Below are 115,343 nucleotides of genomic sequence, written 5' to 3' on the forward strand. Positions count from 1 at the left end.
CCCGCCGTGTTCCCACCGCTGCCGCTCGCCCCGGCAACGCTATCCTGCGTGGCGTCGGCAAACGACTTCAGCGAATCCTGACCGTCCTTCAGGCTCTCCGCCTGATGCGTCTCGCTCGCCTCGCTGAGCGCCCCGATCACGCTCTCCGAATTGACGAGCTGGCTCTTCGCTTCGCCTGCCTCAAGCGGCTGGCTCGATGCTCCCGTCGCTGGATGCGTCGANACATACAGCCCCTGCCCCGCCCGCACCGCGCCATATGCGTCCGACTTCAGGTCAAAGCCGCTGCCCAGATACGCGCCGCGCGTGTTGCCGCTTTGCGCAATCAGGTAGCCCAGATGCAGTTGCGAGTTCGCGCTCGTGCTGTAAAGCTGCACGCGGTTCTGGCCGGTCGCATCGTCCATCACCAGCTGGTTGTAGCCACTGCCCTGATACTCCTTCGACCGGTAGCCCGAGAGGATGCCGTTCGAATGCCACTCTGGCGTCTTCGCACCGTTGTACACGCGCCCCGTGACGATCGGCCGGTCGCAGTCGCCGTCCAGGAACGACACGATCACCTCCTCGCCGATGCGCGGCACGTGCACCGCGCCGTAATTGCCGCCCGTGTCCGATTGCACCACCCGCAGCCAGCACGACGCCTTCTCGTCGCCCGGGTTCAGGCGGTCCCAGTGCATCTGCACCTTCACCCGGTTCAGCGCGTCCGTGAACACTTCCTCGTTCGCCGGGCCCACCACGGTCGCCGTCTGCAGATGCATGTCCGGCTTGCGATGCTCCAGCGGGCTGCGAAACGGCACGCTTTTCCGCTGCGCCTCGACCGTGGCCACGAAGAAGCCTTCGCTGCCGTCGGCCGACCTGACCACCAGCGCCGCATCGTTCGCGTGCTGCGCGCGCGCCGCAGCGATCTGCGCCTTCAGGCTGTGCGGGAAGTCGGTCGTGCCCGAGGACACCGGCAGGTTGTTCTCGATCACCCACCGCACGGCGAGCACCGCGAACTGCCGCTCCTGTTCGCTGCCGCCGCTGTGCTCCGGATGGTTCTCCAGCACGAACCAGCGGCCCGCATCGAGCCGCCGCACCGCGCCCACGCCATGAAAGCGCTTGGCGCGCGACTCCCACTCCTCCATCCTCACCTTCGAAAGCTGCTCGCCGCGCTGCTGCTGCCCGTACGTGTATGCGCCCGTGTACTCGTACACCTCCGCCTGCTGCGGCAGATCGCCCTGCGTCGAAAGCGTCGGCACGCTCGTGCCCTTCGGATTGGCCGCCGACGACGGCGACTTGTAGTCGAACGTGCGCGTGGTAAGCGTCGTGCTCTGCAGCGTGCGCGTGCCGCTCCACTGCACCAACGCGTCGGTCTCGCTGTTCGTGCCCGAGCGGTAGAACGCCACCGCCTGCGGCGAGAGCGCCGGCAGGCTGCCGATATCGTCGGTAATTACCAGCGTATGCGATTGGCCGTCCTCCGCCTGTTCGAAATAGCCAAACAGGCCCTCGGTTTCCATCAGCCGGTGACAGAAATTCCAGTCGTCCTCGTATTGCACGCAGAAAGAATGCGGCGGCAACGGTTTGCCTAACGCGAAACGGAACGCGCCCTGCGCCTGCGGATGCACGTTGAATACGTCGGTGAGAATTTCATCGACGCTTTTGTCCTGCCAGATCCGCGCGTCCTTCCGAAAGCGCAGGAAATGCATCCACGACACCACGCCAATCTGGTAACTGGTAATGGCGCCATCCGAGCCCAGACGGCGCGCGGTATGCACATAACCGTGGTGCGGCGCATACGACTGGTCGCTCTGCTGGATCCACAGCGTGACGGGCTGGGCAATCAGCGATTTGAGCTCGATGCTGTCGCTGGTGGAAACCGCGTCCAGTGTGAATTCATAATCGCGGCCGATTCGCGACACGCCCACCAGCCTTTGCGGCAACAGCGTATTGCCGCCTAACGGCGTATCCAGTTTCAGCAGCCGGTCACTTTGCAACAGCCCGCCTTTTATTGCCGCGATTATGTCCTGCGCGCCCATACCGCCTCTTTTTATGCAATGCGCGACCCCGCGCCATCGCGCGATAATACAGAAAATTACCTGGTGGCCGCAATCGCATATTGAAAAACAAATGTTAAATCGCGCGGCTGCCAACGAGTAGTTATTTCCTCGCGAAGCACTATTGGTTTGGTCATTCGGTATAAATGGCTTTGCGACGCGATTCCCATGTGGCTGCGGATTCAAAATCATCCGCCTGACCCCTCAGGTGATCCCCAATTCAAATGGCTCGGCGATTCGTCTCTCCATGCCAAGATTCGAGATTTGCCCACCGACAATTGCCGCCGCGGAGGACAAGGCCAATTCACCGGGCCGGTTGCTTCGGTCCGAATCAGTCCGAACACGTCAATCGCCTTGAATGCGGTTGATCCGACTCGGGGGGCCGACTGGAAACGGAAAGACACACTTTCAGTGACTTCGGCAAACCACCGAGTCCTGCACATCCTGAGTTCCGCATAGCAGCAACCGATTCACGAAGCAATTTTGCAAAAAGCGAGTAGCCACTGGCTTAGAGTGACGCGAGTCGCGGGAGCGCGGTCTCAAGGAAATGAGGCTCACATAAGAGGCGTTCCCGGCTGCTGGAGTAGATAACCAGCCCAACCCCGCCTGAATAGTCATTGGCGGTGGGCAACAATAAATCCACATATTGGAGTTTGTCGACGCCTATGACAGAGACTGTCTTTAAAGAAGTCCGTTACACCCTCGGCGGCCTGATCGGCGACATCGGGCTTGGTCGAATTGGTCTGCCTGACATTCAACGACCTTTTGTCTGGGCCAATGCCAAAGTGCGGGACCTGTTTGACTCCATGTATCGCGGTTATCCGGTCGGCTACTTTCTCTTCTGGCAAACCGGCGCGGAGGGCGCGGACGCAAAGGTCATTGGTGAAACCAGCAAGCAGAAAGCGCCTTCATTACTTATCGTGGATGGCCAGCAACGCCTCACTTCGCTATATGCGGTCATTCGCCGGGAAGCGGTGCTGCGAGAGAATTTCGAGCGCGAATGCATCCGCATCGCCTTCCGGCCGCAGAGCGGCACTTTTGTCGTTCCCGATGCAACCACGGAACGGGACCCCGAATACATTCTCGACATTTCCGAGGTATTCAGCCGGCCCACTCACAAAACCGTCGGCGACTATCTGAAGCGGCTGGCGGCCGCGCGCGCGGTGTCCGACGCGGAAGAAGAGAAAATCGGCGACGCTATCGGCAAGCTGGCCGGCCTGACCAACTTTCCCTTCATTGCGCTCGAGCTGTCGCAGCAATGCACCGAAGAACAGGTGGCCGACGTTTTCGTGCGCATCAATAGCGAAGGCAAGAAGCTCAATCAGTCGGACTTCATCTTGACACTGATGTCGGTGTTCTGGGACGAAGGCCGTTCGGAACTGGAAGGCTTTTGCCGGACAGCGCGCCAGCCCGCGCCTGCGGGACAACCCAGTTCTTTCAATCAGATCTTCCAGCCGGACCCCGACCATCTCTTGCGCGTGGGCGTGGGTGTGGCTTTCCGGCGCGCACGCCTGGAACACGTCTATTCGCTACTGCGCGGCAAGGACCTGTCGACCGGAGAGGTCAATACCGGCCAGCGCGACAACCAGTTCAGCAGGCTGCGTGACGCTCAAGCTCGCGTATTGAACGTTACCTACTGGGCCGACTTCCTCAACATCGTGCGTGCGGCCGGTTTCCGCAGCGCAAAAACCATCAGTTCGGTCAACGCGTTGATATTTGCCTACCAGCTTTATCTGTTAGGCCGCACGGAATACGGTGTGGAGGGGTTCCGGCTCAAGAACGCCATCGCACGGTGGCTCTTCATGTCGTTGCTGACCGGTCGCTTTACCTCCTCGCCGGAATCGCGAATGGAGCAGGACCTGGCCGAGCTGCGCGAACTGAAGTCCGCCGACCAGTTTCTGTCCCGCCTCGCCGCGGTGGAGATTGCAACGCTAACCGACGACTACTGGACCAAGACCTTACCGATGGATCTGGCCACGTCGGCGGGCCGCAGTCCGGCGCTGTTTGGCTTCTATGCAGCACAGACGCTACTGGGCGCGCGCGCACTGTTTTCCGCGAGCCCGGTGGCCGATCTGCTGGACCCGCCTGCCCACGGACAGAAAAAGGCGTTGGAGCGCCACCACCTGTTCCCAAAGCAGTATCTGAAGAAGCAAGGTATCGACAGCGTGCGCGACATCAATCAGATTGCGAACTACGCATTGGTCGAGTGGGATGACAACATCGCGATCTCTGACGCGCCGCCGGCGGTCTACTGGCCGCAATACGCGGCGCGCTTTTCGACCACGGAACTGGCGCGCATGCGCGAATGGCATGCCTTGCCCGACGGATGGTGGAATGCGGGCTATGAGGAGTTCCTGATCGCGCGTAGGCCCCTGATTGCCAGTGTGATTCGCGCCGGGTATGAGAAGCTGTCCCGCTGTCGGGCATGACTGCGCAGGATGGCGCGCACAAGGACTACGACGGATTGACAGAAGTCGAGCGACTCCCTCAAGACACCCCGTCAGCGCCGATTCTCCAGCGCCTGCCGCACCCCTTCCCAGTCGAGGCGAAAGCGTGCGAGGTACTTGCGCAAGCGATCCGCATCGTTCGGCTGCTTCTTACCTTGCCGCGACACGGCAAAGAGTGTGCGCCCAGCTTCGGACAAACTACGCGAGCCGCGACACACGTCGAGCACTTGCTCGAGCTGCACGCGGTCGAACAGGTCGAGCTCGCTCGCGCCCGCTCCCAGCACGACATCGACCATATCGCTCGTGTCACGCGGCGCGGACCATGTTGCCGCCAGTCGCGCCGCTTCTTCCTCGGCAATTGCCTCGGTGATGCGGCCTGTGTCTGCGAGCGTCGCCATTCGCGTAACGGACGCGGACAGCTCGCGGAAATTACCGCTCCATACTGCGCGTGGCGATGTCGCGAAGGCCACGTACCGTCGCCTGGCTTCAACGTTGAACCTCACGTTTTCACCCTGCTCACGGCCGAACCGGTCGAGTTCGAATTCCAGGTTGGGCTCCACGTCCTCACGACGGTCAGCAAGGCGTGGCAATTCATACGTCCATAGGTTGATCCGTGCGTACAGATCTTCGCGGAACGTGCCGGCGGCCACCATCTGGCGCAGATCGCGGTGCGTGCCAGCTATCAGCTCGAAATCGCTCGTCACCTCGCTGTCGGATCCGACGGGAAAGAACCGCTTCTCCTCAACCGCCTTCAGCAGCATGGCCTGCTCGTCGAGGCCCAACTCACCAATTTCATCCAGGAACAGCAGGCCGCCGTCCGCCGCGCGCAGCAGTCCCGCACGCGCTGCCTGCGCGCCGGTGAACGCCCCCTTCACATGACCGAATAGGGTCGACATGGCGGCGTCTCCTCGCAGCGTCGCGCAGTTGACCTCAATGAAGGGGCCCGCAAGCCGATGCCGCGCGCGCTTGAGTTCGTACACGCGCCTTGCGAGAAACGATTTGCCGGCGCCGGTCGGCCCGACCAGCAGCACGGGCGCGCGCGAGCGCGCTGCCACCCGCTCCAATTGCTCAATTAGCGCGTTAAAGCGTGCATTGCGTGTCGCAATGCCCGCCTTCAGGAACGATACCGTTTCATCACGCTCGCGTTTGAAGCGCTGTGCAATCCGGTTGTAACGCGACAGGTCCAGATCGATTACCGAGACCGCCCCGGGTCCGCTCGGCCCTTCGTCAGTCCGTTGCGGCGGCGCCGTCTGCACGAGCCGCGCGGGCAGATATCGAGCCTCGGCGAGTAGGAACCAGCAGATCTGTGCGACGTGCGTGCCTGTCGTGATGTGAATCAGGTAATCCTCGTGATCGGTATCGAATGCATAAGCGCGCGCGAAATCGTGCAACGCGGCGTAGACCTCTTCGAAATCCCACGGATCGCGAATCGTTAGCGACGTGAGCCGGACGTCGGTGCCAGGCGACGTTTGCGAGATGTCGTCTTTCACGCGGTTCGCAAGGCGGTCGTAGTCCGGCGAATGCAGCAGTTCGAGCCGGTCAATCGGCAGGTCCTTCTGCATGCACAGCGAAACTGTCGGGCGCCACTTCTGCCAGCGACGTGGCGCGCGCCCCCCTTGGTCCAGCACAGTGCCGAGAAAACCTATAGCGACGGTCTTGCGCATACCTATCTTGTGAGATCGTAATCGAGCCGATTTTATAGGAACCGGCGACGGCGCGGCGAGCGCGCAGAGGACACGCCCGACCCATGTCGATGGGTTTTCGGCCTTTATTTCAGGGGCTTGCGGCGTGCTGTGGACTGGCGAGGCACGCAGTGGCACGGTCCTCGCTATTAAAAGGTCAGTTCAACGGGGCCGCGAGGGCGCAAACGACGCAAAGCGGCGCACCGCATGAACGGCGCGCCGCTCAGCAAAGAACAGAACGGATGACAAAAATGAACGAATTGGATTACGTGTTGATGGAACTGGCGCAGGGCAAGCCGGTAAAAATGTGGACGAAAGGGGTCGCGGTCGAAGACGAGGCGCGCACGCAACTGCGCAACACTGCGCAGTTGCCATTCATCTTCAGGCACCTCGCGGTGATGCCCGACGTGCACCTCGGCAAAGGCTCGACGATCGGCAGTGTGATTCCGACCAAGGGGGCGATCATTCCAGCCGCAGTCGGCGTGGATATCGGCTGCGGGATGATGGCCGCGCGGACCACGCTAACAGCAGCGGATTTGCCGGACTCCCTCGCGGGACTGCGCAGCGCTATCGAACGAGCAGTGCCACACGGCCGCGTACCGGGACGACGCGATCCGGGAGCTTGGGGCAACCGCACGCCGGCTGCCGTCGACGAGACATGGGCGATGCTGCAACCGGGCTTCCAGCGCATCGTTGACAAGTACCCGAAGCTCGAGAAGACAAACCACTACGTGCATCTCGGCACGCTCGGCACGGGCAATCACTTCATCGAAGTGTGTCTCGACGAAACCGACAGCGTGTGGTTCATGTTGCACAGTGGTTCACGCGGCGTCGGCAATGCGATTGGCAGCCTGTTTATCGAACTCGCGCAGGACGACATGCGTCAGCACATTGCTAACCTGCCAGATCGCAACCTCGCTTACTTCACCGAGGGCAGCCGACACTTCGACGACTACGTCGAGGCCGTGGGCTGGGCGCAGGATTTCGCGCGGCGCAACCGGCAGGTGATGATGGACGCGGTGATCGGCGCTGCGCGCAAAGAGATTGCCAAGCCTTTCGGCGTGGACGAACATGCCGTGAACTGCCACCACAACTACGTGCAGCGGGAGCGCCACTACGGCGAGGACGTGCTTGTGACACGGAAGGGCGCGGTCTCTGCGCACAAGGGACAGCTTGGCATTATCCCCGGCTCAATGGGGGCGAAAAGCTTCATCGTGCGCGGGCTGGGCAATCCGGAGAGTTTCTGCTCGTGCAGCCACGGCGCGGGCCGGACGATGAGCCGCACGGAAGCGAAGCGCCGCTTCACGGTTGAGGATCAGGTGAAGGCAACGGAGGGCGTGGAGTGCCGGAAGGACGCGGGGGTAGTCGACGAGATCCCGATGGCCTACAAGGACATCGACGCGGTCATGGCGGCGCAGCGCAGTCTCGTCGAAGTAGTGCATACATTGCGCCAGGTGGTATGCGTGAAGGGATAGCGCGCCGCCGGGATGAAGGCCAGGCGAATACACAATAAAAGGGAAATGTGATGACCTGGAAAGAAGAATTGAAGCCGGTGCGCAGTGCGCACCCGGTCGCGCCGGATGTACGCGCACGCGTGCTCGCTGAACTCGCCGATATCGAGCAGCGTCACGACGTGAGCGTCCTGTTCGCATGCGAATCGGGCAGTCGAGGTTGGGGTTTTGCGTCGCCGGACAGCGGACGACGACTGTAGACGGTCGCATATCCCGAGAAACTGGCCCTTACCAGATAAGGCTCTCCAGCCGGGGCGGATGCATAACGTGAGAAAAACGGACGCATAAGCCGAGAAATTCCGACTAGGGCCACGTTAAATGCGTTGCGGTCGAAACCCCAGAAACGACCTCTCCCGTCAGCGGACGGCGCTCGCGCACGTGCGCGATGTTCGAAAAACCTACGCTTGAAGTAAAGGAAATTCTAGCGATTTTCGCGGGTGATGGGAATCTGCCGGATGTGCGCCGACGACCCTTCTCTATTTCCTCTCAGGCCAGCGAATTCGCTGGTGGGTCGGGACGGCCGCGGGCGACCGCCTCGACCCGACAGGGGCGCCATGAAATCGACCCGCCTCTGTCTTGCCTGCGGCAACCCGTTCGTGCCGCTGCTGCATGTTCCCCGTCAGCGATATTGCTCCTCGAAGGCTTGGCAGAATAGCCGGTTCCGTAACGATAGTGACTAAAGCGACAGCCGGGCCCGCGTCCAGGCGAAATGACGCGCGGAACGGCGCATCCGACGTCTCGATAGCGAGACCGCAGCATGCGGCGCTTGTCCGGTGCGTCTCGATTAGGCTTCGGCTAGGCGTTGAGCAGTGACTTTGGGGTGACCGAAACGTGTGCAATTCCAGGCATCGACGGCTGTGTTTTGTCCGAAAAGTGTGCGATTCGTCTGCAAGCTTGTCCGAAAACTGTATGTTTCTGGCATGCCATCCTCCTGGGCAACGCATTCCGGTGTCGATGTCTGGCTCAAAGTGATTCGTAGCGCGCGACGGTCAGGTCATTTTTCGTCGGACGTCGATGCGTTATAGGCCTCTACTGCGGCCTCGCGGGTCGCACAATACTCCAGCACCGATGCCTTCGTGACGAATCGGTTGCTCCCCTTTTCATGATGGAGTTCCAGTTTCCCTTGCTCCAGCAGCTTCGAGATGTGCGGGCGGGACACGAATAGCAGGGTCGCCGCCTCGGCTATGGACAGGAAGTCGTCGGTATCATGCCGCCATGCGGGGTGCCGGCTCAGAACGTCAACAAGTATTGCCTCCACGCCGGCGGAGAGCTCGCGCCGAACGTCGGAGGGCAGACTGGCCCCAACACGCCCGAACATCTCGTCCATACGTACGCGCGCGAGCTGCACCGCATCGGCAATTGATGGCGAAATTTTCGCGTCTGTCGACATATTGGCTCCCGGGCGGGGTAGAAATTGAGTGTAGCCCCTTTGTGAAGACACCGAAACGCGCCAGCTGCGCCCGTCGCAAGCCGAACTGGAGGGGCCCATGAAATCGACCCGTCTTTGTCTCGCCTGTGGCAACGCGTTCGTGCCGCTGCGGCACATTCCCCGTCAGCGATATTGCTCCGCGAAGGCGTGCCAGCGCGTCCGTCGACGCGACTGGCAGAGCAACAGGCTCCGTAACGACAGCGACTATCGCGACAACCGGGCCCGCGCCCAGGCGAAATGGCGCGCGGACCACTCGAGCTACTGGCGCCAATATCGGGCTGCGCATCCCGCGTATCGCGAGCGCAACTGCAGTATGCAGCCGTCGCGCAACGCGCGACGGAGCTCCAGGCCGATTGCAAAGATGGACGTCATCAGGCTTCCTCGGCCGCTGGACTCGGGGTTCTACCTGCTGTCTTACGCGGATGATGCCGGCGTTGCAAAAATGGACGCGTGGACCGTTCACATCGCCGTGCTGTCTGCACCGACAGCGCCGCCAACGTGATTGCAAAGAGATGACTTAATACGCATTGGTTTCCAGCCTGCTACCTTTGCCTTGTGGCCGTTCGCTTTCGAACGCGACCATCTGATGTGAAGCCACGACGCTCGCATCGGGCGCCCACTTGCGTCCGATGCCTGCCGCCTGTCGGTGTCTGAGTTGCGGGGTGGAGCATGTCATTCAATAACGCGGATGCACCGGTCGTCGCTAGTTCGTCTGCCGGGCGTGCAGCGGAGTACGTCCGGATGTCGACCGAACATATGCCGATGAGGGCAAAAGCGGTCTTCGAATTGACGGCAGGCAGGCACTTCAAAATCTCATCTCCGATGTCGTCAACGGCAATGCTGACTTCTGCGTCATCCCCGTCTACGACGTGAGTCGATGGGGTCGATTCTAAGACGCCGATGAGAGCGCGTATTACGAGTACATCTGCCGCCGCGCTGGCATCCAGGTCGCGTACTGCGCCGAGCAGTTCGAGAACGACGAGTCACCCGCCTCGACTATCGTCAAAGGGGTAAAGCGGGCGATGGCTGGAGAATACAGCCGGGGATTGTCGGCGAAAGTCTTCGCCGGCCGTTGCCGTTTGATTGAGATGGGTTTCAGGCAAGGAAGTCCCGCCGGCTACGGACTGCGCAGGAAGGACACTTCCCAATTAGACGCGAGAACGCTTCGCGAACGGCCGTTGTCGATTCGTGGAGCATTGACAACGCGAGCCGCGTCGTCCGTCATCGCGCCATGGCCAGCGGTTGAGCTATTTATGGACAAATACACTCAAATAGACCTTGATGATTTGTGCACATGTCGACGCGTACGCGAAGCCGACGATTTGGACGCTCAGTTCAAAATGGGCAAAAGTGGCGAAGGTGTCAGCCACGTATTTCCGTTGAAGGACCAAGCGCTTCAGCGAGCGCTTTGGTAAATCAAAGACGAGCTCACCCATCTTGAGGCCACGCCACGCCTTCACGCCGGCGAGGGGTGCGGCGAAAAGCAGTAGCACAAGCATCATGTTAGCCATGAGTGGGTCAGCGCGATGACGGAAGGGTGCTACATCGGTCGCGTAGGTCTGAGCTACGCTACCAAGGAGTGCGATGCCAAAGTAGAGCAACCCGAGGACGGCCGCACCGGTTCCGCCAAGAAAGACAATTGCCCCAAGGAGACGCTTTCGGATGTTCTTGCTGTATTTCCGAAAAGACCGTTGACTCCGGATAACAAAGAGCGGCGTGAATCCTGCGAAGGCTGCGACAACACAATCGATAGCCGTAACGCCCGTCTTCACCACGAACCAAGCTGCAACTATGGCCACGCACCTCGTGAACAGTTCCCAGCCGAGCTTTCGGTCCTCGCTCATGAGGCTCCAGTAGTCTTCAGTGATGCCGCGCTTCACGATTGCTGTCATGGTTTTCGAATTTGAACCGCTCTATTATCGGAGTTCCGGTAGAAGGGGAGGCCTAGAACTTTCCTCGGGCCGCGTTGAGTCGAGTACGCGTTATCCCATGCGGCCGATTTGCCACACAGGCGTTGTCTACCCTGTGCCTCGGGGCCGTCGCTAACCATCGGTTGACTGCACCGCGCGGCAAAGCCCGTTCGGAGAAATGGATAGTCCCACGCCTTCCTCGACGTTAGTCCGACCCTCAAGCGCATGCACTAGCGTTTCTATCGACGTAGCCCAGTACAGACGCTCTTGCTCAAGACGGACGCGCTGCCCCCAGCTACCAGCACGTAGGTTGTCGTAGACGCGCCGCTCTTCAGCCGTCAGTTCATCAAACGGGACATTGGGACACAGTGAAGATTCCTCCACCCACAGCGGGCGGTGCGAAACCAGTGTTGCTTCGTCCATAAGTACCGACCGAAGCTGAGGCATGACCCTGCGGGCGCGGTCGAGAATTGCAAAACCGTGAGTGTCGATGTCACCCCAGTAGACAATCTGCGGCCCGCGCAACCATCGCAGGACATGCAACGCACTCACCGCATTACCAAGCCGCATGATTGCCACGGTACCCGGAACATCCGGGAGTGCCATGCCCGTCTCAAGATTCTCGACGATAACCACTGCCTTGGGCTCAATAGGCAGCGTCGCAAGTTCAGCTATAGGTGCCTCGATGTCACAGAGGCCACCGACCCGTTCGCGCAAGGCTGGGCATAGGAGTCGGATTCGGACCCTGTGCGCAGGTTTCCTCAGGCCGGACAAAGCATGGAAGTCGGTGTCGTCGACAGTGACTCCGCGCAACGACCGAAGGAGCCCCGCCACCAGGCCCGTTCGCTTCTCCAACCACTTCGTGTCAAGCCCCTCGACAGGAAGTTGCCGAAGATAGAGTCCGGAATCGGGATTCGCTTCCAGCCATGTCAACAGCGTCACCAGCCGCTCGAAGTCTGCCGGAAGGTAGTCGGCTAACACATCGAACCTCGATGCCAAGACCTTGTTTTTTGCAAGCACCGGCCAGCGATTCAACATCTGCTGATAGCGCTCCGTTGCAGTTTCCCAGCGCCTGGTCTGACCGACGGCAGCCGCAACGGCAGTCGCATTCGCGAAGCTCAGGCTGACAGGAAGGCGATGCCGTCCAAACCGAGCAAATTGGCGCTCTTCGAAGACAACTTCACCCGGACCCGTTCTCGACTGCCAAGCGGAAGCCCATGTGCGGACCGCCGAAGCATCATCCGCGATGTCCTTGTCGGTGGGAGCACCCAGTGCGACGACCAGCGGCCAAGCTCCCTCCCCAGCAAGCCAGCTCTCGTGCTGGTTATTGAAGCGACGAACAAGGAACTCGCGCGCCGACTCAGGAGACAGCAGTTTCTTCGGCATTGCGTACGTCCTGAGTCAACTTCAAGCGATTGGACTCGCTGTCGTACTCGATGGGTATGACGGCAGATTTCTTGCGGTCCTTTATATGCACGAAGCATGCTCCCCCGATGAAAGGTTCCAGTGTCATCACGGATTTCAGAGGGGTGGCCACAATCATCTGAAACCCGAATGTCTTGAAGATGTTCATCGCCATCGCAGTGAACTCTGCATCGGCTTTATCGAAAGCTTCGTCGAGCACCACGGTGGAGTAGCTCGGAAGCGCGCGGTCCTGGCCGCCAAGCTGATAGCGCAGGGCGGCCGCCAGGCAGGTAGCAGCCAGCTTCTGGCGCTGTCCCCCCGACTTTCCTGCGCCACTACGGTAAACCTCCACCTCGACGTCGTCCTCGTCAAGCTCGCGAGCAACGAACTCCACGTGCTGCCTGACGTCGAGCACCAGATTTCGCCAGTTCCTGTCCACAGTTTCCTGGCTGGCGAGGCGCTTAACCAAGGCAGCCAACGTCTTGAAGCGCTCTTCGGCCAGGTCGCGGTCGTTCGAGAACGAGTGGCTGAGCGACTCCCTCAAACTCGCGCGGAAGAGCCGCACATCCTCGAGCGACTTGTCGGTCGTTTCGATGACGAGGTGCGTTCCCGGGTTGAACGGCGCCGTCTCGAGGCTCTCATTGACCAGTTCCATGCGCGAGCGAATTGCCGAGCGCTCCTCGTCGAGCTTGGTAGCCAGAAGAGTCAGGTTCTGGTCGCTCTGCTCGCGTAGCAACCCAAAGAACCGGTCTTCGAACGCCGGAAGGTTGTCATCTTCCAGCCGCTTGAGCTTTGCCAGATAGTCGTCGGCGCTGGCCAGCGTAGCGTCCAGACCACCAGCAACCGAAGGCCACAAGCGGTTGAACTCTACGAAACGCTGGACGATAGCATTACGCAAGTCGCCCAAGCGACTCTCAATCGCACGCAATTCATTGCTGAGGCCCCGGTCCACCTGCCCGTTCACCTGGTCAAGGTTGTCGAGAGTAACCTGCTTGCCGGTGGCCGCATACCGCGCTTCGATTTGGGCGGCGAACGCCGGTGGCCTGTCAGAGGCGGGCCACAAACGAACCAGCTCGGCCAACTTGACATTTAGCTCCGCGATTTTCGACTTGATGGAGCGACCTTTGACATCCTCATCGTTCTTCTTGCCAACGGCCTTGGAGTGGACGTCCTCCTGCGTCTTGATGCGGTCATCCAGGATGGCAAGGTCCGGCCTGGCGTCCCGCTCCGCGTTGAGGCGTGTCGTCAAGTCGTCGATGCGGGCCAGAAGTGCGCCGACGTCGACGTCGTTCCACGTCAGGTTCGACAGGTTCTGGCAGTGCAAGAGCTGTTGTTGCTGGAGGACTTCTTCATCCCCAATCTTGTCCAGCGCCATCCGCAGTTCAGCGATGCGTCCGCCAAGCTCTGCTGCCTTGTTCCTGTACAGAGTGAGCTTGTCCTTATTGTCAAAGCCCAGTACCCACTGGCTGCGGTCATTGACTGAGTGGCGGTCGTTCTTCTCGTGCCGCGCCGTGTTGTGTTTGACCAGGCCCTCTCGGGTGACGGCACGAGGGGCATTGCGGAACGCGTGTAGCGTGTCGGTGCACTCAAGGTCGTATGAGTGCTTTAGCTCCTCCCGCACCCATTCACCAAAGCTTCCCTGCGCGAAGTTCAGCTTTCGCACCAGAGAATTGGGACCAGGCGTGCGTCCGGATGTCTGCTGGACAGTCCGAAAGTACACCAGCCGCTCGCCAATGTTGCGCTCGTTCAGGTAAGCCGAGACCGCCGGGTAGAGCTTCTCATCCACGAGGATAGAGCGCGCGAAACCGCTGAGGACGCGCTCAATGGCGCCCCGCCATCCGGTCGAATCAGAACGCACTTCCACCAGTTCGCCCGCGAAAGGCAGCTTCGCCTCGGGTATCGAAAGGTCACGGGCCATGCGCTCACGCAAGTCCACGAGCCGTGCCGGAAGGTTGGACCTTTGACGCTCCAGGGCTTTGACCTCGGCCACCGCTGTGGTGAATTCTTCACTGGCCTGCCGATGGTCTGCCTTGAGCTGGTCCTTTCGGTCCTCTACTTCCTTCGTCAGGTCGTGAGCCCTGAGGACTCGCTGTTTGGCCGCTTCGACTCGCTGGACGAACCACACCACGCTGTCAGGCATCGCCCATCCCATGACTTTGCACGCGACAGCCGCCTGGTCACGCTTACTCATCCGGACGAGTTTATCTGCCTCCGCCGCCTTGATGTTTTCTTCGAGACGAACCAAGACATCAGCCCCGATTTTGAGCTTCTGACGTTGTAGGTCCGTCAGCTTGACGGACTCATCATCGGCAATCTGCGACAGACGTTGGACTTCCTGCCGCGATGCTTCCTCGTCGACCTCCAGCTCTGCAATCCGCTCGTCCACGAGGACCTTGCGACGGTGCTCTCGATACTGGTCAATGGCAGTCTGGATTGCCTGCAGCCCGTTGCGGTCGTTGTTGCCACGTTCAAGCTCCATGTGCTCTTCCCGCGCCGGCTTGAGCATCTGGATTTGGTTGCGGGCAGCCACTACCTCCTGGTGTGCCTCGTTCAGTTCGCCAAACTCGTTGATTAGGCTGGTGGCGATGGCGAACGTCTCAGGCTCATCCAGCATGAAGTCCCGCAGGAACACGTTGAGGTCGCCGAGATTCTTCGCCGACTGCGTCTTATGCAGAAGGCGGAGGGCGCGCTCGTTATCGATGTCCAGCAGACGACGAAAGCGCTCCTGATATGCGCTGAATTCGGTGTACACCTTCGCATCGAGCAAGTCGTGTTTGAAGCGGCGGGTGTCGAACTCGTTCTTGGCGAAGAACTCCAGTTCCTGAATCTCGAACTCACGCTCGAGGGTGAGGTACAGCCGCTTGGCGTCGCTTGACGCCGTGGTGTTGCCCTTGACCCATAGGACTTGCGCGAGCACGACCACCCGACCTTGTGCATCGCGGTAGGTCTCTGCGATGGCAGACCAGGTCGTGCCGCCGCGAAGGTATTGTGAAACGTACTCGCCACCATCTCCCGTTTGCTGGGCCCAAGCCCCCCTAATGTAGGTCATGGCGCTGCGGTCGCGTCCATGTCGGTCTGCTTCACGCGCTGCAACGTTGAAATCCAACCACTTCGGTGGCGTCAGCAGCGCCGCGTGAGCGTCCAGAACCGTCGACTTCCCCGAACCAGACGGCCCCACGAAGAGGTAGCCCTCTTTGGGGATGGGGAAGTCGAAGACGTTGGAGAAGGTTCCCCAATTGAACGTCTGTATGCGCGTAAGGCGGAACTGGTCATCGCTGCCGTCCAACAACAGGTGCTGGTCGATGCTCACAGCGAGTCCTCCTCGTTTTCGGCACTGCTGGCCGATGCATCGTCTTCAGTGGCGTTGCCTTCGCCGGTGTTTATCGCGTAATGCGAGGACGCCAGAGCGGCATAAGTTCGTGTCAGGTCTTGAATTTCTTCAGCCGAGAAGAGAAGCTTGAGCGTCGGTGAGACTTCATACCTCTCGCCAGAGCCGCGAACGAATTGCAGCAGGCTGAGCTTCTTGGCTTTGTCGACGGCGTTGACGATTTGCTTCTCAAATTTTGCGTGGTCGGGGTTGTTCCCCCGTTCGAACACCGACAGGTGTTCTTGCATGTCATCGCGCGACACGACAGCCCGTTCGCCCTGCGCGTCGGCTTGAGTCAGGCGCTGTCGCAAGAAGAGCAGCAACGCGGTCTCCAGGAAGGTGAGCGATGCCTTGCGAAGAAGGATGGGGACATCGATGTCCTCGGAGGCGACCTGCCGCGTGAACGCGACTCGCTGCTCGTGGTCAATGACGACCTCGAGAAAGAGGTCATGCATGCGCGAGCGGACGACGGCTTCATCGCGAAGCAGCACTGGCCAGAGCTTTGACTGGCGCCGGGCGTCCACGGAAGGGCCCAGAAGCAGTTGTACCAGCACCCGCCTGGTATCAATTGGAAGCGAACCGGTATCGCCTCGGAACGTCGCAGTCTCAGCAACTGGGGTATCGGGCGCGTGCTCGCCAGCGACGCTTTCGTCGGTAGGGTCAGTCAACGAGTTCAAGATAGCGCTCCCTCATGAAATAGATGGTTGGAATTTTGGCGCGACGCTGGGTCGCGTCGTCGCCTTCCCATGAGACGAGCTCGGTGCTGTCCGTGACCTCGCCGTGCCTGGCACCCAACGCCACATAGCCAACAACGCTACCAAGACCTTGTTCCGCTGGAAACTCGGTTAGTGTTTGAGCAATGGTGACCTGCGACTGGCGCTCGAGAATGGTCCGCAAGTGGGCTTTGAGCGTTCGAAAGTCGATTTCCGACTGCCGCACGAGCTCGCTCACGGTTTCCAGGTCGAGCTCAGAGGGTTCCGCAACCCGCATTGACGAATCCGTCACTCGTTGCGTGGGGTCATAGAGCGCCCACTGTGATACTGACCGGATGCGGCTGCTAGACTGCATGAGCTCGAAACCAACCTGCTCATTAGGGCGAACTGCATTCTTGGCGGTGAGCGCTGCCTGCGTTGCTTCTTTCAGTAGGCGGTGCAGCCGCCGGTGCTCAAGAAACTCGCGGCTCTGCACGAAGCTCTTGAGGCTCCGCGCAAAGTGCTGCGACACGTCGTGTACCGCTCGTCCTTCGTTCAACAGAGCGCCCGTTAGCCCATGCAGGAATTTGCGTTCGTGCGATTCCAACTGTCGCGCAAAGGGCCGGCTCGTCACTTCGTCCAACGACTCTCGAAGAGTGGCGGCTTGCTCGCTGTCTGTCAGCAAACGCCAAAACGCGTTGAAAGTGCGACCAGCATCGCTCTCGCCGATAAGGTCAACGCCGGCAAAAAGCTGTTCAAGCACGTCACCACGGCTACCTTCGTTCTCCATGAGGCTCTGCCGCAGCCCCCGGTTCAACCGCTCGAACTCGTCACGGACGCTTCGGAAGTCGGCCGCAAGGTCTTGGGCCAGAGCGATGACTTCGCGCGCGCTCTCGATGGCGCGGTCCGGGGGCAGCACCTTCGCGCTGCCACGCTCGACATCAGCGATGGCCGTGTCGATACGCTCGCGCTCAGCGCGCAGCGCTGCCAAGCGTGCTTCGGGGTTGGTATTGGTCTCTTCAGCCAGTCGCGACAGTTGGTGAATGACCACTGAAAGCCGGCTCTCTGTGGCGGTCGTTCTTGGCGTCAAGAGTCCCGTGACAAAGCGCACCGAAGTAAGCGCTTCGGCCGACAATTCGTACTCTTCTTCGGGAGCCCCGAGGGGAAACCGGCGCGTCAGCCAGCCTTGATTGAGCCACTCAGAGACGTACGCTTGGGATGTTTGGGGGAGGTCTTCGCCGGTCGAGCGAAGCGAATCGATGTCACGAGCGAGGCGCTCATGAAGCACCGAACTTGGCAACGCCTTGTCAGTGCCCGTGAAAAGCGACTGGAACAAGGCAATTATTACGGGTGCCTTGGTGGCTGCCAACAGGCGCCAGAGGGATTGCTCGCGCAGATTGCGCAGGGCCGCTGCGCCCCGAAGCGCCTTCACACCCATCTCCCAACGAAACGGTAACCAGTGACGCTGTCCACTTGGACCTCCGAGACAATCTGCTGGAGCCACTATACGACTACTTTCTATACGAGTCTAGTTTTTATTCGCACATCTTTTTTTACTACTCGTGAGAGAATTCCGACGATGCCCGAACGCTTGCTCACCACATCGGACCCAACAGGGTCATCCAGTAGCCGCGCCCCTGGTCGGTGGAGCCAGGACCGTCGCCTGGAATTCATTGACTTTCGACTTCGGTGGGACGGCCGTCTCAACCGCAGTGACCTCACAGAGTTTTTTGGCATTTCCGTGCCCCAAGCGTCGCTAGACATCGCTAAATATACGGAACTGGCGTCGACTAACTTAAATTACGACCGCAGCTGCCGGGTCTACATAGCGTCTGCCGACTTTAAGCCGCTGTACCCGTCGAGCGACTCTGGTCGCTATCTCAACGAGTTGTTGTCGCACGCTTCCGGGCTGGACTCAGAGGAAAGCAGCTTCATCACTTGGGCGCCTCCGGTCGCAACAGTGCCACATCCAGGTCGAACCATCCGCGTCGATGTATTAGTCGCGCTTCTTCGAGCCATTCGCGAGCGCTGTGCGATACGCGTGTTGTACCAATCGATGACACGACCACAGCCTTCCCCGCGTACGATTTCTCCGCATGCACTTGCTCACGATGGCTTCCGCTGGCACGCACGCGCCTACTGCCATATGCGCAACCAGTTTCTGGACTTCGTTGTTGCGCGCATGCTGGAGGTTGACAGCTTTGAGCCGGCCGCCGCAAGTCCGGATGATGATGTGAAGTGGCACACCATAGTGCCTTTAGTATTGATTCCGCATCCCGAACTGAGCAAGTCGCACAGACTTGCCATTGAACTTGATTTTGGGATGGAGAACGGACAAGTCGAGTTCCATTGCAGACAGGCGTTTCTCTTCTACGCTCTGCGACATCTGCGCCTGGACCTCGAAGGCGAAGCCAAACCGGAGGCGCAGCAGATTGCTCTAAAGAACCGGTTAGAAGTTGAGACGTACATGTTGAACGAAGGTGCATCTTGATACGCGCCTTCTGCCGGACATCAGTGTTCCCGTTCCGCTCGACCGGACGAATGCATCGACGCCGGACTACAACCTGCCGCCACATTTGGATTGCCGGCAACCTCGCATCCCTCGCCGACCAGAACCCCATCGAGTTTGAGAGTTATCGCTTTGACGCGCTGGATTACCGCTATGGCATCGCTGAGCGCACCCGCCTAAGGAGAGTTGCGTGAACTCGCGGCAACAGCCTGGAGAAATCTGGATGGTCTCCGTCTCCCAGATTGAAGTCATCACCCCGGGAACGGAATGGGCCGGTATTCGGAAATCGTCGACAACTTCAAGGCCATTGGTCTCAAAAAGACTATCGTGGTCACGCCCCGACACATCGCATGGAAAATTAATATTCCGCCATGCTAATGTTGCAACGACGTGGGGCGGTAGCTCAGCTGGGAGAGCGTCGCGTTCGCAATGCGAAGGTCGGGAGTTCGAGCCTCCTCCGCTCCACCAAGAGTTTGCGTTTTGAAAGCGCGCTCCGTCTCGCGACGTGCTGCTTTGTGTTTCGATGCGGCCTGCGCCATCTGGCGCGCTTCGCTGTTGCCGCCCAGAACACTTCAGTGCAGCACATCGATGGACTAGGTTGGCCACTACGCTGGGCGCCGTCGCAGCAAACGCTCGCCAGCGTTTTGAATACCATCGTTACTGACTCAGCGTACGTACGGCCGGCAGCCGACCGCTAGAACTCACCGTATCCAGCTGGCGCATTGTCCATATCGTCCCATCGGCATTCGACAGTTGGGTCCAGCCAGTCTGCAGCACGTCGCAGCCATGTGGCATCAATAACATCGTCGGACGACTTCAGCTTCTTGAGGTCGAATTCGCGTGCGAGTGTCCGCAGGCGGTTTGCTCGCTCAAGCTTCGAAGCCCATTCTTCGACCCGTTTGAGTTGCTCAAATGCCGCTCGGCGAACCGCTGCCAGCCTCGCGCGCTCGGCTTCTTGCACAGCGGCGGCTGCCCGTTGTTCAATCCGCATCTCTGCTTGTACAGAATTGCGTATAACCAGATGCCGAAGCCTGCCAACGAACGCCTGCATCTTCGTTTCCACCAGGGCGCTCCGACTGTCCGCAGTGGTTGCCGCTGCATAGGTGCTTCCGACACCGAAGGCCGATATTTCCAGTTCATTCGTGGGATGGTAGACGTAGCCTTGGCTGTGCAGGTTGTATCCGGCGCGCTTGTTTTCGGCGAGTTGCTCCCGGGTCAATGGGATATTTTCCTGGCGGGCTCGCTCCCTCACGCGGAACGTCAACCTGCTGCCAAGCAAAGTCACATATGCGGGCTCATCCTCTTTGCCGCCAGAGGAAAGCAAATATCCCGCACCCGTTAGTGTCTCGATAAGCATGTTCAGCACGAGAAGCGCGCGCAACGAGTTCTGCGGGGACACGGCGGCTCGCATCAGTCCGGCTCCTTCGCAATATGGCCATATCCGCGAGTCGCGCTGCTTACCTTCGAGCTTTTTCGCCATCCGTTTGACCAGGGGCACGCATTCGTCAATGGATGTGCGCATGCTGACGGACGGCGCATCCGGGGCACTGGCGGCGTCCTCATCGATTTGGACCTGGGTGCGCAGTGACAGCTCGTCGTCCTGTGGATTTCTGAAGACGGAGCGTCGGTAAGTCGTGGCTCCCTTGGTCGGCGGCAGCGATGGCTTTTTCACGGCCTTGCCGGCAGCAAGTTTTTCCCAGTAGCCGCGGGGAGGGACTGGGACATCCAAACTCAGACAAATCTTTCGAAGACCCACATCAGACATTTGATACCTTTTCGACGCCTTGCTGACTGGCTCCGACCAGATTTCTTCATACAACTTTTCGCGTTCAAAGTCTTGGTGGACGTAGGGCATATCGATACACGGTGCGTTGGCAGAGTCCTGCGGTAATCCCCGTCAGATACTGACACGGACGATTTTGAGACGACAGAAGGCTCACGCGTTGAGAGTTCGCGAGGAGCACAGACTTGCGCTGTGCCACGAGACGGTGCGGTATGAAGTTCAGCGTCGACTTTAGTCCCATCGTGAACAAAGCCAAATGTCTACTCGAAACGAAATGCCCAACTGCCTTTACTGAGGACGCCTAGTTGGACCGAGTACCTGACGTTTGGTGACTGGAAATGCAAGGGCCTCTACCCGGTCACGGAACGAAGGCTGCTCGCGACGTGGGTCGACCCAATCGAACAAGCTGTCGGTGGGGTGGCCGGGGCCGGCAAAGCATTGCTCACCGCCAGATGTTTCAGCGAGCACCACGGGCAGACCGAAAGCGATATTCGGTCCATTCACTGACCGGATAGGCAAGCTGCTCGAACAGTCAAAGCGAACCATGTTCGGTGCATTTAGAACATTGGTCGAAAATCTGGCTTGTCAAAAGGCGCCGCCCCCTCGCGCTTCAGTTCGTGCCCGCAGTGTTTGGACGCTTCTCCGTTAATATTAGGAAGAATATGCCGTAATATTGAGCAAATCGCCTGACTGCCTGTCGATTTTGTCCAAGGCCGTCGTTTGGCTGCCGAAGCGCGTCTGGAGAGGGAGGCGCCGAGGAAAACACGCTAACAAAACAAACCCTTAACCGGGGAGACCGAAGTTGAACATCCAGTCGTTACTTGCGGGCGTACCGACACCCGCACTCGTCACGGGCGCATTTCTGGCCGCCCTCGTGGTTGCTGTCATTGCGTTTTTCTTCGGTCCGGCGATAAGGCATCTGGTTCGGCTGCGCTCTATTCAGCGTCGCATTGAAAACTTTGAAGACGGAAATTACCCTTCACAGTTTGAGGCGGTATTCGCTGGCGACCGTCGGCTCGCCCATCTATGGAACGAGTACGCCGAATCGTTGCACGTTCAGCGTGAGGAGCGCGATGGACAGATGGTTGTGCGCGCCGTACGCGCCACCGTGCCCGCCGAGCTGTATTTCAACAGCCAGGTTGTCGTCGACAGCCGCTTGCGCACCGAATTTTTTAAGCATGTTCCCGGAATTTTTACTGGCATCGGTATCATCGGGACATTCAGCGGGCTGATAGAAGGCCTTCACGCGTTCCAAATCAGCGATAACGCGGCGACCGTGCGCGGCAGCCTCGAATCACTTATGCATTCGGTGGGAGAGGCGTTTCTTGTGTCCGCCTCGGCAATCGCTGCGGCGATGCTAACCACGCTCTTCGAAAAGCTTCTCCTTGCCTCGCTGTACCGACGTACAGAAGAAATCGTTCATGCGATTGACGCGCGTTTTGAGGCGGGGGCCGGCGAAGAATACCTGGCGCGCCTGGTCAAGGCATCGGAGGAGTCGGCGAGCCAATCCAAGATATTGAAGGACGCTCTCGTCAAGGAGATGGGAGAGCTGCTGCGTGAGTTGACTAGCGCGCAAATCGAGGCGAGCAAAGAACAAGCCGCACTGGTCGCGGAGGCTGGTCGCCAGAACAATGCGGCTCTTGGACAGGTTATCGCGGAGAGCATCCAGCAGGGTCTCAAAGGCCCGCTCGATGAAATTGCAGCAACGGTCAAAAGCGCCAGCGGCGACCAGAGCGCAAGCGCCGGACGGATGCTGCAGGACGTAATGACGAGTTTCAGCCAACGTCTAAATGACTTATTTGGCGGCCAGATTTCTGGGCTTACCGAACTTAACCAGCAAACCGCCCAGAGCATCCAGCAAGCCGTTACCACCTTGCACACCCTGGTCTCGAACATCGAAGCTTCGAGCCAGCGTTCGACCGATGCAATGGCGCAGCGCATGGCGGAGGCCATCGAGAAGATGGAGTCGCGACAAGAGGCAATGAACGCCCAATCGGCTGCATTCATCGAGCAACTACGCCAATTGGTCGCGACATCCCAGTCGGAGACGAGCCAGAAATTGCAGACGACGCTCGAAACGCTTGGCACGCATGTGGGAGAGATGCTGACCACACTGAGTGGCGCGCAGAAAGAAGTATTTGAGAATAATCGCGCACGCGAGAGCGCCATGTCTGAGCGTGCGACTGGGGCTGTTACAGCAATGTCCGAATCCGTCGATGCCGTTGTCAAGGAACTGGGTGTTGCGACGACGCAGATGGCGCAAAGCGTCGCTACCTTGACCCAGTCCACCGCTTCATCGGTAGACCGTATGCACGCTGGCGCTGAAGCATTGGGTACGGCGTCGCGAAACTTCGCCGCCGCTGGCGAGCGCGTCGCCAGCATCATGGGCCTAACCGCCGATGTCTCGACCAAGCTCGCCGCAACGGCTGGGAATCTGACAAGCGGGGCGGGAGCCATCCAGGAACTTCTGGGCGACTATCGCGCTCATCGCGACAGCATCGGCCAACTTGTCACAGAGTTGCGCGCCACCGTCGAGTCCGCACGAAGAGAGGCCGCATTGACTGGTGACATTCTCAATCGAATCGAAACATCTACCGGCCATCTCGGCGCGGCGCAAAAGCAGGCCGACGAATACCTCGCCGGTGTGAGCCGCGTTCTGGCAGACGCACACGGTGCATTCGCGACTGAAGTGAAGCGCACGCTGGATAAAGCGAATGCCGAGTTCCATACGAAACTGAGTTCGGCAGTGGGGTTGCTTTCGTCAGCAGTCGGTGAGCTGGAAGTCACGCTTGCCGCGATGGGAACCCTGACGCCGGCGCGGAGGTAGACGATGTTTGGAAGTCAAATCGTCGTCAAGCGAGGAAGCCGTGACGAGGCGGAGAAACCCTTCTGGATTTCCTTTGCTGACTTGATGACGGCGCTGATGGTGCTCTTTCTCGTGGTCATGGGGGTGGCATTGCTCGCCGTGACGAAGAATGTAACGGAGAAGGAAAAGCGCGAAGAGCAGCATCGGAAGGACATCGAGCTAATTCTTGACCGGTTTCAAGCTGCATCTAAGCGCTACAACGGCATCAAGATAGACCGTGACCGGCATGTCATCGATTTTGGAGACCGCGCGCGCTTTGCATTTGGGAAATCGAATCTGGCGCCCGAGCAGGAAGCCGTGTTGCGTCAATTCGTCCCCGAAATCCTGACCTTGGCGAACGGTGACCTGGGCAAGCGCGTACTTAAGCGCGTGGTTGTTGAAGGCTACACAGATAGAACCGGTACATACCTGAGCAATCTTAACCTCAGCCTTCAGCGCAGCGAGCGGGTGTTGTGCAGCATGTTTGCTACGGCTGGTGCGAGTCTGCTCGTCGAGGACCAGAAGGAAGACGTACGAAACCTGTTCCTGGTCGGCGGATATTCGTTCAATGACTCGAAGGAGACGGACGAGGAGAGTCGCCGCGTCGAGATGCGTCTCGAGTTCCTAGGTGTTGGAGAAGAAAGAGCTGCGGCCCCGCTTCAATCCGGGAACTTTGGCGACTGCGCACTGCGATGAATGCACTGAACTACCTCGCGTCCTTACTGCAATCGTCCGTCATCGAGGAGACGCAACCGGTTCGCCTGGGCGGCGAAATCGACGCACTTCTCGAAGAGCTGAAAGCGCGTGCAAAATCAGGTAGCGGCCGGGAACCCGTGCACGACCATCAGCTCGATGCGGTCCGGCGGTACTGGAGCAGCCAGGAAGTGCCCACGTTCCGCGATGCATACCTACTGTCCTTTGGCTTATGCATTCCGCACCGCCCCCAGGGTGAGTGCGTCATGGAGGACCGTCCCCGCCTGCAGCGTATCCTCGACAGTGTTGACGGCTACATAGCCAGGACCGCGTCATACAGACGCTGCTATCAAGGGCTCGCAAAGAGCTACTTCACTTATGACGTGGACGCGCCTGAAGCAGCGCCCGCCGGAAAGAAGAATTGGTTGACTTTGCGAGACTACCTTCACGACCGCAACCGCGAGATACGGGACAGCAAACCAGGGCCTGCATGGGTCGACACAGCAATTGAGAATCGACAGCTTTTCAACGAAGCGCCCTGCGCTCCCTATGTGAGCCAGCTGCTGCGCGGCGACGAATCGAATATCGACCGCATTTGTGAGCAGCTTCAAATCGGAAAAGAGTCGTGGTTTCTGCGCCAGCTCGTGCTGACGCAGGTTGAAGGCGCGACGAAACTTGATGACGACGAGTTTGTGAGCCTGCTACCTCGCTTGCTTGGCCTGCTGTCCCATAACGAAGTGCTCCGCGACCGAGGGACCATTCTGGTCCTCGACCGATATGCCCGGGTCTCTGGCAGCCCGCTCCATCCCAGACTTCGCGACCATGCTGTTACCTGGTGGGGCAATCCGTGGCTGCCGTCAAATGCGACACGATGGGGTGGCGTCGCGCCCGCGGCTCGAACGATGGTCTCTGACTGGCTGAAGCTCGAATTTATCGAAACCTTCTTTACGAAGCTGGCAGAGGACGGGCTCGCCGACCGTCGTCGAATGGAATTCTGGAAGCGATATGTCAAGTCCATTGACGACATCGAGTTCGCATTAGGCTCAACCGCACGTAATTCGCGTGAACCTGACCTCGTCGCGCTGCGCAGGAAAATGAAGGGCCTGACTCGCGAACTCGACGCCTCCGGTGCCAACAACGCTTTCATCATGACGATGGGTAAGTTGGTCGCGGTGGAGTTTAGTGGCCTCGGAAACGCGTTCTATGGCTATGACGCCAGTCGTTCGCTCCCCTTTAATACGAGTCAGACATTGAAGCTCGGGAAAGACGAGCGGAATTCGCTCAAGCGTTCGAGTCGCATGCTCTGGCTCAAGCATGGGGATGGCATTCACGGCTGGAGGCGCTGGGAGGATATGTTCGAGGCAACGCTTCGTGAGAGTTTTCAGATTCTTCCCTCTGTCGACACCTCACGTTCTTCTACCAGAAGCCAGGCTGCTAACGAACGCACGCGGCCGACGAGTCTGGGCTCGTCTCGCGAGAACACTCGCTCGACGCAAAACCACACTGCAACGCACGAATCCTACTCGCATGTCGCGCTCAAGCGATTCGCGGCAACGCATGGTCTGCAAATCGATGACCGGACTGCACTCGGCGGAAACTTGTGGGTTCGCGGAGACGAGGATGATGGGCATATCGGCCAGGTCCTGGCGGATTGGGGCTTCCATGTGAAGCCGGGCAAGGGTTGGTGGAAATAAGGCGAAACTGTGTTCAAGTTATTCAAGCCGGCAAAAGCGCGAGACGTCGCCACCTGGAAGCGGCAGTGGTCGGATAAAGGCATCGTTCTGACTCGTCGAATTGAAGGCCCGGGTGCGATGGTCGACGGGGACCTCGTCGGGGGCTACCTCACGCAGCTCACCGATGACGGTCTCGCCAACCCGGTCGATGACGGTTTCTTGTTGGACTGGCAGTCGGCCTATGAAATCCTCGAGCGGCAGGACTACGGGCAGCTGCGCGACGTGCTTCGAATTCCACCTTTCACCGACTTCCGTCCGTTCCTGCGAAGTGGCCATTCGCTGGTCGACCGCGAGTTCGGCATCGCGGTCGACGGATGGCGCGTCGACGGCGGCCGCGAATTTCAAGGCACTCTCACGGGGCCGGTGATGTCGGAAGGCACCGCAGAGACGCTGATGCGCCCTGCGCAATGGAAGCTATTCAAAGCGGTGGTTGCGTTCTCGCGCCGTGGTGACGAGGACCGTTCTGATTTGGCCAACCGGCAAGGTTGGGGGCGGATTCGCAAGCTCGCGCTCGACGCCGAAGCAGGACTCGATGATTTTCTCTACCGCTCGGTGGTGTTGAGTCCCGAAAAGCTCAATATCGGTCTGAGGCGGTCGGTCGAAGTGGCAGACGACCACGTAGTCGAAATCGAGCCAGGCTTCGACGGCGCACCAGACGACTGGCTCGACACCTTTGACAGAGCTCGCGAGATTCGTGACCGATACGACATCACGACCCGAGAAGGAATCGTCCAGGTTCTGGTCACGCCGAAAGTGAAGACGGTGCTTCGTGAAATCAAGCGCTTGCCTGGACGGCGCGTCGCCGGCTCACGGGCACAGGCGTTTTTGCTCAATCCTTACGCGGCGCTGGGCGCTGATGCCGTTGACGTTATCGAAGAGTCGCAGTTCGAACGCGCTCGCGAAGACGCCGGTCTCGACTACGAACGCTTTGTACCGACGTTCGAGCGCAACGCTGCGGGCTATGCACTGCGAGTCGGCCTGCTTGTCGAATCGGCCGTGGCGAGTGGACCGACCTCCTCGAAGACGCATTGGCTCGACGACAACGAGCTTTCCACGTTCGTCTCGGCTCTTTCGCGGTCGCTCGCGCTTGGCCACCAACTGCTTGCCTGGCAGGGTTACGACCTTGCTCTGCAGGGGGATTCGGAGCAGCACCTCAAGGAATTGTCGGCTGCACTCGCGCAACGTCGCACCCCTCCCACGCTGGTCTCCTACGCTCAGGTCCATGACCTGGGAGGCTACTCGACGCGCATCGAATCGATTGGTGTAGAGAAGCCGTACCATTCGCCGTATATCGCGAAGAAAGATGAAGGTGAGGGTTGGTTCCCGGACAACATCCTGCCCGTCATTGTTTATCAGTCGAAGGACGGTGGCGAGTCAGTGGCTGTGCCTACCAACAAGCCGGCCATCGAAAAACTGAAGAACGACGTACTGGAAGCTGACGCGAAAGGCGTGGCAAAGCTCGACGTTGGCTGGCTCAAGGACCCTATTTCGCTATCGGATGCGAAAGAAATCATCTCCACGTTCGAGAATCTTTTTTCCGACCTGGAATCGGGTAAGCAGTTTGACCCGGAAAAAACCCGCAAACGGCCCGGCGAACGGGCCACCAAAAAGCAGCTTGTTCTGCGCGCAAACATCCAGGCACTCGAATACGAGGAATTGCGCCGTGAGGCGCTGCAGTCGGTACCAGCAAGTCCCAAGCTTCCGCAAAGCATTCGCCCGGGGTTCGCCTTGCTGCCGCATCAACAGACAGGCCTCGCGTGGATGCAGCATCTCTTCAGTCTGCAAACCGATTACCAGGTCCGCGGCGCCATCCTTGCAGACGACATGGGGCTCGGCAAAACCTTCCAGTTGCTGGCGCTCATGGCCTGGTTGCTGGAGAAGGACGCCAACATGAATCCCATGCTGGTGGTCGCGCCTGTCTCATTGCTGGAAAACTGGGCGGAGGAAGCCAACAAGTTTTTTCAGCCGGGTGCATTGCCCCTGTTGACTGCGTACGGCGAGAGTCTTGCCGAGTTTCGCGTACCGCGCGGCCAGATAGACCAGCGTCTGCAGACTGAGGATGGTCTGGTCAGGTTTTTGAAGCCCAACTGGATTGGCGATGCCAAAGTCGTATTGACGACGTACGAAACGTTGCGCGACCTGGAGTTTTCGTTTGCCGCGCAGAAGTGGTCGTTGATGGTGTGCGACGAGGCTCAGCGCATCAAGAACCCCGCCGCAATGGTGACCCGGGCGGCCAAGAAGCAGAATGTCGCGTTCAGGATTGCATGCACGGGGACACCGGTCGAAAACACACTCGCCGATATGTGGTGTCTTTTCGACTACGTGCAGCCTGGTTTGCTGGGTGCACTGAACGATTTTGGTGAGCGGTATCGGAAGCCGATTGAGGCGAAGACGGACGAAGAAAAGTCCCGTGTCGAAGAGCTGCGCGCTCGCATCTCACCGCAGATTCTCCGGCGTCTGAAGACCGAGGTCGATACGGGACTGCCGCCGAAAATCGTGGTCGACGACTGTCGGCGTCTCCCCATTTCTAGCGTTCAGCGCAACCTTTATGCGAAGGCGGTGGACGGCTTCAAACGACGCAAAGAGCCTGACCATACAACGCCGTTCAAAAATCACCTTGGATTGCTTCATTATCTCAGGCTGGTGTGTACCGACCCGAGAGTGCATGGCTTGAGCGTGTTCAAGCCGGAGCCGATGGGCGACTATCGCGCGAAATCTCCGAAGCTCGACTGGCTGCTCAAGCAGCTCTCCGAAATCAGGGCGAAGGGCGAGAAGGCAATCGTCTTTTGCGAGTTCCGGGAGATTCAGCGACTTCTGCAGCACTACATCGAAGCCGAGTTCAGCTATCGTCCCGACATCATCAACGGGGACACGAGTGCGTCATCGACTCACGTCGCCAGTCGGCAGAAGAGAATCAAAGCCTTTCAAGAAGCGCCGGGCTTCGGCGTCCTGGTGCTTTCGCCTGTGGCCGTTGGATTCGGCGTGAATATCCAGGCGGCGAACCATGTTGTTCACTACTCACGCACCTGGAATCCCGCCAAGGAAGACCAGGCGACCGACCGCGCGTACCGCATCAATCAGAAGAAGCCGGTGTACGTCTACTATCCAACCGTTTGGGCGGACGATTTCACGACGTTCGACGTGAAGCTTGACCAGTTGCTTGCCCACAAGCGAGGGCTATCAGAGGACATGCTTAACGGCGCGGGAGACGTAGCGCCGGGCGACTTCAATATCGCAGACGTTGTGCCGCATTCACAGACCAGCGACCTGGATGAACGCATCAGTCTGGACATGGCGCTTCGTATGGGATGGCAACACTTCGAGTGTCTTGTTGGCGCTCTCTGGAGTAAGCGCGGATTCAACTGCTATCGGACACCAGGCACGAATGACAATGGTGTCGACATTGTGGCCATCGATGGGAAACGAGGTCAGCTTATTCAGGCCAAGACCAGCGGAACTGATGGTACGAAACTCGGTTGGGACGCTGTAAAGGAAGTTGTGGCGGGTGAAGCCTTCTACCGGCGCAGGCACCCGAACGTCTCGTTCGAAAAAGTCTGCGTCACAAATCAATTCTTCAATGCGCAGGCACAAGAGAACGCGATTTTGAACTCAGTAGAGTTGATTGACCAGGCGTATCTCGCCGACCTGCTTCGGACACACGAAACGACCATGCTCGAGGTCGAACGAATGCTCTTCGTCGAATGGCAGTCGGCGGACCTTACGGATTAAACCAATGAGATGACCATCAGGATATTGTCGGCTTAAGCATCGTGGGCAGATTCGCTGCCGAACATGGATGACCGCTGTTATGCAATCTATCGACGTGCAGCCTGCGGTAGCAGCGGACCGCGGGTCACTCGGCCCCGGTCCTTATCGGCAGAGCTTGACATCTGCGCCGCCCGTCACACCGACCCGGTGTTTGGGCCGGCGCGCAAGGTTCGGGTGTCCAGCGACTGTACCGTATGAGCTTCGCCGACTGGTTCATGGCGAACCGACGTCATCGCCAAATCACCGGTCACCAGGTTCGGTCTCGGCTGACGGCTGGCTGGTCGGCAGGTTGTCGTGCCACGCGGCATAAGTAATCGACGTACCTTTGAGTCGCCATGAATTGCGCCCATTGTCGGTTCTACCCAAGACCGTAGCGGATGCTGCGCTGGGACTGACAAAGGCCACATCCTGCGCGAAGACCAGATGGGAGCCGTCCGACGACTGCTGCAACGAGCCAAGACTTTGCAGACTTTCTCGCAACTGCTGATATGAGTGTGGCTGTCCCGACCATCCCAATCGCGCTTGCGACTGTGCGAGAACGGTGAAAGAGCGGGTACTTTTCCGCGCGAGTGCGACGAGACCGTGCTTGGCACTTTCGAGCTCGAAGTAGATGCCGTTGCTATCCGATGACAGCTCGGCCAGCAGCTCCTTTGCAACTTCTGCCTTGCTCTTTCGTTCTTCCAGTCGCCAGTGCGTCTCGAACACGTTCATTACCAAAGTCTGCTGCGCTTGCATGACATTGGCCGTCCACTCCGGATGCTGCAGCACCTGTGTAGTAAGGGCGAAACCGGAAACGCCCCCTTTGGTGAAATACGAATTTTTCTTCCAGGCAAACTCGCGGTTGCTCGCGGAGCTATTTTTCTTGCGACTTAACAGAACGAGGTTACCAAGCCGATGGACCCAGCTTTGATAGATTTTCGTGTCGGGAACCCAGGTCGCCCATTGACTGTTCGGAGCAGGCTGTTGGGGCATTACGTGCTCCACCGAGACGACGTCATGCTCGTAGACCGCGGCGCCATCGGACAAAAGACGGTCCAGGCGCAAAAGCAGCAGCGCCACTGCCCGCGCAGAATGGGTGTCATACAGTGGGCCGTTCAGTACCGAATAGGTGTCGTATTGCTCACTCGGAGACAGTTGCAGCGGTGACGCCTCGGCGAACAGATTCTGGCCATTTTCGATAGCCCCCGTCAGTGCAGAAAAACGCTCAACACGACCATTGACGCCAGTTTTCCGCGCGAGCATCGAATACGCCAGGCGTTCGAGGTCACGGAAGAAAGCCAGCATCGTAGCCGGTTGCTCGGCATGCCGTACGTAAAACGCCAAGGCAGGCGGCAGCCAGTCCTTGAATTCCAGCTTGTTGAGCCAACGCAGATGCTCGTTCACCAGCTCCGCATGCTGTGTGCTTGCGTAATCCGCGCCGCTGAGAGCGGTAAGCGCCTGCGCCATCGGCAGCAAAACCGTGTCGACAAATGTCTGCGGCGTGGTCGCCTGCGTAACGTGCTCCTTGAACTCCTTGAGCAAAGTCCCTTGCGGTTTGGCTTTGCGATAGACCATGCGAATATGGCTGAACAGGTCGCCAAACTCGTCGCGCCCCAGGTCCTCCTCGGCGTCTTCCCACTTCTTCGTGTACGTCTCACGAAGACCAGATTCGATGCCCCCAATGATTTCCGCCTTCAAAATGTCCGTTGCGCTCAAGTCCAGGCCGCGACTGTTGAGAACACCGAAGATGCGGTACGCCGAATCGAGGTCGGGAGTCGCCACGGTGACAAGGTAGCAACGCGTGATGATGAACTGAACGAGCCGTTTGAGCTTGGGTTCTCCCAGGTTCACCAGTCCGCTCATGAAAACCTTGGCGTTTGCCCGCAGGCGCGCCTGCGCACTGGGCAGCGTCGAATTGAGTTCAATGAGTTTGGTGAGACCGTCCTCATGTTGAACATATTGACGGAAGAAGTCTCTGTCTCGCTCGCGCAATGAAAGCCGGTAGCTCGCCTCGGTGGCTGAGACAACGTCGCCGTGCTCGTAAATACGCTTGGTGATGCCGGCTTGCACGGCACGGTCACTGATTGTGGCTCTGATGGCTGAAAGCAGTAGCGTCAATGTCGTCAGGCGCTGTTGACCATCGACTACGGTGGCGTCAGGCGACGTTTCGCTTTTGATGAGAACGATGCTCCCGAGGAAATAAGGCACACCGTCGGCAAGTTGTTCCGGGGACGCGTCGAGCGCACTCAGCAAGTCGTCCAGGAGCTCTTGCGCCTGGTCGTTTCCCCAGGAGTAAGGGCGCTGATAGCCCGGGATGGTAAATACATACTCGTCGCTGAAGATTTTTTGCAGCGTTTGTTCTTTTGCCGTGAGCGTGTGCGACACCTGTAATCCCCGGGAAGTAATTTGAAGCGTTTTGAGATTGCCAATATACCGGCTTTCCCAAGGTTCGAGCTAGCGTCGCGGTTCCCGTTGCGGCGCCTCTGACGCCCGAGAAATCGAGCATTACACCACCGTTTCCGCCGACGGCCATCCGGACTTTCAAGTCCTATAGTAGCTCGGCCAACCGACTTCTCCCGGTGTTCGGAAACAAATGCGTCATGCCGTGGCGCGGGGTGAATTGCAAAGGCGTGCGCAGGAACGGTGGTGCGTCGTGCGCGAATGGTCGCCTGAAACAATGCACTAGCAAAAGTCAGAGTCGGATTGCGCGTGCGACCCAGGCTTTGCAACGAATCGCCGTAGCGCGACCAGTACGCGTGTGTAAACTTGGCGAATAGCCCCTTGCCCGTTATACGTTTGCTGACGGCGATGACCGCGTCGCTTCAGTCCTCACTGCATTCTGTCCAGCCGCAACGGTTGCGGAACCTCACTGCAACATTCACAATCGACGTGCGCGTGTGTTTTTACACGCATTTCATGGTATATGGCTATGCGGAATCATGCGAACCCTGTGACTGTCGACGCTCTTTGGTCAAAACTCGCCTCACGCGCCATCCGGGTCGCGTTGGCGCGCCGGGACGTGAGCTACGCGGAACTTGCCGACGCGCTGAATACTATGGGCTTGTCCGAGTCGTCGCGTTCTGTGGAAGGCAAAATCCAGCGCGGCACCTTCCGCTTTTCCTTCTTCCTTCAAACCTTGGCCGCCTCGGAAAGCCAATACCCCGAGCAATGGACTGTTCCGCTGCGCAGTGGCGCAAGCTGGGAAAAGTGCGCTGCGCACGTCATTCAGGCGGAACTCGTGGCTCAGCCATGGCTGAACCATATCCTGCTTTCTCAGCGCCTGGCCGAAATCGGCGTCGAGGTTGCCGCCGAGACATTGAAGAGCCAGATAGTGGACGGAACGCTTTCCACTGCATTGTTTCTTCAATGTGCCACGGTCTGCCGATTCCCTGACCTCCATTTCTTTCTCGACGGTCGAGACATGATTGACGCCGCCGTCGCGGGAGCGTCGGCTCGGTAAGCCAACGCCGCGGACAAAAATTTCTTGCTTTCCTTCATGGCAAGTCTATATTTCGCCCTGTGCAGAGCGCGTGTAGAAACGCACGGTGACGGTGGCCGGTGAAGACACTTTGGTCGTCAGAGTGCGTCGCGGGCTGCTCCGGCAATGCGGACCGGCATCATATTGCGTGATGGAACGCCCTGCCCCTTGAGACTTGGAGGTGACCATGCCTGTCTGGAGAGTGGCGGATGTGAGCGCTGAGCCTGAGATGTCAATTTCCGACTGGCAAATCCTGGAAACGCAACTTGGCTCCAGGCATTTCGTGGGCTGCGATGTGCGCAACCTCACCGGCCGTGTCAGCACCGCCATTCAAGAGTTCGACCCGGCCGTACTACGCGGCATCACGTCGTCCGGGCGCGTCTATCAGCTGGTTGGGCCTCGTGGATGGTCCGAAAACGGTCGGTATCTCTGGGAACGGTGGTGCAAGGTCAACGACATCACGTCCTACACAGATGTCACGGCCGAGTCGCTAGCGGAGAGGCCGTGATGACCACGCCGGCTGAGCGAACCAAAGCAGTGCTCGGTACCCGCGATTTCCTGGAGATACTTTCGCGCGCGGACGAGGTTACGATTCACGGCCTTGTACAGTCGGTCGCTGCGAGTCTTCTGCGGCACTACCCTTTGAAAGTCGACCTCGATTTATCGGCAGCGGCGCTTCCGACAGTCTGGGCGCCGCCATCAACGCCCGGTGGCAAAGGCGAGCATGTCGCACTCGAGTTCAACCTGGCGCATCAGACATGGACTGTTAAGAAGTAGCATTTCCAGGGAGACGCGAAGATGGCACGGATGCAGAGTGATGGAAGCCAGGATAGTCCGCATCACGACGCCCGGGCCTTGCGAGTTATACACATGGCCGCCGTGGCAGCAGTCTTGTTCGACCCCACGGCCGCTGCTGCGCTTCTTGAGATTCCAGATGCAGAGCTGGGCAGGCTTTTCAAAATCCGTCTCATGCGAATCGCTGGCCTGTCAACCGCCTTGAACCTGGAAGTCAGCTCGACTCATGGTCGAATGCAGTCGGCATCGAATGGCGGCAAACGCGGTTCAAAGCGCAGTAAGTCGGCACGTTACGCCCTTATCGCCAAAGGAAAGCTTCTGCACTTAACAGACTTCCTCACGGCCTCGGGCATCTCCGAGCACAGGCTGGCCAAGGACCTCGCCGCCCGTCGCCTGTTCAGCGTCGAGATTGGGAGGGACGCCTACTATCCGGCGTTCTTCCTGGTCGATGAGCTGGACCGTAAGAGTTTGGCGAAGGTATCGAGACGGCTTGGCAACGTTGCCGGCTGGCGCAAATGGAAATTTTTCACGGCGCCAAGAACGAAGCTTGGCAATTCGACGCCGCTGCAGGCACTCATGCGGGGCGATGCAAAGCAGGTACTGCGATGCGCTGCGGCTTTTGCTGAGGGATAAGAGCAGCCTATGTTGGCGAGAAATGCCGTAGTCACGCATTTACGAAGTACCGTGCTTCATTCGAGCCTTCCATTTCGAGGGCTAATCGGCGCGGGCCGTGCCGGCACACCATTTTCGTGGAACCCGAGGTAGCATCGCGTTCGCGCTAGTCTCGCGTGACATGGCCGGGCGGTACAGTCGCCTGCGTCCTGTTCTCGTAAAAACCGCCCCATGCGTCGGTGATGCTGACGAAATCAGTCTTGAGGGCTAGAACCTCCAACTGATTTTCGGAATTCAATCTCAGAACGCACGCGGCCTGAAAGCATGTCTTCAAGACCCTTTGCAATATCACTCGGCACGACCCGCTGGCGGTGCTCGGCCTCGAGCGCGCGGTAGTAGGCCAGCTTACGCGTGTCGATAAGCGCGACGAACGGTTCGCCATTCTTCGTCAAGACTTTCTCGCTTCCCGCCACAACATCGTCTGCCAGCTTGGCGAACTGAGAGCTGGCGTCGCTCAAAGGTAACACCTCCTGGATGCGAATCGGCACACGAGCCTCCATGAGGGAGAAGTCGCCATCATTGCGACACGAAAAATCGCGGAACGGGCCCGTGTCGATGGAACGTAAACAACACTGTCCTTACATTGAACGTCGCGCGGCCAGACGGCGCAACATGCTCACTTGCGCGACATATACTTGATTGCAAGGACGCACATGCCATCCGCCGCGCGCAATGCCGCTGGATGGTCGGGCCGCCCCATCCATCGATGGGCTTCGGTGATGTCGTCGGCTTGCCGCTCACGCTGGCGAGGTGCTGACCGCCGGGGCGTGGGGGACACTCGAGCACTGGGGGGATGCCGTGAGAAGCTCGACGCGCTGGCGAAGATAGAGGCGCGAGGCGAAAAGTCTGTCGGGCGAGGCGGCTCCATACCGAAGCGGGGTGGCGGTGGCTGAGTGAAGGCGCATCCCGGCAATTCTGCCAGGGAGGGCTGGGCTCAGCCTCACCACCCGAAGCGAAGAAATATGCATCTGTTTTTTGGCTGAGCCTGGTGAAATCCATAGCCATGCGCAACGACAATCATGCCGGCTGCGCAGCCACGAATAAGTCCTGTCCAGCGCGCGCACCGATAACCGCGAGACGACACAGGTCTGCGATTCGGACAAGCCCGCCCCGCGCATTCCCGCCCGGAAGTGGCCGCGCACCGACAAGTTCAACGCCCGGCAGCAGTTTGGTCAGCGCTGACGACTTGGTGCCGAAGCTGCGCGCGAGGTCCGCCAATGGCACGTAAGTCTGCCGGAACGCCAGCAACTGATGCGGCAGCACCACTCGGCATGGCTGGCCGCGTAACACAATCGACTCCGATTCCAGCAGGCCCTGGTCAATCCAGTAGGAGATGCTCTCCCATTTCCACCCGGTCATTTTCGCCAGGGCCTGAATTGACATGCCGGCTTCGAGCAAAGGCGTGCCGAAGTACGGCGTGACGTCCGCGCGTCGGAATGCCGTGTCGCCGAGCGTGCGACTACGAACCACGGCCTTCACCTCGCCTTCGGCGATGACCCTCATCAGGGACTGGATGGCCTGCCGGTCCCCCATGCGGCGGCTGGTCAGCCCTGCCCACGTGAGCCGCTGCGCTTCGGCGATGGCGGCAGGTTCCGCGGCGGCGCGAACGCGCTCAAACAGTTCCAGTATCGAACAACGCTCGACCTGGCCGCCCTTCAAAATATCGTGACGCCAGTTTGCGTCGGACCGTATCACGCCTGCAATTATCATGTGCGCGAGCACGGACGGCGGCACGTCGGCAAGTTCGCAGGCCTGCTCCGTCGTCACCCATTCATTGCGCCGTTGCTGGATACGTGCCAGCTCGGTGCGCGGGATTTCGTAGACTTGACCACGAGTGCCGACGCGGCGCGTGCGATAGTTGCACTGCCCGGCCTGCATCGCCTTATGCAGCCGGTCAGCACTGACGCCGATAGCTTTTGCGGCCTCCGGCGCACGCATGAACTCTGTCGCGTCCGCCACGATGTCCTTCGCCGAGTCCAGTCCGAGCGCCCCGTCGAATCGCTCCGCGGCGACTTCGATAACGATTCTGAGGAACGGCTCAAGCGCCGTCCCCTGACAGAGTTTGCGCAAGCCGATGTACCAGGGGCCGAGAAGCGTGTTGAGTGTCCGTGCATCGGGGCTGCCTGCCGCGATGCGCTTCTTCACATGCGCCTGAAAGCCCGCCGGCCAGTCGGCAAGCAACGTCTCCAGTGGCTCCAGCAACACGACCGCCTCAGCCATCGTTTTCGGCAGCGCTGCGCTTCGACGTGGGGCTGGTCGCGCCGGGTCGGCGCACAGGCAGAGTGTTTGAACAACGTGCACGAGAGCATCAACATTCACACCACGAAAATCCGGGGCGATGCCGCCAGACTGTTCGCCGGCGCTCGCAATCAGCGTCGACAACCAGAGTTGGGTCCGGGTTGCTGGCACGCGCGGAAGCATGCGCAGTTCATGACCACAATCGCACCGGTCAATATGGTATCGATTCGGTGACAGCAGCTCCCCGCAGTCATCACATCGGTCCACATGCTGGATACGGTGATGAGGACATGCGGTGACGAACGTATGTTCCCAGTGATGCCGCAGGTATGGCTCGTCGAGGCAGGCGGGACAAACCGCGTCGGTCTGTACGCGATGCAGTCGCCCCCAATTACGGCAAGTGGCTTCCTGCTGGCTCGCAAAGTGCGCCCATGTCGTTTCGAGGCCCAGCTGTCCCGCGACGAATTCGGCATGAGCGAGCAGCGCGCTGCGGCTGCGCTGAACGCCGGCTAGCCCGGCAAGCTCGCGCCAGTTGGACAGCACGTTCTCGGCAGTGAGCGCGCGATAGTAGCCGAAGCCCGATTCGTCATCGCGCGGCGCACGCGTTACGAGCAAGCTCATCGGAAACCTCCTGCCTGTCCGGTGAGGATGGGAACCGCGAGGTCATTGTCGTTCATCACCTGGACGAACGCCTGATGAAGTGCTGCCGGAGAAACTTCGGTCAAGAAGGCCTCCTGATGCGCAAATGCCGGGAACTGGCGCGAGCCAGCTGCTTCTATGGCGTTGGCTGCTGCCTGGCAGTCAGCGAACGTGAGCGGCCGTGGCGACTCATACGCCATCTGGCTCGCCAGTTCCTGCATGAACCGGCTGAGCACGCCAATCAGCCCGCCGGTCAGGAGGTAGCACTGCAGCGTAAGTCCGGACGCCGGCACGTCTATCGGATAGCCCGACTCGCCAAAGAGACTGGCGTAGGTCGCGACACAGGTATGAAACGCTTTCATGTTTTCGGGGATTCGTGAGTCATAAGGCATCAGAAGGCGTCGTGCCGACGCTCTTGCGCGGAGTTGCTCGTTACATTCGAACAGGCGCTCGAGTCTGGGTACGCCAAACATGAAGACGGTCCGATTGCCCGAGTCCGCCAGTTCCTTGAACCAGTCGCCGGCGCCGCGCGGTGGCATACGCGCACCGGGCTCGACAAGGTGGCTCGCTTCCTCAAACATCACAACGCGCGTATTGGCAAGCCTCAACTGGTCTAACATCCGGCCGCGCATGGCTCCTGTTGTAATACTGCGCTGCACTGGCAGACCGAGTGCGGCGAGGACGCTCGATGGCAACTGCAACGGCGATACGGGCGTCGGCACTGGCACCACGAGCACCGGCACATTGCGACGTCCATCCACCTTCGTCTCCGGAAACGCGCGCCTCAAGGCATTGATGAGCATCGACTTGCCGACACGCGACGGTCCCATGACACGCTCGATGCGGCTGGCGCCTCCGTCTATTGCATCCTCGATGCGTTGCCTGAGCGGTTTGAAGTGTTCAAGGAACAGCGGATGAGGAAGCTCGCACGTTTCAATCGCGATGCGTAATTGTTTTGCGGGCGTCATATCAATAGGTCTCCGCTGTTACGGTCCAGCAGGGGAAGCGGGGACACGTCGTCGAACATTAGCCAGTGGCCTGCGCTGCGGAGGACGGCAAGTCTGGCGCGCTGCCAGGCTTGCCGGCAGGTGCCGGCGGTTGCGGGACCGGATGTCTGGCTGCGCGCTCGACGGCCTTGGCTTCCTTTTCGCGACGGGTTGTTTCGCGGTTACGCTCGTGCTTGCCCGGCTTCTTTCGCCTGGTTGAGTGCGAATCAGCGACGACCTGCTCGCGCATGTCAGCGTCGAATTTTTCAGCCTGCGGTGCCGACGTGAAAGATGCTTTGTGTTTTTTCAACTTATCCTTCGCGTCAGCGAACGACCAAGCCGGCGTTTCCGGCCTCAGGTGCTCGAATGGAAGCGTGATGACAGGGAAGTCGTCGCCTTCGTAAATGTAGATGTGCCGGAAATCGTCCGGGTTGAAGAGCACGTGCAGGAATTGATGCTCCCCGTATTTCTCGAGCAGAATCGAGATGTCATCGTCCTTATAGTGCAACCCAGCTATCGTGATGCCGGTCTTTCGACTGAGCCTGCACGGCTTGTGTTCATAGAGGGTCGCCAGCCATTCCGAGCGTGACGGCGGAAGCGAAATGGCGAAGCATGACGCCTCAAAATGCTTCCAGCGTTCCGCCGGCGTATCGCCGGAGACAAAATCCTCCAGTACAACATCCCACTGCAGGCGCTCAAGCGGTTTGTGGACCCACTTCTCGTAGTACCACCGGACAATCCACCGCTCCAGTTCCTCCAGCGTCATCAGCTCATCACCGAGCGCTATGGGGTCACGCTTTCCATCTACTCCGTCCATACGCGTACAGCCACCCAGTCCCTCAAGAGCAACCTTGAGCGACTTGTTCAAGCGCTCAATAAACGGCTTTTCTTGCGGATTTCTTGATTTGCAGTGTTTAACGTCCGTGCCAAGCTTCTCCAGATTCTGGATGCGGCTGCCCTTGGCTTCAGGACCGTTATCGAAGATGAATTGGCCCGGCGTGCCGCATACGTTCATGTCGTGGTCGATGGCCAGCTCCTCAAACCGCTTCACCTTCATGGCGGACATGTACATCGCGGCACATGCGAGCGTGTCAGCGTCCACGGGAGCACCGACAACGAGGCGCCAGCCAAGCGGATAGCTCGTACAGCAATCAATGGCATGGACCAGATATATCCAGCTGGTAACGCCGGCCGGCGCCAGCGCCACGAACGGAAGATGAAGCGCATCCTGTTCAACCCGCTCGAAGGGCAACTCGGCACGAATGCGTTTTTTCGCGAGTGACTTCGCAGCACCGACATCTCGAGCCAGCATCCGGCCGCCTTCGATGTCCGTTGTGACGAAGCGCTCGATGGTCTTCTTTACATATCGGGCACTAATCGGCGCGTGGTTCTCCGGCACGTATGTGCCGCGGACTGAGCGGTCGACATAATCGGTCAGTCGCGCCAGAGACCAGCGGGACATCGGCACAAGAAAATGCTGTTCTGCCGCCGTGCATATCGCGTTGACGACTTCCGCGGAGTAGCGCGGCATCCGGTTACCTTTGTTTCTGTTCCCGCGAATCATCGGAAGCCCCGACAAGTCGTACTTCCGGTACCGGTACATCGTCGATTGCGGTGGGAATGGCGGTGATTCTGGAGATGCGTCCGCGTTATAAGCCTCTTCAGCGACCCTGTACGCCTGAAGAAAACTGAGGCCTCGCTGCTTCTGGACGGCCTTGATACGCTGCATCACATCGAGCAGAAACCGGTTTCGCTCGTGCAGCGCTGCGTCGTCAGGCTGTGCCGCATGACTGAATCGCGGTTTGCCGGGACGAAGAACTGTCAGCTTGCCGACGTCAAGGTCACCGAGGACGGACGCTACGCTGACATACCTGTCCTGCAGTTTGTCGGCATCGAACACTTTGATGTGTCCGTCCCTCGGTTTGGGGTCAAGGACTTCCAGATACGCGTCGTGATTCCCCGGTGGCGCGAGCCGGTCATGAAGGAGCAATGTACGGCTCATTTTTCGACTCCCTCCAGCAGGCAGAGGTGGTCCAGGTCGCCATACGCGAGGGACAACTCAAGCGCGCCGCAGATGGTGTGATGCGCGACGTCTGCGCTGAGCACGCCACTGACCAGAAGGACCGGAATCAGGCCGGGCGGCACCGCCAGGTCCGAGCACAGCGCGCGCAGCAGGACCGGACCACTCGCGCAGCGACGTGTGACGCGCTCGACGAGTTCGTCGGTCAGGTACGCACGAACCTGATGGGTGGCCTGCTTGAGCATCCGCGAATTCATCCGAACGGGATGAGCGGCGTTCGCGGGAAGGACTACGGTGCGCAGGGGGTAGCCATTGGCAGCCAGAATCGAACGGGCGCGGGCGACCTTGGCCCAGTAGACGTCATCTCCCTGGAAGCCTTCGGTCTTGACCTCGACCGCATTGTGCAGGCCGTCCTGCCAGTCGATACTGAAATCGGCCGTGTACAGCTTCGGCCCCGGCACATCGCGATGCCTGTGCCACGCGTCGCGTACGGCCTCCCGTGTGAGCAGCAGACGCTGGTCAATCAAATCGACGCAAAACGGTTGCGGCTGAAAGGCCCTGACACGCGGGTCAACGGCGAGAAGATGGGCGACGAATCGCTCGGCATCCGATTCGACGATGAGATGGCCGTCTGCCTTTTCACAGTGCGTGCCAAGTTTGGCCTTGCCGTACGTTGACGCGGTGTGACGGATGCCGGTGTTGGCCGAGTTCAGACGGCCGCGACGGCATAGGACGGGGCTGCGCGGTTCATGGCGCGCCTCCGTCTTCGTTGCGTTGCCAGCAGGCGCCCGGCTCGTGGAACGCGGTGCGCGGGGCGAACCTATTACCGGCGGGCCAGTACGGAAAATTTATAGAGCGGTTCGTGTTCAGCATCATGCAGTCAATCAATGTCTCGACTGCATCGCTTACGGCGGGATTTATACGAAATTTAGCGGGTGATCGAGCGACGTTACGCGTCAAATGACTGGGGCCGACCGACATGCGGAGCGTTCTTCCCGCGAAATTATTTTTCGCGTTACGTCGTTGTAACGTCAACGTTACAAGGCGTCGAGAGTCGGAATTGCGGCGCGTGACCTGGCCCGTACGAAGACCGGAAAAGAACGCGCGGCAGGCGGCCGATTCAGGGCATCGAGCCTTGCCGCGTCTGTGGCCGTGACGAACTGGGCGACAGCCGGCGTCCTGACCCAATTTCCGAGCGGGGGTCCTGGCTGCCCATTGCCGCCCGTCGGAAACGACACTAACATCCGTCGAACCGGCGATAGCAGAAACGCGATGCTCCGCCTCGCTCCGCCTGAGACCTCGCCGCAGCCTCCAGAAATTGACCTGACCCATCGCCCGCTCCCGCGTCGTACCCTCTCATAAATAGGGCTCGACCGCGTGTACGGCAAACTACGAAGACAGGTTCATTCTCAAAACTGCACGCCAGCATTGCGCTGACGCCCGTTTACCTTAGGAAAAACCGGGGGGATTTTCAAGCTGGAAGGACGATGCCCCCCAAGATAGTTCGCCACGCTCATCCCGTGCCATCGGAACTCGCCCCCAATGCCGGCACCGTAGGTAAAATCCGTCCCACGTGACTCCACTTGCGATTGACGCGATGGTCGATATACACATACCTGCCGCACCCCTACGGAAACCATGAACCATCAGGCGCTTTCCTCCTTTATCTGGTCCGTTGCAGACCTGCTTCGCGGCGATTACAAGCAGTCTGAATACGGCAAGGTCATCCTGCCGTTCACCATACTGCGCCGCCTCGACTGCGTGCTCGAAGCCACGAAGACAAAGGTGCTGTCCGAACTTGTCACCATCAACAAAACCGGTCTGAACCCTGACCCTTTTCTGCGCAGGATTACCGGGCAAGCGGTGTACAACACGTCGCCACTGGACCTGGTGAAACTGCTCGGCGACCAGGACAACGTCCGGAAGAACCTGTTCGACTACGTCGCGGCGTTCTCGCCCGATGCAAAGGACATCTTCGAACGCTTCGACTTCCACACGCAGATTGAGCGCCTAGCCAAGGCGGACCTTCTATATCTCGTGGTCGAGAAATTCGCGAACATTGACCTGCATCCCGAGGTCGTCGACAACACCCAGATGGGGCTGGTTTTCGAGGAGCTCATCCGCAAGTTCGCGGAAATCTCGAATGAGACCGCCGGGGAGCACTTCACGCCGCGTGAGGTCATCCGTTTGATGGTGAACCTGCTATTCATCGAGGACGACGACGTGCTGCAACCCGGCAATGCGGTCGTGCGCACAATCTATGACCCGACTGCGGGTACGGGTGGCATGCTTTCCGTCGCGGGTGAGTTCCTGCTTGAGCACAACCCGGCCGCGCGCCTGAACATGTTCGGCCAGGAGCTGAACGACGAGTCCTATGCCATCTGCAAGGCCGACATGCTCATCAAAGAGCAAGACGTCGGAAATATCGTGACCGGCAATACACTGTCCGACGACGGACATGCGGCGCGCAAGTTCGACTACATGCTGTCGAATCCACCGTTCGGTGTCGAATGGAAGAAGGTCGAAAAGGCTGTGCGGAAGGAGCATGAGGACAAGGGCTTCGATGGCCGCTTCGGCCCTGGCTTGCCACGGGTTTCCGATGGTTCCATGCTGTTCCTGCTGCATCTCATCTCGAAGATGCGACCGGCTGTTGATGGTGGCTGCCGCTTTGGCATCGTGCTAAACGGTTCGCCGTTGTTCACCGGCGGCGCCGGCTCGGGCGAGAGCGAAATCCGCCGTTACGTGCTGGAAAACGACCTGGTCGAAGCCATCGTGGGCCTGCCGACCGACATGTTCTACAACACGGGCATCGCGACGTATGTGTGGATTCTGTCGAACAAGAAGCCGGCAGCCCGTAAAGGCAAGGTGCAGCTCATCGATGCCAGCAGCTTCTGGCAGAAGATGCGCAAGTCGCTCGGCAGTAAGCGCAAGGAAATGTCGGACGAGCAGATTGCTGACGTGACGCACCTTTTCGGTGGCTTCGTGGAGGCGCAGCTAGCGACCGTGTTTGATGCCGAAGGCAAAGAAGTCGCTCGTCACATTCTGCCGGCGGGCGAGCAGGTTCCAGAGGTCAAGGCTGGCCAGACAGTCAAGCTCGCGCCGATTTCGCGCATCTTCAAAAACGAGGATTTCGGCTACACGACCATCACGGTCGAACGGCCGCAGCGTGATGAAAAAGGCGAGATTGTGCTCGGCGTGAAGGGCAAGCAGAAAGGCAAGCCGCAGGCCGATAGCGCGCTGCGCGATACCGAGAATGTGCCGGTTTCCGAGGACATTACCGCGTACTTTCAGCGCGAGGTACTGCCGCATGCGCCGGATGCCTGGATTGACGAAGACAAGAGCAAGGTCGGTTACGAGATTCCGTTCAACCGGCATTTTTATGTATTCGAACCGCCGCGCGACTTGCATACGATTGACGAGGAGCTGAAGGCTGTGTCTGCCAATATCATGAAGATGCTTGAGGAGCTGGCGGAATGAGTTTGCCCATGTATCGCGAGTATCGGGACATTGGTTCTCAGTGGCTCGGCGCCGTCCCTGCACATTGGTCCGTAAAGCGGCTTCGCTTTGTTGTTGAACTGAACCCGTCCAAATCCGAGCTTGCCAAGCTGCCGAAAGATACTGAGGTCTCGTTTCTGCCAATGGAAGCCATTGGCGATGATGGCTCTTTGAATGTCGAAAAGACACGTGCACTTCAAGAAGTCGAGACCGGTTACACATATTTTCGCGATGGCGACGTCACTGTCGCGAAAATTACCCCTTGCTTTGAGAATGGCAAGGGGGCTTTGATGGCCGGATTGCTGGGCGGCATCGGCTTTGGGACAACGGAACTCATTGTTGCTCGACCCAAATCCGGTCAGGTGTCTGCGAAATTCCTGAACTGGATATTCCAGTCTCCGGGGTTTCGAAAGCAAGGGGAGGCCTGGATGTATGGCGCAGGAGGCCAAAAACGGGTTCCCGATGATTTCGTACGGAATTGCCTATGGTGCTTCCCCCCGTTTACGGAACAGGAAGCTATTTCTGCATTTCTCGACCGCGAAACGAGCAAGATTGACGCCCTAATTTCCGAGCAGGAAAAGCTCCTCGAACTGCTCGCCGAAAAACGTCAGGCGACCATCTCGCACGCTGTTACGCGTGGGCTGAATCCGGATGTGCCGATGAAGGATTCGGGCGTAGCGTGGCTGGGGCACGTTCCCTCGCATTGGACTCTCAAGCAACTTCGACACATAGCGAAGATTGTGCGGGGAGCGTCTCCTAGACCTGCAGGCGACCCATTATTCTTCTCTAATGAAAACCATGGAAATGGCAATTTGCCGTGGGTAACCGTAGCCGAAGTCACTAAGGATGACACATATTTCCTCGAAACAGTATCGGAGTACCTCACTCCTGACGGAATTCAGAACAGTCAGAAGTTCGAATCTGGAACGGTAGTTTTCACCAATAGCGGTGCAACGCTGGGAGTTCCCAAGATACTTAAAATTGATTGTTGCGCAAACGATGGAATTCTTGCATTCAAGAATTTGTCGCGAGACGTTGAGCCTTTGTTTCTCTATATGTTCTTGAGTACCACGACTGAACGGCTTAGGACCGAGATGAAACAGGGTGGTGGGCAGCCAAATTTGAACACAGATATTGTTAAAGGAATTGTATTCGCGCAACCTTCAATTAATGAACAGCGTTCCATCGTTAGTTTTATTCAAGACGAATTGAAACGACTGGATTCACTAAAAGCTCAGGCATTTCGCGCGATTGAACTGCTATCGGAACGACGCAGTGCCCTGATTTCCGCCGCCGTTACCGGCAAAATCGACGTTCGCGAGCATTCATCGGCCCTAGCGGTCGCAGCCTGAAACAGACAAAAACGAAGCAGCCCCGGGGATAGAATGAGCAACCTGCACCAGGAACATCATTTCGAGACGGCCATCTGTGAACATCTGGCGCAGCACGGCTGGCTGTACGAACAAGGTGATGCCGCACCGAATTACGACCGGGCCAGCGCGCTCTATCTCCCCGACCTGCTCGCGTGGGTTGAAACCACCCAACCGGATGCCTGGCAAACTCTGACCAAGAACCATGGCTCGACGCTGACCACGGTGCTGGCCGAGCGCATCCGCAAGAACATGAATGAGCGCGGCACGCTCGACGTGTTGCGCCGTGGTGTTGAGATGCTTGGCCTGAAGCAGCCGCTCTCGCTCATCCAGTTCAAGCCTGCACTCGGCCTGAACCCAGAAATCCAGAAGCTCTACGCCGCCAACCGGCTGCGCGTCTTGCGGCAGGTGCGTCACTCGCTGAACAATCCGCACGACGCCATCGACCTCGTGCTATTTGCCAACGGCATCCCGGTCGCGACGGTCGAACTGAAATCTGACTTCACGCAAAGCGTCCAAGATGCAGTCGACCAGTACCGCTTCGACCGCAATCCGCATCCGAAGGGTGGTCTCGCTGAGCCTCTGCTCGGATTCCCGGGCGGCGCGCTGGTGCATTTCGCCGTCAGCCAGAGCGAAGTACAGATGACGACGAAGTTGGAAGGCACTAGCACTTACTTTCTGCCATTCAACCGCGGCAACCGGGGCGCGGCCGGCAATGCGCCGAATCCGAAAGGCTACGCAACGGCCTACCTTTGGGAAGAAGTCTGGGCTCGCGAGAGCTGGCTCGAAATTTTGGGCCGCTACCTCATCGTCAAGCGCGATGACAAGAAGCAGCCGAAGAGCGTCATCTTCCCTCGCTATCACCAACTCGACGCTACCCGCAAGCTGGTCGCCGACGTATTGCAAAACGGTCCCGGCCAGCGCTACCTGATTCAGCACTCGGCTGGCTCCGGCAAAACGAACTCGATTGCGTGGACCGCGCACTTTCTTGCCGACCTGCACGATGCCGCGAACGACAAGCTGTTCGACAGTGTGCTCGTTGTGTCGGACCGCACGGTACTCGACGCCCAGTTGCAGGAAGCGATTTTCGATTTCTCGCGCACGACCGGTGTTGTGGAAACCATCACCAACGAGAACGGCAGCAAAAGCGCGCTGCTCTCGCAAGCTCTGAAGGGCGGCAAGAAAATCATCGTCTGCACCATCCAGACGTTCCCGTTTGCACTGCAGGCTGTGCAGTCGTTGGCCGCCACCGAAGGTAAGCGCTTCGCCGTGATTGCCGACGAGGCACATAGCTCACAGACCGGCGAAGCAGCCTCCAAACTCAAGCAGCTTTTGTCCGCCGAGGAATGGGCCGACCTGCAGGACGGTGGCGAAGTTGATACCGAAGCGCTGCTTGCGGCACAGATGGCTAGGCGTACGGGTAGCGCGGGCCTGACCTATGTTGCGTTCACGGCAACGCCCAAGCAGAAGACGCTGGAGCTGTTCGGCCGTCCGAATGCCGATGGCCCGCCCGAACCGTTCCATGTGTACAGCATGCGCCAGGCCATCGAGGAAGGCTTCATTCTCGATGTGCTGAAGAACTACACGACCTACAAGCTCGCGTTCAAGCTGGCCAACGACGGCAAGGAATACGACGAGAAGGAAGTCGAGCGCAGTGAGGCCATGAAAGGCATCATGCAGTGGGTTCGACTCCATCCGTACAACATCAGCCAGAAGGTCCGGATTATCGTCGAGCACTACCGCGAGAACGTCCAGCCGCTGCTGGATGGCAACGCGAAGGCGATGGTCGTTGTCGCGAGTCGGAAGGAAGCGGTTCGCTGGCAGAAGGCCATTAGGGCATATATCCAGCAGCAGAACTACCCGCTCGGCGTCCTGGTCGCATTCTCCGGTGAAATCGACGACCCGGAAAGCTATCCGGCACCCGTCACCGAGACGAGCAAGGACCTGAACCCGGGCCTGAACGGTCGCGACATCCGCGAGGTGTTCGCGAAAGCGGAATACCACCTGCTCCTGGTTGCCAATAAATTCCAGACGGGCTTCGACCAGCCGCTACTGTGCGGCATGTACGTCGACAAGATGCTCGGTGGCATTCAGACGGTGCAGACGCTATCGCGCCTGAACCGCGCGCATCCCGGCAAAGACACTACGTACATTCTCGATTTCGTCAACGACGCCGACGAAATCCTGAAGGCGTTCAAGACCTACTACGAGACAGCCGAGCTTGAAGCGAAAACCGACCCGCATCTTGTCTATGACCTGCGCGCCAAGCTAGACGCCAGCGGCCATTACGACGACTTCGAAGTGGACCGGGTCGCGAAGGTCGAGCTCGACCCGCAGGGCACTCAGCAGCAGCTCAGTGCCGCGATTGCACCCGTGGCCCAGCACCTGCTGACGAAATACAAGATGGCCCAGCAGGCCCGCGCCGCAGCGATTGAGCAGAAAAATGCCGACGCCGAACAGGCAGCCAAGGACACGCTCGATGCGCTGGTGCTGTTCAAGGGCGACATGGGTACGTTCGTTCGCCTGTATGCCTTCCTGTCGCAGATTTTCGATTACGGTAATACGGACATTGAGAAGCGCTTCCTGTTCTACAAGCGTCTGATTCCCCTGCTGGAATTCGGACGCGAGCGCGATACCGTTGACCTGTCGAAGGTCGTGCTGACACACCATAACCTGCGCAATACGGGCAAGCGCACGCTCGACCTGAAGCAAGGTGAAACGCCGAAGCTCCCGGCGATGGACGAGGTTGGCACTGGCGCGGTCCAAGATAAGGACAAGGTCCTGCTCGATGAGATTATTCAGAAGGTAAACGGGCTGTTCGAAGGCGAACTGACCGACGACGACCAGTTGGTCTACGTCAACGGCGTTATCAAGGGCAAGTTACTCGAGAACGAAATGCTGGTGCAGCAGGCCGCGAGCAATAGCAAGGAGCAGTTCTCGAATTCGCCGGACCTAATAAAGGCCATCACGGATGCCATCATCGATGCGTTCGATGCACACACCAAGATGAGTACCCAGGCGCTCGGCTCGCAGCGGATTCAGGACGGCATCAAGGATGTGTTGCTTGGGCCTGCGCAGCTATATGAGGCATTGCGTGCACGACACGCGGGTCCGCGCAACACCGTGTGACTACCATAAGATACGGAGGGTGTGATGTACGTAACCAGAATATGGCAGCGTCAATGCCATAGTGATTTCGAGTATCATCCTCGGAGTAGTAGGGTAAAAGTAAAAGACTTTCTGTGAGGAAGAGACTTTGGCGGTCTACGTAGACAACGCTCGAGTAACGTGGCGTGGCCGCCAATGGTGCCATTTGGTTGCCGATTCGCTTGATGAACTGCACAGATTCGCAGACTCCTTAGGATTGAAGCGTGGCTGGTTCGAGGCTCAAGCGTCATTACCGCATTACGATGTTACTGTCGAAGTCAGAGACGTAGCTCTCAGTCGGGGCGCGATGCAAGTCGACCGACGCACGCTCGTTTTGCGCGGTCGCCAATTGAAGCTCGAACTCCAAGAATCGCTCGCAAGAGCAGGCTCTCAGCTTCGGCTGTTTGACTGAGCTTCGGGTTTCGCATCGTCTTAACTTCCGCGGTTCCGCCGGCGATAGACCACGCCCAGCGTGCCGTTCTTGCTATGTACCTGACCGCAGAAACAATTGACGATTTGCTCCGGAAGGTCTATGGGCGCTTGCTGCGGAAACGCGGTTCAAACGAAATCACCCCGACCAAAGGCTCTACGACCGAGATTTATGGCGCGTTACTCCTTCTAAGAAATCCCCGAGCACGACTTAGCCAAAGCGAACGAAGAAACACTTTGTTCAGTTGCTTGGGAGAATTTCTTTGGTATCTCGCCGGTAGCAATGAACTGGATTTCGTCCAATACTACATAAGCCGGTATAAGGAGTTTTCCGACGACGGGAAAACCGTATTCGGTGCTTATGGCCCGCGCCTGTTTGGCCCGACTAGCGGCAGCGACCAGGTACAGAACGTTATAAAGACCCTTCGCAATAGCGAATCTTCACGCCGAGCTACCATACAGCTCTTCCACGGCGACGACCTTGCAGCAAACCTCGTGAAGCGGCGCGAAGACCTACCCTGCACCTGCACACTCCACTTCACCATTCGCAATCATCAACTACATACGATGGTGATGATGCGTTCCAACGATGCATTCAAAGGACTTCCGCACGATATTTTCGCGTTTACCCTTTTGCAGGAGCTAATCGCTCGTTCGTTGGGCGTCGAGGTTGGACAGTACAAGCACGCGGTCGGCAGCCTTCACCTTTACACGTCCGACATCCAAGCGGCCCACGACTACCTTGCCGAGGGCTTCCAAGAGAGCGTTTCGATGCCTCCAATGCCAGCTGGTGACCCATGGCCCGCAGTCACAAAGCTGCTGGCGGCCGAGAGCGCCATTCGGCTCGGAGCAAGGCCCGCGGTAGCTGGCCTAGACCCGTATTGGGCCGACCTTGTCAGGCTATTGAAGATTTTTCGGTACTCTCGCGCCAGCGCGCGCAAAAATCAGCGTGACATGCTCGACGGCATCAAGGAACAAATGACCACGGATGTCTACGACATCCACATCCAGAAACGCAAGCAACTCGCACCGTCGACAGCACCGGCAGAAGGACAATTGCTGTTCAATACTGCTGAGCTAGATGCTCAACAGCCGGTGAATAAAGATTCCAATCAGCGGTAAGCACCAGTACCCAGACCAAGACGGGCCAATCATGAAAAATCCCTTGCTCGCGAACCCGGTACTCGCGAAGAAACTGGACCAGACGCTGGGCGCTTATCGCGTCAACGGCAAGACACTTCCAGGCATTCCGTCAGCAGCTGAGCGTGATGCGTTGGTCGCACAGATGGTGGATAGCGTCGCGCGCATCAACTATGTGAGGATGATTGCAAAACGCCATATCTCACGGGAGCGACTCAACCCTAAAAATATCAAGATGTTCGACCCATTGCGGGCCGCTATCCTGCACATGCGTGACGGAAACGAGGACGAGGCGTTCTGGTTGGTCTTCCTGTTTGTGCATTGCGGGAAGCATCTCACCAAGGGCTATGGCCTGCTCCGCATGGTCTATGGCGCACTCGACGACGACTTCGTCTGGACGTGGGAGCGATTCACCCAATACCCGAATGATTTTTCGGTTTGGCTGGGCCAACATATGGACACCATCTTGCAACGGCGACGGGAGTTTCCGTTCGGCAATCACCGGAAGTACGAGAGCATTGAACAGCTCGATGTCGTCTTGGCCAGCTATGCTGTATGGATTGCATCGAACAACTCACATCGACAGTTCATTGCCGCCGCCAAAGCAAAAGTTGGAGACAATCCAAAGGTGTTGTTCGACTATCTGTATAAAAACATGGATGCAGTGCATCGATTCGGCAGAACCGCCAAGTTTGACTATTTGACCATGCTTGGGAAGATTGGCCTGGTTGACATCGAACCGCCTGTCGCGTACTTGGTGCACGCAACAGGTCCAGTGCGTGGCGCCCGCTTGTTGTTTAGCGGAGCAGTCGACAACAATGCCCTTTCGAAGCAAAGGCTCGAACAGCTATCGGTCGACTTGGAGGCCACCTTGGGTGTTGGTATGCAAGTCATTGAAGACTCTCTCTGCAACTGGCAAAAGTCGCAAGCGCAGTACGTGCCATTTCGTGGCTAGTCTTGCTTCCAGCTATACCTGTTTTTCAAATTATTGTAGCTCCGTTGGCTGACCAAGCCGCGGAACTGCATCTGTCCAACCACGATGCCATACGATACCCCGGCGTCGCGTGCGAGCCGCATTATGCCCTTGAGCGATTTCGATGCCGCAGGCAAACGTGCCTGGAGGTCGGGGGGAATAAGTTGCTCCGTCGCGAATTTATTTGCCTCATCCTCTTGAGGAGACATGGGGCCGTCCGATGTCTCGAGAATCAGTAAATCAGCATCCCAATGTAAGACCAGGTGTCCAGCTTCATGGAAGAACGAGAACCAAAATTGGTCATCGCTCAGGTAACGAAGTGACAGGAGCAGCACTGCTTTGTCTGGGCTGCAAAAAAAGGTCGCACCGCTCGCGCGGCATCCCTTGGGGGCCTTCACAATGACGACTGCAACACCGACTTCGGCACACAGCTGCTGAAGCTTTGGCAGAAAATCTGAAGGATGCGGTATATCGGTTAGTGCACGAATCTTTGGGAGCTGCGCCTCAAACAGAGCAGGACTCCACTTTTTACACTCAATCTTCTCCGCTTGCAGTTCACCCAGGCGTATCCACGCTGTAGTTGCTATTGCATCCTCGGCGAACGTGTCGCTTGTACGAAAGGCGGCCGCCCCCTTCGTATCGGAGTACGTCCGACGCCAAGCAGCTAGGTTCGGAACATCGAAGAATGCGAGGCACCGGCGAAGCTTCTCACGCTTGTCCTTGGTCGGCTCAATCCAACCGAGCTCTTGCATTTGCTTGAGTGGAAGACTCTTAAGCCATGCCTGATACTCGTAGTTATCCGGGTCAATGCCGTCGTTCAGCTCAGCCAGCTGCTCTCGATACTGTTCCTCGCGACGCAACCAGAAACCAGCAGACGCGCCAAGCTCAGCCGCAAGACGCGTGGCAATATGTGCCGTGAGAACATGCTTTCCCTGCAGAAGACTATCGAAGTCGTCCTCGGACATATCGACTACACGCGCCAAGTGCGTCGAGGCAATACCCCGCGACTTCATCAAATCGCTGATGGTCGTGCCTGGCGGCAGCGCCCACATGGGTGCGAAATCGGCTTCAGCTCTCATTGGCACGCTCGATAGATAGGATTTTCACGCGTGTCACCTGCGCCCAGTCCAGTACTCCTCCTGTGCCAGGAGGCAGACGATTGTTGGCCACCGCAAACAGACGGTACCCGCCGTCGATGGGAATGACAATCCTGTCATGCGCTGTCTCATCGAATTTGCCAAAGCCCCATTCAACATATTTAAGCGGAGAATCCGCCGCGCGCAAGTCCGCCAGCCGGCTATGAATCGCCCGGCCAGCGACCTCCCCGTACTTTCGCTTCGCCGAAATCGGGCTCTCACACACCGTTCGGAGCTTCTCGTCTTGAAACGACAGTTTTATGGGCATCGTATGGACTATGCCGGCGGCCGAGAAGCTGGCCAGCCTACGTAACGCTTCGCGTAGAGCGCGTCATCGTCTTTATGGATTGCGACCTCTGCGGAACTGCGAGCTATCGGCCCGAGAACCCTGGTGCAGGCTTTAGTTTTGGGAATCTATCAACAATCCGCTATAGAACGGTGAACGCGGTGCACAGAAAAAGACACTGCGATGTCCCGGACTTTGTCGGAAATTTTTATGTGCGCGCCCAGAGCGCCGAAGGGCACGAGCGAGGCGATGATGACCCAACCGGTTATTGCTGCGGAAGCTGAAGGAGCAACGGCCGCCTCTCTCGAGACGGCCGTTGTTCGCTTTAGGCGGCTTGTGCGACAATTTCATTAACTAATGCTATCGAGGAAATCATCCCCATAAATTTCTCACGTTATGCGTCCGTTTTTCTCGGGATATGCGTCCGTCTACAAGCCCCCTCAAACATCAATATTCCCCGCCCTCAACGCATTAGACTCAATAAACGCCCTTCGCGGCTCCACATCATCCCCCATCAGCGTCGTAAAGATCCCATCGGCCGCAATAGCATCTTCAATCTGCACGCGGAGCAATCGACGCACAGCCGGGTCCATCGTCGTCTCCCAAAGCTGCTCGGGATTCATCTCGCCCAAGCCCTTATAGCGCTGCTTGGTAATATTCCGGTCGGCATCGGCCAACAGCCACTTCATCGCAGACTTGAAGTCGCTCACCGCCATGCTGCGCTCGCCACGCTTGATCACTGCGCCGCCGCCAATCAAGCCCTTGAACGTATTCGCGGTATTCACCAACTGCTGATAGTCGGCAGTCAACTGAAACTCTTCGTCGAACACGGAGATTTTCTGATTCCCGTGATGCGTCCGCGCAACCTTCAGCGAGCGCAATTCGCGCACCGGGTCGTACATCGGAGTCACAGTAACCTCAGGCTTCAAAGCATCATCGCGTAGCTTTGCCTCCAGAGCTTTTGCCGAAGCCTCGGCCGCCGCTTCGCTGGAGAGGTCGATCGCCACCCCATCCATCACCGCCTCCAGCGCGCCGGCGTCATACAAGCGGCTCAACCGGTTCACCACAGCCTGCGCCAGCAAATAGGCCCGGGCCAACTCGCCGAGCGCATCGCCTGTAATCGGCGTCGCATTCTCCGAAGGCACCAACTCCGAACCCTGCAGCGCGAGCTTCAGAATGTGAGCATTGACCTCGGTCTCATCCTTCAGATACCGCTCGTCTTTGCCCGCCTTGATCTTGTACAGCGGCGGCTGCGCGATGTAGATATACCCGCGCTCGATCATCTCGGGCATCTGCCGATAGAAGAACGTGAGCAGCAGCGTGCGGATGTGCGCGCCGTCCACGTCAGCATCGGTCATGATGATGATGCGGTGATAACGCAGCTTCTCGAGGTTGTAGTCTTCCTTGCCGATGCCGCAGCCAAGCGCCGTGATCAGCGTCACGATCTGTTCCGAAGACAGCAGCTTGTCGTAGCGCGCTTTCTCGACGTTCAGCACCTTGCCGCGCAGCGGCAAGATTGCCTGGAATTTGCGGTCGCGGCCCTGCTTCGCCGAGCCGCCTGCGGAGTCGCCCTCCACGATATAAATCTCCGACTTGGCCGGATCTTTCTCCTGGCAATCCGCGAGCTTGCCGGGCAAACCGACGCCGTCCAGCACGCCCTTGCGGCGCGTCATTTCGCGTGCCTTGCGGGCCGCGTCGCGCGCGCGAGCCGCGTCGACGATCTTGCTGCAAATGATCTTCGCGTCGTTCGGCGTTTCCAGCAGGAATTCCTCCAGCGCCTTCGCCACCACGTCTTCCACCGGCGCGCGCACTTCCGACGACACGAGCTTGTCTTTGGTCTGCGCACTAAACTTCGGCTCGGGCACTTTCACCGAGAGCACGCAGGAAAGCCCTTCACGCATGTCGTCGCCGGACGTCTCGACCTTCGCCTTTTTCGCGACTTCGTGATCGGCAATGTACTTGTTCAGCACGCGCGTCATCGCGGCGCGCAAGCCGGTCAGGTGCGTGCCGCCGTCGCGCTGCGGAATGTTGTTCGTGAAGCACAGCACGTTTTCGTTGTAGCTGTCGTTCCACTGCATGGCCACTTCCACGCCCACGCCGTCTTTCTCGCCGCTTACGTGGAAAATGGTGGGGTGCAGCACGCTCTTGGTCTTGTTGATGTACTCAACAAAACCCTTCACGCCGCCGACGAACGCGAAATCGTCTTCCTTGCCCGAACGCTGATCGGTCAGGCGAATGCGCACGCCGTTATTCAGGAACGACAGTTCGCGAATGCGCTTGGCCAGGATGTCGTAGTGATATTCGACGTTGCCGAAAATCGTTTCATCGGCCATGAAGTGCACTTCGGTGCCGCGGTTTTCGGTCTCGCCCACCACCGGAATCGGCGACACGGCCACACCGTCGATCTCTTCGATCACGCGGTTCTGCGGCACGCCACGGTGAAATTCCATGAAGTGCTTCTTGCCGTCGCGGCGAACCGTGAGGCGCAGCCACGCCGACAACGCGTTCACGCACGACACGCCCACGCCATGCAGGCCGCCCGACACCTTGTAGCTGTTCTGGTCGAACTTGCCGCCGGCATGCAGCTCGGTCATGACGATTTCGGCGGCGCTGCGCTTGGGTTCGTGCTTGTCGTCCATCTTCAGGCCGGTCGGCACGCCGCGGCCGTTGTCGGTGATCGAGATGGAGTTGTCCGCGTGAATGATCACCTGGATGTCGTTGCAATACCCGGCCAGCGCTTCGTCAATCGAGTTGTCGAGCACTTCGAACACGAGGTGGTGCAAACCGGTGCCATCCGATGTATCCCCGATGTACATCCCCGGCCGCTTGCGCACCGCCTCCAGACCTTCAAGGATCTGAATGGACGAGGCGCCGTAGCTGTTGTCGGGTTGCGTATTGTTCGTTTCAGTCATGGATTTTTTCCGGTTCTGCATTACTGCTGGGTTGCTGCTCGGGACTTTTCAAAACGCCATAAAAACGCCAAAGGGGCGCTGCGCCCCTTGGTGTGTTGCTGGTGTTGGACGCGTCAGATGCGCATCGGCATCACCACGTATTTGAATTCGTCGTTCTCGGGAATCGTGATCAGCGCACTCGAACTGGCGTCGCCGAGGCTCACTTGCAGCATGTCGACCTTCAGGTTCGCAAGCACGTCGAGCAGATACGTGACGTTGAACCCGATATCGACGCTGTCGCCGTCGTAAGCAATTTCCAGTTCTTCCTGCGCCTCTTCCTGGTCGGCGTTAGTCGACATGATCTTCAACTGGCCCGGCTCGATAATGCAGCGCACGCCCTTGAATTTGTCCGACGTCAAAATTGCCGCGCGTTGCAGCGAACGCTGCAGTTCTTCACGGCCAATCACGAACTGATTCTTGTGCGACTTCGGAATCACGCGCTGGAAGTCGGGGAACTTGCCTTCCACCAGCTTGGACACGAGTTCCACCTGGCCGAAGGTGAACTTCACCTGCGTTTGCGCGATGTCGATCTTCAGCGTGTCGTCGATGTCTTCGAGCAGGCGCTGCAGTTCGAGAATGGTCTTGCGCGGAATGATCACTTCCTGGCGCGCGAACGAACCTTCGATCTTCATCGACGAAAACGCGAGGCGGTGGCCGTCGGTTGCAACTGCCATCAACTGGTCGCCGTCCACCACCAGCAGCATGCCGTTCAGATAGTAGCGAATGTCCTGCTGGGCCATCGAAAAATGGACCATGCCGAGCAACTGACGGAACGTCTTTTGGGGAACCACGAGGCTCGCGCCGTAGTCTTTAGCTTGCGCGACCGTCGGGAATTCGTCCGCGGCGAGCGTTTGCAGCGCAAAGCGGCTCTTGCCTGATTGCACCGTCAACCGCTTGTCGTTCAGCGTGAGCGTGACCTGGCCGTCGGGCATGGCGCGCAGGATGTCGAGGAGCTTTCTCGCTGCCACCGTGGTCGCCACAGTTTCGCCGCCCACGCCGAAATCGGCGCGCGTGGTGATCTGCAACTCCAGGTCGGTTGACAGGAACGACACGTCAGGGCCGTTCTTGGTAATCAGCAAATTGGCGAGGATCGGCAACGTATGGCGGCGTTCGACAATGCCGCTCACGGTTTGCAGCGGCCTGAGGAGGTTATCGCGTTCGGTCTTGACCAGTTGCATAGAGTTCCTTCGTTGATATAACGGTCTGCGCGCCTTCGAGCCGTTCAAGGCATTCCCGCACGCAGCCGTGGCTCCCCGCCGGCGCCACGCAGCGCCTGTCACGGCGTGAATTCCGCCCGCGGCCGCGCCGGGCGGTTAAACCTGTATTGTGCCTGAAAAAGGAACCGCCTCACTAAATTGGGGGCGACTTCGGAAATAAACAGGTCGTTTTGCCACCCGCGCCGCTCAGCCCTTCAGCGTCTGTTCAAGCACGTGCAATTCGTGATTCAGCTGCGCGTCCTTGCTGCGCTCGTCGGCAATTTTGCGTACCGCGTGCAGCACCGTAGTGTGGTCGCGTCCGCCGAACAGTTCGCCGATTTCCGGCAGACTTTTCTGCGTCAGTTCCTTCGCAAGGTACATGGCGATCTGCCGCGGCCGCGCAATGTTGGCCGGACGCTTCTTCGAATACATGTCCGCGACCTTGATGCTGTAAAAGTCAGCCACGGTTTTCTGAATGTTTTCCACGGAAATCTGCCTGTTCTGCACGGTGAGCAGATCTTTCAGGGCTTCTTTCGTCAGTTCGATGGTGATTTCGCGGCCGTGGAACTTCGAGTAGGCGAGAATTTTCCGCAGCGCGCCTTCCAGTTCACGCACGTTGGAGCGCAAATGCTTGGCAACGAAAAACGCCACGTCTTCGTTCAGGCTGACGAATTCCGACTGCGCCTTGCGCATCAGGATCGCCACGCGCATTTCGAGTTCGGGCGGCTCGATAGCCACCGTGAGGCCGGAGTCGAAGCGCGAGATCAGGCGGTCGTCGATACCCGAAATTTCCTTCGGATACGTGTCGCTCGTGATGATGACCTGCGCCTTGTTCGCGACCAGCGCCTCGAACGCGTAGAAAAACTCTTCCTGCGTACGCGACTTGCCGGAAAAGAACTGAATATCGTCGATCAGCAGCAGATCCAGCGAGTGGTAGTAGCGCTTGAAATCGTCGAACGCCTTGCGCTGATACGCCTTCACCACGTCGGACACGTACTGTTCCGCGTGAATGTAGCGGATCCGCGCGCCGGCCTTGTCCATCAGCAACTGATTGCCGATTGCATGTATCAGGTGAGTCTTGCCAAGCCCCACGCCACCGTACAGGAAGAGCGGGTTGTACGAGATGCCGGGGTTGTCCGCGACCTGGATCGCCGCTGCGCGCGCGAGCTGGTTGGCCTTACCTGTCACGAAGTTGTCGAAGGTCAGAACCGGGTTCAGCTTGGAGCGCTCGTACATCGAGTCGTTGTCCCCCGAGCCGTTCGAGCTCGCGCTCTGGCCCGGACGCCATGTGCGGCGCGCCGCCGCGGCTTCGTTCGCGTCGAGGCTCGGCAAGTCGAGGTCGGCGGCATCTTCAGCCGCGGCGCGCGCGTTGGCGTTGTGCTCGGCTGCGGCGCGCGCGTTCGCGTTGAGATTTGCCATCGCGTTGTTCGCGCCGTTCGCGCGCGCGGCCTGCGCCGCTTGCACCGCGCCGACGGCTGCGTCCACGGCAGCGCCATTGCCGGCGCTACCGCCCATCGAATGGGGCGCGGAAACCGCGCGCGCCGGGGCGGGCGCCGCTGCCGCGGGCGCGCGCATGCCGGCTTTCGGGTCCAGCACGAATTGCACGTCGATCGGGGCATGCCAGAAATCGCGGGCCATATCCGCGATGCGGCCGGAGAACTGGCTCTTGACCCAGTCGAGCTTGAAGCGGTTCGGCGCGGCAATGCTGAGCGTGTTCGCAGCGGCGTCGAAGGCGACCGGGGCCAACGGTTTGATCCACGTCACGTACTGCTGGGGCGTGAGTTCACGCTCCAGCAATGCGGAACAGTGTTGCCAGAATTCGTTCATCAAGTTGCTGTCGTTATGGTGTGCACGGGGCTCGCCGCTGCCCCCGTCGCGCGCACGCAACAAGGCCCGGAGCAGCCAGGCGTAACAGCCCCAGGCGCTTGTGCCACAAGGGTTTGCGGGGCAAGCGAGCCGGAGCGGCGTGCATCATTTCTGGGAGGTAAGGCGAGATTCTAACGCCAAATCGGAGCCGGAAGTGAGTTATCCACAGGGACGGATCATCCGGGGCAGCACCCGTCGCGCGCCGGCGGCACCGGCTAAACTATTGACGGTCAACGAAAAACGGGTTTAAATAGCGGGTTCCGCGAAAACCAATTCAGCAAACCTCCGGCCATTGCGCTTTCAGCGATGATCGCGCGGTTTTTTTTCGATCAAGTGAGAGCAACATGAAACGTACTTACCAACCTTCCGTTACCCGTCGCAAGCGCACCCACGGCTTTCGCGTTCGCATGAAGACCGCTGGCGGCCGCAAGGTCATCAACGCACGTCGCGCGAAGGGCCGCAAGCGCCTCGCCATCTAAGGCAGGCGAACGGATTGCGCGCTCAGTCTGCGCGTGGCCAGCCCGTGCCGGGTTCGAATGTGCAAGGTTTGAACGTGTCAGATGACACCCGTGGCAACGCCGGCGGCAACACCCGCGGCAAAGCGGAACCGGCCGAGGCGGCGCAACAGGGCTCCGTACCGTTGCGAGCGCAAGCCGCCTTCCCCAAAGCCGCGAGGCTACTGAAAACGGATGAATTTTCATCCGTTTTTCGTTTGCGCCCCTGGCGCCGCACCGCGCATTTCGTCGTGTATGGGCGGCCCACCGGCAATGACGCGCGTCTGGGTCTCGTGATCGGCAAGAAGTATGCGCCGCGCGCGGCCACGCGTAATCTGGTACGTCGAATCGCGCGTGAGGCCTTCCGGTTGCGGCGCGCAGAGTTCTGCGGTTGGGACGTGCTGCTGCGCTTGCACACGCGCTTCGACAGGAAGGCGTTGCCTAGCGCCTCGTCGCCGCCGCTCAAGGCGCTGTGCCGCAGTGAGATCGAGGCGCTGCTCGACAAGGCAGCGCGTGAAATTGCCCGTCGTCAGGCGCCGCCCGCGGAAGCGCCCAGGACGGAATGACGCTCAGGTGACCGTCCGCTTTTTCGCGCGTGCCACCGTAGCTTCGGCGGCCACCGGCAACGGGCGTCGTCCGGTATTCCACGTTGCGCGGCGCCGTCCGGCCGCATGAGCCATGCAAACGGTACTTATCGCTTTATTGCGCTTTTACAAGCTTGCCGTGAGCCCGATGCTCGGCAACCGGTGCCGTTTTTACCCTTCCTGCTCTGATTACGCGCGCGAAGCAATCCAGTATCATGGCGCCGCGCGCGGGACTTATCTCGCCGCCAGGCGTATTTGCCGCTGCCACCCGTTTTCCGCGGGCGGCATCGATCTCGTCCCGCCTCCCACTTCTGAAAAGCGCTGACGCGCCGTTCCATCGACACTGAGACAACGCATGGATATCAAACGCACCGTCCTATGGGTCATCTTCTTCATGTCAGCGGTCATGCTGTTCGACAACTGGCAACGTGACCACGGACGCCCGTCGATGTTCTTCCCCAGCGCCACGCCGACCAAAACGGCCGGCAGCGCTGCACCGGGAACCACGACGCCGGGTACCCAGCCCGCCGATTTGCCGGCCACCAACGCAGCAGCGCCGGCCAACACGCCGGCAGCTACGCAATCGCAGCTCGTCAAGTTCAGCACCGACGTGTATAGCGGCGAAATCGACACTCGCGGCGGTACGCTGTCGAAGCTGTCGCTCGTCAAAGAGGGCGACGGCAAGCAGCCGGATCTCGTCATCACGCTGTTCGACCGCGCCGGCAATCACACGTACCTCGCGCGCACCGGCCTGCTCGGCGGCGACTTCCCGAATCACAACGACGTCTACACGCTGATGCCGAATCAGCAGACCGACCTGAAAGGCGATCAGAAGTCGTTCAACCTCAGCTTCGAGTCGCCGGTCAAGGGCGGCCTGAAGGTCATCAAGACCTACACGTTCACGCGCGGCAGCTACGTGATCGGCGTCGACACCAGAATCCAGAACGTCGGCACGACGCCGGTGAGCCCGTCGGTCTATATGGAACTGGTGCGCGACGACCAGCCGGTGGAAACGCCGCGCTTCTCGCACACGTTCATCGGCCCGGCTGTCTACACCGACCAGCATCACTTCCAGAAGATGACGTTCGGCGACATCGACAAGAACAAGGAAGACTACGCGAAGCAGGCCGATAACGGCTGGATCGCGATGGTGCAGCATTACTTCGCGTCGGCGTGGATCCCGCAGCAGGGCGTGAAGCGCGACATTTACGTGGAAAAAATCGACCCGGCTCTGTATCGCGTCGGCGTGAAACAGCCGGTTGCCGCGATTGCGCCGGGCCAGACGGTAGACGTCTCCGCGCGCCTCTTCGCCGGGCCGGAAGAAGAGCGCATGCTCGAAGGCATCGCGCCGGGCCTCGAACTGGTGAAGGACTACGGCTGGGTGACGATCATCGCGAAGCCGCTTTTCTGGCTGCTCGAAAAGATTCACGGCTATGTCGGCAACTGGGGCTGGGCGATCGTGCTGCTCACGCTGCTGATCAAGGCCGTGTTTTTCCCGCTGTCGGCCGCGAGCTACAAGTCGATGGCACGCATGAAGGCGATCACGCCGCGCATGCAGGCGCTGCGCGAGCGCTTCAAGGGCGATCCGCAGAAGATGAACGCCGCGCTGATGGAGCTGTACAAGACCGAGAAGGTGAATCCGTTCGGCGGCTGCCTGCCGGTCGTCGTGCAGATTCCGGTGTTCATCTCGCTGTACTGGGTGCTGCTGTCGTCCGTGGAGATGCGCGGCGCGCCGTGGATTCTGTGGATTCACGATCTGTCGCAACAGGACCCGTATTTCATCCTGCCCGTGCTGATGGCCGTCTCCATGTTCCTGCAGACGAAGCTGAACCCCACGCCGCCGGACCCGGTTCAAGCCAAGATGATGATGTTCATGCCGATCGCGTTTTCGGTCATGTTCTTCTTCTTCCCGGCGGGTCTCGTGCTGTACTACGTGGTGAACAACGTGCTGTCCATCGCGCAGCAGTACTACATCACGCGGATGATGGGGCAGTCGAACGCCAAGCCGGCCTGATCGCGGCCGGGCAAGACAGCGCGGCAGACGCCGCGCCAGCCGCCAACACCAGCCGCAAATACAAAGCCGCCCGGCTCGACGAACCGGGCGGCTTTTTTTGTCTGCCTCGCGATGCAAACAGTACCTCTGTTACTGTTCTTCGGTATCCTCACCGTAGAAGCGCACCACCATTTCTTCGACGAGAAACCGGTCCTTCGGCGTCAGAGACTGGATCTTCGAAGCCAGTTCGATGGTCTCCTGCGAGGGCGGATATTTCTCGCCGCGGGCCATGGGCCGGGCGCTTGCGCCAGGCGACGGTCCATAGTGAAGCCAATGCTCCTTCACGTTTAACCACTCCGCCAGCGTGCGCAACTTGTCGGGCTTGGGAATCGTCGTGCCCGTCAGCCACTTGTGAGCGGTTTGCGGCGTGACAGGACGGTCGCCGCGATAGCGGAGATTGAACTGCTCGGCGAGCTTGGTCCCGCCGCGAATTTTCAGCGGCTCCAGGCTGTCCTTCAGCCTCTTGGCGAAGGCGGCTTTTTCTTTGGGGGTCGGCATGGGCCAGATTGTGCAATTCTGCGTCCTCCCAGTTGACAACTGAACAGGCTCATGTTTAGCGTATTTGAGATAATTTTAGCTTGATGTGCCCGATACATCAGCGCTCGCGCCGGATGTCAAATTTTGCGAAAATTCCTTACGGAGCTTGAGCTGCAGCGGTTCACAGCTCGCGCCGAACGCCACTCGGTCCTAATGACGCAATCACAATCCTAGCTTGTCTAGGATCAATCTTATGTAGGTCGCAAAAATAGTGGGCGCGCATCCGCGACCAGTTCGCCGCCAAGCTGATGCCGGACCCCGCGTTACAATGCCCGGCGCCGCGGGCCTGAGCGCACGGCCTGCTCCAATCCTCCGATTTCGCCGCCCTCCACATGCTGACCACCGACTCCGATCCCATCGTCGCCATTGCCACCGCGCCCGGCCGGGGAGGCATCGGCGTGGTGCGGATTTCGTTCGGCCGCGCAGGCGAGGCCGCCGCGCAGCCACTAATGCAGGCGCTCACCGGCCAGGCGCTCGCGCCTCGCCACGCGAGCTACGTGCCGTTTCTCGACGGCAGCGGCAACCCGCTTGATCGCGGCATCGCGCTGTACTTTCCCGCGCCGCATTCGTACACCGGCGAGCACGTGCTCGAGTTGCAAGGCCACGGCGGCCCAGTCGTGCTGCAGCTCGTGCTGCAACGCTGTATCGACGCCGGACGCGCATTCGGTCTGCGGCTCGCCGAACCCGGCGAGTTCACCCGCCGCGCGTTTCTGAACGACAAGCTGGACCTCGCGCAGGCAGAAGCGGTTGCGGACCTGATCGAGGCGAGCACCGAAGCCGCTGCGCGCTCCGCGGGCCGTTCGCTCGACGGCGCGTTTTCGCGGGACATCCACACGCTGGTCGAGGAAGTGATCACGCTGCGCATGCTGGTGGAAGCCACGCTCGACTTCCCCGAAGAAGAGATCGACTTTCTCGAAGCCGCCGACGCCCGCGGCAAGCTCTCGCGCATCCGCGAGCGCCTCGCAAGCGTGCTCGCCGAGGCGCGCCAGGGCGCGCTGCTGCGCGAGGGGCTTTCGGTGGTGCTCGCGGGGCAGCCGAATGTCGGCAAGTCGTCGCTGTTGAATGCGCTCGCGGGCGCCGAGCTCGCCATCGTCACGCCGATCGCGGGCACCACGCGCGACAAGGTCGCACAGACCATCCAGATAGAAGGCATTCCGCTTCATGTGATCGACACCGCCGGCCTGCGCGACACGGAAGACGAAGTCGAGAAGATCGGCATCGCGCGCACATGGAGCGAGATCGAGCGGGCCGACGTGGTGCTGCACCTGCTCGACGCGCGTACCGGCATGACCGCCGAGGACGGAACGATCGCCAAGCGCTTTCCCGCTGGCGTGCCGGTCGTGCGAGTGCTGAACAAGACCGATCTGGTCGGCTTGCCGCCGCAGACTCGCGCGCTCGACGTCGATCTCGACCTCAGCGAAGTGCGCTTGTCGGCGAAACAGGGCGACGGAGTGAGCCTGCTGCGCGACGAACTGCTGCGTATCGCCGGCTGGCAGGCCGGTGCGGAAAGCGTCTACCTTGCACGCGAGCGTCATCTGATCGCACTGCGCGCCGCGCAGGAGCATCTCGCCACCGCCGCCGCGCACGCGGACCAGAACTCGCAGGCGCTGGATCTTTTCGCCGAGGAGTTGCGGCTTGCGCAGGACCAGCTCAACTCAATTACTGGCGAGTTCAGTTCGGATGATCTGCTCGGAGTAATTTTCAGCAGGTTCTGTATCGGCAAGTAGGGGACCTGCGCCGGAACCGTTTGGCCCCTTATAAAGGCCGTACATATACGCGTTCTTGGTTTCAGCCCAGGCCGCGTAGGCCACCGCTGTGGACCAACAATAACCAAATCTCTTGGTACACAGAGCACGGCAGTTTAAACTTGCGCTGTCGCTTACGAGCCCTCAGAGCATGCCCCGCCAAGCCGTCCCTCTCACCGAATCTCAGGTCCGCGCACTGCAACCGCGCGCCACCCGCTATAGCGTCGCCGACGGCAACGGCCTCGTGATCGAGGTAATGACGACCGGCACCAAGGTCTGGCGCTTCCGCTATTCGCTGAACGGCAAGCGCCAGCCGCTTGCGACGATCGGCGACTACCGGATGATTTCGCTACGAGTCGCGCGCGCCAAAGCGCAGAAGTACGCGGAGCTGGTCGCGCAAGGCATTTCGCCGGTCGCAACCGCGCGCCGCGACCGTGGCGCGGAAGCGAAAGCCGACCTGCTGCGCGAAGCCGCCGAACTCTACATGGCCACCGAAATGGCGGGAAAGTCCGACGAATATCGCCGCACGACGCGGCGCGCGCTCGACAAGGACATATTGCCCGCCATCGGCGGCCTGCCGGTGAAGAGCGTGACAGCGGAGCACGTCGTCGCTATCTGCGACAGCATTAAAAGCCGCGGCTCCCCGAAAATGGCGCTGCACACGCGCAACGTGATCAAACGCCTCTACGAGTACCTGATCGCACGGCAGCTCGCGACGGCGAATCCGGCGGAAGTGGTGCCCGCGCGCTCCATCGCCACCTTCGAGAGCCGCACTCGCGTGCTGTCCGGCGACGAGATCGGCACGACGCTGCATTCAATCGAAACATCCAGTATCCGCCGGCCGCTCAAGATCGCGCTGCATCTGCTGGTGCTGACCATGGTGCGCAAGTCCGATCTGGTCGAAGCGACGTGGGACGAATTCGATCTCGACCACGGGTTGTGGCGTATTCCGGCTGCGCGCCTGAGAGAGACGGCCGACCGCTCTGTCTACCTGTCGCGGCAAGCCGTGGCGCTGCTGCGTGAGTTGCATCGTCAGCGTGCCACCACAAGATTTGTCTTTCCGAGCGTTCGAGGCGACGACCGGCCCATCGCGAAAAGCACACTCAACCAGGCGGTGAAGGCGCTTGGCCTCGCGGTCGAGCATTTTGTTCTGCATGACTTCCGGCGGACCGCGTCGACTCATCTGCGTGAAATGGCGCGGCACGCACAAGAGGACAAAACCTCAGCGCAAACGCGACAAAGCGCGTCGCGAGGCGAGGCGCAAAGCAATGCGAGCGAACAGCGGCGAATCGCGCAGAGCTGGGCGGACTATGTGGGCGCCCAGCTTGACGCAGCGCGGACAGGAGCAACCTGCGACGACTGAGCGTTGGCGAAGCTCGGAGCGCGACGAAGCCGTCACGCAGCGCTCTTATTTTAGGTACACAGAACTAAGACCTCGCCTTGCGAACCTCTGTATTCACCTTAAAAGGCGATGCGTTCATAAGGTTACTAAAACACCGCACACCGCTCCAACGCGCCACGCCATGCGGCCGCTTAACGCAGCACTTTTCTCCTGCAATGGATCGCCTACACTGGAGCAACGATGCAACCTTTCCACGGAGGCTGCCATGTCCGAATCGTTGATCGCTTACCTGCTTGGGCCGACCGTCATGCTGCTGGTCGGCGTGGCAATCTGGGCGGCGTCCCGCTATCACCAGAAGGCGGGGCCGCAAAAACTCGAGCGCTGGCTCGATACGCATTACGCGGAGTGGCTGCATCACAGGCACTGAGCGGCAACGCAAGGCGGCGCCCCAAACAGAAAGGCCGTCGCGGCGAGCGACGGCCTTTCTGTCTGCAATGCACGGTCATGGCGCGCGGCTTACCACCTGGGCGCGGGGTCCGCATATTCGTACTGGCGCGGCGGCGCTTCACACGCGACATACGCGCGCTGGTACTGGTCATAGCAGTAGCCCGGCGGCGGGCCGGAGTATGCCGGCGCCGGTTGATAAGCCGGCTGCGCGTACACAGGTTGCGCATACACGGGCTGCTGATAGGCCACCACCGGCGCCGGATTCAATATTGACGTGACCACCGCACCGAGCACGGCGCCGCCGATCAGCGCGCCGACCACATTACCGCCGTCATGGCCATGAGCCGACGCTTGTCCGGCGACGCTCAAGCTGCCCGCCATCACCAAAGCCACTGCTAACTTTTTCATTTTTCGCTCCCGCCGTTCAGGCATGGAACGAATTGTCGGCGACGCGCGCAGAAATAGATGCTGCAAGTGGTAACGGCACATTACCCGTGTAACCGGCACGGGCAACGTCGCGGGGCCGGTCTGCCGCCGCGGGCGCCCGCCGCGGCTCACCGTTGCCAGGACGCCGCCTGCACCGGCGCATCGCCGTAGTACTTGCGCCGCGCATCGCTCAACACTTGCGGATGAATCGCGCCGTCGTCCGCCAGCGCTTTCAGCGCGGCCAGCACCACAGCCTTGCGATCGACCTCAAAGAACTCGCGCAGCGCCGCACGGGTATCGCTGCGGCCGAAGCCGTCGGTGCCGAGCGTCACATACCGGCGAGGCACGTACGCCCGAATCAGCTCCGGCACGGCGCGCACATAATCGGTAGCGGCGACAATCGGCCCTTGCGAGTTGCCGAGTACTTGCGTCACGTACGGAGCTTGCGCCGACGGCTCTCCGTAGCGCGCGAGGCGCTCCGCCGCCATGCCGTCGCGCTGCAATTCGCTGAAGCTCGTCACGCTCCACACGGCCGCGGCGATCTGCCAGTCCTCTTCGAGCATGCGCTGCGCCGCGATGACCTCGCCGAGAATCGCTCCGGACCCGAGCAACTGGACCTGTGCCGCCGCCCTCTCCCCGGCATGCGCGGACAGCGCGTAGATGCCCTTGAGAATGCCTTCGCGCACGGCGCCCAAGTCGCCGCCCGGGGCGCCAGGCTGAGGGTAGTTCTCGTTCATCACCGTCACGTAATAGAACATGTCGCGCTGACGCTCGACCATCTCGCGCATGCCTTCGTCGACGATTACCGCTACTTCATAAGCGAACGCGGGGTCGTACGCCCGGCAGTTCGGAATGGTCGATGCCGCCAGGTGGCTCGAGCCGTCCTGATGCTGCAAGCCCTCGCCGCCGAGCGTCGTCTTGCCCGAAGTCGCGCCGATCAGAAAGCCGCGAGCGCGCTGGTCCGCCGCCGCCCAGATGAGGTCGCCGATACGCTGAAAGCCGAACATCGAGTAGTAGATGTAGAACGGCAACATGGGCAGATCGTGCACGCTGTACGACGTGGCGGCCGCGATCCACGACGACACCGCGCCCGCCTCCGAGATCCCCTCCTCCAGAATCTGCCCTTGCGTGTCCTCACGGTAATAGAGCATGGAGCCAAGATCCTCTGGCTCGTACAACTGGCCGAGCGGCGAGTAGATGCCGACCTGCCGGAACATGTTGGCCATGCCGAAGGTGCGCGCCTCGTCGGCGACGATCGGCACGATGCGCGGCCCCACTGCGGCGTCTTTCAGGAGCGCCGTCAACATGCGCACAAGGGCCATGGTCGTGGACATCTCGCGGCCGTTGGATTCCAGCGCGAATTGGCTCCAGGAGGACATCGGAGGGACGATCAGCCCCTGCGATGCAACTCTCCGCCTTCTGGGCAGATAGCCTCCGAGAGCAGCCCGGCGAGCATGCAGGTATTGCATCTCGGGGCTGTCTTCCGCGGGTTTGTAAAACTTCAGCTGTTCGACGTCAGCATCCGTGAGCGGCAGGCGGAAGCGGTCGCGAAACGCCTTCAGGTCGTCGTAATCGAGCTTCTTCTGCTGATGCGTGGTCATGCGGCCCTGCCCGGCCGTACCCATGCCGAAGCCCTTCATGGTCTTCGCGAGAATCACGGTGGGTTGGCCGCGATGCTCGAGCGCCTTCGCATAAGCGGCGTGCAGCTTGCGCACGTCGTGGCCGCCGCGCTTCAGGCGGTCGATATCGCCGTCGCTCAATTGCGCGGCGAGCGCGGTCAGTTCGGCGTTCTGGCCGAAGAAGCGCTCGCGGTTATAGGCGCCGTCGTTGGCCGAGAAGGTCTGGAACTGGCCGTCGACGGTATGCGCGAATGCGCGCAGCAACGCACCGCTGCTATCGCGCGCGAACAGCGCGTCCCAGTCCGAACCCCAGATCACCTTGATGACATTCCAGCCGGCGCCCGTGAAATGCGCCTCCAGTTCGTCGATGATGCGGCCGTTGCTGCGCACCGGGCCGTCCAGACGCTGCAAGTTGCAGTTGATCACGAACACGAGGTTGTCGAGCCCTTCGCGCGCGGCCAGTGACAAAGCGCCGGTCGACTCCGGCTCGTCCATCTCGCCGTCGCCGAAAAAGCCCCACACCTTGCGCCCTTCGGTTTGCGCGAGGCCGCGATTCGCGAGGTAGCGCATGAAGCGCGCCTGGTAAATCGCGTTGATCGGACCAATGCCCATCGAGCCAGTGGGAAACTGCCAGAAATCCGGCATCAGCCACGGATGCGGATACGAACACAGGCCGGGCCCGCTGATCTCCCGGCGGTAGTGCTGCAGGTTCTCTTCCGACAGGAAGCCTTCCAGATACGCCCGTGCATACACACCCGGCGACGAGTGCGGCTGGAAGTACACCAGATCGCCGCTGCCCTCGCCTGCTCGCTCGCTGGCGCCCGGTGCCGACGCCCGGAAGAAATGGTTGAAGCCGACCTCGAACAGATCCGCCGCCGATGCGTAGCTCGCGATATGTCCGCCGAGTTCGCCATACGCCTTGTTCGCGCGCACTACCATCGCCAGCGCGTTCCAGCGCAGTGCGGCAGCAAGCCGCTCCTCGAGTTCGAGATTGCCCGGATAGCGCGGCTGCTCTTCTGCCGAAATCGTGTTGCGGTATGGCGTGACGTTGGTGCGCGTGGATTCGACGCCGAGCGAGGCGGCATGGCTCGCCAGCCTGTCGAAGAGAAACTGCGCGCGCTCGCGGCCTACGTGTTCGACTACAGCGTCCAGCGCCTCCAGCCACTCGGCGGTTTCCTGCGGATCGGCGTCCACTGCCGCCGCGGCGCGTTCGCCGTGCAAAGACCGCAATTGCTCTTTACCGCTGGATAAATCCGTCATGGCACCACTCCCGCATCGACACGTTCTGCTCAGGATCGAGTGAGTCAATGGTACTTGCGGATCCGCAAAATGAGCATCTCTTTTGCTTGGCAAGCGGCCGCCGGATAGCCTGTTTGTTCTGTAATTTGAATATTTATCAGAATTTTTACTCTGCACCTCCCGGATCCAAAGCGTCGCCATCGGCACGGTCAGCCGCCCGCAGCGGGACGCACGCATCCGCCGCCAACCCGGCGCGCAAGGCAGAATTGCGATGACCCAACCGGAGAAAAAGCGATGAAGTATGACGACAGCAATCCGTTCGTGAAGATTCTGCGTGGCGAACTACCGTGTATCAAAGTCGCGGAAAACGATGCGGCGCTCGCCTTCATGGACCTGATGCCGCAAGCCGACGGACATCTGCTCGTGGTACCGAAGGAGGCCGCCGCGGAAATATTCGATCTGTCGGACGCGGCGACGGTCGCGTGCATACGCATGACGCAGAAGCTCGCCATCGCCGTGCGCGCTGCCTTGCGCCCGGACGGCGTGTTCATCGGCCAGTTCAACGGCGCGGCGGCGGGCCAGACGGTGCCGCACGTGCACTTTCATATCATTCCGCGCTGGGAAGGTCAGCCGTTGCACATGCACGCACGCGAGGTCGCCGACGCGGACACGCTCGAAGCGCTCGCCAAACGCATTCGCGCCCATTGGCGCGCCGACTGACGGGCCAGTTGGCTGGCCAGCTGGCAGGCCAATTGACGGGCCGCGCTGCTAAGGCGCGGCGCGCCCCACGTCGCACGTTGACGAAGGGGCACGGCGCCGCTTACAGCCTGTGCCGCGACCGCCGCAACGGATGACGCCAGTCGAGCCGCCGCGGCTTGGCGTGCATGGGCCGCATGTCGTGCAAATGGCGATGTTCCTGCCACAATTCGTCGGAGAAAAGAAACGCGACGATGATTAGCGGTAGAACGAGAAAAACGCCCAGAATCACGTTCTCGATCACGGCGGCCTCCGTTTGCGCGAGCATTGATTTCATTCTAGAGCACCGCACGTACCCGCACTGCGCACCATCCGCGCATTACGCTCGCTGTATAGCGCAAGCAACGCTGGCATTATTTGTTTTCTGCAACTGCCGTGTTATTTCGTCGTCACGAGCCGGTTATGCGCATGACTTTGTGTGCAACGCACCAAGCACGCCGACAGTTGTAGTAAATCGCTTAAATCGAATATCGCGTTTACGCTAATGCGGCCGGCAAACGCTTACTGGTGAAAGCGCCGAACGGTACTAGTCGTTTAGTTATCCGTGTTAGTTTGCCCGCTTTATAGCGCTGCCTAAGGCTTAGGCAGGTGCGGCGCCCAGTGCGACAATTCGCCGCTGTTGCAACCGCACACAAGATGTGCTTGTTGTTCTTCGCCGTTCTCCTAGAGTGCAAGGTGCGGGTTAGACGATGGAGTTAAATACATAGCTAACCTGAGCATTTGGCCCGCACCGGAGGAACTATGAAAACTCGACTCGCCCTTGTTTTCGCCATTGCAAGTCTGGCTGCCGCAACCGTTCAGGCGCAAGACGTCGTGATCAAGCCGCAGCAAACCATTCAGTTCAAGGCCAACGCATACGGCTGTTTGTCCAAGGACAAACTCGACGCCGTCAATCAGCACGCGCAGGCGGGTGAACAGCAGAAGATGCAGGAATTCTTCTCCGGCTACCAATGCGTTTCCACGCCGGAGAATTCGAGCTTCCGCGTCGTGCGCGTGGTCGGTCACGACTTCGAGTTCGTGAATGCGAGCAATAGCGATACGCAAGGCCTTTGGGCGAACGATCGGTTTATCAAGCAATAGGGCTTTTCCGGCACACCGGTGCAATGACGTTCCGGCAAAGCGCCGGAACGCAGCGTGCATTAGCTGATTCTCTGGCCTGAAAAACCGGAGACGGTGAGCTTGCAATTAAAAATCGGCGGGACACTGTTATTGATGTGTCGGGCCGATTTTTTCGTTTTCGGCCGGCGTATTGCGCAAGTCGATAAAAGCGAAAAAAACCGATGCGGCATGTGATCCGCATCGGCAGTACGCCTTCTCGCAAAGCGCAGAAAACACCGTTTATCTCGTCGATTCGCTCACGCCGTTCAGTGAGAATCGCGCGGCACCGGCGCGCCGCTCGATCCGACGAGGAAGTCCAGATCCGCACCCTGGTCGGCCTGCAACACGTGCTCTACATAGAGTTTGTAATAGCCGCGCTTGGGCGACTCGGGAGCCTGCCATGCGGCGCGCCGGCGCTCGAGTTCCTCGTCGCTTACTTCCAGGTGCAGGCGCCGCGCTTGCACGTCGAGTTCGATCATGTCGCCGGTCTGCACGAGCGCAAGCGGGCCGCCCGCGGCTGCCTCGGGCGACACGTGCAGCACCACTGCGCCGTACGCCGTGCCGCTCATGCGTCCATCGGAAATGCGCACCATGTCCGTAATGCCTTTTTGCAACACCTTCTTCGGCAACGGCATGTTGCCCACTTCCGCAAAACCCGGATAACCCTTCGGCCCCGCGCCCTTGAGCACCATGATGCAGTTTTCGTCGATGTCGAGCGACTCGTCGTCTATCTTCGCGTGCAGTTCCTCGATGTTCTCGAACACCACCGCACGGCCGCGATGCTGGAGCAGTTCCGCAGTGGCGGCCGAGGGTTTGATCACTGCGCCGTTCGGCGCCAGATTGCCCTTGAGAACCGCGATGCCCGCCTTCGGCTTGAACGGCTCTTCGAATCGGGTGATGACCTTCTCGTCGTAATTCTGCGCGTTGCGCACGTTGTCCCAGATGGTCTTTCCGTTCACCGTGAGCGCCTCGCGGTGCAGCAGACCCTGCTCGCCGAGTTGCTTCAGCACTGCCGGCAAACCGCCTGCATAGTAGAAGTCTTCCATCAGGTATTCGCCCGACGGCTGCAGATTCACGAGACACGGCACGTTCGAGCCGAGCTCCCAGTCGTCCAGCGAAAGCTCCACGCCAATCCGCTTGGCGAGCGCGATCAGATGCACGACCGCGTTCGTCGAACCGCCAATCGCCGCGTTCGTGCGGATCGCGTTTTCGAATGCCTGGCGCGTGAGAATCTTGTCCATCGTCAGGTCCTCGCGAACCATGTCGACAATGCGCCGGCCGGCCAGGTGCGCGAGCACCTGACGGCGCGCGTCGACGGCGGGAATCGCCGCGTTGTGCGGCAAGCCCATGCCGAGCGATTCGACCATCGAGGCCATCGTCGAAGCCGTGCCCATCGTCATGCAATGGCCGCGCGAGCGGTTCATGCACGACTCAGCCTCGGTGAATTCCTCCTGCGTCATGGTACCGGCGCGCACTTCCTCGGACATCTGCCAGACGCCGGTGCCCGAGCCGATGTGCTTGCCGCGAAAGCGTCCGTTCAGCATCGGCCCGCCCGATACCGCGAGCGCGGGCAGATTGCACGACGCCGCGCCCATCAGCAGTGCGGGTGTGGTCTTGTCGCAGCCGACCAGCAGAATCACGCCATCCATCGGATTGCCGCGGATCGATTCCTCCACATCCATTGAAGCGAGGTTGCGAAACAACATGGCCGTGGGCCGCAAATTCGTTTCCCCGAGCGACATCACCGGAAACTCGAGCGGCAAACCGCCTGCTTCGTGCACGCCTTTTTTCACATACTCGGCGAGCTCGCGGAAATGCGCGTTGCAAGGCGTGAGTTCCGACCACGTATTGCAGATGCCGATAACCGGGCGTCCGTCGAATTCGTCGTGCGGAATGCCCTGGTTTTTCATCCACGAGCGATGCAGAAAGCCGTCGCGGTCCTTGAGGCCGAACCACGCCTGGCTGCGCAGCGGCTTTTTAGTCTGGTTGGAATCAGCCATGAAATCTCCTGTTGGCAAACGTGTAGAAGCGGGGCGCCTGTCAGTGCACGCGCTTGCTGCGGCGAAACTGGTCGAACAGCACCGCAAGCAGCAGAATCCCGCCGCGAATCAGGTATTGATAGAACGTCGGCACGTTCATGAGGCTCATCGCGTCCTGCACCGAGCCCATGATCAGCACGCCGACCAGCACACCGGAAATCGTCGCGACGCCACCCGTCAGCGACACGCCGCCGAGCACGCACGCGGAAATCACACCGAGCTCGAGGCCGACCGACGTTTTGGGATCGCCTAGACTCATGCGCGACGCAAGCATCACGCCCGCAAAGCCCGTGACGAGACCTTGCAGGACGAACACCGTGATCTTGATGCGCGTGACGGGCAGACCCGCGAGCAGCGCCGCTTCGCTATTGCCGCCGACCGCCAGCACGTTCTTGCCGAACACGGTCTTTTTCAGCAGAAAGCCGAACAGCACGAAGCCGATGATGTTGCTCCAGATCGGATACGAAATGCCGAGAAACGAGCCGCCGCCCAGGTCGAAGAATCGTTCTTCCGAAATCATCACTGCGTCGCCGCTCGAGGTGATGTAGGCAAGGCCGCGCACGACTTCCATCATTGCGAGCGTGACGATCAGCGAGTTGATCTTGTAGCGCGCGACCAGCACGCCGTTCACGAGCCCGACTGCGCCGCCCGCGAGCACGCCCGCGGCCACGCCGAGCAGCACGCTATGGGTCGCCGTAATCAATGTCGACGCCACCACGCCCGCAAAGGCCACGATCGACGCGACCGACAGATCGACTTCGCCAAGCGCGAGCACGAACATCATCGTCACGGAGATCGAGCCGATCAGCGTGACGGAAAGCAGCAGGCCCTGAATGTTTCGTGAACTCAGGAAGTCCGGCACGGTGAACGACAGCACCGCGAACAGAATGATGAACACCATCACGATGCCGGACTTGTTGATCAGATCCCACGTGCGCGCTGCGCGCGCGCTCAGGCCCGCCGATGCGACGGCCGGCGTGGAGGATTCGGTTGAAGGTGTGTTCATGGTGTGTGTTCCGTTTCAATGCCGCTGTTTTTGTCAGCGACGCGATTCAGTTTCGTGTTTCCAGCTGCGTGCTTTCTGGTGCTTACTTCTGTGTGTGCGTTCTGTTGCGTTGTTCCGACCGTGAGGCGAGCGCGCGGCTCTAGCGGGGCAGGGCTAGTTTGATGAGCGCATCGGGCGTGGCCTGCGCTTTCGGCAGATCGCCGACAAGCCGTCCTTCCTTCATCACGATCACGCGATCCGTCACGCCGATCACTTCCGCCAGATCGCTCGACACGACGATCACCGTGCGGCCCGCTTCAGCAAGCCCGTACAGCAGCCCGTAAATTTCGCTGCGCGCGCCCACGTCGATGCCGCGCGTGGGCTCGTCCATCAGAAACACGTCGATCTGTTCCGCGAGCCAGCGCGACAGAATGACCTTCTGCTGATTGCCGCCCGACAGCGTGCCGATCGGCGTCTCGCCGTTGCGCGTCTTGATGGCGAGCTTGCCGATGAACTCCTTCGCGGTCTGCGCTTCCTTGCGGCCGTTGAGCACGTTGAAGCGGCTGAAATGCCGGCGGCAACTGATATTGAGGTTGTCCGATACCGAAGCGATCGAAACAATGCCTTCCTGCTTGCGGTCTTCGGGACACAGCGCGACGCCCGCGCGCACTGCATCGCGCGGCGTGGCGAAACGCACAGGCTTGCCTTTGAGCATGATGTCGCCGGCCGTCGGCTTGACCGCGCCGTAGATGAGCTTCATCAACTCGGAGCGCCCCGCGCCCACTAGCCCGAAGAAACCGACAATCTCGCCCTTGCGCGCGGAGAAGGTGGCGGGTTCACGCAGCCCAAGGCCCATGAGTCCCTTCACGTCAAGTTGCACGTCGCCGAGTTCGCGCGTGCGATAGCCGTACACGTCGGCAATCGAGCGGCCCACCATGCAGCTGATCAGGCGGTCGCGGTCGAGCCCGGCACCCGCGTCGAACGTGTCGATGCGGCGGCCGTCGCGGAACACGGTTACGCGGTCGCACAACTCATAGACCTCGTCCATGCGATGCGTGACGTAAATGATCGCGCGGCCTTCGGCGCGCAATGCGCGGATGATCCGGAACAGTTGCGTGGTCTCGCGCGACGATAGGGAACTGGTCGGTTCGTCGAATGCAATCACGCGCGCGTCGCGCATCAGCGCCTTGCCGATCTCGATCATCTGCCGCTGGCCAATGGACAGATTCTTCACCTGCTGCGACGGGTCGATCTTCTCGCCGAGCCGTTCGAGTTCACGCACCGCGCGCGCAACCAGCGCTTTTTCGTCCAGTACCCCGAAGCGATTGGGCAGCGCGCCCAGCATCAGATTTTCCGCGACCGTCAGCTCCGGAACCAGATGCAATTCCTGATAGATGATCGCAACGCCCGCTGCAATGGCCGCCTTTGTCGTCGTGAACTGCTGCTCGACGCCGCCGAGCGACAGCGTGCCCGCCGCTGGCTGATTCACGCCCGAGAGCACCTTGAGCAGCGTCGATTTGCCCGCGCCGTTCTCGCCCATCAGTCCGTGCACTTCGCCGCGCCGCACTTCGAGCGACACCTGGTCGAGCGCGAGCACGCCGGGAAAGCGCACGGTGATGCCGTCCAGTTGCAGGTACGGCTCGGTGGAGGCGAGCGCAGACGAAGGCGCTGGCACCGCCTCGGCATTGCCAGCGGAAGACGCAGTATGGGAAGACATCATCGAAAAAACCTCAGTGGTGGACAACGGTGCGGGCCGCCCCCGCTTCACGCGAAAGGCGAGAAGCGGGGAGAGAAGCGCGGCGCGACCCGCCGCGTGCGGAAGTCGAACCGGGCTTAGATGCCGAGTTCCTTGCGCACGTCCTGCCAGTTGCTGCGAACCATCAGCTTGCCGGTGGTTTGCGTGTCGGCAGGCGGCTGCTTGCCGCTCTTGATCCACTCGACGAGGTTCTCCGTGCTTTCGCGGCCATGCATCGTCGAGCTCACGGCGATCGTGCCGTAGAAGCCGGTCGGCTCCTTCTTCTGGAATTCGGCAAAGGCTTCGCCCGCCCCGTTGATGCCGACGCCGATCACGTCCGCCGCCGGAATATGCAACTGCTCGGTAGCGCGCACGCCGCCCAGCACGCTTTCCTCGTTCAGCGCGAAAATCACCCACTTCTTGATGTTCGGATGCTGCGCGAGCACCGGCGACGAGGCGTTGAAGCCGCCTTCGTCGTCGGTCGTCTTTTGCGGGGCGTCGAAAATGTTCTCTTTCTTGAAGCCGCCGGCGAGCAGCGTTTGCGTCGCGCCGTCGGTGCGCAGCTTCGCGGTCGGCAGTTCGTAGTTCGTGATGCGCAGCGCGCCGACTTCTTCCGGCTTCCAGCCGCGGCGCTTCATTTCGTCGCTGATCGCCTGACCGACCTGGTTGCCGATCTTGAAGGCGGACATGCCCAGGTGCGGCACATTGGCGAGCGGCTTGCCGGTCGAATCGACCAGTTGGTCGTCGACGGTCACGAACTTCATGTTGTAGCGCTTGGCTCGCGCCTGGATCGCGGGTCCGAGGCGCACGTCGGGCGCGCAGATCACGAAGCCCTTCGCGCCTTGCGCGCCGAGATTGTCGATGGCGGACAGCACTTTTTCGCCGTCCGGCGTGCCGATGTTCACCACCGAAAAGCCGTCCTTCTGACCCAGCGCGGTCGCCGCTTTCTGTTCGTTGATGAACCATGCCTGTTCCGGCATCTTCACGAGGAAGCCGACCTTGAGCGGCTGGTCGGCGTGCGCGGAAAGCTGCATCGCGAAGGGCGCGGCAAGGGTGGCCGCCGCAATTGCGGTCAGCGTCAAACGGCGAAGCTTGCTGGTCATGTCTGTCTCCTGAGGTTGAAAAGCTGCATTGATTTCGTTTGTGTGCAGCGAGGCGATACACGGCGTTAGCCGGGGCGTACAAAGCAGTTCAGCGAATCGGGGCCTGCGGCGGCCATACGCGTGCGAATTCTCACGATCAACCCGCCACGTAAGCCGTTTTCACGGCGGTCCAGAATGCGGCGTCCGTCGAGCCGTACGCGGACGCCTTGCGGCCGCTGGCGGGCGCGTGATGCTCGACCGCCGTGGTTGGAAGATTGATCGTGACGAGACCGGCATGCACGTGGCGGCGAAAATGCCGCGCCCGCGAAAGCGAGCGCGTGCAGATGCCGGCGCACAGGCCATAGGCGGTGTCGTTCGCGAGATGCAACGCGTGTTCGTAATCGTCGGCACGCAGCACGACGGCGAGCGGGCCAAAAATTTCCTCGCGGGCAATACGGTGCTCGGCTTCGCCCGCAAACAGCGCCGGCTCGAAGAAGTAACCGCGCGTCGTGCGTTCGAGCCGCCGGCCGCCATGCAGTAGTTGCGCGCCTTCCTGCGCCGCGATCCGGAGGTAGTCGAGATTGCGCTCGAGCTGCGCGGCGTTCGCGACCGGACCCATGTCGGTGCCGTGCTTGAGCGCATGGTCGACGGTGAGTTTGGCGAGCTTCGCCCGCAAGGCGTCGATAAACGGCTCGTACAGCGCGCGTTCGACGATCAGCCGCGCCGCCGCCGTGCTGCGCTGGCCGGTCGAGCCGTAGGCGCCGGTCAACGCGGCATCCACGGCTATGTCGAGATCGGCGTCGGCCAGCACGACGAACGGGTTCTTGCCGCCCATCTCCAGTTGCACGCGCGCCTGGCGGGCTGCGGCGGCTTGCAGCACGCGTGTGCCGGTTTCCGCCGAACCGCTGAAACTGATACCGGCTACGAGCGGATGCGCGACGATCCGCGCGCCGACCTGCCGGCCGCTGCCCATCACCAGATTGAACACGCCGGCCGGCAAGCCCACGCGGCTCACAATGGACGCCAGCGCCGCCGCGCAAGCGGGCGTGGACTCGGCCGGTTTGAACACGACGCAATTGCCATGCGCAAGCGCCGCGCCGATTTTTGCGGCGGCCGTGGCGAGCGGCGCGCTCCAGGGCGCGATGATGCCGACCACGCCGAGCGGTTCGCGCGTCATGTCGATCTCGACACCGGCGCGGGACGAGGCGACCGGCTCCGAGTACGCGCGCTGCGCATCGGCGGCGAACAGCTTGAAGGTTTGGCCTGCGCGCGTGGCTTCGGCCAGCGCCTCGGGCAAGGTCTTGCCGACCTCGCGCGCCAGCAGCCGGCCGAGTTCGTCGCGGCGCGCGAGCATTTCGCTGCCGATTGCGTCGAGCGCGTCCGCGCGACGCTGGCCCGAGCTCAGCGACCATTCGCCGAAAGCGGCGTTGGCCGCCTCGATCGCGCTGTCGGTCTGCCGCACGTCGGCCCGGACATATTCCCCGACGATGTCGTCAAAGTCCGACGGATTGAGCGACACGCCGGTGGTCGCGCCCGTTTCCCAGCCGCCATTGATGTAATGGCGCAGCGGGCTGGCAACGAGCGGGACGAGCGGATCGCGGTTCATCGACGGAATGGCGCCATATGAGAAGCCTGAAAGTCCACGAATGGTATGAGCGGGCGCAATAACTTTCCAATCCCTTTTTCGGCTACCCCGATAACAATTCCGGTATGGCATGATGGAGCCAACGACAAAGACGTTGGAGACAGGCGATGACGCGTAGCTACTCGAACTGGTTCGTGCGTGCGCGGCTGAAAACGCGGCAATTGCTGCTGCTCGCCGCAATGGAGGAGGAAGGCAACGTGCGGCGCGCCGCCGACGTGCTCGGCATGACGCAGCCGGCGGCCTCGCGGCTGCTCAAGGAACTGGAAGACATGCTGGGCGTGAGCCTGTTCGACCGCACGCCGCACGGTATGCATGCAACGCTATACGGCGAGGTGATGATCCGCCACGCGCGCATGGTGCTGTCCAATCTGAGCCACGCGCACGACGAAATCTCGGCGCTGCGGGCAGGGCTCGCCGGGCAGGTGCGGATCGGCGTGATTGCGGCGGCGGCGGCAACCATGGTGCCGCGCGCGATTGCCAGCGTGAAGGAGCGCTATCCGCAATTGCAGATGTGGGCGGAAGTCGAAACCTCCGACGTCATGCTGCCGCGGCTCGCCGAAGGCGAGCTCGACATCATGATCGGCCGCGTGCTGGAGCGGCAGAACCAGTTCAAGACCGAAGTCCGTTATGAACCGCTCGCCGACGAACCGCTTTGCGTGGTCGCGCGGCCCGGTCATCCGCTCGAGAACGAAACCGGCCTGACCTTGCGCGGCATCGTCAATGCGAGCTGGGTACTGCATCCGCCGGGCAGCGTGCTGCGGCATCGTTTCGATCTGATGTTTTCGCAGATCGGGCTGAATCCGCCGCAAAACGTCGTGAACACCAACAACTTCCTGGCGATTTCCAGCTTGCTGCTTCAGAGCGACATGCTGGCCGTGTTGCCGAACGAAGTGGCGGGTCAGTACCAACAGTACGGCGTGTTGAAACGTCTGCCGATCGAGTTACCGTGCAGGATGGACACTTTCGGTATCATCACGCGCCAGTCGCACTTGCTGTCGCCAGCGGCCTCAGTGGTGCTCGAAGCGCTGCGCGAGGCTGCCGGCGAGGTGTACGGCACGCCTTCGGAGGCAGCCGTGGCTCGATAAATGCTTCTTCCCGTTCATGAGATGGCCGGCTGTCGGCGCGGGAGGGACGCAAAATGTACAACAAACACGGAAGACGGCAACGCGCTGTCGACGACTCATTTTCTGTTCGCTCCGGTGGGGCGAGCGTCTGGTTCAGCAACGGCATGGCTCTCAAATCGACGATTTACAAGGCGGAACTACAGATCGCCAACATGGACCGGCACTATTACGCCGATCATTCGCTCACCATCGCCCGTCACCCGTCGGAAACCGACGAACGGATGATGGTGCGCGTCGCCGCGTTCGCGCTGTTCGCGCAGGAACGCCTCGAGTTCTGCAAGGGTTTGTCGGACGTCGACGAGCCGGATCTGTGGCAAAAGGACCTGACGGGCGCCATCGACACCTGGATTGAAGTCGGGCAGCCCGACGAGCGGCGCATCGCCAAAGCGAGCGGCCGTTCCAACGAGGTCATTGTGATTGCGTATGGCGGCCGGACTTCGGACATCTGGTGGCAGGGCGTGCGCAATAAGGTCGAGCGCATGCGCAACGTGACGGTCTGGTCGCTCGGCGAAAACGTAGCCGCCGAACTGGGCTCGCTCGCAGAGCGCACCATGCGCCTGCAATGCACCGTGCAGGACGGCGAAGCGTGGCTCGGCAGCGCCGAAGCCGACGCGGTGAAGATCGAGTGGACCGTGTTGAAGGCGCCCGCGAACGCCTGAGCTACGGGCGGGCAGGCTTGCGACGTTCAGAGCGACGTCGCGTGAGCCGCCTGCGGCGGTCCTTTCAGCTCGACCATGTTGCCTTCCGGATCGAACAGGTACAGCGACGGCCCGTAGCCGTCCGCGCCGTAACGCACGCCTTCTTCGTCGAGCCGCGCGCCGTGTGCCGCCAGATGCGCCCTGAGCGCATCGGCGTCGAACGGTTCGACGCGCAGGCACACATGATCCATGTTACGAGCCGCGCCCGGCGCACCGTTTTCCGGGCGGTCCAGTTTCGCCCCCACCTGCAGCAGGTCGATTAGCGAGCGCCCGGCCCGCAATTGCGTCAGACCGAGTTCGCGCTGTTCCTTTTCCAGCGTGCAGCCAAGCACGTCACAGTAAAACCGCGCCAGCGCCGCGGCGTTCGCGGCCCGGATCACCACGTGATCGATCTCGCGAATATGGATCTTCATAGGAACACCTCCGATGACCGGCTTCTGACGGTGAACAGCCAGTGTAGGAGAAAGCGAGGCGGGCGTGGACGCAGCACGATGCGGGCGCGCCGATCCGGCCACACAGAACGTACAGACGAAAAAAAGCCCGCTCTATGTGGAGCGGGCTGAATCCATATCAGGAGGAGACATGGAGGAGACAGGTACTAATATACACATGGGGTTGGTGCGACGCAATAACTTTTTAGGGGAAAACCCGATATCGTGGAAATTTGCCACAACTTGAGGCAAAACGTGGGTCTGGCGGGCGCGCCGGGCGCCCGCAGCGTACGAGAAAGCGCAATGACACCGCAAGAACCGGAGCGTACTGTGGCGGGACACGGCCTACATTGATGAGCATCGCAAGCACTGTTCAGGAACCGTCATGAACCGCACCCGCCATCCCGCCGAAGCCGACACGAGCGCCAGCCAGCCTGCCTGCCATTCCGACGACGAGCGCTGGGAAGCCGTCGCCCGCCGCGATCCGCTGGCGGACGGCGCCTTCTTCTACGGCGTGAAGACCACGGGCGTGTTTTGCCGCCCGTCGTGCGCGTCGCGCCAGCCCCGTCGGGAGAACGTCGCCTTTTTCGCCGATGCCGCCGCGGCCCGCGCCGCCGGTTTTCGCGATTGCAAGCGCTGTCAGCCGGGCGGCTTGCCGCGCGAACTCGAAATCGTGAAGCGCGCGTGCACCGCCCTCGACGCCGATCCGCAGCAGCGTCTCACGCTCGCGCAACTGAGCGACGCCGTGCATCTGAGCCCGTTTCATTTGCAGCGGATCTTCAAACGGGTGGTAGGCGTATCGCCGCGCGAATACCAGGCCGCGCGGCGCGGCGCCGCATTGCGCGACGCGCTCAGGAGCGGCGCGGACGTCACGCGCGCCACGCTCGACGCCGGCTTCAACTCGCCTTCGCGGATGTACGACAGCGCACCGGCGGAACTGGGCATGGCGCCGTCCGACTATCGCCGCAAGGGCGCGGGGCTCACGGTACGCTACGCAAGTGCGCCCACGCCGCTCGGCTTCGTGCTGGTGGCCGCGACCGACAAGGGCATCTGCAAGATCGGTTTCGGCGACGCCGCCGCATTGCTCGTCGACGAACTGCGCAGCGAGTTCGCCAACGCGGGCCTCGTGGAAGATGGCCACCGGCTGGCACCGTTCATCGTGCAGATCGACGCTTACCTGCGCGGCACGCGTCAGCAGTTCGACCTGCCGCTCGACGTTGCCGCCACGGCCTTCCGGCAGCGGGTCTGGCAGGCGCTGCGAGGCATTCCGTACGGCGAGACGCGCAGCTACACCGAGATTGCCGAGGCGGTCGGCGCACCGCGCGCCGTGCGCGCCGTGGCAAGCGCGTGTGCGACGAATCCGGTTGCGCTTGCCATTCCCTGTCATCGCGTGGTGCAAAAGGGCGGGGCGTTGGCCGGCTACCGTTGGGGCCTGCCGCGCAAGGCCGCGCTGCTGGAGAACGAGGCACGGCATGCGCGCCCCGTTTCCGCCGACGAAACCGGCAGCCCCGAAACGCCTTCTGATCCAATCCTTGCCACCAACCTGGACCACGCCGCGTGAGCACGCTCGACGACGTCGCAACTCTTGAACTTCCCTACAAGACGCCATTCGACTGGCCGCGCCTGCTGCGCTTTTTCCGTGGGCGCGCGACACCCGGCGTCGAAACCGTCGAAGACGACGCCTATCGCCGCGCGATCGAATGGTCCGGCGAAAGCGGCACGCTCAGCGTGCGTCGGCATCCGCGTAAGCGGTGTCTCGTGGCGAGCATCGAAGGCCCGGTGAGCCGTCATGCCGACGCGCTTGCCGCGCCCATTGCGAAGATGTTCGACCTGCATGCCGATCCGAGGAAAATCGGCGCCGCGCTTGCCGCGGACCCGTGGCTTGCGCCGCTGATCGAGGCGGCGCCCGGCTTGCGTGTGCCGGGGGCATGGTCCGGTTTCGAACTGGTGGTGCGCGCCATTGTCGGTCAGCAGATCAGCGTGAAGGGTGCAACCACCATCATCGGTCGGCTGGTGCAGCGTGCGGGCGAGCGCATCGAAGGGCATGCGCATGAGAACACGGCATGGCGCTTTCCGACGCCCAAGGCACTCGCTACTGTCGATCTCGCGCAAATCGGCATGCCGGGCAAACGCGTCGCGGCGCTGCAAGGCTTCGCCCGCGCCGTCGCGAGCGGCGATGTGCCGCTCGACAGCGCCGGCATCGACACGGATAGCCTGCGCGCCGCATTGCTCGCGCTGCCGGGCATCGGCCCGTGGACGGTCGAATACGTGGCAATGCGCGCGTGGCGCGATCCCGACGCGTGGCCGGCGTGGGACCTGGTGCTGATGCAGTCGATCTGCGCGCGCGATCCGTCGCTCGTGCGGCCCACGCAGCAGCGCACGCGCACCGACGGCTGGCGCCCGTGGCGCGCCTACGCCGCGATGCATCTGTGGAACGAGGTGGCGGACCGCGCCGGGGCCGCGCGCGGCGGCTAGGAGGGTGGCCGCGCAAGCCTGAAATACGCGGCAATAAGCCTGGAGACCGTGGGGCCAAAATGGCGCTTGCGGCGTGCAAACAGCAGAGCGGATAGGCTGAAAGGGGCCACCGAGGCGGCCTCAAGCAGGCGCCGTGGCGAGATGTTAAAGTGCCCGCTACTGAAAATTCCGCCGAACGTTGTCGACCGTAAGCAGCTGCAGGCAAGCCGCGAAGCGGCACATGGCGGCCGACAACGCCCGACTCGCATCAATGCCAAACACGACCTCATCCCGCACGACCGACGCGTTCTTGCACCGCCTGTCCGTGCTGACTTCGGGCCCGCAGCGCGACGCGCTGCTGCGCGGCCTGCGCGGCATAGAAAGAGAAAGCCTGCGCGTGACGCACGAAGGCCGGCTCGCGCTGACGCCGCATCCGCGCGCGCTCGGTTCGGCGCTCACGCATCCTTCGCTGACTACCGACTATTCCGAAGCGCTGCTCGAACTGATCACGCCGGCCGAGCACGACGTCGCGCTCACGCTCGAGAAGCTCGACACGCTGCATCGTTTCGTCTATGCAAAACTCGGCGACGAGATTCTGTGGAATAACTCGATGCCGGGCCTGCTTCCCGACACGGACGAAGGCATTCCGATCGCCGACTACGGCACCTCCAACATCGGCAAACTGAAGTACGTGTACCGCATCGGCCTCGCGCTACGCTACGGCCGCACCATGCAGTGCATTGCGGGCATCCACTACAACTATTCGCTGAACGAAGAGGTGTGGCGGCTCTTGCATGCCGACCAGGAATCCACCGCGAGCGCCGTCGACTTCCAGTCTGAGCGTTACCTCGCGTTGATCCGCAACTTCCGCCGCACCAACTGGCTGTTGATGTACCTGTTCGGCGCGTCGCCTGCGCTCGATCGCCGCTTCTTGCGCGAGCGCAAACATACGCTTGAAACCTTCGACGCCGACACGTTGTACCGGCCTTATGCGACGAGCCTGCGCATGAGCGATCTCGGCTACTCGAACACCACCGCCCAGGCGGCGCTGCATGCCGACTACGACACGCTGCCCGGTTATCTCGACGCGCTCGCCAAGGCCGTGAGCCAGCCGTATCCCGCGTACGAGGCCATCGGCACGCAGCGCGACGGCGAGTGGGTGCAGATCAACACGAACGTGCTGCAGATCGAAAACGAGTTCTACTCGACCATCCGTCCGAAGCGCGTGACGCATCCGGGCGAGCGTCCGCTGCACGCGCTCGCGGCGCGCGGCGTGCAATACGTCGAGGTGCGCTGCATGGACATCGATCCGTTCGAGCCGGTCGGCATTTCGCTCGAAACGTCGCGCTTTCTCGACGCCTATCTGCTCGTGTGCGCGCTCGACGAGAGCGCGCCGCTGCCGCCGCCTGCATACTGCGAGGCCAATCAGAACTTCGCACGCGTAACGACCGAGGGGCGCAAGCCCGGCCTCGAACTCACGCGCGACGGCAGCGTCATTGCGATGAGCGAATGGGCCGACGAACTATTCGTCAAGATCGACGCAGCGGCAGCCGCACTCGACGCGCTGCACGGCGGCGACGCGCACGCCCGCTCCGTGGCGGTGCAACGCGCGAAGCTGGCCGATGCGTCGCTGACGCCGTCGGCGCGGGTGTTGCAGACCATGCGCGACAAGCAGCAGAGCTTTCTCCAGTTCGGTCTGGAGCAGAGCGAAGCACACGCCGCGCATTTCCGCGCGCGTCCGCTGGAGGCGGGTGTTGCCAAGGAGTTTGCCGATCTCGCCGCGCAGTCGCTCGAAGAACAGGCCAAGCTCGAGCGCGAGGAAGTCGGATCGTTCGACGCGTTCGTCGCCGCTTATCGGGCGTACACGTTGAACCGCTTCAGCGTGTAAGCGCCGCGGTCCGCGCACGGCCTGCGCGCAACGACGACACAACACGAAAGCGGCTCGAGCAGCCGCTTTTTTTTCGCGCACAGCGCGCGACGGTAACGACTACGGCATGTGTCGCCCATATCGGCAAATTCTCCGCACCTTTCCACCTTTCTCTGATCTGAACGAAACACGCCAGGCAAGATGCGGTCCAAACTCATACGACATGCTAACGAGAGGGAGGATCAACGTGATAAGAACGAACCTGTTGGCCGTACTGTGCGTTGGGGCAGCCGTTGGCGCGGCGGGGTGTTCGACGCGCGGACAGGTCGATCCTGACGTGATGCAGATCGCCACCACGCCGCTCACATGCTCCGGCAAAACGGAGTGCGACCTCTGGTGGCAGCGCGCCCAAACCTGGGTGACCGATAACTCGAAGTACAAGGTCGAAACCTCGACGGAGACGCTTATCCAGACCGCCGGCCCCGACGGCGGCAAGCGCGCGCTCGCGTATCAGATCACCCGCGCGCCCAACCCCGACGGAACCGCGACGATAGGCTTTGCCGCCCATTGCGACGGCTCGCTTGGTTGCAAACCGAACCCGTGGGAAGCGGGCGCCGACTTCAAGCAGTACGTGCGCGGCACCGGGCCGGCCACGCAGCGGACCGATGCGAAGACCGCACCGGACGCCATGCATCCTGAGGCACGACAAGGGCAGTCGGTCGTGCCATCCACAGGCGAAGCCGCGAGTCAGTGAGCCGCGCGTTGCGCTCGCTCAATGGTCCGTCTCAATGGCCCATAGAAGGGCCAACGCCCTTGCGCGGTTTCGTGATCCACACAAGCACGGCGAGCACGACGAAGGCCAGGCATGAAATGCGGAAGAAGTCGTTGGTGGCCAGCATATAAGCCTGTGCGGTTACCACCTGGTTCAGCTGCGCGGTAATGCCGTCGCCGGAAAGGCCGATGCCCGCCAGCGCGTTTGTGTACTCGTTCGTGTTCGCGGCGTAGACGTTGACGTTATCGACCAGCATCGCGTGATGGCGGATCGCGTCGTTTTCCCAGTACGTCGTGCTGATTGCAGTGCCGATCGCGCCAGACAGCGTGCGGAAGAAATTCGACAAACCGGAGGCGCTCGCGAGCCGTTCGTCGGGCACGCTCGATAACGTGATGGTCGTCATCGGCACGAAGAAGCAGGCGACGCCGATGCCTTGCACGAGGCGCGGCCAGATCACGTGATTGAACGGCACGTCGAGTGTGAACGTGGAGTTCCACAACGAAACGAACGCAAATACGACGAACGCGAAGCTCGCCACCACGCGCAGATTGAGCCGGTGCATGTTCTTGCCGATCATCGGCGAGAGGAACAGCGCGAGTATGCCGACCGGCGCGGTGGCAAGACCCGCGAGGCCGGCGGTATATCCCATCACGGTTTGCAGCCACAGCGGAAAGATCACCACCGAGCCGAAGAAGGCCATGAAGCCGAACGAGATGATGATCACCCCAAGCGCGAAGTTGCGGTCCTTGAACAGGGAGAGGTCGACCACGGGCTCTTTTTCGGTCATCTCCCATGCCAGCATGAAGGCGATGGCAATCACTGCGATCACGGCAAGTGTCACGATGAACGTGGAGTTGAACCAGTCGCGATCCTTGCCGAGGTCGAGCACCATCTGCAGGCACGCGACGCCGATCACGAGGAGCGAGAGACCGACGGCGTCGATGCGCTGCTGCGTGGTTTTCGTCTCGCGTCCTCGTAGCAGCAGAAACGCGCAGCCGGCGGAGAAGAGGCCAATCGGCACGTTGATGTAGAAGATCCACGGCCATGTGTAGTTGTCGGTGATGTAGCCGCCCATGACAGGCCCGAAGATCGGCGCGCAGATCACGGTCATCGCCCAGAGGCCGAGCGCGAGGCCGCGTTTCTCGGGCGGATATGAGCGCATCAGGATGGTCTGCGAGAGCGGCACCATCGGCCCGGACACGAGACCTTGGACCAGCCGGAACAGGATCAGCGACTCGAAGTTCTGCGCGAACCCGCACAACGCGGAAGCAATCGTAAAGAGCAGAACGGATAGCGTGAAGAGCCGCACCTCGCCAACTCGCCGCGCGAGCCAGCCGGTCAGCGGCACCGCAATCGCGGACGCCACCGAGTACGAGGAGATCACCCACGTGCCCTGGCTCGTCGCCACGCCGAGGCTGCCGGAGATAGTCGGCACAGCCACGTTGGCAATCGAGGTGTCCAGCACCTCCATGAAGGTGCCGAGTGCGAGGCCGACGGTCAGCAGCGCGAGCGCGCCGCCCTTGAGCGGCGCCGGTTCCGCCGCCGGCGGAGTGTCCGGCTGGGCGGCAGGTTGAACTGCCGGTCCGGCAGCGTTGGAAGCACTAGCGGCCATTTGTTGTTCTCCTCAGCGCGAAAAGATTGTCGCCAGGTTGATCACGTCGTGTGAAGCGGCGTTACATGCCCCATCACACTCTGCCCAGACAGATATCGGTTTGCAACTGCGCCCATGAAGGCGCACTCTAGCTACTGCGTGCCGTGTTCCGGCGATGAATCGTCGTGCACGGCGTCAGACGCTTCCCCGCCCGGACACAAACCGCATGCGGTGTTAGAGCCTGGATCGATACCGTTGGCAATGAAGCGGCCCAGCAGATCGATCAGCGTGGCGAGGTCCGCGGCCGAGAAACCGCGCAGTTGCTCGTTCAGCACGGCCGCGCCGATGCCCGGCAACTGCCGCGCCGCTTCCTGCCCTTGCGGCGTCAACTCCAGCTTCACCATCCGACGATCCGCGTCGCTGCGAGTGCGCACCAAGAACCCTTTCTTTTCGAGGCGGTCGAGGAGCCGCGTCATTGAACCACTGTCGTAAGACATGACGCGCGACAACTCGAACGGCGTGTTCGCGCGCTGGGCGGCCAGCATCAGAATTACGCCGATCTGCTGCGCCGTCAGTCCGAGCGGCCTGACCGCCCGATCGGTGCGCTCCACCAGCACGTTCCGCGCTTTCGACAGGTAATAGCCGAGACTCGTGTCGAGCCGGATCTCGTCGGCTTTGTAATGGCCGTCAGTCATTTTCAGTACAGGACCTTGCCGCGAAGCGGATTGATAGGCGCGCAAGCCGCCGAAAAACAACAGCGGGGCCGTGCAACCCGCACAGTATCTTGAAATTTACTTGCATAGTCAATATTATGTTAAGCAACGAGTTACGCGATTCGCGCCACCCGAGCCTATGTTCTGACCGCTTTTTTCGTCCGCCGCGAAGTCGGCGTGATCCAAGGATGTTCCTCCCATGCTGTACCTCAAAAATACCCTCGGCGGCCTCGGCCGCTCCCTGACCGGTTCCGCTTTGCATACCTTGCACAGCTTCCAGGGCCCGCGCCGCTGGTGGAAGCTTGCGCTGTTCGCGATGCTGTTCGTGCTGCCGGGTGGATCGGTGGGCGTCGCGGTACTGGCTTGGGTCGAGCATCGTCGGGGGCGCAAGGGAACCCAGGCGGAGTCAGCGGAAGTAGCGACGACGCCGATGGTTACAGCGAGCGCTGCGACCGCCGCGGCGCAGGGCACAACGAGCGCCTGCCAGGCGCGCGCCGATGCGCCGTGCCGGGCAGCCGCCGGGAAGCTCGCGCGCAAGACGACTTCGGCGGAATCGCGGGGGTGAGTTTGTCCTTCCAGGCTCGCAGGTCTGCGCTGTCGGGTCTGCGCTGTCGGGTCTGCGCTTTCGGGTCTCAACTTTTGCGTCCGACTTGCAAGTCCAATCCGCTAGTCCCCACGCGCGTTTCGTGGTCCGCCCTCATCCTTATTTGCAAGTCAAAGGCTCAGCCCCAATCCCACAGCGGATATCTGCTTCGATGCGCCCGCCGGTAACAGCGCGTAACCTTCGCGACACCCTCCGTAACACACCTTCGTCGCGGCCCGATTTACCCTTTCCGTTTGCCGCGCCGAGCGGACTCATACGCTAACATGCCGGCACATCCACAGGCCGGCACCGTCGTCCGCGGCATCGTGGCGTCCAGAAGGAAACAATGCATGCAGTCTGACCGAATCTCGCCCGCGCGGGCATGTGCGCCGCGCGCCCTGACCGTAGCCGTCGCGCTTGCCGCTGCGGGCCTTGTCGCCGCCTGCGCGGTCGGCCCCGACTACCAGCGCCCTGCCGCCGAGATTCCCGCGTCATACAAGGAAGCCGCGCCCGGTTGGAAAGTCGCGGAGCCCGCGGATCAACAGGATCGCGGAGCCTGGTGGACCATCTATCAGGACCCGCAGCTCAACGCGCTCGAAGACAAGCTGAACGCCGCCAATCAAACCATCGCGCAATATGCGGCCGCCTACCGGCAGGCGCGCGCGCTGGTTGGTGAGGCCCGCGCGGCCTATTTCCCGACCCTCGGCGTGGCGGCAAGCGGCACGCGTTCGGGCAGCGGTTCTTCGTCAAGCACGAGTTCCAGCAGCGTGAGCCGCTCAGGTGTCTACAACAGCTATAGCCTGCAACTCGACGCCAGCTGGGAGCCCGACCTGTGGGGCTCCGTGAGCCGCTCGGTGAACGCGCAGAAGGCCGGCCAGCAGGGTGCCGCAGCGGATCTGGCGAACGCGCGTCTGTCGGCACAAGCCACGCTCGCCCAGACCTATTTCGCACTGCGCGCGCTCGACGCCAACCAGAAGCTGCTCGACGAAACCGTGGCCGCTTATCAGCGCTCGCTGCAACTCACGCAGAACCAGTACGCCGCGGGCGTGGCCGCGCGCTCAGACGTAATTCAGGCGCAAACGCAGTTGCAATCGGCGCAGGCGTCCGCCATCGACAACGGCGTACAGCGCGCGCAGGACGAACATGCCATCGCGGTGCTCGTCGGCGAGCCGGCTTCCACCTTCTCGATTCCGCCCATGCCGCTCACCGCGACGCCACCCGCCGTGCCTGCGCAAATGCCATCGGCGCTACTCGAGCGGAGGCCGGACATCGCTTCGGCCGAGCGCAAGGCCGCCGCGGCCAACGAGCAGATCGGCATCGCCATTGCTGCGTTCTTTCCGTCACTGACCTTGTCGGCGAACGGCGGATTTCAAAGCTCGGTGTTTTCGCAACTGCTGACGGCGCCCTCGCGCTTCTGGACGGTCGGACCGCAACTCGCGGCGACCCTGTTCGATGCCGGGCTGCGCCGCGCGCAAACCGAAGCGGCCCGTGCCGCCTACGACCAGAGCGTCGCGACGTATCGCCTCGCGGTGCTGACGGCGTTCCAGGACGTGGAAGACAATCTCGCGTCCCAGCGCATCCTCGAACAGGAAATCGTGGTACAGCAAAGGGCGGTGGAATCGGCGCGCCAGGCGCTGGCCATCGTCACGAACGAGTACAAGGCCGGCACGGTCGGCTATGTGAACGTGCTGACCGCCCAAACCACGGCGTTTACCGCTGAGCAGAAGCTGCAGACCATTGCGGGTCAGCGGATGGTGTCGTCGGTCGGATTGGTGAAGGCGCTGGGTGGCGGCTGGGACGCGTCGCAGATGAACCGCGAAACCGGCGACGCCGCGGCGCCCGCGCCACTACCCGCATCGGCACCCGCGCCGTTGGCGCAGAGCGGCGCGACGCCGCTACCAACCCGGACGCAGCCGCAAGCGCGAAGCAACTAGAACTTGCCGGCAAACCCCGGCATATCGCCCGCAGCACGCAGAAGAAAAAAGAGGCATGACCGGTTAACCAAACCAGTCACGCCTCTTTTTTGCGACTAGCGCAAGCTCACCCGCATGCGCAGCAGCCCCCAGCGCCAGATCCCGCTCAATGGACGAACGACAACGTGACGGTGTCCGGCCCGCTCGGCCGTCCGAGCAGGTTCAGCAGTCCCGCCAGGTTCTCGCGCGCCTCGGGCGCGGAGGTTGCCGTGCCGCGAAACGAGGTCGAAGCCGGCGACACCACACCACGCCCGCTCAGCATCAACGGCCCCTTGACGGTCCGCAATTCCAGCGTCGACGCTGCGCCTTCCGCCTGAAACGCAAGTTGGTAAGAGCCGAGCGGCTTTACGGGCGAAACCCGCGAACTCACGTCGTTCAGCGCGACCGTCAACTGGCCGAACGCCTCGCGGTTGAAGCTGCGCCAGTCGGACCACGAGAGCCGCACATCCCCCTGCAGATCGAGCGTGTTGAACGGCGCGCCGAGACCGCTCAACAGCGAAGCGGGCACGGCAATCGTGCCGGGCGTCAGATTCGCGCTGCGCGGCGTCGCGTCAATGGTAATCGGCTCCGGCATCGCCTCGCTATGCCGCATGGTCATGCGCACGCGGCCTGTGAAAAGCGGCCAGAAAGCCGTGTGCCATTCGATCCGGCCGGGCAGCAATGTCGCGGCGCTCATATCGGAGCCAGCGGCCAGCATCAGCGTCGCGGAGCCGTGCCAGAGCGATCCGGCCGGATCCACCAGATTCACGTGCCCGCCGCTCTGACGGGCGAATTGTGGCGTGATCCACGCAGCCGGCAACATCGCGAGCATCACGGCCGCGCTGGAAAACACCGCGACCAGCAACCAGGGCAGGGCGGCGCGCAGGCGCCGCATCCAGTAAGTCATGCGAGATCCCGTGGCTGCGCGCTCATTTCGCCGTGGACGGCTGCAACGACGCAGTCAGGTCCACCTGGCCGTCCTCCTTCAGCGCGGTCACGTGCGCCTCCGCGACCTGCACCTTGAACTGACGGCGCACGTCGTCGACCCACGCCGTCCACGCGGGAAACGACACGTTTTTCATCTGCACCTGCACCGCGTTGCCGATCACCTGAACCTGCGCGGCCGCGAGGCCGTGATCGCCAAGCGACGCGGACAGCGCGTCCTTCAACGCGCCGCCAGTCGGCGCGACGCCCTGAGCCCCCGCCGAGAGCTGGCGCGCTTCGTTGGCTTGCGCCGTCATCTGCGCCAGTTGACGCTGCAAGGTCGGCAGCGCTTCACGCAGACGCGCGCGTCCCTCCTGGGCGGGCGCCCACAGCACCGACCATGCGATCACCACGGCGAGCACGCCGCCGCCCCACGTCAGCAACACTTTTTCGCGGTCGGTCCGCTGGTCCCAGAAGCCGGCCCAGGTCTGAGCGAGTTGAGCTTTCATTGTCCGTTCCTGATGGTCCACTTGCCGGTATTGCTGTCCACTGCGCCGTTCAGTCCGTTGCGCGAAAGGCGCTTGGCAAAATCCGGATCCAGCTTGACCTCCGGCTTGAAGGTGACATCGAGCCGCCGGTCGTGATAATCCAGCGCGGCGATGCCGTTCACGGGCACCGGCGGCAGCGAGCGCGCGAGGCCGTCGGCAAGCGACAGGAAGTCATCGGGCGACAACTGGCCCGCCGCCACGCGCAGTTGCTGCAATTGACGCGACATCTGGTCGGGCGCGTCGAGCACGACGGTCGTCTTCGGGAAGGCGTTGAGCAGCAGCTCGGTCATCTGCGTGGTGATGGCGTCCCGCTGACGCGCAAGCATCAGCCACTGCACATTTGCTCCGACAATGGCGACTACCAGCGCCGCCACGGCCAGCAGCACCGGCAGGCGCAAGCGACGCAGCGTCGCGCGGTCGAGCCGCCACGGCTGCGACGCGAATTCGAACTGGCACAGGTCGAAGCGGCACGTGAGCGCGCGCCGCGCGAGCTGCTCGAACGGCAGCGGACTCGCGCCGTGCACATGCGCGGCAAGCCGCGCCGGGCTGCTGGTGCCGAGGCTCGGCTCATTGCCCGGCATCTCGGTCAGCATGTACAGCGACACCGGCGTCGCGCCGGCAAGGGCAGCAAGCGTCGCGTTCACCGCGCTCGCCGGCACCGCCAGCCCTTCACCTTGCGCGCCGCGTGCAATCGCCAGTTCGACGCGCGGCGGCCCGCTTTCCACGGCGCCTTCCAGCAGCATGGCCGGCGCCGTTTGCACCACTGCGCCGAGTACGGCCGCCACCATCGGCACGACTTCGGGCCCGACCTCGGGCCCGACCTCGGGCAACGTGACCGGCGCCGCACTTGCGGCGTTCCTGCCAGGCGCGCCATCGCGCGCCGACGTGCCCGCGCCCACAGCCGCACCCGCGCCCGCCAGGGCCGGCTCAGCCGTGTTCACCGTTTCGGCGACTTGCGAAGGCGCCGCACGCAGCGCCTCGGGCAGGCAGCGCGTCACTGGCACGGCGCGCAAGCTGCGATGACCGGCCGCGGAAAAGGCTTCGCAGATAAAGCGGAACCACCCACGGTCGATGATCGCCAGCACCTGGCGCCCGCCCGCAGCTGGTTGCGGATCGACGGCGATATGGCAGGTTTGGGGGTCCTGGATCAGTTGATCCTCGACGATGTTCGGCAACGCCTGACGCAACTTCGGGCCGCGCAGCGGCGGCAGCGTGGCCGGCATCATCAGCAGGTCGCGCGCGGCGACCATCAGCACCGTCGACGTGGCGCGCGGCAACAGCCCAAGCGCCGAACGCCCGGCGCGTTGCGTGCGTCCCGACTTGTCGAGCAGCACGAACGGCAGGTCCGGCAACTGCCATTCCTGCGACGGCACCGCCGGGTCACGCGGCGGCAATAAGACGATCAGCGTGCTCAAAGGCCACTCTCTCTGGGAAAGGCGTTATTCATAGTTGGTCTTGCACCCGCACGATACGTGTAGTGTGAGTCAAAGCATCCCGATAGACGAGCGTCGTGCGATCCACTTCGGCGCGCTCGTGCTGGACGCGGCCATGAATGAAGAAGTAGTTCGTGTTGACGTCGAGCTCGGCGGGATCGATGGAAACGGACTGCACGCCCGCGCCCCGCAACGCGAGCTGCACGTCGCCCACGTTATGGAAAAACACCGTCTGCCGACGCGCGACAAACGCCTGCGCAGAAGACAGACTCATGCCCGGCACCACCGCCGCGATCACCTCGGCCGGGGCGGTATTCATGTTGACGGCCGTCACCGTCGGCAACACGGTGACGAAAGGCCGCAAGCGCGCGACCATTTCCGGCGTATAGCCGGGAATGTCGAGCAGCGAATCCACACTCGTCAGTTGCAGCGGCGCGTGGGCGGCGCTGTCTTCGCTGTCTTCGATGCCGGGCTTGTCGGTGAAGCCGCCGCCCATCGCGCCGCCCTGGATAGCCGGCGTGGACGTCGTGCCGGACGTCGACGTAACGGTCTGAAATCGCGTGGCCGATTGCAACAGACTCGCGCGGACCTGCTGCGCTGTGTTTTTCGCGAGCTGGCTGTTCACGCCAAGCGAAACGAGCAGCCGCTGATAGGCGCCAATCTGCTCCAGGTCGAGCTGCATTACACCGGGCGCCGGGCTCGCCACGAGGTTGCGCAGGTTGAATCTGGCCTGGGCGTCTTCGATCGATCCCGACAGGTAGGTCGCCGCGCCCTGCTGCGCGCGCACTTCGCCGATCTGGCCGAGGAAGTCGGACAGCCGCGTCTTGGCGATCGGCACGCCCCACACGCCGCCCAGGTACGTGATACCCGCTGACGTGTCGCCTTCCGAGCGAAGAATCAGCCGCGTCCAGTCCAGCGCCCCACGCGCGACCCATTGCGCCTGCGCAAGCAGACGCTGGTTCTCGATCCGGCGAACCTGGACCTGCTGACGCCACAACATGCCGGAGACGAGAATCGCCGACAGCGCCACCACCAGCAACGCGCTGATGATGGCCGCGCCGCGCTGTTGCGCGGGTTGCCGCGATGGCAAGTGTTGCAGCCGTCGCGCACGCTGCAGCCGTGGCTCACCCCACGTCGCGCGCTGGCAAGCCGCCTTACGGCAACCGCGCCCGGCCCGCAACGCAGCGGCCACGCGTCGTCCATGTAAAGAGGAGAATCTCATCTCATTCTCCAATCAGAAAAACCCGCGTGATGGGCCGGGCGAGCGACTTCGCGCCCACGCTCACTTCCAGCCCCGTCACGGAGCGCGGCAGCGGCGCGTTGCCAAGCTGGGGCACCTTCAGGTTGTTGTCGGCCTCCGTGATCGCGCCTTGCACGTCCTTCATCTGGGTGGTCCAGCCGACGCGCGGCACATAGAGGCGCGCAGAAATTGCGCCGACACCGCCCATCAACGGCACCGCCGACCAACCTTCGCCTTCGCCACCGCGCGAGGCCGCCCGCAGATCGCCGACATTGGCAAGCGGCGGCGACGCATAGCGGATCACGCGGCCTTCCGTGACGCGGTAACGCACCACCTGCAGGCGCGGCGCGGAGCCGGGCAGGCTCATCTGCCGCACGATCTGCAGTGCACCGCCCGCGAGCGACACGGCGGGCTGGCCGGACTCGTCGTCCGAGGCGGCCTGGCGCGCGTCGATACGCATCTGGTCGAACAACTGCGCGAACACGCGCTCGTCTTCCATCGCGTTCGTGATGGTCTGCCGGCCGCGAATGATTTGGTCGAGCCCACGCCACGACAGCACGGCGATCACCGCCATGATCGCAATTGCAACCAGCAGCTCGATCAGCGTGAAGCCATGCACGCGCCGGCGGCTGAGGCGGCTGAGGCGGCTTGGGCGGCTGAAGCGGCCGGGTCCGCAGTGGCGGCGCTCAGAGCGAACGATTGGTTTCATTCGCGACCACCGTGACCATCTGGGCGAGATTGCCGGAACGCCCCGGCATCGTCACCATCACTTCCACGCGGCGAAACACTGGGTTGGGTGTCGCCGTGACCTGCTCGGTACAGATCAACTGCAGGTTGCCCTGCGAACAATCGAAACTCGTTGAGCCGACGTTCGGCCATGCATGCGTGAGACGCAATTGCGCCAGCGTGTTGTCCGCGCTCCAGCCGGCCAGCAGGCGCCGGTGAAGATCGGCCTCGCCGCTCGCAAGACCGCCCACCGCGCGCAGCGATGCGGCCAGCGCCACGGCGATGATCGCGAGTGCGACCAGCACCTCGATCATCGTGAAACCGCGCTCGCGGTGGGCGGCCGCGCGAACCGCCGTGCTGCTGCGACGACGCATGTCAGTGCACCTCGTAGCGGCCATTGCCGGTGCCGACAATTGTCGCGCGGCCCACGGCGGAAAAGAGCGTGATGCGCACGGGCACGTCGATCGCCTCCGTGCCGAACACCACGCGGCTCGCCTGCGAGCTGGAGCCGGGATAGTCGATCGTTACGCCGGTCACGCCACCTTCCCACTGGCGAGGCTTGAGCAGGTCGTCGCGCAGCGGACGCCAGCCGTCGTCGGTGCGCAGGTCGAAGCGAAAGCCGCCGTCGAGCGGCTGCCATGCGATGGGACGCGCGCGCACCTGCGCCTCGTCGCCGGCCGACTCGAACAGCAGCGCGAGCCGCTGCGCTTCCTCGTTGAGGTCGGTGCGCGGATTGCGCGTCATCGTCAAGGCGGTCAAGGACACCAGCAGGCCTGCAATCACCAGCACCACCATCATTTCGAGCAGCGTGAAGCCCGCGTGGGACCGGCGGCCTGCGCTGACCCTGGCGTGGACCGTGGTCCTGGCGTTGTGCGCAGGGTTTGCAGCGCCATTCGCACGGATTCTCACGTCACCCTTCAGGCCCGCGTGGCCGTGCACGCGCAGCGCCGCTCCCGCCGCGCGGGGCGGTGGAATCGTCGGGATGCGCGCATGTCTACCGTCTATTGCCACGAGCCCACATCGGCGTCATTGCCTTCGCCGCCTGCCTTGCCGTCCGCGCCGTAGCTGAACACGTCGATTTCGCCGTGCACGCCCGGATTCAGATACTGGTAGCTGTTGCCCCACGGATCATTCGGCAGACGCTCAAGATAGCCACCGTCCTTCCAGTTGTTCGGCACCGGGTCCGTGGCGGGCTTTTCGATCAACGCGCGCAGGCCTTGCTCCTGCGTGGGATAACGGCCGTTGTCCAGACGATAAAGCTTGAGCGCCTGCATCACGGTGCCGATGTCCTGCTTGGCGGCCACACGCCGCGCTTCGTCGGGACGGCTCATGATTTTCGGCACGATCAACGCGGCCAGGATGCCGAGAATCGCGATCACGACCATGATTTCGATCAGCGTGAAGCCGCGTTGACGACGGCTGCGCAAACCCGCGATTGCTGTGCGGCGAGTGGTCGACAGTTGCATAGCTTGCTACCTCTTTCAGATTAATTTTTGACTGCGGAAGTTTGCGTCCAGCACGTTGAGTGCCATTGAACACGCCCGGCCGGTCATTTTAATGTCACGCAGTTGAAGGGTTTGAACCCAACGCAATTTTCACAATAGTCCGTACAATGAGGCGCATGAACGCCCTCCAAATCCGCCTTCTGTCGCTCGCGCTGTTCGCCGTTTTCTGCGCGACGCTGACCTACTGGACCATCACCCTCACTACAATGTCGGGCGCGCCGCTGCCGGCCGCCGCCGCGCACGCGCAGCCCTCGACCGACCAGGCTGCCACGCTGTTCGGCGGACAGCTCACGCGCACGGTCAACCAGGACGTGCATCTGTTCGGCATTCTCGCGCTGCAGAAGGGCGCCGCGGCCATCGTCAGTGTGGGCGGCGAGCCGCCGCATGCCGTCTCCCTCGGCGGCACGCTCATGCAAGGCGCAAAGCTCTCCGAAGTGCGCGCCCGCTCCATCGTGATCGACCGCAACGGCGCACATTCCGAAGTATTCCTGCCGGCCAACGCAGCGGGTCCGACCATCTACGTTCGCTAAAACGGTCAAGGCGGTCAAGGCGCGGCGGCGCTTTGCCGCTCACTGCACCAGGTTGTTCAACTCGATGATCGGCAGCATCACTGCAAGCACGATCACCAGCACCACACCGCCCATCGCCAGAATCAGCAGCGGCTCCAGCAGACTCGTCAGGAACATCGTGCGACGCTCGAGTTCGCGGGCCTCGCCTTCGGCGGCACGGTCGAGCATGGTCGTGACATCGCCGGTTGCCTCACCCGAGCGGATCAGGTGCACCAGCACCGGCGGAAATGTCTTTGTATTGCCGAGTGCGCGCGAGAGCGAGGTGCCTTCGCGCACGCGCACGATCGCGTCGTCGATGTTGCCGCGCATGGCCGTGTTGCTGAGCGTTTCGGCGGCGGCCTGCAGCGCGCGCAGAATCGGCACGCCCGCCGCCGTCAGAATGCCGAGCGTGCTCGCAAAGCGCACGGTGTTGTAACCGCGCACGAGCTTGCCGAGGAGCGGCGCGGTGAGCAGCCACCGGTCGAATGCGAGGCGCGGGCCGGCCTGCCGCAGCGTCGAGCGCACCACATAGAACAGCACGGCGGCGGCGATCAGCACGGCCCACCACCAGTTCCGCACGAAACCGGAGAGCGCCATCATCATGATGGTGAGGAAGGGCAGTTGCTGCTTCGTGCTCGCGAACACGTTGACCACCTGCGGCACCACATAGCTCAGCAGGAACGTGACGATGCCAAACGCGATGATCGTCACGATGGTCGGGTAGGTGAACGCCAGCACGATCTTCTGCTTGAGCGCGTTGCGCTGCTCGATGTAGTCCGCGAGCCGCGACAGCACGAGGCCGAGCTTGCCGGTATGTTCGCCCGCTGCAACCAGCGCGCGGTAGATCTCGGGAAAGTCTTTCGGATGCTGCGCGAGTGCATTGGCGAGCGAATGGCCGCCGAGCACCTCGGCGCGAATGGCCGCCATCAGCTCGCGAATGTAGTCGCGCTCCGACTGCTCGGTGAGCACGGCAAGCGCTTCGTCGAGCGGCAGTCCGGCGATCAGCAGACTCGCGAGTTGCCGCGTGAGAATCGCCTGTTCGCGCTGCGACAGCCGCCGGCCGAGCGAAAGACGCTGATTGCGCTCGCCGCGCGTGCGCGTCGCCGCGGGTTCGACGACGAGCGGCGTGAGTCCCTGCGAACGCAGGTTGGTGCGCGCACCGCGCGCGCTGTCCGCGTCGAGCACGCCTTTTTGCGCCTTGCCCGCTGCGTCGATCGCCTCGAAACGGAATGCCGGCATGCGCTTATGCTCCGCCCGTCACGCGAATCACTTCTTCGAGCGACGTGAGGCCGGACTCGAGCCAGCGCTGCGCGTCTTCGCGCAGCGTGAGCATGCCTTGCGCGCGACCCGCGGCAAGAATGTCGGCGTCCGACGCGTTGCGATGAATCAGCGTGCGGATCTCGTCGTCGATCAACAGCAGCTCGTACACGCCGCGCCGACCCGCGTAGCCCGACTGGCCGCACTTGTCGCAGCCGACCGGATGCCAGTGCACGCTGCCGTCTTCCTCGACGCGCTGTTCGCGGCACACCGGGCACAGGCGCCGCACGAGCCGCTGCGCCAGCACGCCGAGCAGCGACGAAGCCAGCAGATACGGCTCCACGCCCATGTCGGTCAGACGCGTGACGGCCGAGGCGGCGTCGTTCGTATGCAGCGTGGCCAGCACGAGGTGGCCGGTGAGCGAAGCCTGCACGGCAATCTGTGCGGTTTCCAGGTCGCGGATTTCGCCGATCATGATCACGTCGGGGTCCTGCCGCAAAATGGAGCGCAGCGCCCGCGCGAAGGTCATGCCGATCCGCTCGTTCACCTGCGTCTGGCCAATGCCCGACAGGTCGTATTCGATCGGGTCTTCGACCGTCATGATGTTGGTGGTCGCCGTTTCCAGACGCGACATCGACGCATACAGCGTGGTCGTCTTGCCCGAGCCGGTCGGACCGGTCACAAGCACGATGCCGTGCGGCCTGCCGATCAGCTTGTCGAACTTGCCGAGCGTATCCGCACCCATGCCGAGCGCCTCGAGGTTCAGCCGCGCGGCGTCTTTTTCGAGCAGACGCAACACCGCGCGCTCGCCGTGGCCCGTGGGCAGCGTGGAAACCCGTACGTCGACCGGACGGCCGCCCACCCGCAGCGTGATGCGGCCGTCCTGCGGCAGACGCTTTTCGGCGATGTCGAGCTGCGCCATGATCTTGATCCGCGAAATCAGCGCGCCGTGCAGCGCTTTCTTCGGGCGGACCACGTCGCGCAGCGTGCCGTCCACGCGAAAGCGCACCACCGACGCATTCTCGAACGGCTCGATGTGAATGTCCGACGCCTGTTCGCGTGCGGCCTGCGTGAGAAGCGCATTGATCATGCGGATGATCGGCGCGTCGTCTTCCGACTCCAGCAGGTCTTCGACCTCGGGAATGTCCTGCATCAGGCGCGACAGGTCGACTTCGCCTTCCACTTCGCCGACCACCTGCGCCGCGCTGCCGTCCTGGCGTGCATACGCCTGGTTGATCGCCTGCGCGAGCTCGTCGGCGGGCAGACGCACCACTGAAACCGCGCCGAAATTGCGCGCGACTTCGGCGAGTGCCGCTTCGCTCGTGCGCTCGCTGATCCACACTTCCAGGCTATCGGCGTGCTGATGCGCGACGAGTATCTGGCCGCTGCGCGCGAAGCCGTACGGCACGAGCCGCGCGGCAATCGCCGACGGCGCCGCGCGTTCCGCGTGCTCCGCTACGCCGGCAGGGGCAGGGCCCACAGCCGGCGCGCCATGGGACGGCGCTCTGCCGGCCCGCGACGATGCCGGCGACGTAGATGCTGACGGCGGCATGGACGGCGTATTCACGGCTTGACTCCTGGTGATGCGGTGGACGGCGCGACCGGCACCGGATTGCTTTGCACGGCGCCGTTGACGCCAGGCGCCGCGGGCACGGTGGACGGCGCGGTCGCGGGGGCCGGGTTCGACTGCGGCGTGGAGCCCCGCGGCTGCATCTGCTGACGGCGCATCTGGTCGAGATCGAACAGATTCAGCGTCGAGCCGCCCTGGCTCGGGCCCGTCGGTCTCGGCGGCACCACCGGATCGTCGTTGTCCTTCATCAGGTTGTTGTCCTGACGGTACGAGCCCTGCACACCTTGAATATAGTCGTAGCGGTTCGACGTGACAGCCTGGGCCGTATCGCGATCGTTGATGATGACCGGACGCAGGAACACCATCAGATTCGTCTTGTTGCGGTTCTTCTGCTCGGACCTGAACAACTGGCCGATCCACGGAATGTCGCCCAGCAGCGGAACCTTGCTGTTGCTGACCTGGTAATTGTCCTGCATCAGGCCGCCGAGCACGATGATCTCGCCGTTGTCGGCAAGCACCGTCGACTGGATCGAGCGCTTGGTGAACTGCGGGCCGGCGGGGTTCGTCGTCGCGTTGGTCGTGCCGTTCACAATGGCGGAGTCTTCGGTGTAAAGCTGCAGCTTGAGGATGCCGCCGTCCGTGATCTGCGGCCTCACGTGCAGCGTGAGGCCCACATCGACGCGGTCGTAGGTGTTGAACGCCGAGCTAGCGGTGCCGCTCGTGAGATTCGAATACGAGCCGGTCTGAATCGGTATGTTCGTACCGACGACGATCTTCGCTTCTTCGTTGTCGAGCGTAATGAGGTTAGGCGTGGACAACACGTTGGCGTCGGCGGTTTGCGAGAGCGCCTGGAGCAACGCGCCGAGTCCTTGCACGCCGAAGATGTTGTGAATCCAGCCGATGTTCAGACCCTGCTGCACGCCTTGCGCGGCGATCGCCGAAGCGAGACCACCTGTGGCTCCGGCCGCCACGGCCCCCGTCGTCAGGTTGATGATGCTGTTGCTCTGCCCGGCTGCCAGATTGGTGCCGGCAAAAATCGAATTGTTCGCGACCTGCCATTGAATGCCGAGGTTGCCGCTCGTGTTCGAATTCAGCTCTACGATCAGCGCCTCGATGTAGACCTGTGCGCGACGCGCGTCGAGCTGGTCGATCACCGCACGCAGATTGCGGTAAACCGGCTCGGACGCGGTGATGATCAGCGAATTGGTCGCGGCGTCCGCCTGGATCATGCCGCCTGGCTGATTGTCTTCGTTCTTGTCCTTGTCGCCGCCGAGAAGGCCGCCCGATTGAGCGCCACTGTTCGCGCCATAGCCGCCCGCGCCGCCGCCCATCGGCGAAGACATGGAGCTCGAGTTCAGCCCGCCCGACGGCAGCGGCGGCGTGCCGGCCGTGCCCGTCGAATTATTGCCGCCGATTCCGCCGCCCGTGTTCTGGTTGAACGAATTCGCTTCGTTGCCGCCGGCGGCCGAGCCGTTTTCGCCGCCTTTGCCGAGCATGCCGCGCAAGGTTTTGGCGAGCTTGGTGGCCTCGGCATTACGCAGCGGCACCACGTGCATGTTGCCCGGCATGCTGGTCGGCGCGTCGAGCTCCCGGGCAAGGGTCTTGGCGGCGGCAAGCCGTGCCGCGTTCGACGCGCGGATGAGCAGCGAATTGGTGCGCGGGTCAGCGGTGATCGACACCTTGAGCGTGGCGTCGGTGCTGCCGATTGCGCCCGGGTCGAGCATCTTGTTCAGCTGCGTGGCGATGTCGAGCGCGTTGGCGTTCTTCAGTTGGACGACAGACACGGACTGACCCGCCGCGGTATCCACACCGGCGATGATCTGCGCGATGCGCCGCACGTTGTCCGCGTAGTCGGTGACGACGATGGTGTTGTTGGCCGGGTAGGCGGCCACGGTATTGTTCGGCGAGATCAGCGGGCGCAGCACCGGCAACAGATTGTTTGCCGATTCGTTCTTCAGCACGAACACCTGCGTGACAACCTGGTCGCCGCGCGCGGTGGGCGCGTTGCCGATGTAGGTGGGCACGCCTTGCAGTTTCGCGTCGGCTTCGGGCACGACCTTCAGGACGCCGTGGTCCTGAACCAGCGCGAAGCCCTGCATGCGCAGCGCCGATTGCAACGTCTTCAGCGCCTGGTCCTCGGGCACTGCGTTTTCCGACACGAGATTCAACTGACCTTTCACCCGCGGGTCGACAATGATTGTCTTGCCGGTCGCCGCGCCGATCGCCTTGGCGACCTGGTCGATATCGGCATTGACGAAGTTGAGGGTCACCTGTGAGTGTGCGGTCTGCGCGGTGACCAGTCCAGCCAGCAGCAACGCCGTTGCGACGCGACGCAAAGCCATACGATTTCTTCTCATGGAATGTAATGTCGGTGCCGGCAGCGGAAGCCGCCGGCGGTCATGCAGCACGGACAGGGGAGCAAACCGCCGTCGGTCGGTCTGCCGGCGGGCCAGGTGGGCGAAACCCGCCCTAAAATGCTGGCCGTCCGATGTCCGAAAAGAAAGAACAGTAACAGTTTTTCATGTCGGATTTGTCACAAATGGAAAGCTCCGGAGAGTTTCCCCTAAAGTCCGCGCGCGCTTTCAGGATGTTGAAAGGTGCGCCCCCGCATCCTGAAAGCCGCCAGAAAACGCGGTGTTTTCGCGCTCCTATGTCTGTTAGCCAACTTGACGGCCCCCCGCCTGCCGGTATCATACGAGCCGTTCAAGCCGCCGTTTCACCGCTGCGAAGGCGGGTTTTCCCGTACTGCCGGCCAATGCCGCAACCAGCTTAAGCCCGCCGGCCCGCCTCGTCTGAACAATGTCCGATGCACAACGTTACGATTCCTTACCCTTGCGGTTTGCCTCGTCGTCCTTACCGATGAAACGAACCTTCGTCACTGTTCTTGCAGGATTTACCGTGTTGACTGCGGCCGGGTCGGCACGCGCCGATTGCTTTGACGAAGCCGCGAAATACCAGAAGGTCAACCCGCTGATCCTGCGTGCGATCGCGTGGCAGGAATCGCACAACCGTCCGGACGCGCAGCACAAGAACGCCAACGGCTCGACGGACTACGGCGTGATGCAGATCAACTCGATTCACCTGCCCACGCTGGCTCAATACGGCATCTCGCAGGGCACGCTGATGGAGCCGTGCAAGAACGTCTACATCGCCGCCTGGCATTTGCGCCGCCAGATGAACAAGTACGGCAATACGTGGCAAGCCGTCGGCGCCTATCACTCCGAAACGCCCGCGCTGCGCGACAAGTACGCTCAGCAGATCGCGGCGATTCTGCGCAAGTGGAACCTGATGCCGGCGGCACGCTGAATCGCCGGACCGAGCGGCCGGGTGAGGGCGTCTCCCTCTTGTCCCTGCGGATTTGATGCACAATGCGGCTTCGTGCTGCCGCCGCCGCTCGACCGCCGTTTCAGACGTTTCAGACTCACGCGGCGGCGTTGGGCGTGCCACGCCTTTCAATCCTCCCGATTTCCTGTACTGCGATGAACCAGCCGCCATTGCCCGTCACCGTGCTCTCCGGTTTTCTGGGCGCCGGCAAGACCACGCTCCTGAATCACATCCTCGCGAATCGCGCCGGCCTGCGGGTGGCCGTGATCGTCAACGATCTGGCCGCCGTCAATATCGACGCTTCGCTCGTGCGCGAGGCCGCCGCGCTGTCGCATCTTGAAGAACAGCTTGTCGAACTGTCGAACGGCTGTATCTGCTGCACACTGCGCGACGATCTGCTGGTCGAGATCAGACGCCTTGCCGCCGAAAAGCGCTTCGACGCGATCCTGATCGAGTCGACCGGCGTGGCCGAGCCCATGCCGATTGCCGAGACCTTTGCTTTTGTGGACGACGACGGCGCCGCGCTCAGCGACGTGGCGCGGCTCGATACGATGGTCACGGTGGTCGACGCGTTCAACTTCCTGCGCGACTACGGCTCCGCGGACGCGCTCGCCGAACGCGGCATTGCCGCCACAGAAGAAGACGACCGCACACTGGTCGAACTGCTGATCGAGCAGATCGAGTTCTGCGACGTGCTGGTGGTGAACAAGGCCGACCTCGTCAGCGCTGACGAGCTGACTCGTCTGCAACGCATTCTCGCGCGGATCAACCCGCGGGCCGTGCAGGTGGTGAGCCGCTTCGGCGCGGTGCCGCTCGAGCAGGTGGTGAACACCGGCCGCTTCGATTTCGACGAGGCGTCGGGCGCGCCGGGCTGGCTGGCGTCGCTCCATCAGCACGAGCACGAGCACGGCCACAGCCATCACGGCGAAGCGGACGAATTCGGCATCGGCAACTTCGTTTATCGCGCGCGCCGGCCGTTTCATCCGGAGCGCCTGTGGGCGCTGCTGCACGAGGAGTGGAAGGGCGTGTTGCGCAGCAAGGGATTTTTCTGGCTCGCGACGCGCACTGACATTGCCGGTTCGCTGTCACAGGCGGGCGGCGCATGCCGGCATGGTCCGGCGGGTATGTGGTGGGCCGCGCAGGATCGCAGCGAGTGGCCCGACGCCGATCAGGACGCCGAACTGGCCGCTGAAATCGCTGCCGACTGGTACGGGGAGCCGGACGACATGAGCATCGGCGACCGTCGCCAGGAGCTGGTGCTGATCGGCGTCGGCATCGACCCGGCACTGTGGTCGGCGAAGTTCGACGCCTGCTTGCTTACCGACGACGAATTCGCGCTGGGACCGCAAGGCTGGCAACAGTTCGCGGATCCGTTCCCGGTATGGGATTTCGACGAGGATGATCACGACCACGATCATGACCACCACGGTCATGGGCACGACCACGATCACGGCGGAAACGGCGGTCATGGCGGTCATGGCGGCCACGGCGACAACGATCACGGCCACCGGCACGGCTAGATCGTGCATCGTCACGACTAGCGGCCCTGCCGGCCGCCTTCCCGACACGAGCGAGTCACAAGGCACGCGCGCGGCTCGCTGCCGCGCGGCGTGCGATCCATCCAGCCGGAAAAAGACGAAAAAAAACCCGCCGTGGGCGGGTGTCAACTGCCTGGCAGTAATCTGCTTAGCGCTTGTTGACTGCGTCTTTGAACGCCTTGCCGGCCGTGAACTTGACGGTCTTCGCGGCCGGAATCTTGATAGTTTCGCCCGTTTTCGGGTTGCGACCCGTACGCGCTGCGCGCTTGCCCGAACCAAAGCTGCCGAAGCCGATCAACTGGACCGCGTCGCCCTTCGACACAGACTTCTTGATCACTTCAAGCAACGTGTCCAGCGTTTCACCGGTTTGAGCCTTGCTGGCGCCCGTCTGTCCAGCGACGGCGTCGATCAGTTCCTGTTTGTTCATTAAGGTTCCTTTCTGAGTTTAGGTTGACACGAACAGCGCGAACGCGCCGATTATACGTGCGCGCGCCGCGCCGTCGAGCAGCTGCGGCTCCGGAGCCCCTCCGGATCGAAAGCGCCGGACAGCGAATGTCCGTCGGCCGTGCTGCCGCTCCCTTCGCGGCGCTTGCTATGATAGCGCAGCGCAAACCCAATCAGGACAAGGGTTTCGAAGAATTACGCGGTTTTGGAACAGATACAGCAAGGAAACGGCACTTTTTGCTGACCGGCCCTCGCTGAGAAGCGTGAAACCCAGTGTGGACGGGGCTTTGACGTTGGTTTTTGCCAACGCTCGGCGCGTCTTCTTCGCCGCCCGGCGAGCCGCGCGCGCTGGCGGTAACGTTGCACCCGCTCGTTCGGGTCACTTCAGGGCATTGCTTTGCCTCCCGCATGACCGATCCGCTCATTCCAGCCGCGCTCTCGTTCAGAAGCAACGGCACGCCGTTTTCGCCGCTCTACGACGACATTTATCACAGCGCCGTCGGCGCTATCGAGCAGGCTAACCATGTTTTCCTGCGCGGCAATGCGCTGCCAGAGCGCTGGCACGGCCGGCGCGCGTTCACCGTGCTGGAGACGGGCTTCGGCATGGGTATCAACTTCCTCGTGACGTGGGCCGCGTGGCGTGCCGACCCTGCCCGCTGCGAGCGGCTTCATTTCGTTTCGACGGAAAAGCATCCGTTCACGCTCGACGATCTGCGCCGGGCATATGCCGCGATCGTTGCAGATCCGGCGATCGCGGCGCTTGCCGACGCGCTGGCGAACGAATGGCCGGTGCTCGTGCCCGGCACGCACCGGCTCGAATTCGACAATGGCCGCGTCGTCCTGACGCTGGTTTTTGACGACGCACAGCAGAGCTTGCCCAATCTGCGGCTGCGCGCTGACGCGTTTTATCTGGACGGCTTTGCGCCCGCCAAAAACCCCGAATTGTGGACGCCTGCGATCTTCAAGTCGCTCGCGCGGCTGGCAGGCGAGGGCGCCACCTTCGCCACTTACAGCAGCGCGGGCGAGATCAAGCGCACGCTGACTCAATCGGGCTTTGAGTACCGCAAGGTGGACGGCTTCGGCTGGAAGCGCGCGATGCTGGTTGGCCACTTTGCGCCGCGCTGGCGCGTGCGCCGGCATGAGCCGCCCGTCGCACTGGGACCGTTCGCCCCCAACGAACGGCACGCGGTGGTGGTCGGCGCGGGCCTTGCCGGATGCGCGGTGGTTGAGCGTCTCGCGGCGCGCGGTTGGCGCGTGACGTTGCTGGAGCGGCACGCGTCGCTGGCAGAGGACGCCTCCGGCAACCCGGCAGGCGTATTCCACCCGATGATTTCGCGCGACGACAGCGTCGCCTCGCGCGTCACGCGCGCCGGCTTTCTGTATGCGCTCAGGCGCTGGACGGCATTGGAACAGCTCGGCCATGCGCCAACGCGCGGCCGCCCTGGTCTGCTGCAGATCGCCGAAACCGAAGACGAAGCGCGCGCGATGTGCGAGGCCATCGCGGCGTTGGGTTATCCGCCGGAGTTCGTTACGCCGCTTTCCGCCGACGCCGCTCGTCAGCTCGCCGGCACAGCGCTCGCGCGCGGCGGATGGTTCTTCCCGCACGGCGGCTGGATAGATCCGGCATCGCTGTGCGCCGCGCAATGCGCGGCCGCCGGTGACCGGCTGGAGCGCCGCTTTGGCGTGCAAGTCGCGCGCCTCGAGCGGTCGGGCAGTCAGTGGAACGTGCTCGACACGGCAGGCGAGTTGTTGGCGCGTGCGCCGGTCGTGATTGTCGCGAGCGCTCATGATGCGGCGCGCATTGCCGGCCTGCGCCATGCGCCGACTCGCAGCATCCGCGGCCAGCTCACGTTGCTGCCTCGGGGCGCGGCGCCGTCGCTCGAATTGCCGGTAATCGGCGCAGGCTATGCGATACCGCTGCCTGACGGCGTCACACTGACGGGAGCCACCTATGAACTCGACGACGTGGATACGTCGCTTCGCGCAGCCGGTCATCTGGAAAACCTGGAGCGGGTCGCGGACATGCTGCCCGCGTTCTCGCGCGTGGCCGGCCGCGCCGAAGAAGCCGCGCGCGCCGGCTCGCGGGCAGAAACGCCAGCGCTCGCGGGCCGCGTTGCATTCCGCTGTGTGACAAGCGACCGCATGCCGATGATCGGCAACTTCGCCGACGAAGCGCTCGCCACCCGCGAAGCCGAGCGCTTGCGCGGTGCCTGGCCGCTCGACCTGCCGCGCGCGGACGGGCTGTACGGCGCGTTTGCCTACGGTTCGCGCGGTCTCGTGTGGGCTGCGCTCGGCGCGGAACTGATTGCCTCCCAAATCGAAGGGGAGCCGTGGCCACTCACGCGCGACCTCGCCGAAGACATCGACCCTGCGCGCTTTCTGCTGCGCGCACTGCGGCAGGGGAGCGTCGGCGGTTAACGCTCGACCTCGGTGCGCCGCGGTTATCCACCGCAAATTGTGGATAAGCGCGCTGTTTACCGGCGCAACTCATGTGGAACCGTTGTGGACGTAAACGGGGTAACTCGCGCTGCCCGCAATTTCGTAAAAAGTTACCCGCGTATACGAGTCGCCACCGCACATGCTGTGCGCCCGGTTATGAAGTCGGCAACGCGCTGATTCGATTCGGTAAACAGCGGTTATCCACAGAAAACGAGGCAGCTTGTTAACTGCTACTACGTATACATACAGTAAACGCGTAAACATCAAGGCCTGAGCTGGACCGTGCGCCACCGCACAGATTCGGCAACCGCTACAACCCTTCGGCTAAGCGCTGTCCTGAAAAGCACATGCGATGCGTGCACACTGCCCTGAGCCGTGTGCAAACCAGCCGGAATGCGTGCACTGTGCGCCGATAAAACGGTCGGTTTTTCCACATGCCATCAAGATGAAGTACGTTTTTACCGTTTTGCCTGCATGTTCGTGTGTTTTCGGTCGAAGCTGAACAAGCTATGGCACAATCGCCGTTCTTTTCCGCGTGGTGCCTCGCCTCTAGCGGTGCCCGCTGCTACGGAACGGTGCCGTCCAATCCGACTCTGATTCAACGTCGACGGCGTCCTTTCACCGTGTCGTGCCGGCTGCTACGGCCGCACCCCTGAATGCGCCGAGTTCCCTGCGACTGCGGCGCGTTCGAATCATCCGATAGTTGAAAAACTCGCAACGCGGATCACGCGAAGCGATTGCGACAGTGAGCGTCTCTTGCGTTCACCCGCTCGCCGCTGTTCGCGCCGGCTTACGCTGGTTTGTGTCATCTGCCGTTGCTGCAAAGGAGAAGCCATAACGATGAACTCGGCGTTTTCATTTTTCCCAGCCTGGCCGCTTTCCCCCGACGCCATTTTTTGGGCTGGTCTGGCATTGCTTGCCGCGGGTTTATGCGGCGAGTTGTGCTATCGCGCGTGGCGTTTGCCGCGTATTTCGGGCTACGCGGTCATCGGTCTGATTGCGGGCGCGGCCGGTTCGGGCGTGATCGACGCGGAGTCGGCGAAGGCGGCCCGGCCGTTGCTCGATGTGGCGCTCGGCTTGCTGCTGTTCGAACTCGGCAGCCGGCTCGATTTGCGCTGGATCCGCCGTAATCCGTGGCTCGTGATGTCGAGCGTCGCGGAAGCCACGCTCACTTTCGCGCTGGTTCTGCCGGTGCTGCTGTTCCTGAATGTGCCGCTGATGGTCGCAACGGTACTCGCGGCCATTGCCATGGCGACTTCGCCCGCCATGGTTATCCAGCTCAAGACCGAGTTGCGTGCGGAAGGCCAGGTCACGCAACGTCTTTTGACGTTGACGGCGTTGAACAGCATGTATGCAGTGGTGATCGAGAAGCTCGTGTCGAGCTGGCTGCATCAGGAAGCATATGGCAATGTTTTCGCCACCATTGTGCAACCGCTTTACCTGCTGGCCGGCTCGCTGGTGCTCGCGTATCTGCTTGCGCGCACCTGCACGTTCTTTTATCGACGGCTCAACATGCAGGACGAGCATTCGTTCGTTGCGCTATTCGGCCTGGTCCTGCTGGCCATTGCGCTCGCGCACCTGTTCAAGCTGTCGACCATTCTTGCGCTGCTGGCCGCCGGCATTATCGTGAAAAATCTGGAAGCGCGGCCGCAGTTGTGGCCGCAGCATTTCGGCACGGCCGGGTGGCTTCTGACGGTGATTCTGTTCGTGCTGACACTCACTTCGTTCGAATGGAAAGACATCGCGCTGGGCGGCGTCGCGGCGCTGGGTCTGATTGTTGCGCGTCTCGTCGCCAAGCTGGTCGGCGTGCTCGCGTTCGCCAAGCCGAGCGGCCTGAACTGGAAGCAGGGCATGGCGCTTGGCTTGTCGTTATCGCCCATGTCGGCGCTGGCTTATCTGCTCGTCGACGACACCTACAACCTGTATCCGAATTTCGATCCGCGATTGCGCGCGATCGTCATGTGTTCGATTGTCGTGCTGCAGATTCTCGGGCCCTGGCTCGTTTATCGCAGCCTCGCGCTGGTTGCCGAGCGGCGCGAAGAGTAAGCGCCTCGCATTGCGGGGCCACACGCTATCTGATTTATTCGCTTTAAAAAACGGCCGGGCTTCTGACAATTGCCTCGCCGACCTCACTCAGGGGACGCTATGTCACTCGAACCCTTCATCGATTCGAAGCCGTTTACTTTCGGTGTCGAACTCGAGATGCAGATCGTCAATACGCATGACTATGATCTGACCAAAGCCGGCTCGGATCTGCTGCGCCTCGTCAAGGATCAGAAGATCCCCGGCAACATCACGCCGGAAATTACCGAGAGCATGATCGAGCTTTCCACCGGCATCTGCACGAACCATGAACAGGCGCTTGCCGATCTGCGCAAGATTCGCGACACGCTCGTTGCCGCAGCCGATCGTCTGAACGTCGGCCTGTGCGGTGGCGGCACGCATGCTTTTCAGCAATGGAGCGAGCGGCAGATCGTGGACACGCCTCGCTTCCAGTACCTTTCCGAACTGTACGGTTATCTTGCGAAGCAGTTCACGGTGTTCGGCCAGCATGTGCATATCGGCTGTCCGGATGCGGACAGCGCGCTATTCCTGCTGCATTCGATGTCGCGCTTCATCCCGCATTTCATTGCGTTGTCCGCGTCGTCGCCTTTCGTGCAGGGCGTGGACACAGGTTTTCATTCGGCACGCCTGAATTCCGTATTCGCGTTTCCGCTCTCGGGCCGCGCGCCGTTCGTGTTGACGTGGGACAGCTTTGAGGAATATTTCTCGAAGATGGTGCACACCGGCGTGGTCAACAGCATGAAAGACTTCTATTGGGACATCCGGCCGAAACCCGGTTTTGGCACCATTGAAGTCCGCGTGATGGATACGCCGCTTTCAGTGGATCGCGCTGCGGCCATTGCGTGCTACATCCAGACGCTCGCCCGGCATCTGCTGCTCGACAAGCCGGTCACCCCGCACGAAGACGACTACCTCGTCTACACGTTCAACCGCTTCGAGGCTTGCCGCTTCGGTCTGGCCGGAACTTGCATCAATCCGCAAACAGGCGAACGCAAGACCATTTCCGAAGACATCCTCGAAACGCTCGAGCGGATCGCGCCGCACGGCGACGCATTGGGCTCCGGCCATGCGCTGGCTGAAATCGGCGCGATCGCGCGCGGCCAGGTCAACGATGCGACCTGGTTAAGAGGCGTCGCGGAACAGGAAAAGTCGCTGCACGAAGTCGTCAGGCAGCAGTGTCTGGCCTGGCGGGCCTGAGTTGCCCAGCGCGCTCCTGTGTTAAACCGTAAGAAAACCCGCCGCGTGCGGGTTTTTTTTCGTCGATAAAATTTCCAGTTCGGGGCCCTTAAGGTTTTTCAAAGATGTACGTATACATACGTAGTAGTAGTTAACAAGCATCGCTCCGGGCTGTGGACAACTGAATAATTTCCTGCAAAGTCAAGGCGCTGGGTAATTCATAAGTGGGTCACAGGGCGGTGCGTCGGCAGCAGTAAACGAGGACAACTTAAGGACGGGTTGAGCGGGGGTACAGGCTTATCAAGAATCGGCACACATGTCTTCCCCGACGTTATCCCACGGTTATCCACAGATTACGTTGGATAACTTAGCTGTACGATTCGCCGCTCTCGCATAGAATGTCGTCTTAACTGCTTTGGCTTGCAAGGCGGTGAATTTTTGAGATAGTTGAGACCGTCTCGTCCTGTTTTGGGCGGGGCTACCCCACACAGGCTACGGGCGTTCCCGGCAAGCAATTGGCCGGCACCGCACAAAAGCTGTAAATAAACCAATCGAAGATTATGAGCGAAGGCGTATACGGAGAACAGGCAACCGGGCGAGTCACCCACAGCCTCTTGCGACTGAGCACGGCCATGCGAAGCCAGGCTTGGGAATGGGCGGAAGGCGCGGGACTCACGCCCACGCAGGGCGAAATCCTGGTTTTGTTGATGCAGCGAAAGGGCCCGATGCGGCTCGGGGAAATTGCGCGCGAAACGGCATTGACCGCCGCCACCACCAGCGACGCCGTCAGCACGCTCGAAACCAAGGGACTGGTCGAAAAGCGCCGCGCGCTCGATGACGGCCGCGCGCTCGCCGTGCGCCTGACCGCCCGCGGCCGCACTGCTGCCAAGCGCGCCGCGCAATGGCCTGACTTCCTCGCCAAGGCAGTCGGCACGTTGCGCGACGAGGAACAGGCGCTGTTCTACCGCACGCTGCTCAAGACGGTTCATCAACTCGAAGCGCAGGGCAATATTCCGCCGCACCGCATGTGCCTGAGCTGCACGCACTTCGAACCGAGCAAGAATCCGAAGAAGACGCCGCATCGTTGCGCGCTGCTCGACCTGAACATGGCGGATACGGACCTGCGTCTGGACTGCGCAGTGCATGAAACCGCCGACGTCGCCACCCAGAAAAAGACCTGGAAGATCTTCGCCCAGTAAGGCGGCTGCTTACCTGGCAATCCGCTACACTGCAACCGGCAGGGGCAGACGGCACTCGCCGCCTGCCACGCTTTCCGGTGCCGCGTAGCGGCAGTCTCCAGTCAACCTGAGGTGACAGGCTGATGCATCAGGAAGTTCTGGCCATTCGCCACGTCCACTTCGAAGATCTCGGCAGTCTGGAACTGGTGCTTGGCGAACGCGGGCGTCCGGTCCGTTATCTGGATGTAGGCTTTGCCCGCATCGAGGCGCCCAACCCGGTCACGCCGTCGCTGATGGTGGTGCTCGGCGGCCCGATCAGCGCCACCGACGACGCGCTCTATCCCACCCTCGTACCGCTGCTTTCGATGATCGAAAAGCGCATCGAAGCAGGACTTCCTACGCTTGGCATCTGTCTGGGCGCGCAGCTGATTGCGCGCGCGCTCGGTGCGCGCGTCTATCCGGCGGGCCATACCGAGCTCGGCTGGGAACCGCTCACGCTGACCGACGCGGGCCGCGCGTCGCCGGTCCGTCATCTGGACGGCGCGCAGACTTCCATGCTGCATTGGCATGGCGACACTTTCGACCTTCCAGCCAACGCGACGCGTCTCGCCTCCACGAACGCGTGCGAGAACCAGGCGTTTGCATGGGGCAGCCATGTGCTCGCGTTGCAATGTCATCCTGAGGTCCGCACGGAAGGCTTCGAGCGCTGGTTGATCGGCAACGCCGGCGAGCTCGTGAGTCATGGCATCGACGCGCGGCAGTTGCGCGCCCAGACCGCGCAATACGGTCCCGCTCTGGAGGCCGCGGCGTGCCGCATGTTCGGCGAATGGCTCGATCAGGTGGAAGCAAAACCCTGAGCGCCCAATCTGCACGACGCCACGCGGCCTGCAGCAAATGAATCGCAGTGCTATGCTCGACCGCTCTCGGGTTTCTACTAGGCGGTGATCCATGAGCGCGCTATTTTCCCCACTCACGCTGCGTAGCGTGACGCTTCCTAACCGCATCGTCGTCTCGCCGATGTGCCAGTATTCCGCCGAGCGAGGCGAGGCCACCGCGTGGCACATGATTCACCTCGGCAGTCTTGCGTTGTCGGGCGCCGGCATGTTGTGCATCGAAGCGACGGCGGTCGAACCGGACGGCCGCATCACGCCGAGCGATCTCGGCCTGTGGGACGACGCGACCGAGGCGGCGCTCGTGCCGGTGCTCGCCGCCATCCGCAAGCATTCGCATATCAACGTGACGATGCAGTTGTCGCATGCGGGACGCAAGGCGTCGAGCCATGTGCCATGGGAAGGCGGCCAGTTGATTCAGGTATCTCAGGGCGGCTGGCTGCCGCATGCGCCTTCCGCGTTGCCGCACAAGGCGGGCGAGGAGCCGCCGCTCGCGCTCGACACGCCGGGGCTCAATCGCATTCGCGAAGCCTTCGCCGCATCCGCGCGGCGCGCGGCGCGCCTTGGCATCGACGCACTCGAAGTGCATGCCGCGCACGGCTATCTGCTGCACCAGTTTCTCTCGCCGCTCGCCAATCAACGCAGTGACGACTACGGCGGCTCGCTTGAAAACCGTATGCGTTTTCCGCTCGAGATCTTCGACATCGTGCGCGCCTCTTTCCCGGCCGACAAACCAGTCGGTGTGCGTGTGTCCGCAACGGATTGGGTCGAAGGCGGCTGGTCGCTCGAAGACACCCTTGCGTTCGCGCACGAGCTGAAGAAACGCGGATGCGACTGGATCGACGTGTCGTCCGGTGGCGTATCGCCGTTGCAGAAAATTCCGCTCGAGCCGGGTTACCAGATTCCGTTCGCCAAGGCTGTCAAACAGGCGACGGGTCTCACCACCATCGGTGTCGGCTTGATTACCGATCCAGTGCATGCCGAGCAACTGATCGAACAGGGCGATGCCGATCTGATCGCGCTGGCTCGCGCATTGCTCTACAACCCGCGCTGGCCGTGGCATGCCGCCGCACAACTTGGCGCGACAGTCGAAGCGCCGCCGCAGTACTGGCGTTCGCAACCGCGCGAGCAAAAGGCGCTGTTCGGCGAGATTTCGTTTGGCCAAAGATGAAGCGGCTACTGCGCACGGCGCACGCGCATCCGGCACACGTTTTTGACGGTTGAACGAAGCAGTCTTGAGCGTGTACGATGCCGGATGTGGCGCATGTGCGTCGCAGGTCGACGCGGCGCTCGCAGGGCGCCGCGTTTGCTATGAGCGCCAGAAAAAAACAGCGCGTCAGACGCGGGCGTTTTCGACGGCTGCCGGACTTCACCCCAGTTCTTCACAAGGATTCATTCAATGAGTTCACGCAGGATCGCCGTGCGTCGTTCCGGTGTGCACGGCAAAGGCGTGTTTGCGCTCGAACCGATTGCTGCCGGCGAGCGGCTAATCGAATACAAGGGTGAGCGCATTTCCTGGAAAGAAGCGTTGCGCCGCCATCCGCACAATCCTGACGAACCGAATCACACGTTCTACTTTGCGCTGGATAGCGGCAAGGTGATCGACGGCAAGGTGAACGGCAACAGCGCGCGCTGGATCAACCACTCGTGCGCGCCGAACTGCGAAGCGGAAGAGATTGACGGGCATGTGTATGTGCACGCGCTGCGCGACATTGCAGAAGGCGAGGAGCTGTTCTACGACTACGGCCTCGTGATCGACGCCCGTCAGACCAACAAGCTGAAGAAGGAATACGAATGCCGCTGCGGCTCGCGCAAGTGCCGCGGCACGATGCTGGCGCCGCCGGAGAAGGAAAAGGGCGCGGCTAAAACAGCAAAAGCGTCGAAGTCGCCGAAGACCGTCAAGTCGACGAAAAAGGCGAAGAAGAAGTAATG

Annotated in this window: 89 protein-coding genes, 1 tRNA gene and 2 pseudogenes; 48 read left to right on the plus strand and 44 right to left on the minus strand. The window is 61.4% G+C overall.

Annotated elements, in window-relative coordinates:
• Positions 1 to 2,009, minus strand: a 2,009-nt coding sequence (locus F757_RS0105370) for a type VI secretion system Vgr family protein (protein ID WP_027210522.1), incomplete at its 3' end; no start/stop codon positions are given.
• 683 nt (positions 2,010 to 2,692) lie between these two features.
• Between F757_RS0105370 and F757_RS0105375 the strand changes: the two genes are divergently transcribed.
• A complete protein-coding gene (locus F757_RS0105375) occupies positions 2,693 to 4,456 on the plus strand; it encodes a GmrSD restriction endonuclease domain-containing protein (protein WP_027210523.1) in 1,764 nt (587 codons plus the stop codon).
• A gap of 71 nt (positions 4,457 to 4,527) precedes the next feature.
• On the opposite strand, the gene rtcR is transcribed toward F757_RS0105375, so the two are convergent.
• Positions 4,528 to 6,138 (minus strand): RNA repair transcriptional activator RtcR, encoded by a 1,611-nt coding sequence (gene rtcR / locus F757_RS0105380; RefSeq protein WP_027210524.1) that lies wholly within the window; start codon positions 6,136 to 6,138, stop codon positions 4,528 to 4,530.
• Between the two features lie 269 nt (positions 6,139 to 6,407).
• Here rtcR and F757_RS0105385 point away from each other — a divergent pair, with 269 nt between their 5' ends.
• Complete coding sequence (locus tag F757_RS0105385; protein WP_027210525.1) at positions 6,408 to 7,631, plus strand: RtcB family protein; 1,224 nt, start codon at positions 6,408 to 6,410, stop codon at positions 7,629 to 7,631.
• A 50-nt stretch (positions 7,632 to 7,681) separates the two neighbouring features.
• A pseudogene (locus tag F757_RS0105390) lies at positions 7,682 to 7,852 on the plus strand (DNA polymerase beta superfamily protein); the annotation flags it as partial.
• Positions 7,853 to 8,661: 809 nt separating this feature from the next.
• Here F757_RS0105390 and F757_RS33010 read toward each other — a convergent pair.
• Positions 8,662 to 9,057, minus strand: coding sequence for a helix-turn-helix domain-containing protein (locus F757_RS33010; RefSeq protein ID WP_035466343.1), 396 nt, complete (start codon positions 9,055 to 9,057; stop codon positions 8,662 to 8,664).
• Positions 9,058 to 9,154: 97 nt separating this feature from the next.
• Here F757_RS33010 and F757_RS0105400 point away from each other — a divergent pair, with 97 nt between their 5' ends.
• Positions 9,155 to 9,598 carry a hypothetical protein gene (locus tag F757_RS0105400; RefSeq protein ID WP_027210527.1) on the plus strand — a complete coding sequence of 148 codons (444 nt, stop codon included), beginning with the start codon at positions 9,155 to 9,157 and terminating at the stop codon, positions 9,596 to 9,598.
• A 238-nt stretch (positions 9,599 to 9,836) separates the two neighbouring features.
• Positions 9,837 to 10,229 (plus strand): annotated as a pseudogene (locus tag F757_RS34900) (recombinase family protein); the annotation flags it as partial.
• A gap of 114 nt (positions 10,230 to 10,343) precedes the next feature.
• On the opposite strand, the gene F757_RS35665 reads toward F757_RS34900, so the two are convergent.
• From F757_RS35665 to F757_RS0105425, 5 genes are all read right to left on the minus strand, one after another.
• A complete protein-coding gene (locus tag F757_RS35665) occupies positions 10,344 to 10,988 on the minus strand; it encodes a hypothetical protein (RefSeq protein WP_027210528.1) in 645 nt (214 codons plus the stop codon).
• 150 nt (positions 10,989 to 11,138) lie between these two features.
• Positions 11,139 to 12,392, minus strand: a complete 1,254-nt coding sequence (locus F757_RS0105410; RefSeq protein ID WP_027210529.1) for a DUF3322 domain-containing protein — start codon at positions 12,390 to 12,392, stop codon at positions 11,139 to 11,141.
• On the minus strand, positions 12,367 to 15,720 hold the full coding sequence (locus F757_RS0105415) for an ATP-binding protein (protein WP_027210530.1): 3,354 nt from the start codon (positions 15,718 to 15,720) through the stop codon (positions 12,367 to 12,369). The genes F757_RS0105410 and F757_RS0105415 overlap by 26 nt, the downstream gene beginning before the upstream one ends.
• Complete coding sequence (locus tag F757_RS33015; protein WP_084530734.1) at positions 15,717 to 16,454, minus strand: DUF4194 domain-containing protein; 738 nt, start codon at positions 16,452 to 16,454, stop codon at positions 15,717 to 15,719. The genes F757_RS0105415 and F757_RS33015 overlap by 4 nt, the downstream gene beginning before the upstream one ends.
• Positions 16,438 to 17,907: a DUF3375 domain-containing protein gene (locus tag F757_RS0105425; protein WP_332258129.1), complete on the minus strand. Its 1,470-nt coding sequence runs from the start codon at positions 17,905 to 17,907 to the stop codon at positions 16,438 to 16,440. The genes F757_RS33015 and F757_RS0105425 overlap by 17 nt, the downstream gene beginning before the upstream one ends.
• A gap of 141 nt (positions 17,908 to 18,048) precedes the next feature.
• On the opposite strand from F757_RS0105425, the gene F757_RS0105430 reads away from it, so the two are divergent.
• Entirely contained in the window at positions 18,049 to 18,960 is a 912-nt protein-coding gene (locus F757_RS0105430) for a helix-turn-helix transcriptional regulator (RefSeq protein ID WP_035466347.1), read from the plus strand.
• Positions 18,961 to 19,370: 410 nt separating this feature from the next.
• A tRNA-Ala gene (locus tag F757_RS0105440) sits at positions 19,371 to 19,446 on the plus strand.
• 226 nt (positions 19,447 to 19,672) lie between these two features.
• Here F757_RS0105440 and F757_RS0105445 read toward each other — a convergent pair.
• The gene (locus F757_RS0105445; protein ID WP_027210533.1) at positions 19,673 to 20,833 is read right to left on the minus strand and encodes a hypothetical protein; all 1,161 of its coding nucleotides are present in this window, start codon (positions 20,831 to 20,833) and stop codon (positions 19,673 to 19,675) included.
• 730 nt (positions 20,834 to 21,563) lie between these two features.
• On the opposite strand from F757_RS0105445, the gene zorA reads away from it, so the two are divergent.
• From zorA to F757_RS0105465, 4 genes are read left to right on the plus strand one after another with little or no spacing between them, the layout of a single operon-like run.
• Entirely contained in the window at positions 21,564 to 23,588 is a 2,025-nt protein-coding gene (gene zorA / locus F757_RS0105450) for an anti-phage ZorAB system protein ZorA (protein ID WP_027210534.1), read from the plus strand.
• Positions 23,589 to 23,591: 3 nt separating this feature from the next.
• Positions 23,592 to 24,302, plus strand: coding sequence for an OmpA/MotB family protein (locus F757_RS0105455; protein ID WP_027210535.1), 711 nt, complete (start codon positions 23,592 to 23,594; stop codon positions 24,300 to 24,302).
• On the plus strand, positions 24,299 to 25,993 hold the full coding sequence (locus F757_RS0105460; RefSeq protein ID WP_027210536.1) for an EH signature domain-containing protein: 1,695 nt from the start codon (positions 24,299 to 24,301) through the stop codon (positions 25,991 to 25,993). The genes F757_RS0105455 and F757_RS0105460 overlap by 4 nt, the downstream gene beginning before the upstream one ends.
• A gap of 9 nt (positions 25,994 to 26,002) precedes the next feature.
• Positions 26,003 to 29,761: an SNF2-related protein gene (locus F757_RS0105465; protein ID WP_027210537.1), complete on the plus strand. Its 3,759-nt coding sequence runs from the start codon at positions 26,003 to 26,005 to the stop codon at positions 29,759 to 29,761.
• Between the two features lie 279 nt (positions 29,762 to 30,040).
• Here the strand turns inward: F757_RS0105465 and F757_RS0105470 are convergent, their stop codons facing one another.
• Positions 30,041 to 32,164 carry a DUF4357 domain-containing protein gene (locus F757_RS0105470; RefSeq protein ID WP_027210538.1) on the minus strand — a complete coding sequence of 708 codons (2,124 nt, stop codon included), beginning with the start codon at positions 32,162 to 32,164 and terminating at the stop codon, positions 30,041 to 30,043.
• A 565-nt stretch (positions 32,165 to 32,729) separates the two neighbouring features.
• On the opposite strand from F757_RS0105470, the gene F757_RS33025 reads away from it, so the two are divergent.
• From F757_RS33025 to F757_RS33035, 4 genes are all read left to right on the plus strand, one after another.
• Positions 32,730 to 33,239, plus strand: coding sequence for a DUF6471 domain-containing protein (locus F757_RS33025; RefSeq protein ID WP_232221360.1), 510 nt, complete (start codon positions 32,730 to 32,732; stop codon positions 33,237 to 33,239).
• 247 nt (positions 33,240 to 33,486) lie between these two features.
• On the plus strand, positions 33,487 to 33,765 hold the full coding sequence (locus F757_RS0105480; RefSeq protein ID WP_232221361.1) for a hypothetical protein: 279 nt from the start codon (positions 33,487 to 33,489) through the stop codon (positions 33,763 to 33,765).
• Complete coding sequence (locus F757_RS33030) at positions 33,765 to 34,034, plus strand: BPSL0761 family protein (RefSeq protein WP_051376685.1); 270 nt, start codon at positions 33,765 to 33,767, stop codon at positions 34,032 to 34,034. The genes F757_RS0105480 and F757_RS33030 overlap by 1 nt, the downstream gene beginning before the upstream one ends.
• A 93-nt stretch (positions 34,035 to 34,127) precedes the next feature.
• Complete coding sequence (locus tag F757_RS33035; protein ID WP_051376686.1) at positions 34,128 to 34,685, plus strand: hypothetical protein; 558 nt, start codon at positions 34,128 to 34,130, stop codon at positions 34,683 to 34,685.
• Positions 34,686 to 34,918: 233 nt separating this feature from the next.
• On the opposite strand, the gene F757_RS0105495 is transcribed toward F757_RS33035, so the two are convergent.
• The 5 genes from F757_RS0105495 to F757_RS33045 all read right to left on the minus strand — a co-directional run bounded on the left by F757_RS0105495 (position 34,919) and on the right by F757_RS33045 (position 41,134).
• Positions 34,919 to 35,212, minus strand: coding sequence for a type II toxin-antitoxin system Phd/YefM family antitoxin (locus tag F757_RS0105495; protein ID WP_027210541.1), 294 nt, complete (start codon positions 35,210 to 35,212; stop codon positions 34,919 to 34,921).
• Between the two features lie 529 nt (positions 35,213 to 35,741).
• Positions 35,742 to 37,583, minus strand: coding sequence for a TniQ family protein (locus F757_RS0105500; RefSeq protein ID WP_027210542.1), 1,842 nt, complete (start codon positions 37,581 to 37,583; stop codon positions 35,742 to 35,744).
• Complete coding sequence (locus tag F757_RS0105505) at positions 37,580 to 38,569, minus strand: TniB family NTP-binding protein (protein WP_027210543.1); 990 nt, start codon at positions 38,567 to 38,569, stop codon at positions 37,580 to 37,582. The genes F757_RS0105500 and F757_RS0105505 overlap by 4 nt, the downstream gene beginning before the upstream one ends.
• Before the next feature lie 58 nt (positions 38,570 to 38,627).
• Entirely contained in the window at positions 38,628 to 40,589 is a 1,962-nt protein-coding gene (locus tag F757_RS33040; protein WP_232221362.1) for an integrase, read from the minus strand.
• On the minus strand, positions 40,586 to 41,134 hold the full coding sequence (locus tag F757_RS33045; protein WP_232221363.1) for a hypothetical protein: 549 nt from the start codon (positions 41,132 to 41,134) through the stop codon (positions 40,586 to 40,588). The genes F757_RS33040 and F757_RS33045 overlap by 4 nt, the downstream gene beginning before the upstream one ends.
• A gap of 1,111 nt (positions 41,135 to 42,245) precedes the next feature.
• Between F757_RS33045 and F757_RS0105520 the strand changes: the two genes are divergently transcribed.
• The 6 genes from F757_RS0105520 to F757_RS0105545 all read left to right on the plus strand — a co-directional run bounded on the left by F757_RS0105520 (position 42,246) and on the right by F757_RS0105545 (position 51,143).
• Entirely contained in the window at positions 42,246 to 44,084 is a 1,839-nt protein-coding gene (locus tag F757_RS0105520; RefSeq protein ID WP_027210544.1) for a type I restriction-modification system subunit M, read from the plus strand.
• Positions 44,081 to 45,454, plus strand: a complete 1,374-nt coding sequence (locus F757_RS33050) for a restriction endonuclease subunit S (protein ID WP_035466350.1) — start codon at positions 44,081 to 44,083, stop codon at positions 45,452 to 45,454. The genes F757_RS0105520 and F757_RS33050 overlap by 4 nt, the downstream gene beginning before the upstream one ends.
• Positions 45,455 to 45,487: 33 nt before the next feature.
• Positions 45,488 to 48,601 carry a type I restriction endonuclease subunit R gene (locus F757_RS0105530; RefSeq protein WP_027210545.1) on the plus strand — a complete coding sequence of 1,038 codons (3,114 nt, stop codon included), beginning with the start codon at positions 45,488 to 45,490 and terminating at the stop codon, positions 48,599 to 48,601.
• A 127-nt stretch (positions 48,602 to 48,728) separates the two neighbouring features.
• Positions 48,729 to 49,031: a DUF4031 domain-containing protein gene (locus tag F757_RS34905; RefSeq protein ID WP_084530736.1), complete on the plus strand. Its 303-nt coding sequence runs from the start codon at positions 48,729 to 48,731 to the stop codon at positions 49,029 to 49,031.
• A gap of 74 nt (positions 49,032 to 49,105) precedes the next feature.
• Positions 49,106 to 50,170: a thymidylate synthase gene (locus F757_RS0105540; RefSeq protein ID WP_027210546.1), complete on the plus strand. Its 1,065-nt coding sequence runs from the start codon at positions 49,106 to 49,108 to the stop codon at positions 50,168 to 50,170.
• 31 nt (positions 50,171 to 50,201) lie between these two features.
• Positions 50,202 to 51,143 (plus strand): alpha-glutamyl/putrescinyl thymine pyrophosphorylase clade 3 protein, encoded by a 942-nt coding sequence (locus tag F757_RS0105545; protein ID WP_027210547.1) that lies wholly within the window; start codon positions 50,202 to 50,204, stop codon positions 51,141 to 51,143.
• Here the strand turns inward: F757_RS0105545 and F757_RS0105550 are convergent.
• From F757_RS0105550 to dnaA, 5 genes are all read right to left on the minus strand, one after another.
• A complete protein-coding gene (locus F757_RS0105550; protein WP_027210548.1) occupies positions 51,140 to 52,240 on the minus strand; it encodes an ImmA/IrrE family metallo-endopeptidase in 1,101 nt (366 codons plus the stop codon). The two genes, F757_RS0105545 and F757_RS0105550, sit on opposite strands and share 4 nt — an antisense overlap.
• Positions 52,230 to 52,565, minus strand: coding sequence for a hypothetical protein (locus F757_RS0105555; protein WP_027210549.1), 336 nt, complete (start codon positions 52,563 to 52,565; stop codon positions 52,230 to 52,232). Before F757_RS0105555 ends, F757_RS0105550 begins: the two co-directional genes overlap by 11 nt.
• Positions 52,566 to 53,023: 458 nt before the next feature.
• Complete coding sequence (gene gyrB, locus F757_RS0105560) at positions 53,024 to 55,495, minus strand: DNA topoisomerase (ATP-hydrolyzing) subunit B (protein ID WP_027210550.1); 2,472 nt, start codon at positions 55,493 to 55,495, stop codon at positions 53,024 to 53,026.
• A gap of 113 nt (positions 55,496 to 55,608) precedes the next feature.
• A complete protein-coding gene (gene dnaN / locus F757_RS0105565) occupies positions 55,609 to 56,712 on the minus strand; it encodes a DNA polymerase III subunit beta (RefSeq protein WP_013337655.1) in 1,104 nt (367 codons plus the stop codon).
• A 225-nt stretch (positions 56,713 to 56,937) separates the two neighbouring features.
• Positions 56,938 to 58,557 (minus strand): chromosomal replication initiator protein DnaA, encoded by a 1,620-nt coding sequence (gene dnaA / locus F757_RS0105570; protein WP_027210551.1) that lies wholly within the window; start codon positions 58,555 to 58,557, stop codon positions 56,938 to 56,940.
• A 383-nt stretch (positions 58,558 to 58,940) separates the two neighbouring features.
• Between dnaA and rpmH the strand changes: the two genes are divergently transcribed.
• From rpmH to yidC, 4 genes are all read left to right on the plus strand, one after another.
• The gene (gene rpmH, locus F757_RS0105575) at positions 58,941 to 59,075 is read left to right on the plus strand and encodes a 50S ribosomal protein L34 (protein ID WP_004198824.1); all 135 of its coding nucleotides are present in this window, start codon (positions 58,941 to 58,943) and stop codon (positions 59,073 to 59,075) included.
• Positions 59,076 to 59,149: 74 nt separating this feature from the next.
• On the plus strand, positions 59,150 to 59,656 hold the full coding sequence (locus F757_RS0105580; RefSeq protein ID WP_051376692.1) for a ribonuclease P protein component: 507 nt from the start codon (positions 59,150 to 59,152) through the stop codon (positions 59,654 to 59,656).
• Between the two features lie 112 nt (positions 59,657 to 59,768).
• Positions 59,769 to 59,999, plus strand: a complete 231-nt coding sequence (gene yidD / locus F757_RS34910) for a membrane protein insertion efficiency factor YidD (protein ID WP_006050604.1) — start codon at positions 59,769 to 59,771, stop codon at positions 59,997 to 59,999.
• A gap of 30 nt (positions 60,000 to 60,029) precedes the next feature.
• Entirely contained in the window at positions 60,030 to 61,688 is a 1,659-nt protein-coding gene (yidC, locus tag F757_RS0105585; protein ID WP_027210553.1) for a membrane protein insertase YidC, read from the plus strand.
• Positions 61,689 to 61,817: 129 nt separating this feature from the next.
• Here the strand turns inward: yidC and F757_RS0105590 are convergent, their stop codons facing one another.
• Positions 61,818 to 62,225: a transcriptional regulator gene (locus tag F757_RS0105590; protein WP_027210554.1), complete on the minus strand. Its 408-nt coding sequence runs from the start codon at positions 62,223 to 62,225 to the stop codon at positions 61,818 to 61,820.
• 371 nt (positions 62,226 to 62,596) lie between these two features.
• On the opposite strand from F757_RS0105590, the gene mnmE reads away from it, so the two are divergent.
• The 3 genes from mnmE to F757_RS36075 all read left to right on the plus strand — a co-directional run bounded on the left by mnmE (position 62,597) and on the right by F757_RS36075 (position 65,778).
• Positions 62,597 to 63,991: a tRNA uridine-5-carboxymethylaminomethyl(34) synthesis GTPase MnmE gene (gene mnmE / locus F757_RS0105595; RefSeq protein ID WP_027210555.1), complete on the plus strand. Its 1,395-nt coding sequence runs from the start codon at positions 62,597 to 62,599 to the stop codon at positions 63,989 to 63,991.
• Between the two features lie 169 nt (positions 63,992 to 64,160).
• The gene (locus tag F757_RS0105600; RefSeq protein ID WP_027210556.1) at positions 64,161 to 65,372 is read left to right on the plus strand and encodes a tyrosine-type recombinase/integrase; all 1,212 of its coding nucleotides are present in this window, start codon (positions 64,161 to 64,163) and stop codon (positions 65,370 to 65,372) included.
• A 244-nt stretch (positions 65,373 to 65,616) separates the two neighbouring features.
• Positions 65,617 to 65,778: a hypothetical protein gene (locus F757_RS36075; protein WP_198021347.1), complete on the plus strand. Its 162-nt coding sequence runs from the start codon at positions 65,617 to 65,619 to the stop codon at positions 65,776 to 65,778.
• Positions 65,779 to 65,867: 89 nt separating this feature from the next.
• On the opposite strand, the gene F757_RS0105610 is transcribed toward F757_RS36075, so the two are convergent.
• Positions 65,868 to 66,206, minus strand: coding sequence for a hypothetical protein (locus F757_RS0105610; RefSeq protein ID WP_027210557.1), 339 nt, complete (start codon positions 66,204 to 66,206; stop codon positions 65,868 to 65,870).
• A gap of 146 nt (positions 66,207 to 66,352) precedes the next feature.
• Complete coding sequence (mdeB, locus tag F757_RS0105615; RefSeq protein WP_027210558.1) at positions 66,353 to 69,103, minus strand: alpha-ketoglutarate dehydrogenase; 2,751 nt, start codon at positions 69,101 to 69,103, stop codon at positions 66,353 to 66,355.
• A 273-nt stretch (positions 69,104 to 69,376) separates the two neighbouring features.
• Here mdeB and F757_RS0105620 point away from each other — a divergent pair, with 273 nt between their 5' ends.
• On the plus strand, positions 69,377 to 69,802 hold the full coding sequence (locus F757_RS0105620; protein WP_027210559.1) for an HIT family protein: 426 nt from the start codon (positions 69,377 to 69,379) through the stop codon (positions 69,800 to 69,802).
• Positions 69,803 to 69,902: 100 nt separating this feature from the next.
• Here the strand turns inward: F757_RS0105620 and F757_RS0105625 are convergent, their stop codons facing one another.
• On the minus strand, positions 69,903 to 70,115 hold the full coding sequence (locus F757_RS0105625; protein ID WP_442856626.1) for a hypothetical protein: 213 nt from the start codon (positions 70,113 to 70,115) through the stop codon (positions 69,903 to 69,905).
• A 464-nt stretch (positions 70,116 to 70,579) separates the two neighbouring features.
• Between F757_RS0105625 and sap1 the strand changes: the two genes are divergently transcribed.
• Positions 70,580 to 70,918 carry a surface attachment protein Sap1 gene (gene sap1 / locus F757_RS0105630; protein ID WP_013341000.1) on the plus strand — a complete coding sequence of 113 codons (339 nt, stop codon included), beginning with the start codon at positions 70,580 to 70,582 and terminating at the stop codon, positions 70,916 to 70,918.
• 284 nt (positions 70,919 to 71,202) lie between these two features.
• Here the strand turns inward: sap1 and F757_RS0105635 are convergent, their stop codons facing one another.
• From F757_RS0105635 to F757_RS0105660, 5 genes are all read right to left on the minus strand, one after another.
• Positions 71,203 to 72,936, minus strand: coding sequence for an IlvD/Edd family dehydratase (locus F757_RS0105635; RefSeq protein ID WP_027210560.1), 1,734 nt, complete (start codon positions 72,934 to 72,936; stop codon positions 71,203 to 71,205).
• A gap of 40 nt (positions 72,937 to 72,976) precedes the next feature.
• A complete protein-coding gene (araH, locus tag F757_RS0105640; RefSeq protein WP_013340998.1) occupies positions 72,977 to 73,981 on the minus strand; it encodes an L-arabinose ABC transporter permease AraH in 1,005 nt (334 codons plus the stop codon).
• Between the two features lie 139 nt (positions 73,982 to 74,120).
• The gene (gene araG / locus F757_RS0105645) at positions 74,121 to 75,680 is read right to left on the minus strand and encodes an L-arabinose ABC transporter ATP-binding protein AraG (protein WP_027210709.1); all 1,560 of its coding nucleotides are present in this window, start codon (positions 75,678 to 75,680) and stop codon (positions 74,121 to 74,123) included.
• Between the two features lie 113 nt (positions 75,681 to 75,793).
• On the minus strand, positions 75,794 to 76,798 hold the full coding sequence (locus tag F757_RS33055; RefSeq protein ID WP_035466355.1) for an arabinose ABC transporter substrate-binding protein: 1,005 nt from the start codon (positions 76,796 to 76,798) through the stop codon (positions 75,794 to 75,796).
• Positions 76,799 to 76,934: 136 nt separating this feature from the next.
• Positions 76,935 to 78,383 (minus strand): aldehyde dehydrogenase family protein, encoded by a 1,449-nt coding sequence (locus F757_RS0105660; RefSeq protein ID WP_027210561.1) that lies wholly within the window; start codon positions 78,381 to 78,383, stop codon positions 76,935 to 76,937.
• Between the two features lie 146 nt (positions 78,384 to 78,529).
• Here F757_RS0105660 and F757_RS0105665 point away from each other — a divergent pair, with 146 nt between their 5' ends.
• On the plus strand, positions 78,530 to 79,507 hold the full coding sequence (locus tag F757_RS0105665) for a LysR family transcriptional regulator (protein ID WP_027210562.1): 978 nt from the start codon (positions 78,530 to 78,532) through the stop codon (positions 79,505 to 79,507).
• A gap of 143 nt (positions 79,508 to 79,650) precedes the next feature.
• On the plus strand, positions 79,651 to 80,205 hold the full coding sequence (locus F757_RS0105670; protein WP_027210563.1) for a YaeQ family protein: 555 nt from the start codon (positions 79,651 to 79,653) through the stop codon (positions 80,203 to 80,205).
• 26 nt (positions 80,206 to 80,231) lie between these two features.
• Here F757_RS0105670 and F757_RS0105675 read toward each other — a convergent pair whose 3' ends face one another.
• The gene (locus F757_RS0105675) at positions 80,232 to 80,657 is read right to left on the minus strand and encodes a VOC family protein (RefSeq protein ID WP_027210564.1); all 426 of its coding nucleotides are present in this window, start codon (positions 80,655 to 80,657) and stop codon (positions 80,232 to 80,234) included.
• A gap of 403 nt (positions 80,658 to 81,060) precedes the next feature.
• Here F757_RS0105675 and ada point away from each other — a divergent pair, with 403 nt between their 5' ends.
• The 4 genes from ada (at position 81,061) to F757_RS0105695 (ending at position 85,750) form a co-directional block, all read left to right on the plus strand.
• Positions 81,061 to 82,236, plus strand: coding sequence for a bifunctional DNA-binding transcriptional regulator/O6-methylguanine-DNA methyltransferase Ada (gene ada / locus F757_RS0105680; protein ID WP_027210565.1), 1,176 nt, complete (start codon positions 81,061 to 81,063; stop codon positions 82,234 to 82,236).
• On the plus strand, positions 82,233 to 83,150 hold the full coding sequence (locus tag F757_RS0105685; RefSeq protein ID WP_027210566.1) for a DNA-3-methyladenine glycosylase family protein: 918 nt from the start codon (positions 82,233 to 82,235) through the stop codon (positions 83,148 to 83,150). The genes ada and F757_RS0105685 overlap by 4 nt, the downstream gene beginning before the upstream one ends.
• A gap of 250 nt (positions 83,151 to 83,400) precedes the next feature.
• A complete protein-coding gene (gshA, locus tag F757_RS0105690; RefSeq protein ID WP_027210567.1) occupies positions 83,401 to 85,017 on the plus strand; it encodes a glutamate--cysteine ligase in 1,617 nt (538 codons plus the stop codon).
• A 202-nt stretch (positions 85,018 to 85,219) separates the two neighbouring features.
• Entirely contained in the window at positions 85,220 to 85,750 is a 531-nt protein-coding gene (locus F757_RS0105695) for a hypothetical protein (RefSeq protein WP_051376689.1), read from the plus strand.
• A gap of 31 nt (positions 85,751 to 85,781) precedes the next feature.
• On the opposite strand, the gene F757_RS0105700 is transcribed toward F757_RS0105695, so the two are convergent.
• The gene (locus F757_RS0105700; RefSeq protein ID WP_027210569.1) at positions 85,782 to 87,380 is read right to left on the minus strand and encodes a DHA2 family efflux MFS transporter permease subunit; all 1,599 of its coding nucleotides are present in this window, start codon (positions 87,378 to 87,380) and stop codon (positions 85,782 to 85,784) included.
• A 131-nt stretch (positions 87,381 to 87,511) separates the two neighbouring features.
• On the minus strand, positions 87,512 to 88,054 hold the full coding sequence (locus F757_RS0105705; protein WP_027210570.1) for a MarR family winged helix-turn-helix transcriptional regulator: 543 nt from the start codon (positions 88,052 to 88,054) through the stop codon (positions 87,512 to 87,514).
• Positions 88,055 to 88,271: 217 nt separating this feature from the next.
• On the opposite strand from F757_RS0105705, the gene F757_RS0105710 reads away from it, so the two are divergent.
• Positions 88,272 to 88,637, plus strand: a complete 366-nt coding sequence (locus F757_RS0105710; RefSeq protein WP_027210571.1) for a hypothetical protein — start codon at positions 88,272 to 88,274, stop codon at positions 88,635 to 88,637.
• Positions 88,638 to 89,005: 368 nt separating this feature from the next.
• Complete coding sequence (locus F757_RS0105715; protein WP_027210572.1) at positions 89,006 to 90,589, plus strand: efflux transporter outer membrane subunit; 1,584 nt, start codon at positions 89,006 to 89,008, stop codon at positions 90,587 to 90,589.
• Positions 90,590 to 90,734: 145 nt separating this feature from the next.
• Here the strand turns inward: F757_RS0105715 and F757_RS0105720 are convergent, their stop codons facing one another.
• The 8 genes from F757_RS0105720 to gspG form a co-directional block, all read right to left on the minus strand.
• Positions 90,735 to 91,514 carry a type II secretion system protein N gene (locus F757_RS0105720; RefSeq protein WP_027210573.1) on the minus strand — a complete coding sequence of 260 codons (780 nt, stop codon included), beginning with the start codon at positions 91,512 to 91,514 and terminating at the stop codon, positions 90,735 to 90,737.
• 22 nt (positions 91,515 to 91,536) lie between these two features.
• Positions 91,537 to 92,040 carry a type II secretion system protein M gene (locus tag F757_RS0105725; protein ID WP_027210574.1) on the minus strand — a complete coding sequence of 168 codons (504 nt, stop codon included), beginning with the start codon at positions 92,038 to 92,040 and terminating at the stop codon, positions 91,537 to 91,539.
• Entirely contained in the window at positions 92,037 to 93,494 is a 1,458-nt protein-coding gene (gspL, locus tag F757_RS0105730) for a type II secretion system protein GspL (protein ID WP_027210575.1), read from the minus strand. Before gspL ends, F757_RS0105725 begins: the two co-directional genes overlap by 4 nt.
• A gap of 28 nt (positions 93,495 to 93,522) precedes the next feature.
• Positions 93,523 to 94,734 (minus strand): type II secretion system minor pseudopilin GspK, encoded by a 1,212-nt coding sequence (gspK, locus tag F757_RS0105735; RefSeq protein ID WP_027210576.1) that lies wholly within the window; start codon positions 94,732 to 94,734, stop codon positions 93,523 to 93,525.
• Position 94,735: 1 nt separating this feature from the next.
• The gene (locus F757_RS0105740) at positions 94,736 to 95,461 is read right to left on the minus strand and encodes a prepilin-type N-terminal cleavage/methylation domain-containing protein (RefSeq protein WP_027210577.1); all 726 of its coding nucleotides are present in this window, start codon (positions 95,459 to 95,461) and stop codon (positions 94,736 to 94,738) included.
• The gene (gspI, locus tag F757_RS0105745; RefSeq protein ID WP_027210578.1) at positions 95,439 to 95,852 is read right to left on the minus strand and encodes a type II secretion system minor pseudopilin GspI; all 414 of its coding nucleotides are present in this window, start codon (positions 95,850 to 95,852) and stop codon (positions 95,439 to 95,441) included. Before gspI ends, F757_RS0105740 begins: the two co-directional genes overlap by 23 nt.
• A gap of 1 nt (position 95,853) precedes the next feature.
• Positions 95,854 to 96,387 carry a GspH/FimT family pseudopilin gene (locus F757_RS0105750; protein WP_442856628.1) on the minus strand — a complete coding sequence of 178 codons (534 nt, stop codon included), beginning with the start codon at positions 96,385 to 96,387 and terminating at the stop codon, positions 95,854 to 95,856.
• 92 nt (positions 96,388 to 96,479) lie between these two features.
• Positions 96,480 to 96,944: a type II secretion system major pseudopilin GspG gene (gspG, locus tag F757_RS0105755; protein ID WP_013340976.1), complete on the minus strand. Its 465-nt coding sequence runs from the start codon at positions 96,942 to 96,944 to the stop codon at positions 96,480 to 96,482.
• Positions 96,945 to 97,090: 146 nt separating this feature from the next.
• Between gspG and F757_RS0105760 the strand changes: the two genes are divergently transcribed.
• Complete coding sequence (locus F757_RS0105760) at positions 97,091 to 97,513, plus strand: general secretion pathway protein GspC (RefSeq protein ID WP_198021348.1); 423 nt, start codon at positions 97,091 to 97,093, stop codon at positions 97,511 to 97,513.
• A 39-nt stretch (positions 97,514 to 97,552) separates the two neighbouring features.
• On the opposite strand, the gene gspF is transcribed toward F757_RS0105760, so the two are convergent.
• Genes gspF through gspD form a run of 3 tightly spaced genes read right to left on the minus strand, consistent with a single transcriptional unit; the run spans position 97,553 to position 102,700 of the window.
• Complete coding sequence (gene gspF, locus F757_RS0105765; RefSeq protein WP_027210581.1) at positions 97,553 to 98,770, minus strand: type II secretion system inner membrane protein GspF; 1,218 nt, start codon at positions 98,768 to 98,770, stop codon at positions 97,553 to 97,555.
• Between the two features lie 4 nt (positions 98,771 to 98,774).
• Entirely contained in the window at positions 98,775 to 100,355 is a 1,581-nt protein-coding gene (gene gspE, locus F757_RS0105770) for a type II secretion system ATPase GspE (protein WP_027210582.1), read from the minus strand.
• The gene (gspD, locus tag F757_RS0105775; RefSeq protein ID WP_027210583.1) at positions 100,352 to 102,700 is read right to left on the minus strand and encodes a type II secretion system secretin GspD; all 2,349 of its coding nucleotides are present in this window, start codon (positions 102,698 to 102,700) and stop codon (positions 100,352 to 100,354) included. The genes gspE and gspD overlap by 4 nt, the downstream gene beginning before the upstream one ends.
• Positions 102,701 to 103,217: 517 nt before the next feature.
• Here gspD and F757_RS0105780 point away from each other — a divergent pair.
• Positions 103,218 to 103,664, plus strand: a complete 447-nt coding sequence (locus F757_RS0105780) for a lytic transglycosylase domain-containing protein (RefSeq protein ID WP_027210584.1) — start codon at positions 103,218 to 103,220, stop codon at positions 103,662 to 103,664.
• 173 nt (positions 103,665 to 103,837) lie between these two features.
• On the plus strand, positions 103,838 to 105,202 hold the full coding sequence (locus tag F757_RS0105785; RefSeq protein WP_027210585.1) for a GTP-binding protein: 1,365 nt from the start codon (positions 103,838 to 103,840) through the stop codon (positions 105,200 to 105,202).
• Positions 105,203 to 105,368: 166 nt separating this feature from the next.
• Here F757_RS0105785 and F757_RS0105790 read toward each other — a convergent pair whose 3' ends face one another.
• Entirely contained in the window at positions 105,369 to 105,647 is a 279-nt protein-coding gene (locus F757_RS0105790) for an HU family DNA-binding protein (RefSeq protein ID WP_006050811.1), read from the minus strand.
• 425 nt (positions 105,648 to 106,072) lie between these two features.
• Here F757_RS0105790 and mnmC point away from each other — a divergent pair, with 425 nt between their 5' ends.
• From mnmC to F757_RS0105825, 7 genes are all read left to right on the plus strand, one after another.
• Positions 106,073 to 108,082, plus strand: a complete 2,010-nt coding sequence (gene mnmC, locus F757_RS0105795) for a bifunctional tRNA (5-methylaminomethyl-2-thiouridine)(34)-methyltransferase MnmD/FAD-dependent 5-carboxymethylaminomethyl-2-thiouridine(34) oxidoreductase MnmC (protein WP_027210586.1) — start codon at positions 106,073 to 106,075, stop codon at positions 108,080 to 108,082.
• Positions 108,083 to 108,943: 861 nt separating this feature from the next.
• Entirely contained in the window at positions 108,944 to 110,149 is a 1,206-nt protein-coding gene (locus tag F757_RS0105800; RefSeq protein WP_027210587.1) for a cation:proton antiporter, read from the plus strand.
• A gap of 99 nt (positions 110,150 to 110,248) precedes the next feature.
• A complete protein-coding gene (locus tag F757_RS0105805) occupies positions 110,249 to 111,364 on the plus strand; it encodes a YbdK family carboxylate-amine ligase (RefSeq protein ID WP_027210588.1) in 1,116 nt (371 codons plus the stop codon).
• Positions 111,365 to 111,903: 539 nt separating this feature from the next.
• Entirely contained in the window at positions 111,904 to 112,542 is a 639-nt protein-coding gene (locus F757_RS0105810) for a MarR family winged helix-turn-helix transcriptional regulator (RefSeq protein ID WP_013340966.1), read from the plus strand.
• Positions 112,543 to 112,664: 122 nt separating this feature from the next.
• Positions 112,665 to 113,378: a glutamine amidotransferase gene (locus F757_RS0105815; RefSeq protein ID WP_027210589.1), complete on the plus strand. Its 714-nt coding sequence runs from the start codon at positions 112,665 to 112,667 to the stop codon at positions 113,376 to 113,378.
• 91 nt (positions 113,379 to 113,469) lie between these two features.
• Complete coding sequence (locus F757_RS0105820) at positions 113,470 to 114,582, plus strand: NADH:flavin oxidoreductase/NADH oxidase (protein WP_027210590.1); 1,113 nt, start codon at positions 113,470 to 113,472, stop codon at positions 114,580 to 114,582.
• A gap of 228 nt (positions 114,583 to 114,810) precedes the next feature.
• Positions 114,811 to 115,341 carry an SET domain-containing protein gene (locus tag F757_RS0105825; RefSeq protein WP_027210591.1) on the plus strand — a complete coding sequence of 177 codons (531 nt, stop codon included), beginning with the start codon at positions 114,811 to 114,813 and terminating at the stop codon, positions 115,339 to 115,341.
• Positions 115,342 to 115,343 lie beyond the last annotated feature (2 nt).

Origin of the sequence: Burkholderia sp. WSM2232 (genome assembly GCF_000472545.1) — a bacterium.
Classification (GTDB): domain Bacteria; phylum Pseudomonadota; class Gammaproteobacteria; order Burkholderiales; family Burkholderiaceae; genus Paraburkholderia.

Bases quoted from the DNA above. Each gene is read 5' to 3' on its own strand.
- F757_RS0105375 (WP_027210523.1), top strand. From the start codon at position 2,693: ATGACAGAGACTGTCTTTAAAGAAGTCCGTTACACCCTCGGCGGCCTG.
- rtcR (WP_027210524.1), bottom strand. From the start codon at position 6,138: ATGCGCAAGACCGTCGCTATAGGTTTTCTCGGCACTGTGCTGGACCAA.
- F757_RS0105385 (WP_027210525.1), top strand. From the start codon at position 6,408: ATGAACGAATTGGATTACGTGTTGATGGAACTGGCGCAGGGCAAGCCG.
- F757_RS33010 (WP_035466343.1), bottom strand. From the start codon at position 9,057: ATGTCGACAGACGCGAAAATTTCGCCATCAATTGCCGATGCGGTGCAG.
- F757_RS0105400 (WP_027210527.1), top strand. From the start codon at position 9,155: ATGAAATCGACCCGTCTTTGTCTCGCCTGTGGCAACGCGTTCGTGCCG.
- F757_RS35665 (WP_027210528.1), bottom strand. From the start codon at position 10,988: ATGACAGCAATCGTGAAGCGCGGCATCACTGAAGACTACTGGAGCCTC.
- F757_RS0105410 (WP_027210529.1), bottom strand. From the start codon at position 12,392: ATGCCGAAGAAACTGCTGTCTCCTGAGTCGGCGCGCGAGTTCCTTGTT.
- F757_RS0105425 (WP_332258129.1), bottom strand. From the start codon at position 17,907: ATGGGTGTGAAGGCGCTTCGGGGCGCAGCGGCCCTGCGCAATCTGCGC.
- F757_RS0105430 (WP_035466347.1), top strand. From the start codon at position 18,049: ATGCCCGAACGCTTGCTCACCACATCGGACCCAACAGGGTCATCCAGT.
- F757_RS0105445 (WP_027210533.1), bottom strand. From the start codon at position 20,833: ATGCCCTACGTCCACCAAGACTTTGAACGCGAAAAGTTGTATGAAGAA.
- F757_RS0105455 (WP_027210535.1), top strand. From the start codon at position 23,592: ATGTTTGGAAGTCAAATCGTCGTCAAGCGAGGAAGCCGTGACGAGGCG.
- F757_RS0105460 (WP_027210536.1), top strand. From the start codon at position 24,299: ATGAATGCACTGAACTACCTCGCGTCCTTACTGCAATCGTCCGTCATC.
- F757_RS0105480 (WP_232221361.1), top strand. From the start codon at position 33,487: ATGTCAATTTCCGACTGGCAAATCCTGGAAACGCAACTTGGCTCCAGG.
- F757_RS33030 (WP_051376685.1), top strand. From the start codon at position 33,765: ATGACCACGCCGGCTGAGCGAACCAAAGCAGTGCTCGGTACCCGCGAT.
- F757_RS33035 (WP_051376686.1), top strand. From the start codon at position 34,128: ATGGCCGCCGTGGCAGCAGTCTTGTTCGACCCCACGGCCGCTGCTGCG.
- F757_RS0105500 (WP_027210542.1), bottom strand. From the start codon at position 37,583: ATGAGCTTGCTCGTAACGCGTGCGCCGCGCGATGACGAATCGGGCTTC.
- F757_RS0105505 (WP_027210543.1), bottom strand. From the start codon at position 38,569: ATGACGCCCGCAAAACAATTACGCATCGCGATTGAAACGTGCGAGCTT.
- F757_RS33040 (WP_232221362.1), bottom strand. From the start codon at position 40,589: ATGAGCCGTACATTGCTCCTTCATGACCGGCTCGCGCCACCGGGGAAT.
- F757_RS0105520 (WP_027210544.1), top strand. From the start codon at position 42,246: ATGAACCATCAGGCGCTTTCCTCCTTTATCTGGTCCGTTGCAGACCTG.
- F757_RS33050 (WP_035466350.1), top strand. From the start codon at position 44,081: ATGAGTTTGCCCATGTATCGCGAGTATCGGGACATTGGTTCTCAGTGG.
- F757_RS0105530 (WP_027210545.1), top strand. From the start codon at position 45,488: ATGAGCAACCTGCACCAGGAACATCATTTCGAGACGGCCATCTGTGAA.
- F757_RS0105540 (WP_027210546.1), top strand. From the start codon at position 49,106: ATGTACCTGACCGCAGAAACAATTGACGATTTGCTCCGGAAGGTCTAT.
- F757_RS0105545 (WP_027210547.1), top strand. From the start codon at position 50,202: ATGAAAAATCCCTTGCTCGCGAACCCGGTACTCGCGAAGAAACTGGAC.
- F757_RS0105550 (WP_027210548.1), bottom strand. From the start codon at position 52,240: ATGAGAGCTGAAGCCGATTTCGCACCCATGTGGGCGCTGCCGCCAGGC.
- F757_RS0105555 (WP_027210549.1), bottom strand. From the start codon at position 52,565: ATGCCCATAAAACTGTCGTTTCAAGACGAGAAGCTCCGAACGGTGTGT.
- gyrB (WP_027210550.1), bottom strand. From the start codon at position 55,495: ATGACTGAAACGAACAATACGCAACCCGACAACAGCTACGGCGCCTCG.
- dnaN (WP_013337655.1), bottom strand. From the start codon at position 56,712: ATGCAACTGGTCAAGACCGAACGCGATAACCTCCTCAGGCCGCTGCAA.
- dnaA (WP_027210551.1), bottom strand. From the start codon at position 58,557: ATGAACGAATTCTGGCAACACTGTTCCGCATTGCTGGAGCGTGAACTC.
- rpmH (WP_004198824.1), top strand. From the start codon at position 58,941: ATGAAACGTACTTACCAACCTTCCGTTACCCGTCGCAAGCGCACCCAC.
- yidD (WP_006050604.1), top strand. From the start codon at position 59,769: ATGCAAACGGTACTTATCGCTTTATTGCGCTTTTACAAGCTTGCCGTG.
- yidC (WP_027210553.1), top strand. From the start codon at position 60,030: ATGGATATCAAACGCACCGTCCTATGGGTCATCTTCTTCATGTCAGCG.
- F757_RS0105590 (WP_027210554.1), bottom strand. From the start codon at position 62,225: ATGCCGACCCCCAAAGAAAAAGCCGCCTTCGCCAAGAGGCTGAAGGAC.
- mnmE (WP_027210555.1), top strand. From the start codon at position 62,597: ATGCTGACCACCGACTCCGATCCCATCGTCGCCATTGCCACCGCGCCC.
- F757_RS0105600 (WP_027210556.1), top strand. From the start codon at position 64,161: ATGCCCCGCCAAGCCGTCCCTCTCACCGAATCTCAGGTCCGCGCACTG.
- F757_RS36075 (WP_198021347.1), top strand. From the start codon at position 65,617: ATGTCCGAATCGTTGATCGCTTACCTGCTTGGGCCGACCGTCATGCTG.
- F757_RS0105610 (WP_027210557.1), bottom strand. From the start codon at position 66,206: ATGAAAAAGTTAGCAGTGGCTTTGGTGATGGCGGGCAGCTTGAGCGTC.
- mdeB (WP_027210558.1), bottom strand. From the start codon at position 69,103: ATGACGGATTTATCCAGCGGTAAAGAGCAATTGCGGTCTTTGCACGGC.
- F757_RS0105620 (WP_027210559.1), top strand. From the start codon at position 69,377: ATGAAGTATGACGACAGCAATCCGTTCGTGAAGATTCTGCGTGGCGAA.
- F757_RS0105625 (WP_442856626.1), bottom strand. From the start codon at position 70,115: ATGAAATCAATGCTCGCGCAAACGGAGGCCGCCGTGATCGAGAACGTG.
- sap1 (WP_013341000.1), top strand. From the start codon at position 70,580: ATGAAAACTCGACTCGCCCTTGTTTTCGCCATTGCAAGTCTGGCTGCC.
- F757_RS0105635 (WP_027210560.1), bottom strand. From the start codon at position 72,936: ATGGCTGATTCCAACCAGACTAAAAAGCCGCTGCGCAGCCAGGCGTGG.
- araH (WP_013340998.1), bottom strand. From the start codon at position 73,981: ATGAACACACCTTCAACCGAATCCTCCACGCCGGCCGTCGCATCGGCG.
- araG (WP_027210709.1), bottom strand. From the start codon at position 75,680: ATGATGTCTTCCCATACTGCGTCTTCCGCTGGCAATGCCGAGGCGGTG.
- F757_RS33055 (WP_035466355.1), bottom strand. From the start codon at position 76,798: ATGACCAGCAAGCTTCGCCGTTTGACGCTGACCGCAATTGCGGCGGCC.
- F757_RS0105660 (WP_027210561.1), bottom strand. From the start codon at position 78,383: ATGAACCGCGATCCGCTCGTCCCGCTCGTTGCCAGCCCGCTGCGCCAT.
- F757_RS0105665 (WP_027210562.1), top strand. From the start codon at position 78,530: ATGACGCGTAGCTACTCGAACTGGTTCGTGCGTGCGCGGCTGAAAACG.
- F757_RS0105670 (WP_027210563.1), top strand. From the start codon at position 79,651: ATGGCTCTCAAATCGACGATTTACAAGGCGGAACTACAGATCGCCAAC.
- F757_RS0105675 (WP_027210564.1), bottom strand. From the start codon at position 80,657: ATGAAGATCCATATTCGCGAGATCGATCACGTGGTGATCCGGGCCGCG.
- ada (WP_027210565.1), top strand. From the start codon at position 81,061: ATGAACCGCACCCGCCATCCCGCCGAAGCCGACACGAGCGCCAGCCAG.
- gshA (WP_027210567.1), top strand. From the start codon at position 83,401: ATGCCAAACACGACCTCATCCCGCACGACCGACGCGTTCTTGCACCGC.
- F757_RS0105695 (WP_051376689.1), top strand. From the start codon at position 85,220: ATGCTAACGAGAGGGAGGATCAACGTGATAAGAACGAACCTGTTGGCC.
- F757_RS0105700 (WP_027210569.1), bottom strand. From the start codon at position 87,380: ATGGCCGCTAGTGCTTCCAACGCTGCCGGACCGGCAGTTCAACCTGCC.
- F757_RS0105705 (WP_027210570.1), bottom strand. From the start codon at position 88,054: ATGACTGACGGCCATTACAAAGCCGACGAGATCCGGCTCGACACGAGT.
- F757_RS0105710 (WP_027210571.1), top strand. From the start codon at position 88,272: ATGCTGTACCTCAAAAATACCCTCGGCGGCCTCGGCCGCTCCCTGACC.
- F757_RS0105715 (WP_027210572.1), top strand. From the start codon at position 89,006: ATGCAGTCTGACCGAATCTCGCCCGCGCGGGCATGTGCGCCGCGCGCC.
- F757_RS0105720 (WP_027210573.1), bottom strand. From the start codon at position 91,514: ATGACTTACTGGATGCGGCGCCTGCGCGCCGCCCTGCCCTGGTTGCTG.
- F757_RS0105725 (WP_027210574.1), bottom strand. From the start codon at position 92,040: ATGAAAGCTCAACTCGCTCAGACCTGGGCCGGCTTCTGGGACCAGCGG.
- gspK (WP_027210576.1), bottom strand. From the start codon at position 94,734: ATGAGATTCTCCTCTTTACATGGACGACGCGTGGCCGCTGCGTTGCGG.
- F757_RS0105740 (WP_027210577.1), bottom strand. From the start codon at position 95,461: ATGAAACCAATCGTTCGCTCTGAGCGCCGCCACTGCGGACCCGGCCGC.
- gspI (WP_027210578.1), bottom strand. From the start codon at position 95,852: ATGCGTCGTCGCAGCAGCACGGCGGTTCGCGCGGCCGCCCACCGCGAG.
- gspG (WP_013340976.1), bottom strand. From the start codon at position 96,944: ATGCAACTGTCGACCACTCGCCGCACAGCAATCGCGGGTTTGCGCAGC.
- F757_RS0105760 (WP_198021348.1), top strand. From the start codon at position 97,091: ATGAGGCGCATGAACGCCCTCCAAATCCGCCTTCTGTCGCTCGCGCTG.
- gspF (WP_027210581.1), bottom strand. From the start codon at position 98,770: ATGCCGGCATTCCGTTTCGAGGCGATCGACGCAGCGGGCAAGGCGCAA.
- gspD (WP_027210583.1), bottom strand. From the start codon at position 102,700: ATGGCTTTGCGTCGCGTCGCAACGGCGTTGCTGCTGGCTGGACTGGTC.
- F757_RS0105780 (WP_027210584.1), top strand. From the start codon at position 103,218: ATGAAACGAACCTTCGTCACTGTTCTTGCAGGATTTACCGTGTTGACT.
- F757_RS0105785 (WP_027210585.1), top strand. From the start codon at position 103,838: ATGAACCAGCCGCCATTGCCCGTCACCGTGCTCTCCGGTTTTCTGGGC.
- F757_RS0105790 (WP_006050811.1), bottom strand. From the start codon at position 105,647: ATGAACAAACAGGAACTGATCGACGCCGTCGCTGGACAGACGGGCGCC.
- mnmC (WP_027210586.1), top strand. From the start codon at position 106,073: ATGACCGATCCGCTCATTCCAGCCGCGCTCTCGTTCAGAAGCAACGGC.
- F757_RS0105800 (WP_027210587.1), top strand. From the start codon at position 108,944: ATGAACTCGGCGTTTTCATTTTTCCCAGCCTGGCCGCTTTCCCCCGAC.
- F757_RS0105805 (WP_027210588.1), top strand. From the start codon at position 110,249: ATGTCACTCGAACCCTTCATCGATTCGAAGCCGTTTACTTTCGGTGTC.
- F757_RS0105810 (WP_013340966.1), top strand. From the start codon at position 111,904: ATGAGCGAAGGCGTATACGGAGAACAGGCAACCGGGCGAGTCACCCAC.
- F757_RS0105815 (WP_027210589.1), top strand. From the start codon at position 112,665: ATGCATCAGGAAGTTCTGGCCATTCGCCACGTCCACTTCGAAGATCTC.
- F757_RS0105820 (WP_027210590.1), top strand. From the start codon at position 113,470: ATGAGCGCGCTATTTTCCCCACTCACGCTGCGTAGCGTGACGCTTCCT.
- F757_RS0105825 (WP_027210591.1), top strand. From the start codon at position 114,811: ATGAGTTCACGCAGGATCGCCGTGCGTCGTTCCGGTGTGCACGGCAAA.